Genomic DNA, 115,343 nt, shown 5'->3' with positions numbered 1-115,343 from the left:
TAGAGAAGATGCGCCTGATTTTGTTTTTTTAAATTTAAAAGATAAATGGGAAGGTTTAATGAATGAAATAGAATATAGATTTAAAAAACAACAACCCATTTTAATAGGAACTGTGACTGTAGAAGTATCTGAAGAAATTTCAAGAAAATTAAAAAAAAGAAAAATACCACACGAAGTATTAAATGCTAAAAATCATTTTAAAGAAGCTGAAATTATTGCTAAAGCAGGTAATAAAGGAGCTGTTACTATAGCGACTAATATGGCAGGACGTGGTACTGATATTCGACTAGGTGAAGGAGTTAAAGAATTAGGCGGTTTAGCAGTTTTAGGAACAGAAAGACATGAATCCAGAAGAATTGATAATCAATTAAGAGGTCGTTCAGGAAGACAAGGAGACAAAGGATATTCTCGTTTTTTCGTTTCAGGAGAGGATGAATTAGTTATACGATTTAGTGGTAGTAAAATTACAAAATTAATTTCTTTATTACAACAAAGCAAACAACAAAAAGAATTTATTTCTTCTAAGTTTTTGACAAATTTTTTTACTAATTTACAAAAAAAGATTGAATCTAGTAATTATGATAGTAGAAAATTTCTTTTACAATTTGATTCTGTTTTAGGACTTCAAAGAGATATTATTTATAAACAAAGAAGACAAATATTAACATCTGATGATGCTAATATTGACAAAATAACATTAAGTTTAATAAAGAAAATTTTGGATTATAAAATTGATTTATTTTTCTATAAAAAATTTCAAAAAAATATAAAAAAAGAAGAAAATTTAGTTAATTTAATTAATTTTTTAGAAATTTCATTATTTCATAAGAATACTTTAAATTTAGAACTTTTTAAAAGTGTAAATATGAAAAATCCAAAATTTTCTAAAATAGAAATAAAAAAAATTATTTATTTAACGGTTGAAGAGCTTTTAAATAAAATAAAAATTAAACTTAATAATTTGAACAAAGGAAAATACTTTATTTTTTTACAAGAAATTATATTGCATAATATTGATATGCATTTTAAAAAACATATTTCGTTAATGCTTTCTTTAAGAAAGAGTATTAATTTTGTTGGTTATGGGCAACAAAATGTTTTAATGGTTTATCAATCAGAAGGACAAAAATTATTTAATGAAATGATACAAAATATTACTTTTGATATTAGTTGTATGATTTTAAAATCATCTGTTTTAGAAAATATTATTTCTAAATAATTAATAGAAATTTTATTAAGATCGAAAGGAATTTTATTAAAATTTATGGAAATGTATGAAGTTAATAAAATTTTAGAAAATCTTAAAAATATTTTAACTTCTTTAGAAGAAAAAATAAATTTAAAAGAAAAACAAAAAGAAATACAAAATTTAAATTTAATAATGGAAAATTCTTCTTTTTGGGAAAAAGAGAATAATTATGTTATAAACGTTACCCAAAAACTTCATAGAATAAAAGAAAAAATTAATATTTTTAATAATTTTAAAAAAAGTTTTAATGATTTATGTGTTTTATTTAAAATAACTGATGAAAATACAAAAGATTTTTTATTATTAATTAAAGAATTAGAAATTATTAAAAAAAAATTAAAAAAATTTGAAATTGATATTTTATTAAATCAACCTTATGACGAGAATGATGCTATTTTGATATTACATTCTGGAGCAGGAGGAACTGAATCTCAGGATTGGTGCCAAATGTTATTTAATATGTATCAAAAATATGCTCAAAAAAAAAAATTTAAAATTAAAATATTACATTTACAAGAAGGAGAAGAAGCTGGTTTAAAATCTGTTAGTTTTTCTTTAAAAGGTCTTCATGCTTATGGTTATTTAAAATCTGAAAAAGGAATACATAGATTAGTTAGAATTTCTCCTTTTGATTCGAATTCTAGAAGACATACTTCTTTTGCTTCTTGCGAGGTATTGCCAGAAATTAATGAAGAAATTCAAATAGAAATTAAAGACGAAGACATAAGAATTGATGTTTTTAGAAGTAGTGGCGCTGGAGGACAACACGTAAATACTACAGATTCTGCTGTGAGAATAACTCATTTTCCTAGCAATATAGTAGTAAATTGTCAAAACGAAAGAAGTCAAATAAAAAATAAAGAAAAAGCTTTGCAAATTTTAAAAATCAAATTGTTACAATTAGCCATTGAACAACAAAAAGAAAAAACACAAAGTTTTAAAAAGAATCAGAAAGATATTAGTTGGGGTCATCAGATAAGAAGTTATATTTTTAATCCTTATCAAATGGTTAAAGATCATCGTACAAATTATGAATCTAGTCAAATTAATTTAATTATGGACGGAGAAATAGATGATTTTATTCATTCTTTTTTAAGAAAAAAATAATTTATTATTGATTATTAAAAATTTTAAAAATATTCAGCTAAAACATAATAAATATAAAAAGGTTTTTTAATAATGCAAAATAAACAATTCAAAAACAGTAATTTATATAAATGGTCATATTTAATTTTTAATGATTTAATTTTAGTCATGATTATTTATTTTTTAACTTTTGGAACTCGATTAAATACCGGTGGTATTGATGGTTTATCTATATTAACAGTTCAATTTTTAGAATTTTTCTTTTTTAAGCATAAAATTTCAGATGTTATAATTACTAACTTTATGATTTTTTATAATATTGTATCTTTAATATTTGGATACAAAATGTTTGGTAAAGATTTTGTTTATAAAACTGTTGTTTTAGTTATTATATTAAATTTAGGAGTTTTAGGATTAGCTCGTTTTTTTGGAGATGAAGAACAAAATTTTTTATTGAAAACTATTTGTCAAGATAATATATATCTAAAATTAACATTAGCTTCTGTTGTAGGTGGATTTTTTATTGGTTTTGCTTTAAGTAATATTCGTCGTTTAGGATATACTACCGGAGGAATAGATATTTTTCAAAAAATCTTAAAAGATATTTGTGGTATTAATTTTATGATAGTAGTTTTTTTGACAGATGGAATAATTATTTTTTGTTCTATATTTTTCGAAAGCATAAAAAATTTTAATTTATATTATTTTTTAACTCAATCTTCAATAAGATTGTTTTTTTCTTTTTTATCTATTTTAATTATTGGTTTTATTATGGAAAAAACAACCCCTTTAAAAAATAATTGAATAAAAAGGATTTATATTTTTTAATATTTTTACTTTATGATTAAATTATTTTTATTATAAACCTGAAAGGACTTGAAAGGGAAAAAGAGAATGTATAGGAATGGTTTTTTAAAAATAGAATTATCGAATCCTGATTTGAAAGTAGGAAATCCTTATAAAAATGCTCAAAGTATTATTAAAGTTTTAAATAAAAGTGAGTCAAGTTTTGTTTTATTTTCTGAATTATGTTTAAGTGGTTATTCTTCAGGAGATTTATTTTTTGACACTACTTTTTTAGAAGAAAATTTAAAATCTTTAAATTATATAATTAATAATAATAATTTTAAAGGTGTTTATTTAATTGGTATGCCTTTCTTTTTAGAAGGATTAATATTAAATGTAGCAGTAGTTATCCAAGATAAAAAGATTTTAGGAATTGTTCCTAAACAAACAATACCTAATTACAAAGAATTTAATGAAAAAAGATGGTTTAGTTCTGGAAAAATAATAAAAAGTCAAATTATTGATTTTCTAGGGCAAAAAGTTCCTATTGGTGATATTTTATTTATTAATAAAAAATTTGATATTATTTTTGGCGTAGAAATATGTCAAGATTTATGGAATATTGAATCTCCTAGTGATTTATTAGTTTTAAATGGGGCTCATTTAATTTTCAATTTATCGGCTTCAACTGAACATATTGGTAAAGTAAATTTTCGTAAAATGGCTGTTTTAAATCATTCTAGAAAACAAGTAGGCGGATATTTTTATACTAGTAGCGGTATTACTGAATCTATTACAAATCATATTTTTTCCAGCCATAAAATAGCTGCTGTTTTAGGTAATTTAATTGGTGAAAAAAATTTATTCGATGAAGAAAAAAAATTAATTGTAGATGTTTTTGTTGATGTTATTAAATTCCAACGTAGAGTTGATACTACTTTTGCTGATCAAAAAATAGGTAAAGAATTTAATTTTTTAAAATCTTATTATGAATTAGAAGAAGTAAAAAATTATTATTTTGAAAAACCTTTCTTAACTAAACCTTTTGTAGAAACACCTGAATTAAAAGAAAATTTAAAATTATCTCATATTATTCAAGTTAAATCATTAAAAACTAAAATATCTAATATTAAAAATTCTAAAATTGTTTTGAAATTAACAGACAGAATAAATGAATTTTTAACTCTTATGGTTGTTGTTCAAAGTTTTGCAATGAATAAAGAATCTTTAGACAATATTATTGTTATAATAGAAAAAAAATATTTTGCAGAAGAAGAATTATTTTTTTTAATAAAAGAATTTGTGACAGAATTAGGCATTAAAACAATTATTAATGAAAATTTATTCTTAAATAAAGATAAAGAAATAAAATGTAAAAAAATAGTTTTAGAAAGTGATAATTTATCTGAAATAGCTTTAGGAAAAATTTCTCCTAAATATTGTAATTATGATTATTTATATAATGTTAATTTAGGTTTACCTAATACTTTAATGACAGAATTAATTATTTTTTATTTTGAAGAAAAAATTATACCTATTAATTCTAAATTAAAAGAAATTTATTTAAAAAAAATAAATGAATTTTTAACTTTAAAAATTTTAATAGAAGATTTTATTTTATTTCATAGATTGAATAATAATTTTAGTAAAGAAAAAATAGCATATTTAATTAATAAAACTTTTATGTTAACTTTTGAACAAAGTTTAGAATTAACTGAAAAATATATTAAAAAATTTTATAATTCTCATTATAAAAGACAACAAATGGCTCCCGGACCGAAAATTATAGAAAATAGTATTTCTTTCAGAACAGAATTACAATTACCAATTGATTTTGTAAATTAAATGAATATATATAAAAAAAATATATAAAACAAATTAATAAAAAAATATTGAAAAAAATTATTTTAAAGAGGGAAAATGAAAAAAAAAGTAATTATTGGAATGTCTGGGGGTGTAGATAGTAGTGTATCTGCTTTTTTATTAAAAAAACAAGGTTATGATGTAGAAGGGATTTTTATGCGTAACTGGGATAGTAGTTTAAATTATGATATTAAAGGAAATCCTTTTATTAATGAAAATATTTGCCCTCAAGAACAAGACTTTAAAGATGCTTCTATTGTGGCTCAACAATTAAAAATTAAACTTCACAAAGTGAATTTTACAGAAGAATATTGGAAAGAAGTTTTTTCTGATTTTTTATCACTTTTAAAAAAAAATTTAACTCCTAACCCTGATGTTTTATGTAATAATAAGATTAAATTTTCAACTTTTATTAAATATGCTTCAAAATTTAACCCTGATTATATAGCTATGGGTCATTATTCTAAAATTACTTATATAAAAAAAAGACCAGTTTTAACTAAATCTTTAGATCAGAACAAAGATCAAACTTATTTTTTATCTCAATTAAAACAACAACAATTAAAAAATATTATTTTTCCCTTAGGAGACATTACAAAAGATTCTGTAAGAAAAATTGCTTCAGAATTAAAATTGATTAATGCTAATAAAAAAGATTCTACAGGTATTTGCTTTATCGGGGAAAGAAAATTTTTTTCTTTTTTAAAAAATTATTTAAATACAGAAAAAGGACCTATTAAAGATGTTAATAATGTTTTTTTGAAAGAACATGAAGGCGTAATAAAATATACTATCGGCCAAAGAAAAGGATTAAATTTAAAAGTAACAAAAGAAAATCCTTCTCCTTGGTTTGTGGTAGGAAAAGATTTAAAAACTAATACTCTTTATGTTGATCAAAATATCGATAGTCCTTATTTATATAGTGATTCTGCTATAGTTGTAGATATGGTATGGAGAAGTTATGATATTTATAAAAATCATGGTAAAATGAATATGAAAGCAAAATTTCGTTATCGTCAACCAGAACAAGAAATAGAAATGATATGGTTAGACAAAAAAACTGTTAAAATTTATTATCCTCAAAAAATAAAATCCATTACTCCTGGACAAATTTGTGCTTTTTATAAAGATGAATTTTGTTTAGGCGCTGGAATGATTCAAGAAGTTTTTTTTGATAACAAGAAACTTTTATATGTTTAATTTTTTAAATTTTTTTATTTTTTTTTTAAAAACTATTATAAATCAATTATAAATTATAAAAAAATATAAAAAAATAAATAATTAATCAAAATATATATTTTAAATTGGAGTAAAAAAATTGTTATTTAATTTAATAAAAAAAAACAATAATGAGTTTGAAAATGAAGATTTATTGTATGATAAATTGTTCAAAAATATTAGTAGTTATATTAAAGATGAAAATATTTTATCAAAAATTAATAAATGTTTTTATTTAGCTAAAGAAAAACATAAAAATCAAAAAAGAATAACAGGAGAAAATTTTATTATTCATCCTATTTCTGTTGCTCAAATTTTAGCTGATTTAAAAAGTGAACCAAACACTTTAATGGCTAGCTTGTTACATGATGTTTTGGAAGATACAGATTTAACTTATAAAGAATTAAAAGAAATAGTTGGTCGAGACGTAGCCGATATAGTTTTAAAAACTACTAAATTATCTAAATTAGTTTTTAACCGAAAACAAAGACAAATAGAAAACCAACAAAACATGTTTTTGGCTATGGCTAAGGATATTAGAGTTATATTAGTCAAAATATGTGATAGATTACACAATATGAAAACTTTACAAAAAATAAGACCAGATAAACAAATACGTATTTCTCAAGAAACTTTAAGTATATATGTGCCTTTAACTCATCGTTTAGGTTTGTTTTCTATTAAATATCAATTAGAAGATTTAGCTTTTAGATATACTAACCCTAAAGAATATTATTATATTTCAAATTTGATTAAAATGAAAAAAAATGAAAGAGAAATTTCTATAAATAATATTATTAAGAATATAAAAAAATTATTTTATAAATCTAATATTAATAATTTTTCTATTGCAGGAAGAAGTAAAAATATATATAGTATTTTTAAAAAAATGAATCAAAGAAAATTAGATTTTACAGAAATTTTCGATCTATTAGCTGTCAGAATTATAGTTGATAAAGTAGAATTGTGTTACCATTGTTTAGGTATTATACATGCTCATTATTCTCCTTTGCCTTTAAGATTTAAAGATTATATAGCTATTCCTAAATCTAATTTATATCAATCCTTACATAACACTGTTTTATCTAAAGATGGTTTATTATTTGAAATACAAATAAGAACTAAAGAAATGGATGAAATTGCTGAAAATGGTATTGCTGCGCATTGGGGTTATAAAGAAAACAAAATTTATTCTAAAGAAACAAAACAATTAGAAATAGTCAATAAATTGAGATGGTATAAAGAATTGATTAAAATTACTGAAGAATCTGAAAATTATTTTAATAAAAATTCTGAAAATTTTGTAGATGCTATTAAGAATGATATTTTAAGTCAAAATGTTTATGTTTTTACACCTAAACAAGAAGTTTTAGAATTTCCTTCAGGTTCCACTCTAATTGATTTTGCCTTTAGAATACATTCTGATCTTGGATATAAAATTACTAATGGTTTTGTTAATGGTAAAATTGTACCTATAAATTACAAATTAAAAAATGGAGATTTAATTTCTGTAAAAACTAATTCTAATATTTTAAGAGTTAAAAAAGAATGGTTTGATATAGTAAAAACTAGTTATGCTAAAAAATTAATCAAAAGATTTTTAAATAAACAAAAACAAGAACAAATGTCTTTATCAGAAATAGGTAAAGAAATTTTTCATAAAAAGCTTCTTTTTTCAAAAATAGAATTTAAATTAGACAATAATTTTATTAATATCAATTTTAATAAAATAGGTATTAAAAATATAAATGATTTTTATGAAGCTATAGCTAATAAAAAAATTAACATTAATAATGTTATTGATAAAATAAAAAATTTAAAAAAAATAAAAAACAATAATTTTCTATTGCCTGATAAAATAAAAAATTTTAAAAAAAAAAATATTCAAAATCAAATAGATATTTTTATAGAAGATAGACGTAATATTAGAACAAAATTAGAATTAGCTAATTGTTGTTCCCCTGTAAGAGGAGAAGAAATTGTAGGATTCATTACTAAAGAAAAAGGAGTTAGAATTCATAAAAAAGAATGTCCAAATTTAAAAAAATTTGATAATGATAAAATAATTAATTCTTATTGGAATAACTATTCTCAATCAAAATATAGTTCTTGGATTTGTATTATTGCAAAATATGATTCTTTTTTAGTTAATGAAATTATTAAAAAATTAAATTTTTTAAGAATTGATGTTTTAAAAATAAAATGTTTTCAAAATTATGAAAGTTCAGAAATTATTATTCGTTTACAAGTTTCACTTTCTAATATAATAGAAATGAAGCAAATATTTTTTTCTTTATCAAAAATAAAAAATATTTATCAAATATACAGAGGAATAAATTAATTTATAATTAATGAAAATAATGCAAAAAATAAATAAAATAAAAGGAACTAAAGATTTAATATTCGAAGAATTAGAAAAATGGAAATTTGTTGAAAATAAAGCCAAAGAGATTTTCCATATATACAATTTACAAGAAATAAGGACTCCTATTTTAGAATATAATGAAGTTTTTTATCGTTCTAATCAATTTTCTGATATGGTTATGAAAGAAACTTTTAAATTTAAAGATAAAAAAGATAGAATAATAGTTTTGAGACCAGAAGGAACTGCTTCTATAGTAAGAAGTTATATCGAAAACAAATTAAATTATTTAGAAAAAACTTATAAATTTTTTTATATAGGTCCATTTTTTAGATATGAAAGACCTCAAAAAGGACGTTATCGACAATTTCATCAAATAGGAGTTGAAATTCTTAATTTTAAAAATTTTTTATCCGAAATAGAAATTATTTTAATTATTCAAGAAATTTTGCAAATGTTTAAACTTACAACAGCATTAATTAAAATTAATACTTTAGGAGATAAAATTACTCGTGATAATTTTTTAAATGTTTTTGCTCCATATATTGAAAAAAATAAACAATTTTTATGTGAATTATGTTTAATTAGAATAAACAAAAATATTTTAAGAATTTTTGATTGCAAAAAATGCTGTGAAAAAGAATTTTTTAAAAAATCACCTGTTATTTTAGATTTTTTATCAAAAGAATCTTTTTTAAAATTTGAAAAAATAACAAATATTTTAAAAAATAAAAAAATTAATTTTCAAATTGAACCTAAATTAGTTCGCGGATTAGATTATTATAATGATTTAGTTTTTGAAATTGTTATTCCTTCTTCTTATGGGAAAGACATTGTTTTAGGAGGAGGAGGTTCATATAACGAATTAATTTCTTTATTTGGAGGAAAAAATTCTAATAGTATAGGATTTGCTTTTGGTTTAGAAAGATTAATTGAAATTTTAGATGAAAATAATTTTTTTCAAAATTTAAATAAAAAAAATAATTTAGATGTTTTTTTATTAGTTTTAGAAGAACAATTTTTATCAAAATCTTTTGATTTTTTATATAAATTAAGACAAAACAAAATTATTTCTGAAATGAATTATAATAATTTTAATTTTGAAAAAAATTTAAAAAAAATTTTAAAAGAAAAACCTAAATATATTATTTTTATAGGTCAAAAGGAAATAAAAAATAATAAATTAACTATTAAAAAAGTCGATACTGAATTTGTATACATTTTAAACGAAAAAGAAACTATAGAATTTTTAATTAAGGAATTATCAAGTGAAAAATAAAAATAAATATATTATAAATAACGAAATAAATGAAATAACATTTCAAAAAATAGGACAAAAAGTTAATTTAAAAGGATGGATTTCTAGAAAAAGAAATTTAGGCAATAAAATTTTTTTAATTCTGAAAGATATTTCTGGCAACATTCAACTAGTTGTAGATAGTAAAAATGAACAATATAAATTAATTTCAGAAATAACAATTGAAAGTGTTGTACAAATAGAAGGAAAAGTATTAGAAAGAATAAATAAAAATAATAATTTAAAAAATGGAGATATAGAAATTTCTGTTTCTAAAATTAATATTTTGGCTTTAGCTGAAGCGCTTCCTTTAAATGTTTTAGATAAAACAGAAGCTGCTGAAGAATATAGGTTAAAATATCGTTATTTAGATTTAAGAAGAGAAGAAAAACAAAATTATTTAATCCAGAGACACAAAATAACTCAAAATATTAGAAATACACTTTTAAAAAATAATTTTTTAGAATTAGAAACTCCTATTTTGTCTAAATTAGTTCCTGAAGGAGCTAGAGAATTTTTAGTACCTTCTAGAATTCATGAACATAAATTTTTTGCTTTAGCTCAATCTCCGCAAATTTTTAAACAATTATATATGATATCTGGTTTTGAAAGATATTTTCAAATAGCTCGTTGCTTTAGAGATGAAGATTTGAGATCTGACAGACAACCAGAATTTACTCAGGTGGATATTGAAACTTCTTTTTTTAATAGAGAAAGAATTTTATCATTAATAGAAGAAATTATGTATAATCTTTTTAAAGAAATTTTAAAAATTAATTTAAAATTACCTTTTTTAAGGTTTAAATATGAAGATTGTATGAAATTTTATGGTAGTGATAAACCAGATTTAAGAATTAATTTATTAATTGAAGAATTTACTAATTTCTTTGAAAAAAAATTTTTAATTGAAAATAATTTAATTAAAAATAAAATACAAATTAAAGGAATTAGATTTAAAATTAATGCAAATGAAGAAAAACAATTAAGCAATAAAAAAATAAATTATTATAAAGAATTATTCAAAAATCATTGTAATTTAGAATTAAATGTTTTAACTAAAAAAAATAATATTATTAAAGGAAAATTTAGTGAATTCATTAAAAAAGATTTTTTTTCTCAAGATAATGAAGTTTGTTTTTTCGCAATTTTATTTCCAGAAAATAAAGAATCTTATAATAATTCTTTAAAAGCTTTAGGTTTTTTAAGAAATAAGTTAGGAAAAGAATTAAATTTTTTCAATAAAGATGAAGAATCTTTAATTTGGATAATTGATTTTCCTTTATTTGAATTTAATGATAAAGAAAAAAGATACTATTCTATGCATCATCCTTTTACATCTCCTTTAGAAGTTGAATCGATATGGAATGAAAAGCCAGAAAATATTAAAGCAAATTCTTATGATTTAGTTTGGAATGGATATGAAATAGGAGGAGGTTCTTTAAGAAATTATAATTCAGATGTTCAAAAATTAATTTTTAAAATATTAGGTTTTTCTGATGATGACATAGAAAAACGTTTTGGATTTTTTATTAAAGCTCTTAAGTATGGAACTCCCCCGCATGGTGGTTTTGCTTTAGGTTTAGATCGATTAGTAATGCTTTTGACGAAAACTAATAATATTAAAGATGTAATTGCTTTTCCGAAAACTCAAAGTGGGCAAGATTTGATGTTAGAAACTCCTAGTTTTATAGAAGAAGATAAATTATCAGATTTAAAAATTAAATTATTAAAAAAATGAAAAAAGGAATATTGTGTTTAAAAAAAAATTATCTGTTTTTTTAAATAAAAATAATTTTTATATTATTTCTGTAAGTGGTGGAATTGATTCTATGACTTTATTACATTTTTTATGTAAAAAAAAATATAAATTGGTTGTAGTTCATTTTAATCATTTATTAAGGAAAGAATCTTTTAAAGATAAGTTAATAATTAAAAAATATTGTGATGAAAATAATATACCTTTTTATTATTTTGAATTAAAATTTTCTTCTAAAAATATTCAAAATGAATCTAGATTATTAAGAAAAAAAAAATTAAAAGAAATTGCTTCTTTATATAAAACTAATTATATATTAACAGCTCATCATTTAGATGATTTATCTGAAACTATTCTTTTTAAACTAGCTCGTGGTAGTTCTTTATTAGGATATGCTGGAATGAAAAATATTTCTAAAGATGATGAATTTTATTTTTTAAAACCATTTTTGTATTTTTCTAAACAAAAAATTATTCATTATGCTTTGAAAAATAAAGTATCTTTTTTAGAAGATAAAACTAATAATTCGAATAAATACACTAGAAATAAAATAAGAAATCAAATTATCCCTTTTTTTAAATCTATTAATGATAATTTTTTAAAAAATATTAAACATTTTCATTTGCAAATGTCTGATGCTTATGATTACATAAGAGAAAAAACCAATATTTTTTTAATAAAAAATAAAAAAAATAATGGATTTTGTTTAAAATATTTTTTAAAATTACAAGATATCATTCAACAAGATATTATTTTATTTTTGTTTGAAGAAAATAAAATTAATAAAAATTTTTTTTTAATAAAAAACATTATTAAAGGATTAAAAAATTTTTATAAACCTAATATTAAATGGGAATTGAATGAAAAATGGGAATTTATTAAAACTTATGAATATTTTGAATTAAAAAAAAAACAAATAAAAAATATATTTTTGCAAAAAAATAATAAAAAAAATTTATTATATTCTTGTACAAATAAAAAATTATTATTGTTTTGCGATAAAATAATAAAAATAAATTTTGATTTAAAAAATGTTTTAAAACCTTTTATTTTAAGAAAAAGAAATCCAGGAGATATTTTGCAATTTTCTTACGGAAAAAAAAAACTAAGTAAATTTTTAATTGAGAAAAAAGTTATTTCTTTTGAAAGAGAAAAATTATTTTGCATAGTAGATAGCAATAATGTTATTTTATGGATTCCTGAACTTTATATTAATTCTACTTTAGGAAAAGAAAATTTTATTTATTTAGGTTTAAAATTTTTATAAATATTAAAGATATTAAAGAAATTATATTTAATAATAATAGATAATTATTTTTGTTTTTATTTATATAAAGTTGACAGGAGTTTTTTCGATTATGGATTTATCTTTTTTTTGGATTCAAATTAGAACTTTTACTTCTTTTTTTATAGGTTTATTTTGTGGTTTTTTATTATTTTCACTTACGTATTTATTTTTCATTATTAAGAATTTTAATAAAAATTTTCATCAATTAAAAGTTAAAAACAATAAGTTAACAAACGAACAAATGAATGAATTGATCTTAAAAGCACAAAAAAAATTTAAAAAAGATATTAAAAAAGATAAAAATGATTATATATTTTCTTTATGGCGTAATATTCATGAATTAACTTATAAAATATCTTCTAGTTTTTTTCCCGATTCAGATTTTCCTTATTTAGAATTAACTATAGATGAAAGTTTAGTCTTAATAAAATATCTTCATCATCGTATTGAAGAATTATTTCAAAAAAGAATCATATTTGTTTTTAAAAAAATGACTTTAAGAAGAATTTTTACTTTAAAAAAACAACTAGTAGATAAAAAATACATAGCCAATTTTCAAAAAACTAATAAATGTATTAATTTAGTTTCTAATACTCTAAATTTTTTTAATCCTTTTCATTGGACAAAAAAGATATTTTTCAATACTTTTTATGAAACTATAATTTCTAAAATAGGATGTTCTATTATTGTTATTATAGGAGAAGAAGTTTATAAAATTTATAGCAAAACATTATTTAAAGCAGATCAAAATTTAAATAAAATTTTAGCCACTTTAGAACAAGAAATTTCAAAACAAAAAGAAAAAAAAGATAAAAATATAAATAAAGATTTTAACAAAGATATTAATAAAGATATTAATAAAGATATTAATAAAATGATATAATTTTTTGTATGAATACAAAAAATAATATTAATTGGTTTCCTGGCCATATGAAAAAAACCTTAGAAGAAATAAAAAATAATTTAAAATTGGTAGATATGGTTCTAATTATTTTAGATGCTCGTATACCGTTTTCGAGTATGAATTTTGAACTTTTAAAATGTTTAAATAATAAACCTGTTTTAGTTTTATTAAATAAAATGTCTTTAGCAGATTCTTCTAAAATTAATATTTTTATTGATTTTTTTAAAAAAGAAAACCTTTTTACTTTAAAAATTGATGCTAAAGAAAGAAATAACATTAATTTGATTATTCCTAAAATTAAACAAATAATCAAAAATTACCCTTTTAAAAAAAAGAGAACCAATAATTTATTAAAAATAATGATAACAGGTGTTCCTAATGTAGGAAAATCAACTTTAATAAATTGTTTAACTAAAAAAAAATCTACTCAAACAGCTGATAAACCTGGAATTACTAAAAAATTACAATGGATTAATTTAAAAGATAAAATAAAATTATTAGATACTCCAGGAGTATTGTATTATAAAAATTTAAATTTAGAAAATAGTTATTCTTTATGTATTTGCGGTTGCATTAAAGATAAAATCATTCCAAAAGAATTTTTATTAAATTATTTTTTTCCTTATTTAAAAAAATATTATTATGAAAATTTAAAAAATTGTTTTAAATTATCTAATGAAGAATTAAATGAAGAAGATTTATTATCATTAATTATGAAAAAAAATTATAATTATCAAAATAACATATCAAATAAAAATCAATTGTTTTCTGTTATTATAAAAAAAATAAAAAGTGGAAAATTAAAAAAAGTCAATTTTGACTTAAATATTTGCAAAAAAATGATAAAATAATACTAGTTTTTGAACTAATAAAAAATGATTTTATTTTTTCAATATTAAAAAAGGTATGTTTTTTATGCAAAAAAAAGTTATTATTTTAGAATCTCCTGCTAAAGCTAAAACTATTAGCAGTTATTTTGATGACAAAATTTTGGTTTTGTGTTCAAAAGGCCATATTAGAAATTTATCTCTAAAAGGGAAAGAACGTTTAGGCATTTATGTTAATGATAATTTTAAGCCAGACTATGAAATTATTCCTGAAAGAGAAAGTTTAGTAAAAGAATTAATTCAAAAAACAAAGGGGAAAAAAGTTTTTTTAGCAACTGATCCAGACAGAGAAGGAGAAGCAATAGCTTGGCATTTGTCTGAAATATTAAAATTAAAAAAAAATGAAAAAAATAGAATTTTTTTTAATGAAATAACTAAAAAAGTAGTTTTAAATGCTTTTGAAAATCCTTGCTTGATTAGAAATTTATTAGTAGAATCTCAAGAAACAAGAAGAATTATAGACAGGATTATTGGTTTTAAATTATCACGCTTAGTTAGAAAAATTAGAGCTCAATCAGCAGGAAGAGTACAATCTGTTGTTTTAAAATTAATAATTGAAAAAGAAGAAAAGAGAAGAAAATTTATTCCTGAAGAATATTTTTTAATTAAAATTATTTTTTCGGATTTTCAAGCGAATTTAATAACAACACCAAAAGACAAGAAAATTAAAAAAGAAGAAGCAGAATTTATTATTGACAAAATTAAAAATAAATCTTTTTTATTAAAAAAAATTAATAATAAAAAAGTTCTTAATAAACCTCCTAAGCCTTATATAACTTCTCTTTTGCAACAAGATTCTTTTAAAATTCTTAATATGAATTCTAAAAAAACTATGATGATTGCTCAAAAACTTTATGAAGGTGTTATAATTGACGGCAAATTAACAGGTTTAATTACGTATATGAGAACAGATTCTTACAGAATATCCCCTTCTTTTGTGGAAGAAATTAATTATTTTATCAAAAAAAAATATGGACAAAAATATTTAGGAACTTATAAAGAATATAAAAATAAAAATAGTCAAGATGCTCATGAAGCAATTAGACCTACTGATATTAATAAGGAACCAGAATCTCTTAAAAATTATTTAAACAAAAATGAATTAAATGTATATAAAATAATTTATCAAAGAACTTTAGCTAGTTTTATGACTGAATCCGTTATCAATAGAACTGAATTTATTTTTCAAAATGATAATTATCTTTTTTCTGCAGAAGGAAATGAATTATTATTTGAAGGTTTTTATAAAGCATTAGAATATTCTTATCCGGAAAATATTTTGCCATCTTTAAAAATTAATGAATTTTACTCAGCAAAAGATATTCAAAAAATTCAAAAAATAACTAATCCACCTTCTAGATATAATGAAGCTTCTTTAATTAAACAATTAGAAAAATTAAAAATTGGTCGTCCTTCTACGTATGTTAATATAATTGAAATTTTAAAAAAAAGGTTTTATGTAATTTTAGTAGAAAAAAAATTTGTACCAACTAAAATGGGATTTTTAACATATCAATTATTAGAAAAATTTTTTTCTTCTATTGTTAACGTCGAATATACAGCAAAAATCGAAGAAAAGTTAGATTTTATTGCAAACGGTCAACTTAATAAAGTAGATTTTTTAAAAAATTTTTATCATGAATTTAAAGATCTTTATGATACAGCTTCTAAAGAAATACAACCTATTAAACCTATATTAACTGACAAAAAATGTGATTTATGTGGTTCTTTTTTAGTAAAAAGAAGAGGACGATACTCTGTTTTTTTAGGTTGTAGTACATTTCCTAAATGTAAAAAAGTTCTTCCTTGCAAAGAAGAAGAAGATTTAATTTAAAAAAAATATTATAAATATAAAAGATTATGGATAATAACACATTATGTTTGAATTTTTTAAAAAAATATTTAATAAAAATAAAAATGAAAAAAAAATAGATTTTTTAGGAATAAAAAATCTAGAATATAATTTTTCTGAATGGGTAAAAAAAATTCAAAAAAACCAATTTATAGAAATATCTTTATTAGAAGAATTAAAAATTTTATTAATAAAATCTGATATTGGAATTAAAACTTCTTCAGAATTAATAAAAAGAATTAAATATTCTTTAGAAAAAAACAACATTAAACAAACTAAAGAATTCTTAAATCTAATTAAAGAACAAATATTACTTTTATACGAAGAAAAAAAAAATGAAGTTCTAAAAACAAAAAATAATAGTGAATTGAATTCTAAAAAAAAAATATTTTTATTAGTAGGTGTTAATGGAGCAGGAAAAACAACTACTATCGGCAAGTTAGCTATGAAATTTAAACAAGAAGGAAAAAAAGTTTTATTAGTTGCCGGTGATACTTTTAGAACTGGAGCAATTGAACAATTAAAATCATGGGGAGAAATAACAAATTGCGAAGTTTTTTATAAAAAAAAAATAAATTCTTTTTCGATAAGTCCTTCTAATGTAATTTTTGAAGCTTTATCTTATGCTAAAAATAAAAATTTTGATATTGTTTTATGTGATACTGCAGGTAGATTAGAAAATAAAACTAATTTAATGAAAGAATTAGAAAAAATAAAAAAAATAATAAAAATTCAAAATCCTAATGATGAATTTCAAAAATTTTTAATTTTAGACTCTATGACTGGGCAAAATGGATTAAATCAAGTAAATATTTTTAATAATTTAATTTCATTAAACGGTGTTATTTTGACTAAATTAGATGGTATTTCTAAAGGTGGTTTAATTTTAGCTATAAAACATCTTTATAATATAGAAACAAAATATATCGGCATAGGAGAAAAAGTTGATGATTTAATTGAATTCGATATTCAAACTTATGTAAATAATTTATTTAAATAAAATTTCATTTTATTTTGTTTAATTTTAAGAATAAAAAAACAATTTTAAAGGAACTCGAAATATGAATTTTTTGAACAATAGTTTCCAAAAAATTATTAATAAAATAAAAAATAAAAAATATATTCAAGAAAAAGATATAGAATCAATAATGAAAGAAATTCGTATTTCTTTTTTAGAAGCTGATGTTAATTATGAAGTTATAACTAGATTTAACGAATTAATTAAAAAAAAATCTTTAGGTAAAGAAGTTTTGAAAGGACTAAATCCTCAACAACAAATTATTAAAATTATCAGAGATACTTTAACGGAAATTTTAGGATTTCAAAATGTAGGTTTAAATTTAAACAAAAAATTAGATACTATCTTATTAATAGGACTTCAAGGTAGTGGAAAAACAACAATATCAGGGAAATTATCTTTTTTTATCAAAAAAAAATTAAATAAAAAAGTTTTATTAATTGCTGCTGATATTTATAGATTTGGAGCAATCGAACAATTAATTGCTATAGGAGAAAAAATTTCTGTAGAAGTTTTCTTTCAAAAAAACAATAAAGTTTTAGATATTATTAAAAACGGCTTAAAATATGCTTTAATAAATGATTTTGAAACGGTTATTATAGACAGCGCAGGTAGATTAAATATAGATAAAGAATTAATAAAAGAATTACAAAAAATAAAATCAATTTCTAATCCTTCAGAAGTTTTAATAGTTTGTGATGCTCTTTTAGGGCAAGAATCATCTATTGTTGCAAAAAGTTTTAACGAACAAATAGGCGCTACAGGTGTTATTTTAACTAAGATGGATGCAGATATTAAAGGTGGTTCTGCTTTATCTATTAAATCTGTTACAAATCTGCCAATTAAATTTATATCTTCCTCTGAAAAACATGATGATGATTTTGAAATTTTTTATCCAGAAAGAATTGCTTCTAGAATTTTAGGAATGGGTGATGTTTTAACTTTAATTGATAATATAGAAGAAAAAATTGATAAAGAAAAAGATCAAAAAATTTTAAATAGAATTTTACAAGAAGATTATAATTATTTTGATTTAATTAAACAAATAAATTTAATTAAAAAAATTGGTTCTATGAAGAAAATATTGAATTTTATTCCTGGTATTGGAAATCAAATAAAAAACTTACCTTTTCTAGAAAATGATATTATTAAAAAAATGGAATCCATAATAAAAAGCATGACTAATGAAGAAAAAAGAAATCCTAATTTAATCGAATCTAATAACAGAAGGAGAACAAGAATCTCTAAAGGTTCTGGTAATAATTTAAAAGATGTTAATTATTTAATTAGCTTCATTAAAAAACAAAAAGAAATATCTAAAAAAATGGGTAATTTTTCAAATAATAATTTATTAGAAGATTTAGCTAATGAACAAGATATAATTAAAAAATTTTTCGATAAAAATTAAAAAAATTTAAGGTTTCACATAAAATGAAAAAATTAATTCTAATAGATGGTAACTCTTTGATATTTAGAGCTTATTATGCTACTTGTTATAAAAAAAATCATGAAATGCAAAATTCTCAAGGACAAGATGTTAATGCTTTAATAGTTTTTATACAAATGTTTAAAAAAATTTTAGAACAAAATAATCAAAAAAATTATATTTGCGTGGCATTTGATTTAAAAACAAAAACTAAAAAACATGAATTATGCCAAAAATATAAAAAAAACAGACCTACTACGCCTGATTCATTAATTCAACAAATAAAAATGATTCAAGAATATTTATTTTTGTCAGGAATTAAATATTATTCTCAAGAAAATTATGAAGCAGATGATATTATAGGAACATTAGCAAAACAAGCAAGTAATGATAATATACCTGTTTTGATTTTTTCCAGTGATAAAGATTTTTTACAGTTAATTGATGAAAATATTCATGTTTGTTTGATAAAACAAGGTTTATCTAGAACAATATATTACGATATTGAAAAATTATGGAAAGAATATCAATTAAAACCAAATCAAATTATAGATTTTAAAAGTTTAGTAGGAGATAAATCAGATAATATAGAAGGTGTTTTTTCTATAGGTCCAAAAACAGCTTCTAAATTACTAAATAAATTTGATAATTTAGAAAATATTTTTAATAATTTAGAAAAAATAGATGTTAGAATAAAAAAAAAATTAATAGAATACAAAAAAAAAGTTTTTTTTAACCGTCTTTTAGTTTCTATTGATAAAAATGTTCCTTTAAATTTTAATTATAATCAAACTAAAATTAAAAAATATTGTATCTTCGCCTTAAATGATTTTTTACAAAAAAATAAAATCCAAAAAAATAATCTTTTCTTATAAAAAAAGATAATAATTAAAAATTTTTAACTTTTTCAAATTGAAAAAAGACTAACTAATCAGTTAGTCTTTTTTTATTAATTAATATATTTTTTTTCTCTTTTTAAATTTTTTTTCATAGGATTTTTATAGTTTATCTTTTTTGAGTTTTATTATTATTTTTTTCCTTGAAAATAGATAAAATTTTTCTCTTAGGGTTAAAATAGAAATTAAAATCGGTTAGTTTAAAGTTTGAATTTTGAATAAAAGCTTTACCTAGATAATAGTCTTTGTCTTCACCTAATAATTGTTTAGGCCCTTTGTATTTAATAATTAAATAATTATCACCTGTCAATTTGTTTTTTTGTTTTTCTATTTTAATATAAAGCCATAAATCACTATCACTTTCTTTTTTAAAAGAAGCACTTTCAAATCCGTTTAAAGTTAAATAATTATAATTATCTTCGTATTTTTTCCAATGATTAAAAGGATAACGTTTTTTAATATAACTAGCAAGATTATTTGGTTCAGATAGTAATTTAATTCTCGATGTTAAACTACTTTCTTCTTCTCCTAAGAAAGATATTTTTTCTTCATTAAGATATTTATTTTCTATTTTTTCAAAAAAAGCTTTTCCATAAGTTTCTAACCCGATATCTTCTATTTTATTTTTTAATTCAATAATTTTAAAAGCATTATTTTTGCTCTTTATTTCTTTTTCTAATTGATTTTTTAATTCTGAAATTTGTTTTTCATTATTTTCAATTTGTTGTTGATAATAACCAATACCATTAAGACCATTGAAAATATAATGAATTTCAATCATCTTTTGTTTTTGTTCTTTAGAATCAACAATTTCCCATTCTTTTAAAATTTTAACTTTAGTTTCTAAAAGTGGGATTTTATTTTCATATAATTTAATAATTTTTTTTCCAGATAATGCAAAAAAACAAATAATTAATGAAACAAATAAAAAAATCAAACAAAAAAACAATTTTATTTTTTTTTTCATTATTTTAAACATAATTTTTTATTCTCTTTAAAAAATTTTATAATACATAGTTATTTTAACATATTTAACATTTTTTATTCTTCTTTAATATTTATATAATTAAAATATCTTTTTTGTTTTTTTTAAATAAAAAAAATACCTCTTAAGAATAAGAACTTTTAGATTAATTTAAATTGAATATAATTTTATTAACATCAAATAATAGTTTTTTAAATTCATTTTCTTGGTATTTATACTAAATTAAGTTTTTATTAAGAAAATATTTTTGGAAAAATATAAAAATTATTTAATTCTTTTTAAAAAAAAAGACTAACTTAATAGTTAGTCTTAAAGAATTTTAAAAAATAAAAAGCGTGTAAAGTTCCAAACAAATCATAATTTTTCTTTTTTCATTTTATTATTTTTTCTTCTAAATTTTTTTTTTCTTTTTCCAAAAATATTATTTTCATTTTTAATTTATTATCGCGATAGAATTAAGACGTTTAAAAAAATTATTATCTTTAAGCCCCGCACACCACCATGCAAGCAAGTTTCCAAGCACATAGCGGTTACATAGTTTAATTATTTTATGAAGATTAATTTAATTTTTATTATAATTATTTGAAATTTATTATATTTAAAGAAATAAAATTTTTTAATAATTATTATAAAAATTATATTTTTCATAATTTTTATTAAAAACTTGTTTTCCCTTTCGCCTTGTAAAAGTTATTAACTTTTTCCTTGATAGATCATTATACTTTAATATTCCAATTAAAGTTTTGAATATACTATGACTACTATGGTTCTGCTTTTCCCTTATCTAATATTAATTAAATTATTTTTATTATTTCTTTAATAAAGACTTAGGGAGATAGAAGTTACTATAAAACAATACCTTGTGCTTTTAGGATGGATAATCTCAAGAATATATATAAGGTTTTTTATTGTTTTATTAAAAAAATAAAAAGTTTGATAATTTAATTTATCGAAGTAAAAATAAATTAACGTAAACAATAAAAATAAAAAATATTTTAAATTAATTTAAAAAATTTTTTTCTATCAAATTTTTCTTTTTTCCCTTAGAAGAATTTCATCTTTTTTCCATGAGCACGTCATCTTGCAAAATCTATTTGGTTATGATTTTCTCAATTTGCTTTTTTCTTCTGCTATAATTCATAATTTTTTCATTTTATGAACCAAAGAAATGATGTACGATATTATCACGATCGTTACGATTGGTTAGTTCGTTATTGTTTTATGCATCTTTCTCGCCCTACTTCTTGAATGATTTTATTTACTTCAGGAACTAAAGAGTCCAATTCAGAATCTTTTGGAACTGTAAATTGAGCTTTTAATAATAATTTTCTTTTTATGTTATCAATTTGAATAGCTTTAATTTTAGCTTCCATATTTAATTGATTATTTTTATTTTTTAATTCATTTATTTGAATTTCTAAATGATTTATTTTTTGATTAATTTCAGAACAAGAAAAATCAGAAAATTGATTTCCATATTCATCAAAAATTTTATTTTTGTTCTTTATTTTTATTTGATTTTTTGAATAATATATATTATTAACAAAAGAAGATTGATTAGAACCTTTTAATTCATATTTTTTTTCATCTTTAATATAAATATTTTTGTATATTTTTTCATTTTTTTTTGCTAAAAAATTTATTTTTAAAATGTCAATATTATAATAGTTGAAAAAATTAGTAATAAATAAAATTAAAAATATTAAAGACATTAATATTATTTTTTTTAATTTCAATATTCTTCCTTCTTTTCTAATTTTATTTTTTTATTGTTAAAATTATTAAAATATAAAAAAATGTAAAAATTTAGTTATTAAATTTAATAATAAACAATTTTTATTATAATATATTTTTTTATTTTGAAATAAAAAAAAATATTATATTTAGTTTTAATAATAAAATATTATTATAAATAATATTAATTGAATAATATTGCAAAAAAAAATAATTCAAAAAACTCCTTTTTTACATGTTTTTTGCAAATTATATTATTTTTAATCTAATTAAAAAATTTTAAAAAAATTTATAAAAATCACTTTTTTAAAATGTCGTTTATTAGGTTCTTTTTTGTTTTATATTACTTCCTATAATGTATATTATGTAAACTAAAAATATTAAAAAATAAAATTTTTTTTTCATTATTGTATAAAAATATATAAATTTTAAAATTTTTTTTTAAAAAAGTGGTTTTTTAGTTTAATTTTTTGAAAAAATATCTATTTTTAGATTATTAAAAATAATAAAATATTATTATAACTAAAGTTATTTTATAAATTTACAAAAATTTATTATTTTTTTTAAAAAAAACATAATTGACTTTTAATAATAAAAATTTTATAATTAATTAGTAAAAATTTAATTTATTAATGATTAGTTCGTTTAAATTTACTTTTTTTAAATCTTATTTAAAAAAAATTATAAAAATTTAAATGAAAATAAGAATAAAAATTTAAAATAAATAATAATTTTTATAAAAAAAATAATAAATTTTTATTTATTTTAAATTTTTTATTCGTTTTTTTAATTTTTTTTTATTAAAGAAATAAAAAATAAATAAATATAAATGTTAATAATGATTTTTTTAAAAAAATTTTATATTAATTAATAAAAAGGTTAACATGAAAATAAAAAATATAAATTTAAAACAAATTACTTTAGGAGCTTTTTTAATTTCTTTATGTTTAATTTTATCTCAATTAAATTTTTTATTACCATTTAGAATAAAAATGCCCATAGTTTATTCTAATTTTTGGGTATTTTGGCATTTTCCTTTATTTATTGTATGTTTTTTATTTAAATTCAGACATGCTTTTATTATCATCATTATATATTTTATTTTGGATACTTTTACTTATTCTTTACCTAGATATATTATTTATAATGATTGGTTTAATTTAATGAATAATTTAAAAAAAAATTTTACAAAAGATAATTATAATTTAACTTTAAATATATTATTAGGAAGTTTTGTTCCTATTTTGTCATATGTTATTTTATGTTTAAGCTTTAAAAATAAAGAAAAAGAATCTATTTTGAATAAAAAAACAATTTTATTTTTAATTTTTTTAATATTATTGCAAAGTATCTCTAGAACTTTAAACGGATATATTGTTTTTTTTTATCGTATTAAAAATTTATTGGAAAATAATTATAATTTAAACAACAATGGGTTAAAATTTTTTTTAAATATATTAAAAAATCATAATATTAAGAGTTTTTTTGTACTTTGGATATTAAATATAATTCCAATAATAACTTCAAACTTAATTAATTTTATTTTATTATTGTCCATGAAAAAAAAAATTAAAAAAATTTATAATCATTCGCATTAAAAATTGTTATTTTGATTTATTCTAACATATTTTATATGTTATAATTAATAAAAAAAATGTTTTTTAGATAAAAAAAGGAATGTAAAATATTATGAATATGAATAATGAATTTTTAACAGTAATTCTTGTTACTATTTTTTATTTAATCGGATCTATTCCTTTTGGTTTATTAATAGGTAAAATTTTTAAAAAAAAAGACTTACGTTTTTTAGGTTCTAAAAACATTGGTTCTTCAAATGCTGCAAGAATTTTAGGTTTTAAATACGCTATAATTGTATTTATTTTAGATTTTTTAAAAGGATTTTTAGCTATCTTTTTGATTAAAAACAATTTTTACAATATATTGAATTTAGATAATTCAATTAAAGAAAAAAGAATTTTTTTCGGTATAGCAGCAATAATAGGTCATATTTTTTCTATTTTTAATAATTTTAAAGGTGGCAAAGCTATTGCTACTTCTGTAGGAGTTATTTCTGGTATAAACATTAGTATCGGAATATTAGGTATTTTCACTTTTATTATTTTTTTACTTTGCTTTGGTTATGCTTCTTTAGCTTCTATAATAGCAACTTTAATTGTTAATATAGCTTTGTTAAACTCTCATTTTTTCAATCATAATTCTATTAAATCATTTGAAATATTTTTTATATGGTTAATAAGTATAATTATTTTTTTAAAACATTATAATAATATAACGAAAATATTAAAAGGAACTGAAAATAAATTTATTTTTTTTAAAAAAAAAAATTTTAAAAAATAAAAATAAAATTTTTATATAAATTTTTTTAAAATTAAATTTTTTAAAATTTTTAAAAAAGATATTTATTTTTATAAAATTAATATTTATAAAAATAAAAAAGGATTTATAAATTCTAATTATGAAAAAAAATATTTGTCAATTACAAGAAAAAATAGAAAAAATAAAAAATAAAATAACACAACAATTAAAAGAAACACAAGAAATAAAAAAAATAACCGAATTAGAAATATCTTATTTAGGAAAAAATGGTTATTTTTCTTTTTTATTAAAAGAAATTAAAAATTTTAATTCACAAGAAGATAAAAAAACAGCAGGACAAAAAATTAATTTTTTAAAAGAAAAAATTATTTTTTTATTAAAAGAAAAAAAATTTTTTTTAGAACAAAAACATTTAGAACAAATTTTAAAAAAAGATGAAACAGATATAACTTTACCAGAATTTAATTTTAAAAAAGGTTCTCTTCATCCTTTAAACAAAACGATTAAACAAATAGAAAAATTTTTTTTAAAATTAGGATATTCAATTATCGAAGGAAAAGAAATAGTAACAGATTTATATAATTTTGAAATGCTTAACATAGAAAAAGATCATCCAGCTAGAGATATGCAAGATTCTTTTTATCTTGATATAGATTCAAAAACACTTTTAAGAACTCATACTTCTTCAGTTCAAATAAAAGCTATGTTAAATAATAATTCAAAACCTTTAAAAATTATTTCTTCAGGTAAAGTTTATAGGAGAGATAAAGATGATGAAACACATAGTCATCAATTTACTCAATTAGAAGGTTTTATGATTGATTATAATGTAAATTTAAAAGATTTAAAAGAAATTATTATTAATTTAATAAAAGAGATTTTCGGAGAAAAACAAGAATTAAGATTTAGACCTTCTTATTTTCCTTTCACTAAGCCTAGTTTAGAAGTAGATTTAATAATGAAAAACAAAGAAAATAAAAAAATTTTTTTAGAAATTATGGGTGCAGGTTTAATTCATCCTAAAGTTCTTTATAAGGGCGGTTATGATCCAAAAAAATTTAATGGTTTTGCTTTTGGTATAGGAATCGAAAGAATAACAATGTTAAAATACGGAATAAAAGATATTAGACATTTTTATAATAATGATTTTAGATTTTTAAATCAATTTATTGATTAAAAATTAATATATTATCACTAAAAAATTTATAATTTAAAAAATATAGTTAAATTTTTTTATTAGAAAAAAATTATAAAATTATTACATTAATTTAACGCAAAGGTATATAAAAAAATGATAATTAACGAAAATATTTTAAAAAGATATATTTCATATACAAATTTGGATTTAAATTTTTTAAAATCATTAATTAATAATCATATGATAGAAGTAGAAAATGAGTATATTTTAAATAAAAATAATAAAAAATTATTAATAGGTGAAATTTTATCATTTAAAAAAATACCAAACTCCCAAAAATTAAATTTAGTACAAGTAAATATTGGTTCGTCAATTTTATCTATCATTTGTGGTGCTGATAATATTAAAATTAAAAAAAAAGTAATAGTAGCATTAGAAGGAGCTTATTTAGGACAAAATTCTCTCAAAGTTAATAAAAAAACAATTTTAGGAATAGAATCTCAAGGAGTAATTTGTTCTGCTAAAGAAATAAATTTGAAAAATGAAATTTTATCAGATGAAGAAAAAAAAGGTATTCTAATTTTAGATGAAAAAGACTCTAAAGCTATTATAGGAAATTGTGCTTTAAATTATTTATCCATGAAAGGATTTTTTTTAAAATTATCTATAACTCCAGATAGGGGAGATTTGTTATCTTATTTAGGATTTGCTAAAGATTTAAAAGCAATTTTAATAAATAATAATTACAATCATGCTAATTTAGTAATACCAAAATTAAATAATCTCGATATAATTAATAAAAAAAATCCTTTTAAAATTGAATTAAAAAATAAAAATTGTCAAGAATTTCATTATATTTATTTAACCAATGTAAAAGTACAAGAATCTCCTTTGTGGTTAAGAAGTTTTTTAGCATTTCACGATATAACTCCAGTAAATAATATTATAGATGTAATAAATTTAGTTCTAATTGAAACAGGAGTTCCTTTAGATGTTATAGATGTTTCTAATATATCAGACTATAACCTCAAAATTAGAAACTCTTATGATAATGAAAAAATTATTATTTCTGGCGGAAAAGAATATTTTTTAAAAAATGAAGATTTAATTTTAAAAAATAAAAACAAAATAATTTCATTAATTGGGTTAATTAATAATGAAGAAAATAATTTAAATGAAAAAACAGATAAAATTTTAATTATGTCTAGCTATTTCAAATACCAAAATATTTTTAAAACAAGCAAAAGATTAAATATTAAAAATGAAAAAATTATAAACTGGTCAAGAGGTTTCGATCCTTTATTAATAAAAAATTCTTTAAATCAAGCTGTTTTTATTTTAAAAAAATTAAATAAAGAAATAATTATAAACGATAATATAATTTCTATTTTTAGAGAAAAAATTTTAAAAAAAAGAATTTTAATAAATTTAGATTTTATTCAAAAAAAAACAGGAATTATCTTAGATTTAAAAAAAATAATAAATTTTTTAAAAAATTTAGATTATAAAATAAAAATTTTAGATGAATACAATTTAGAAGTAATACCACCTTTAAGACGCCATGATATAGAAACGCAAGAAGATATAATCGCTGATTTAGTGAGAATGAATGGTTATGATACTATAGAAAATAAAAAAATAATTAAAAAAAATTTAATTTCTGATGAACAAAAAAAAATAAATAAATTAAAATCTTTACTAATTAATTTAGGTTTTCACGAAATAATAACTTATAGTTTAGTAAATTCACAAAATTGTTCATTATTTTTAATTGGTAAAGAATCAAATTATTTATCATTAAAAAAACCACTTTCCCAAGAAAGATCTATTTTAAGACAAAATTTAAGCGGAAATATGTTAGAAGTTTTGAGTTATAATCAAAAATATAATAACTTTGATAATTCTTTTTTTGAAATAGGAAATATTTACAAAAAAGAAAATAATAAAAAAACTGAAGAAATTTTACATTTATCATTAGGAATAAACGGAATTTTTATTAATTCTGGTTGGATTAAAGAAAATATAAATAGTTCTATTTTTATATTAAAAGGAGTTTTAAAAAAAATAGAAAAATTTTTGAATATTAATTTTTTGTTATACAAAAGCAAAAGTTATTGCAACTTACATCCGGGTAATCAAATTGATATTTTTTTTGAAAATGAAAAAGTTGGTTTTATAGGAGAAATTCATCCTTCTCTGAAGAAATTTTACAATTTAAAAAATGCATTTATTTTAGAATTAACTTTAAAAAAAGAATTTTTTCAAAAAAAACAAAAACAAATAAATTTTAAAGAAATAACTAAATTACCTTCTATAGTAAGAGATTTAAGTATTTTAGTAGAAAAAAAATATAACTATGAAACTATTTTAAAAACTTTATCAGAAGAAATAACTGATATATTAATAAATTGCGAATTAATAGATGTTTATCAGGATAAAAAATTTTCTTCTAAAGAATATTCTTTATCTTTTAGATTAATTTTTAATGATCAAAGTAAAAATTTGCAAAAAAATATTGTAAAAGAAATTATGAATAAAATAGAAAATAAAATTAAAACAAAATATAAAGCAACAATAAGATAATTTAAAAATTATATTATTTTTTTTCAAAAAAAGAAAACTATAGTATAGAATATTTATATATAATAAATACTTTATAGAAAAGTGTGGAATAATTTTTGCAAAAAGGAATCGTAATTGAATTTTTAGTAAAAGAATATGTTATCATTGATTTAGAAACAAAAGAAAAACACTATGCTAAAATAAAAGGTAAATTAAGATATTGTTCTGTAGACAAAAATAAAAATAAAATTTTAAAAAAAATAGAAATAAAAATAGGCGATATAGTTTTTTATGAAAAAAAAAATGATGTATTTTTAATAGATTCAATAATGCCGAGATTTAATTCTTTAAAAAGACCTAATATAGCAAATATTAATCAAGCTTTATTAGTATTTTCTTTGAAAAAACCAAAATTTCATTTTAAATTATTAGATAAATTTTTATTAATATTAAATAAATATAAAATTAAAGTAAATTTAATTTTTTCTAAGATAGATTTATTAAATCAAGAAGAATTAAAAGAATTCAAACAAAAAATTTTATATTATGAACAATTTTACGATATAAATTTTGTAGATAGTAAAAATAAAATAGGTTTAGAAAATTTATATAAAATATTTAAAAATAAAGTTACTATTTTAGCTGGACAAACTGGAGTAGGAAAATCTACTTTAATCAATGCTATTACTTCTTTAAATTTAAAAACACAAGAAGTTTCTAAGGGTTCAAATAGAGGAAAGCACACAACTAAAAATTCTAAATTATATTTTTTTAACGAAGGTTATATTGCTGACACACCTGGATTTACAAAACTAAATTTATCTGACATAAATTTTAATGAAGTTAAAAATTTCTATAATGATTTTGTTTTTTTTTCTACAAAATGTTTTTTCGGTTTTAATTGCCTACATATAAAAGAAAAAAATTGTAAAATCAAAGAAATTTGTGATAAAGGTTTAATTCCTAAAATAAGATATAACAATTATTTATCTTTATTGGAAGAAATAGAAAAAAAAAATTTTAAAAGAAAAAAAAGAAATTAAAATTATTCTTATTAATGAAGGAATATATATGAATTTTGATGAAATTAATCAAAGAAAAAAGAAAATAAGAAATTTTAGCATTATTGCGCATATAGATCATGGAAAATCTACATTAGCAGATCGTATTTTAGAAATTACTAATACAATAGACAAAAGAAAAATGAAAAATCAATTTCTAGATTCAATGGAATTAGAAAGAGAAAAAGGTATAACTATTAAGTTAAATGCAATAGAAATAAATTATTTATCTTTAGATAAAAATAATTATATTATGCATTTAATAGATACTCCGGGGCATGTAGATTTTAATTATGAAGTTTCTAGATCATTAGCAGCATGTGAAGGAGTTTTATTAATTATAGACGCTACTCAAGGAATTCAATCTCAAACTTTAAATAATGTTTATTTAGCATTAGAAAATAATTTAACTATTATTCCTATTTTAAATAAAATAGATATGCCTAACGCTAATATAGAAAAAACAAAAAAAGAAATAAAAGAAACATTAGGAATAAAAGATGATTTAATTATTGCAGCAAGTGGAAAAACAGGAGAAGGAGTAATAAATATTTTAGAAAGTATTGTAAAGAATATAAAACCTCCTAAGGGAGATATAAATGCTCCTTTACAAGCTTTAATTTTTGATTCATTTTTTGATCCTTATAAAGGAGTAGTTCCTTCTATTAGAATTATTAATGGTATTATTAAAAAAGGAGATAAAATTCGTTTTATTTCCACAAAAGCTACTTATGAAGTAATGGAAGTGGGAATATTTAATCCTAATCCTATTCCAAAAAAATTCTTATCAGCAGGAGATATAGGATATTTAAATGCATTTATTAAAAACATAGAAGACATTAAAGTAGGAGATACTATTACTTTAAGTAGATATAATAAAGTATCTCCTTTACCAGGTTATCGTGAAATAAATCCTGTAGTTTTTTGCGGATTATTTCCTGCAGAATTTAATAAATATCATAATTTAAAAGAAGCGTTGAAAAAATTAAAATTAAATGATTCTTCTTTAGTTTATGAAAAAGAAAATTCAAATATGTTAGGTGCTGGTTTTCGTATAGGATTTCTAGGACTATTACATATGGAAATAACAAAAGAAAGAATAATAAGAGAATTCAACATAGAAGTAATTATAACTGCCCCTTCTGTAGTTTTTCATGTTTATCAAAAACCAAATAAAAAAATTATTGTAGATAATTTAAACAAATGGCCAATCAATCAATCAATAGAAAGAACAGAAGAACCTTTTTTAATGGCTTTTATTACTTGTCCTGAAGAATATATTGGTTCAGTAATGGAAATTTCTCAAAAAAAAAGAGGAATTTTACAAAATATTCAATATTTAAATAATAAAAGAGTAACTCTAAAATATTTATTACCTCTTTTAGAAGTTATTTATAATTATTTTGATAAATTAAAATCAGCCACCAAAGGATATGCTTCTTTTGATTATCAATTAGATAAATATTATTCTAGTAATTTAAAAAAAGTAGATATTTTATTAAATTCAGAAGTAGTAGATGCTTTATCTTTTATTGTTCACGAAGATTTTGCTTATAATAGAGGGAAAGTAATTTGCCAAAAATTAAAAGAATTAATACCAAGGCAAATGTTTGAAATAGTTATACAAGCATCTTTAGGTAAAAAAATTATAACAAGAGAAACTATTAAATCAATGAGAAAAAATGTTATTGATAAATGTTATGGTGGAGATGTAACTCGTAAAAAAAAACTTTTAGCAAAACAAAAAAAGGGGAAAAAGAAAATGAAATCATTAGGAAAAGTAAAATTACCACAAAAAGCTTTTTTAGCAATATTATCCTCTTACGATAAATAAAAAAAATTTTTATTGATTAAAAATAAATATTTTTAAAATTATAAAGTTATTATGTTCTTCCGAAAGAAAGGATAATTTAAAAAAATGATAAACTTAATAGAATTAAAATCTATAACAAAAGTAATTGATAATCAAATAATTTTAAAAAATATTAATTTACAAATTAAAAAAAATGAATTTGTTACTTTATTAGGCCCTTCAGGTTGTGGAAAAACAACTATTTTAAAAATAATTGGAGGTTTTGATGAATTTAACAGCGGAGATATTCTTTTTAATAATGAAAGCATAATTCAAATTCCTCCTCACGAAAGATTAATAAATACTGTTTTTCAAAAATATGCTTTATTTACACATTTAAATGTTTTTGAAAATATAGCTTTTAGTTTAAGAATAAAAAATTTTAATTTAAATGTTCAAGAAGAAATTAAAACTATAAATTTTAATTTAAAAAATAAAATAAAACAAATTAGAAAAAATTATAATGATCAATTAAAAAAAATATTAAATTACCCAAAAAATTATTTTATGTTTTGGATTAATATTTTTTTTTGCGATAAAGATACGAAAAAACAAATAAAAAAATTAAAAAAAGAATACAAGGAACAAATTTATAATTTAAAAAAAGAAAATAAAAATATTTTATATAATTTGAAAAAGAAATTTTTATCTTCAAAACAAAAAGAAAAAATAATAAAAGAAAAAGTATTGCATTATTTAAAATTAGTAGGTCTAAAGGGTTTAGAGAAAAGAGAAATAAGTCAACTTTCAGGAGGACAACAACAAAGAATAGCAATAGCAAGAGCATTAATTAATGAACCAAAAGTACTTTTATTAGACGAACCCTTAGCAGCTTTAGATTTAAAATTAAGACAAGAAATGCAATATGAATTAAAAGAAATACAAAAAAATTCAGGTATTACTTTTATTTTTGTAACTCATAACCAAGAAGAAGCTTTAACAATGAGCGATAAAATAGTTGTTATAAATCATGGAGAGATTCAACAAATAGGAACTCCTGAAGATATTTATAATGAACCAGCTAATAAATTTATAGCTCAATTTATAGGAGAATCTAACTTAATTTCAGGCAAAATGAAAAAAGATTTTTTAGTTTTTTTTGACGAAAAAAATTTTAAATGTGTTGATTATGGATTTGAAAAAAATCAAAAAGTAGACATAGTGATTAGACCTGAAGACATTGATATAGTTGATTATGAAAAAGGTTTATTAAAAGGAATAGTACATTCTACTTTATTTAAAGGAGTTTATTGGGAAGTTATAGTAAATACTCAATATAGAAAATATAAAATTCATACAACTGATTTTATACAAATAAACAAAAAAGTAGGAATTTTTTTTAAACCAGAAGATCTACATGTAATGGAGGTATGGTCATAATATGACTTATGTTGAGCATAATAGATTTAATAAATGGGCAAAATATTTAGCTTTACCTTATTTAATAATTCTTGTGTTTTTCATTTTAACTCCTATTTTAATTATTATTTTTGATTCTATTCAAAAATATAATAATCACAGTCTTTTTCAAATAGTATTTACTTTAGAATATTACAAAAATTTTTACACTAATTTATCTTATATTTATGTATTGTTGAGATCAATAACTATTGCTATTATAGCTACTATGTTTATAGTAATTATAACTTATCCTTTAGCTTATATAGTATCTCAATGTAAAATTTTTACTCAAGCTATTTTAGTTCTACTAATAAATGGAACTATTTGGATTAATATGATACTAAAAACACAAGCTTTAGTACAAATTTTTTCTTTAATAGAAATTTTTTTAAATACAAATTTATTGGAAACTAACGTTTCAATGTTTATTGGTTTTATATATTTATTTTTACCATATATGTTTTTATCAATTTATTTAAGCATAACCCAAATAGACAATTCTTTAATAGATTCTGCAAAAGATTTAGGAGCTAATACAACACAAATTTTCAGAAAAATTATTTTTCCCTTATCTTTGCCTGGATTAATTACAGGAAATGCTATAGTTTTATTACAAATAGTGACAAATATTGTTGTTCCTAAATATTTAGGTCCATCTAATGTAAATGTTATTAGCGAATTAATAGAAAACAAGACTTTTTTAAGCGGAGATATTAAAAGTGCTTGTGCCATAGCAGTAAATTTAACTTTTTTAATGTTTTATATTTTAATTTTCTTTAAAATTGATCCTCCAGAAAGAGTTAAAAATAAATATGTTAAAAATAAGTAAAAAAAGAATATCTTTTTTATATTTAGTTTTGGTTCTTCTTTTTATTTATTTGCCAATCATATCTTTAATTATATTCTCATTTAATGAAAGCGAAGGAAGAATATCATCTTTAGTTCATTTTAATAAATTTAGTTTTAAATGGTATTATAAAATTTTTACTGATACAACAGTTAAAAATTCAATAATAATTACATTTAAAATAGCTATTTTATCTACTATTTGTTCTACAGTTTTTGGAACTTTGGCAGCAATTTCATTAATGAATTATAATAAAAAATGGAATAAATTAATTTTAAATGCAAATCAATTATCTATTATAATACCAGAAATAATTAACGCTTTAGCTCTTTTTGTTTTATTCAGTTTTATAGGTTTAAACAATAGTTTTTGGAGAATGTTATTATCTCATATTTCATTTAGCATACCATATGTTTTAATAGCTGTTTATACAAAATGTTGTGATTTAGATTCAGATTTATTTGAAGCAGCTTATGATTTGGGAGCAACTTTTTTTCAAACATTAATAAAAGTTATTTTACCACAACTAAAAGGTACTATGATTGCTAGTGCTGGCATAGCTTTTGCTTTATCTTTTGATGATTTTATTATATCCTATTTCGCTGGAGGTTCTGATTATCAAAATATTTCCGCTTATATTTATAGTTTAAAAGGAACAATAAATCCAACTATTAACGCATTATCTTCTATTTTAATTTTATTTGTTTTATTCAAAATATTATTAGACTATTATAAATTAAGAAAAGATTCTATAAAAAAATGAAAAAAAAAATATTATTTTTTACAATTTCTTTATTTATTATAATAATTTATATTTTCATAAGTATAATTCTATCAAAAAATAAAAAAGAAAAACAAATCATTTCATTATTTAATTGGAACGAATATATAGATCCAGAAATTATCGATGATTATAACAAAAAATCAGATAAATTTAATGTAAAACAAAGTTTTTTCTCTTCTAATGAATTAGCAATTAACAAAATTAAAGCTGGTAATCAATATGATATAGCCATTTTAAGTGAATACGCAATAGAACAATTAAAAAATGATTATTTATTAAAAATTAAAAAAAAAGATAATTTAAAATTTACACCTCTATTCGAATCAGTAAATGAAATCAATCAAAACAAAATATTTAAAGAATACTCTATACCTTACTTTTGGGGAAAATTAGGATTACTTTACAACAAAAATAAATTTTCCAAAGAAATGATAAAATCAAATTGGAAAAAAATTTTAAATAATCCAAATTACAAAATTTCTTTATATAATAATGCTTTTGAAGGAATTTTTTTAGGTTTAAAAGCTACCAATGGAGATATTAGTGGAATAAACGAAAAAGATATAGAAAAAGCTAAAAATTGGCTAATAAAATTAAAAAAACAGAACAATAATTTATTTTTTATAACAGATCAATTATTAGATAATATGAAAATAAAAGATAGAGAACGATATGATATATCTTTAACTTATTCAGGAGACGCTAGATACTTAATAGAGCAAAATAATAATTTACAATTTTATGATTTTTCAGATGATAATGAAGTTAAAAAAGGAACTAATGTTTGGATAGATGGATTAGTATTGCCGAAGGGTAGTAATGAAGAAGCAGCATATGATTTTATTAATTTCTTATTAAACAAAGAAAATATAAAAAAAAATGCTTTATTTGTAGGTTATGATTCTCCTTATTTAGAAAGAAAAGACAAAACTATAAATTTAAAAGTAGACAAACAAAACGATAAAATTTACCAATATAATGAAAAAACTAAAATACAAATAAGCAATTATTGGAGCGAAGTATGTTGCTTTCCTAACCCTGAAGATAAATATTTATTCTTTTTAAGTTTTATAATTTTGTTGATTTTTATCGTATTAAGATTTTTTCATTCAATTGAAATAAAAAATAAAAAATTAATTTTAAAAGATGAATAATTAAGTTAAAAAGTTAAAACCTCTAAAAAAAGAGGTTTTTTATTTTTTATATTTTGATAATCTATTTTTTTTGATTTTAAAACAAATAAATATAATAAAATTTAATTTTATTAGATTTATTTGTTTTAAATTTTTTAATTTTGGTGTGGATAATGAGACTCGAACTCACAAGAGAAAATATTTCTCACATGCCCCTCAAACATGCGCGTATACCATTCCGCCATACCCACATTATAAAATTCATAATTAATAAAAAAGAAAAAATAATAAATTTGTTTTTATTATTTTTTTCTTATTTATTTTTTTATTTAAAATATCAAATATTCTAGAATAATTATTCTAGAATCAATATATAAGGAGAAAGGTGATTATCATTTTTTATTTTTTCTATTTCTAAATGAGGATATTGTTTTTCAACAAAAAATTCTAATTGAGATAATTGTTTTTCAAAAATAGGTTTTTTATGATAAAAAATAGTTAAAAAATTATTTTTAGAAGTAATTATTTGTTTTAATAATTTTTTAGCTAAAAAAATTAAGTCTTTATGATAATCCACAACTTTACCTTGTAATAAAGCTAAAAAATTATCTTTTTCTTTATTATATTTTTCAGTGTTAATTTTATTAGCATAAGTTATTTCGCCTATTTTGTTTTTTTGAATATTTACCTTCATATTTGTTAAATTTTCTTTTAAAGATAAATTTTCATCAAAAGCTAAAAGAGCGCTATAACCTTGAGCTATATTTTCTGTTTTAATTATATGTATTTTTAATTCTGAATATTTTTTAGTTAATTGAATAGTTTTAAACAACATTTGTTTATTATTAGGCAAAATAATAATATTCTTATTTTTTTCTCTTTCAAGATTAGATAAAATATTTCTCAAATCTTCAAAAAAAGAATCTTCCTTTTTATTATTAATTAAATAATCAACTTTTAATTCTTTAAAAATACTTTGAACTTCTTTTCCAGAAAAAACAGAAATAATAACATACTCATCTTTATTTGCTTTTTTTTGATTATTTGAATTAACAATATTTTTATTTTGTTCTTTCATATTGTCAATTTTACATTTAACTAATTCTCCATAAAAAGATAAATTATTTAAAATAAATTCTGGATGATTAGTATGAATATGAATCTTTATTAATTCATCTTTTTTTATTAAAATTAAAGAATCACCTTTAGAAGAAAATTCTTTTTCTTTTTCTTCTTTATTAAATTTTATATTAGGAAATAATTTAATAACCATTTCAGTGCAATAATTATATTTTATTTCAGTTTCTTTTAAATTATTATGTGAAATTTCAGTTTCTGAAAATATATCTGATAATCTTTCTTTTTTTATTTCTTTTATCGGAATATTATTCAAATACATTGAAATACCTTCTAAAAAAGAAATAAAACCAGCACCTCCACTATCTACTACATTAGATTGTTTTAAAACATCAAGCAAATAAGGAGTATTATTTAAAGAAATTTTAGAATATTTAATTAATTCTTGTATTAACTTTTTAATTGAATGAATATCTCTTTTTTTTTCTTTAACTTTTTCAATTGATTCTCTTAAAACAGTTAAAATAGTTCCTTCTACAGGTTCTAATATAGAATCATAAGCTTTTTTATAACCGCTAACAAGAGATTGAATAAATTCTTCAATATTAATTTCTTTTTTTTTAAAAATTTTAATTTGTTCATAAATACCTGAAAAAAATTGAGATAAAATAACTCCTGAATTACCCTTAGAACCGATTAATAAAGCATCATTTAAAATTTTAGCCACTTCAATAATCGAACAATCATTTGTAAGTGAAAGTTTTTTAACACCTTCCATCATAGTCATTTGCATATTAGTTCCAGTATCACCATCAGGAACAGGAAAAACATTTAAATTATTTATTATTTCGTGATTATTTTTTAAATGCAAAGTTCCATTTATTATCATTTGCTTAAATAAATTACCATCTATAATTTTCTTTTCTTCTTCAAACATGATACAAAATTCCTTTTTGTTTTTTTATTTATAATTATATTTTTAATATTTTATTTTAAGATATTTTGAAATTATGTTATATTAACAATATACTATTTTCTGAAATGATTTTTTAAAAAAAATTAAATTATAATATTTTTTCTATATAAAAATCAGTAATTTAATTTTTACTTATTAAATTGATTTTCTATAAAAAAAGAAATCATTTAAAATTATAATAAAAAAACAAAAACACAAATAATTATAACATAATTTCAATTAAATAATTAATTTAAAAAAAAAAAAAACATTTTTAAAAAAATCATTATAATTGTTATAATATATAATATGTATAAATAAAATAATTATTTTTTATAAAAGAAAGAGTTTAATATATTATGAGTAAATGTTATATCACTGGAAAATCTACATTATTTGGAAATAGACGTAGTCATGCAATGAATGCGAACAGAAGAATTTGGAAATCTAATTTACAAAAAGTTCGCATTAAAGATGAAAAAGGTAAAATTAAAAAAATATATATTTCCGCAAGAGCATTAAAAAAATTAACTCTAGAAAGAGTTTAATAAATTTTTAATAACTAATACAAAAAAGAAACAATTTATTTTGCTTCTTTTTTTTATTTTTTTTAATGTAAATTTTATATATGTTATGCTTTTATAATGTTTAATATTTCTTCATTAAAAAAAGAAAAAGGACTCAAAATAAAAATAACTATAAAAAAAGATAAAAATAAAAGCGAATCTAAACGATCTATTAAACCGCCATGTCCTGGTAATATATTATTAAAATCCTTTAAATTGAAATTTCTTTTAATTTTAGAAGCTATTAAATCTCCAAATTGAGAAATAATACAACTTATAAATATAAAAAAAACAAAAAAACAATAACTTTTTAAATTTGTTAATTTATCAATAAAAAATAATAAAGCCATTAATAAAGTAAATAAAAAACCACAAAAAAATCCTTCCCATGTTTTTTTAGGACTTAATTTAGAACAAAGATAATTTTTACCAAATAAATTTCCACCAAAATAAGAAAAACTATCATAAGTAATAGTAATGATAAAAATATATAAATACCATTGATAATTTAAAAGAATTAAACTAAAAAAACAAGAACTAAAAAAAACAATATATACCAAAGTTAAAAAAATATAACTAAGGTTGTTTATTTTAAAATCATATTTAAATAAGAAAAAAATAAATAAAAAAAATATAAATAATAAAAAATAAAATAAGAAAAATTCACTATTAATAAGAAAATTTAAAGTCTGAAATAAATTTGTATTTTGTACTTTTTCACCTAAATTAAGTATATTATTTTTTTGAAAAGCATTAATAATAATTGAAACGAAAATAAAAAAATTAAAAAAAAATATTAAAAAAATGAAAGGATAAAAATTTTTTTTTTCTTTTTTGGGTTTTTGTAAATTTAAAATTTCCTTAGAACCTTGAAAAATAAAAATTAAAATTAAAAAAAGACAAAAATAAACAAAAAAAGAAAAATCATAATTTTTATCTAAATAAAATAAAAAATAAAAAGAAAATAAATTTAAAAAAAACATTGTTAAACCAATGTAAATTTTTTTACTAATATGCATCATGTTTTCCTTTAAATTTTGAGTAACTCATTATTTTTAGCTAATGTTTCTTTTTCTATTATTTTAATCCATTTATTATTCAATTCTTGTATTTTTTTTAAAAAAATACTTTCTGTTTGATTATTTAATTTTAATTTTTTAATTTTATCATTTCCAAAACGCCTAATATTACGAATACTAATTTTTGTTTGTTCTGAAATTTTTTCAACTTCTTTAATTAATAATTTTCTTTTTTCTTCAGTTGGTTGAGGAAAAATTAATTTAATTTTTACTCCATCATCTTGAGGAGAAATACCAATTTTAGAAGCTAAAATAACTTTTTTGATATCAGATATTAAATTAGAATCAAAAGGTTTAATATTTATTTGATTTCCTTCTGTTACAGTAATATTACTAATATTTCTTAATAAAGTTTCTTCTCCATAATATTGGACAGTTATTTTATCTAATATTTTTGGATTAGCAATTCCAGTTCTAATATCGATAAATCTTTTCAACATTAATTCATTCGCCTTTATCATTTTAGGTTCTAATTCATTTATAATTTCTTGAGCTAATAATTCCATTTCAATTCTCCTTAGAAGTAATAATGGTTCCTATTTTTTCTTCTTGTAAAATAACCTTTTTAATATTACTTTTTCGATTCATATCAAAAACTAAAATATCTATATTATTTTCCCAACATAAAGAAACTGCAGTTATATCCATAATATTTAATCTTTGAGAAATAACATCTCTATGTTTTATTTTTTTTAATAAAATTGCATCTTTATATTTTTTAGGATCCTTATCATATACACCTTCAACACTATTTTTAGCCATTAAAATATTATCAATATTTAATTCAGCAGCTCGTAAAGCAGCTGCAGTATCTGTTGAAAAAAAAGGTAATCCTACTCCTGCACTCAAAATTACAATTCTATTTTTATTTAAATGACGTAATGCTTTTCTTTTAATGTAAGGTTCTGCTACAGAAATAACAGAAAAAGCAGTCATAACTCTTGTTTGTACATCTATCTTTTCTAAAGCATCTTGCAAAGACAAAGAATTAATAATAGTTCCTAACATTCCCATATAATCAGATTGACTACGTTCCATTCCTAATTCTTCGCCAAAAACACCACGCCAAATATTTCCTGCTCCTACAACAATAACTATTTCTAAACCTAAATTTTTTATTTCTTTAATTTCTTCAGCAATTTTTTGAACTTTTCTAGGTTCAATATTTACCTTATCGCTACCACTCAAAGCTTCGCCACTTAATTTTAAAAGAATTCTTTTAAACATAAATTAAAATTTCCTTTTTTTACTAAACAATTTCTCCGACTTCAAAACGATAAAATTCTAAAACATTAGAATCTATTTTTTTTAAATATTCTTTAACTTTTTGATTCGGATTATTATATAAATTTTGTTCTAATAAACATTTTTCATTTAAAAAATTATTTAAACGAGATTCTGCTATAAGATTTCTAATTTCTAAATTTTTATCAGGATTTTCTTTTGTTGCTTGTTCTAAAAAAATATTCCTTTTTTTAGCTAAAAAATTAGAATCTATTTTTTCTTTACTTATAAAAATAGGATTCATTCCTACTATATGAATAGGAATTTGTTCTCTAGCTTCAAGACAGCTTTTGCTAAATAAAACCAAAGAAGAAATTCTTCCTTTTTGGTGTTTATAAAAACCAAAACTTTCTTTATCTTTTTTATAAATTACTTTAATTCTCTTTAAAATAATTTTTTCCTTAAGAATAGAAGTTTTTTCTAATATTAAATCTTGGATATTCTTTTTCTTATTAGGTATTTCATAATTTAAAAAATCTTGCAAATTATTTATAGAATAATCAACTAATAATAAATGTCTTTGAATTTCATTATATAAATCTAAAAAAATTTCGTTCCTAGAAACAAAATCTGTTTCTGTATTTAATTCAAATAAAATAGCTTTGTTTTCCTTAAAAGAAACTCCTGTTAAACCTTCAGCCGTATCCACATTATTATTAATTTGATTCATTTGTTTAGCTTTCAAAAGTCCTTCTTTTTTTAAAAGAATTATAGATTTTTCAATATCTCCATTTGTTTTTTCTAAAACTCTTTTGCAATTAAGTATACCTACTTGTGTTTTTTGTTTTAGTAACTTAATCATATCTAAGGTAATTTTCATTGTTTTCCTCTTTGTAAATTATTAATTATATTAAAATAACAAAAATAATTTATTTTTTTATTAAAAAAATATTTTTTTTATATCGTTATTTTTTATTTTTTTATTCTTGCTTAATTATTTTGAAACATTATTATGGTTGATATTATTTGTTTTATTAATATTTAATGCATTTTTTTCATTAGAAGAATTTCTACATTTATTACCTTCAATAACTGCATCAGCCACAATAGAAGCTATTAATTTTACGCCTTTTATAGCATCATTATTAGCAGGAATAATATAATCCACTAAATCAGGATCGCAATTACTATCAACAATACCAAAAACTTTAATATTCAATTTACGAGCCTCTTTAATAGCGATGAAATCTTTTTGAATATCAACAACAAAAATAGCTTTAGGCAAACTATCCATTTCTTTAATTCCGCCTAAAAATTTTTCTAATTTTTCTCTTTGCTTTTTCAATTTAACAACTTCTTTTTTTGTTAATTGATTCCAAAAACCTTCTTCTTCTTGTTTATATAATTCCTTTAAAAAATTAATTCTTTTTAAAATAGTTTGAAAATTAGTAAAAATACCTCCTAACCATCTTTGAATAATATAATATTGATTACATCTCGTTGCTTCTTGTTTTATAATTTCTTGAATTTGTTTTTTAGTTCCTAAAAATAAAATTTTTTCACCATCAGCAGCAATTTGAACAATTTGTTTATAAGCAACGTCAATAAAAACAATAGTTTTTTTTAAGTCAATAATATTAATTTTATTTCTAACAACAGGAACACCACCTTCAGTTAAAGAAAAAAGAAAAGGTTTCATTTTATAGTTGCATTTTCTAGCTGCATGTCCAAAATGAATACCTGATTCTAATAATTGTTTTATAGAAACAACAGCCATATTTTAAATATTCTCCTTTTTTTTAATAAACAAATTAAAAAATTAAATTTTATTTTTTATCATTATAAAAAAATTTATTACTTTATTTATTATTTTCTTATATATATTATTTATAATTTTCATATATTTACTATAATTCTTAAATTTCGATTTTAAGATACACCTTTTTTAGTATAACATATTTTATTTTCTTAAAAATTATTATTTAAATGTTTTATTAATTATTTATTAAAACATTTAATTAGTACTACCGAAACCTCCTTTTCTAATTGGTTTTTTATTTTTTATAGAAAATTCATCTTCAGTGAAATAAATATTTTGAAAAATTCCCTGCGCAATTTTTTCGTTTTTTTTAATCAAAACCTTTTGTTTTGAAAAATTATACAAAGGAATAAAAATATGACCTTCATTCTTTTCATTATTATAATAATCACTGTCTATAACTCCTACATTGTTGGCAAGTATTAATCTTTTTTTTATTGATAAAGATGACCTAGCGTAAATTAATAAAACTTTATCATTAGGAAAAAAAGCTTTTACGCCTGTAGGTAACAAAAAAATTTCTTCAGGATTTATCATTACTTCACAAGCAGATTCAAAATCATATCCTGCACTAAACATAGTTTGTCTTTTAGGTAAATTAATATTTTTATCTTTATAAGAACTTACAATTTGAAAAAAAATTTTTTCTTTATTATGCAAAATTATTTCTCCTTATTTTTTTTATAAGAATTTCTAGGATGATTTTCAAAAAATTTATTTTTCAAAAATTTATTAGAAACATAAGTATAAATTTGAGTTGTTTTTAAATTTTTATGTCCTAATAATTCCTGAACAACTCGCAAATCAGCACCATTATTAAGTAAAATAGTAGCAAAAGCATGTCTCAAAATATGAGGTGAAACTTTAAAATTTTCTGAAAAAGAATTACATATTTTATTTAATATTACTCTGATTCCTCTTTGTGTAAGGCATTTTCCTTTAAAATTCAATAATAAAAAATTTTTTTCAATATTTTTATTATCATATTCTTTATTTTTTAATAATAATTTTTCTCTTATATTTTTAATATAAAAAACTAATTTTGTAACTAAATTTTCATGCAAAGGCAAATATCGAGTTTTATTTCCTTTACCGTGTATTAAAATTTGTGAATTAGAAAAAAATATATCTTTGATTTGTAATTTAATTAATTCACTAACTCTTAAACCGCAGCTATATAACAATTCTAATATTAAATAATTTCGAAAACCAAGATTATTTGTAACATCAATAGAATCAAATAATTTTTGAATAACTTCATCAGAAATTACCTTAGGTAATTTTTTATAAACTTTTTTTACTTTAATAGACTTAAAAATATTAAAATTAAAATTATATTTTTCTAATAAAAAATTATAAAAAGTTTTTAAAGAAGAAATTTTTCTCATAATAGAAACATTTTTAAATTTTTTTTCATCATTTAAAAAAGCCAAAAAATAACGAGCTTGATTTTCTTGCGCTAAAGAATCAAAATTAAATAACATATTTTTTTTTAATAAAAAATTTTTAAATTCTTTAATATCGTTAATATAATTAATAATAGTCAAATTAGAATAATTACGTTCAATTTTTAAAAAAATTTCAAATTCACTAATTAAATCAAACAATTAATTCCTACTTTTTATTTTTTTTTAAATTTATAAAATAAATTATTTTAAAAAAATTTTTTTAAAAAAGAAAAAATTTCAAATAAAAAAAATTACATTAAAAAAGTAATTATTTTTTAATGTAATTTTTTTTTTATCCTTTTTATATTTTAATTAAAAAAGAAATGAAAAAAAATTTAACTACTTATTTATTTTACTAAAATATTCTTTAATCATTTGGACATAATTATGTTTCTTTATGTGAATATTATTTCTAATAATATAATGTCGTAAATTTTTAGGAATGAAAACTCTTATGTCATCTTGATTATATCCTATAACAATAGAATTTTTATCATAAATTATAGGTTTTTTACAAATACTAGGATTTTCTATAATAAATCTTTTTATCTGTTTTATTTTTAAGGAAAATAGATCAAATTTTTGCTGTTTAAAAATTCTAGAACGAGTAGAAATTATATTAGTAAAATCAATTTGTTCATGGTCTAAAATAGAATCAATATCAGATTCTTTTAAATTAAATTTATTCAAATTTTTCTCTTTATATTTAACACCATGAATTTCTAACCATTTTTTAGCTTTTTTACAAGAAACACAACGAGCATTAGTATAAATTAAAACCATATATACAACATTATTCCTTATTTTTTTTATATTTTTTAATAAAAATGAATAAAATATAATAAATATATAAATAAAAAACAAATCAAAATTACACTTATTCTAACAAATTTTATTAAAAAAATCAAAAATTAAATAAATAAGTTAGTAAAGTATTTTTTTTCGTTATACAATAAAAATTTATAAAAATACTGAATTTCTATTTTAAAAAATACATCAAAATGCTTCCCGCTACAGCAACATTAAGACTTTCTACTAAATTAGTTTCAATATTTAAAAAAAAATGAGATTTTTTTTTAACTTCTGAAGAAATTCCAGAACCTTCATTACCTACTATTAAAATTCTTTTTGGATTTTTTTTAAAAAAATTTAAATTTAATTTATTTAAATTAATATTTTTTTCATAAACACAAGAACTAAAAATTTTATAAGACTGATTTATTTTTAAATCCAAAAAATTTATAATATCTCCTCTTTCTAAAAATAAATTAAAACAAGCTCCTTGGCTTGCTCTAATAGTTTTTTCATTATAAAAATCTACAGAATTTTTACTAAAAAAAACATGATTAAAATTAAAAGCACAAGCACTTCTTAATAAAACACCAGCATTTTGAGGATTTTGAATTTCATCTAAAACTAAAATATTATTATTTTTATTTTTCAAAGGCATATTACAAATCTTACAAAGAGCTATCTTAAAAGGAGGTGTGCCTATAACATTTAATTCTTTAAATAAAAATTCTTTCATTAAAATACTATTTTCCAAAAAACAAGAAGAATACATTTCAATAACAATATTTCTTTTTAAAGCTTCTTCGATTAAATGTTCTCCATATACTATGAATTCTTGATGTATATCTCGATATTTTTTTAATAAAAGTTTTTTTAATTTTTTAAATTTATAATTTTGTTTAGAAGATATCATTTTTATATTTTCAATTCTTTATAATTTATAAAATTAAAAAAAATAATTTTAAAGTTTTTTTAATTTTATTAATAATATTTTTTTTATTCATAATAATATTTTATGAATAAAATTTTAAAATCATAATTTTTGAATTAAATCAATCAAAAAAATAGCAATAATAAAAGCATTACAAGAAAAAATATACTTAATTATAACACTTTTACGTTCTTTTTCGTTTCTTAAAAAATCTAAATAAAAAGAAATCAAAATCATAATTCCGTCAATACATAATAAAATAGTTTTTAAATTTAACTTAAATTTATTTTGAATATATAAGAATATAACATCCGTTCCACCTGTAGAACAATTATTAGCAAAAATTAAACCACAACCAATTCCCAAAAATATACCTATAATTATTGAATATAAAAACATTTTTAAAAATTTATTATTTTGAATAAAATTAGGAATTTTTTGAATAATAAATTCTCTTTTAATATTGTAATGTTCAAATATTTTAATTAAAAAAGAAAAAGAAAAATTAAATATAACAGTTGACATAAAAAAATTTAAATTACCAATTAAAAAACCAAATAACAAAATAATTAAAATACGAAAAACAATAATACTATTATTATTACTAAAAAAATATTCTTGCTTCTTTTTTTTCGTCTTATAAAAAAAAATTTTATCCAAAAAAATCAAATTACTTTCTAATCCGCCAACAATAAAATTTTCAGGTAAAACAAAAAAATAAACTCCAAAAACAAGTAAAAAAAAACCAATAAAAATTATAAATATTTTTTTTAACCAAAAAAAACGATATATTGGAATTAAATAATTTAAAAACATTATTATTAGAAAAAAAATAAAAAAAAATAAAAATATAAAATATGATTTTATTTTTTTTGAAATTTTCATTTATTGCATTATCCTTAATAATTTTTTATTTTTTTATTTTTTGACAAAACAAAAAAATTTATATTTCATAAAAAAATTTTTATAAAAAATAATATTTTTACTATAATTTATTTAAAAAAGAAAACATTTTGCGTTTATAAACTTCTACGCCTGGTTGATCAAAAGGATTAACATTAAATAAAAAAGAAGACATAGCGCAAGATTTTTGAAAAAAATAAAACAAATAACCTAAATTATATTCATTTTTTTTATCTATTTGTATTTCTATATTAGGAACAAATCCCTCAATATGAGATTGTTTTACAGATTTAATAATTGTTTGATTTATTAAAGAAAAATTTTTGCCAGATAAAAAATTAAGATTATCTAATTCATTAGTAATATTTGGTATTATGCAATCTTTTTCAATTTCTTTTATATTTAAAATAGTTTCAAACATTATTTTATTTCCTTCTTGAATAAATTGCCCTAAGGAATGTAAATCAGAAGTATAATTCAAAGAACCTACAAAAATACCTTGTTCTTTTTTGCCTTCTGATTCAGCAAATAATTGTTTCCACCATTCTGAGAAAAAAAATAATTGATCGTCATAATTAACTAATAATTCTATTTTTTTATTGAGTTTGCTATATAAACAATATCTAGCGATTGCATATTGATAAGCTAAATTTTTTTGAACATCATTAATACAAAAATCATTATAAGCAGCTTTAGCTCCCTTTAATAAATAATCAATATTCAAACCAGCAAATACAAAAGGCAATAAACCTACTGAAGTTAAAACACTATATCTACCGCCAATAGATTCTGGAATAACAAACCTATCATAACCTTCTAATAAAGACATTTGATATAAATTACCTTTTTTAGAATCTGTCGTAATAAAAATACGTTTTTTTACTTCTTCGGATATAACATATTTCATTTCTAATTTTTGTTTTAAAATTCTAAAAGCGATAGCTGGTTCTAAAGTAGTACCAGATTTTGAAATGACATTAATAGCCCATTCTTTATCACTTAAATATTCAATTAAATTAGATAAATAATTTCCTGATAATTGATAACCAGCAAAAATAATTTCAGGTTTTCTTTTTGAAAAAGGTTTTTTTAAAAATTCTATACCAGCTTTAGCGCCTAAATAAGAACCACCTATTCCTATAACAACTAGAACATCTAAATGAGAATTTTTTTTTTTCAATTCTTTAATTTTTTTAATTTCTTGTTCATCTTTATAAAGAGGTAAATTTAGCCATCCTAAAAAATTTGTATATTCAGATTTTTTTTTACAATGTAACAAATTATGAATTTTATTTATAGCCGGTTTTAATTTTATTTTTTCTTTTTCAAAGTCAAAAAAATTTAAAATACCTTTAAAATCAATTTTAAAAGACATAAAAATGAAACCTCATAAAATATTCTAAAACAATAATTTTATTATTGTTAATTATTAAATTATTTTTTATTAAATAAACAACTATATTATATATTATATAAAAAATATAAAAAAATATAAAAAAAAACAACCTTTCATTTATTTAGGTTATTCATTAAACAAAGAAAAAAGATACATAATTAAAAACATTAAAATAAAAAATTTTCAAAAAAATTATAAAAAATAAAATATCTTGCTAAGATATAAAAAATTATTATACAAAAAATATAATTTTATTTTTACATTAAGATATTTAATAAAAATCATAAAAATTATGTTAATTAAATTAAAATATTATAATTATTAGGTTTTTAGTAATTTTATATAATATCATTATTAAAAAATTATTAATTTATTTCGAAACTACCTCTTGACAATATTTTTAAATTTTAACTTCTTCAAAAGAATTAGCAAAAGATAAAAATATTGACAACAAATAGAACAAAAAAATTAATAATTGTAATAATGATAATATAATAACAAAATGATTATAAATTAATATCACTAATTAATATAAAAATTAAAGATCTTCTGTTTGCATTAGATAGAAAAATTTAGAAATTTTAATAAGAAAAAAGAATAAATTTAATTTTAATAAAAAAATTTTTAATTTATTTTTTTTTCTTTATTTGAAAAATGAATAATAAAAAAGTAATTATTAAAACAAATAAATTACTTATTAAAATGCTTAATCCGAAACTACTAGGTTTACCACTTAAAAAGGAAAATAAAGAAATTTGATTAAAAATAAATAAACAAAATAAACGACAAATAATACGCAAAATATTCATAAATAAAACAAAATTAACTTTTTTATAAAAAGAAGTCATATATGTTAACATATTAGAAGCCCAAACAGAAGTAAATAAAGATGTAGTTTCAAAATAAAGAATAACCTGAAAAGCATTTATTTTGGAAAAAGATAATTTATCTTTTTTATATAAAAAGTACATAATATCTTGACCAAAAAAATGACTAGTCATAAAACCTAAAATTCCTATACAAAAAGTTATAATTAAAACAACATAAAAAATTTTAAAGGATTGTTTATAATTTTTCGTTCCAGCACATTTACTAATCATAACTGATTGAGCTTCATCAAAAGCACTAGAAATAGAATAACAAATACCATTAACACCTGCAATTAATCCTATAACAGACATAATATCGGAATCATTACCATAATAACTAGAAGATAAGCTATTAACCCATACTTTTCCCATAGAATAAGTAGCTTTTCCAATGCATAAAATAATTGTTAATTTAAAAATTTCTTTAATTATTTTTTTAGAAAAAGATATATTTTTAATTTCAATTCTTAAATTATTTTCCTTACTAAACATAAAATAAAAAGCCATAATAGTAATAATTAAATTAGAAATTAAAGTAGAAAAAGATAAATGTGAAATAGTAATTTTTTCTTTAAAATATATACCTAAAAAATAAGAAATTACTATTTTTGTAAATATTATTAAAATATTTAAAAATAAAACAAACTTTTTATTGCCTTTAATTCTTTCTAAACTAATAAAAATAGAATTAATTATAACACAAAGAAAAGAAAACAACATTACATTATAATATTGAGCGCCTTTTATTAAAATATCTTTAGACATACGAGCTATTTTTAATATTATAAAATTTCTGCCAAAGAAAAAAATAAAAAACAAAAACAAACCTATAAAAACAGAAATTAAAAAAATCAAAGAAGCATATTGTCGAGATTTATTTATATTTTTACTATATTCTCTAGAAATTAATACAACAGAAACAGTTCCTAAACAAGAAGAAATAATTATAAAAGTTTTTTGAAATTGTAATAATTGAGCTAAATTACTAGAAAAAGAATTACCAACTTTATAACGTGCTATTATGAAATGATCTACAGAATCTTGTAAATTCTGAAATAATAAATAAATAGCTATAGGGAAAGCAATTATAAATAAATTTTTAAAAATATAATTTTTTGAATTCATTGAATTATTATTTTTTTCCATAAAAACATTTTTTTCTAAAAATTGAAAATTTTTTAAAAAAATTTATTAAAAATAGAATATAAATTTTCTATTTTCTTTTTATTTTTAAAAATTTCCTCAAAAGAAAAATTCCTTATTCTATTATTTTGAATACATATTCCACAATTATGAATATTTTTATTTAATAATTCAACAGAATAACTTCCCATTTTAGTTGCTAAAATAAAATCTTCTGCTGTAGGTTTACCTCCTCTTTGTATATGACCTAATACTTGAGTTCTACATTCATAACCACTAGATTTTTCTATATCTTGAGCTAATTCATAAATATTCATTATTCCTTCAGTAATTATTAAATTAACTATATTATTTCCATTATTGAAAAAACTTTTTACTTTTTCTAATATTTTATTTTTAGAAATTAAATTTTCTCTAGTAATAATTAATTCACAAGAAGAAGCAATTCCACCGTATAAAGTTAAATGTCCTTCATATCTTCCCATAGTTTCTATAATCATACATCTTTTATGAGATTGAGCAGTATCTTTTAATTTAAGAACTAATTCCATAATAGTATTAATGGCTGTACTAAATCCAATAGAAAAATCATTTTTTGGAATATCATTATCTATTGTACCAGGCAAAGCTATGCATTTTATATTTGATTTTTCAAAAACCATAGCACCTTTATAAGAACCATTTCCTCCAATAATAATTAATTTTTCTATTTTATTTTTTTTTAAATTTCCTAAAGATTGTTTAACTTTATTGGGATCAGTCATTAAAGACATACATCGAGAAGTTCCTAAAATAGTACCCCCTTTATTACCAATATTAAAAACTAATTCTTTATTTAAAGGAATAATTTTATTTTCATATATACCTTTAAATCCATCTTGAATACCATATACTTCATAACCATAATAAATACTATTATAAACTATAGCTTTTATAGCGGCATTCATACCTGGAGAATCACCGCCAGAAGTTAAAACAGCTACTTTTTTGTTAAACATTGATTTTTATTAATTCCTTTACAAATTCATTTCATTAAAAAAAATAAAATTATAAAAAATATACCTAATATTAATATCTATAAACAGAACCTAATGCAAATAATTTTTCCTTCATTAATTTTTTAATAGCTAAACAACCAGGAAAAAATAATTTTCTCGGATCAAAACCTTTTTCTAAAATATCTAAATCTTTTTTTGATTCAATATAATTTCTAATTGCTTTAGCAAAAGATATTTGAAATTCAGTATTAAAATTAATTTTCACAATTCCTAATTCAATAGATTTTTTTAACATTTTTTCGGAAATTCCTGAACCTCCATGTAAAACTAAAGAAACAGAAGAAGTTTCTTTCTTTATTTCATTTAAAAGTTGAAAATTAATACCTTCCCAATCAGAAGAATAAATTCCATGAGAATTATTAATTCCAACAGATAATAAATCTATTCCTGTTTCAGACATAAGCTTACAAGCTAAAGGTTCAGCTAAAGAATTATTATTTTGAAAACTAAAATTTTGTTCTTCTTCATCTCCAATATTTCCTATTTCAGATTCAACTAAAACTCCTTTTAAATTAGCATATTTAACAATTTGTTTAGTTTTTTTTAAATTTTCTTCTAATTTGTATTTACTACCAGCAAACATAACAGAATTAAATCCTATATCAATAGCCTTAAAAGAAGATTCGAATGTTCCATGATCTAAATGCAAAATAACTGGAATAGTAATATTATAAAATATAATCATTTCTTTTATTAAATTAAAAACACACTTAAATCCTCCCATGTAATCAATAGAATTTTCAGTAAAACCTAAAATAATAGGTGATTTTAGTTCTTGTGCTGTTTGTAAAACTGACTTTGCCCATTCTAAATTATTAATATTAATTTGCGCTATTGCATAATTTTTTTCTTTAGCATCTAAAATTATTTTTTTATTGAAATTTATCATATACTATACTACTGTATAAATCATCTTCTTTCGATATTTGTAAAATAAAAATAACAAAAAATTAATTAATTATTTGTTCTTGTAAAAAATAAAAAATGTTTAAATTTTTATAAATTTTAAAAAAAGATAATTTATAAACTGAAAAATTATTCAAAAATTTATAAAAAATAAATCAAATTTAAAAATAAAATTTTAATAATATAATATAATTGTAATATAATATGATACCAAAAAAAATATAAAAAATTTTGTTAAAAAAATATTTTTTATATATATAAAAAAAACATAATTATGAAACAACATAATAATAAAAAAATAAAATATTATGTATTAATTTTATTTTTTTTAAAAAAATAAAATAATTATAAATAAAAAATAATTTTGTAAAAATAACAGTAAATTCATATAAAAATGATTAAATTGAACAAATATTATGATATAATTATTATATATAGGTTTATATTATTTAAGTATATTAAAACAAGAAAAATTTTATTTCAAAACTATAATTTTAAGAAAAAAGAGGTTAATATTTTTACAAATGCCAAAAAACAACAATTATAATGCCGACAGTATACAAATTTTAGAAGGACTAGAAGCTGTAAGAATAAGACCTGGAATGTATATAGGTTCCACTTCTGAAAAAGGATTATATCATCTAGTATGGGAAATTATTGATAATTCTATAGATGAAGCTTTAGCTGGTTTTGCTGATGAAATTATTTTAGAAATATTTCCAAGAAATATTATTCGTATTTCTGACAATGGAAGAGGAATACCAATAGATATTCATCCTAAAACTAATAAACCAGCGGTGGAAACAATTTTAACTACTTTACACGCAGGAGGAAAATTTGATAATTCATCTTATAAAGTTTCTGGAGGACTTCACGGAGTTGGAGCTTCTGTAGTAAATGCTTTATCTTCTAGTTTTGAAGTTGAAATTAATTTAAATAATAAAAAATATTATCAAAAATATGAAAAAGGAATTCCCAAAACTAATTTAAAAGTAATAGGAACGACAAAGCAAAAAGGAACTACAATAACTTTTGAACCTGACAGTGAAATATTTAAAGAATTAGAAAACTTTTCTTATCGTTTTGATATTTTAAAAAACAGAATTCAACAATTAGCTTTTTTAAATAGAAACATTAAATTAAATATTATTGATAAAAGAATAACTCCTAATAAAATCTTTAATTTTTATTATCAAGGCGGAATTCAAGAGTATCTTGATTATTTAAACGAAAACAAAAAAATTTTAAATAAAAAAATTTATCAAGAATATAATAATGATAATATTTTTTTTGAAATTGCTTTTCAATATTCTGAAGTTTATTCCACTAACATTTATTCATTTGTTAATAATATTCCTACACATGAAGGAGGTACACACGAAGAAGGTTTTAAAATGGCATTAAATAGAATTTTAACCAAATACGCAAAAGATAAAAATATTCTAAAAAAAGAAATGAGTTTTATAGGAGAAGATACTTTAGAAGGTATAACAGCTATTATTTCACTAAGACATCATAACCCTTCATTCGAAGGACAAACAAAAGCTAAATTAGGAAACTCAGAAATAAGAACATTAATTTCAAAAATATTTGGAGAATTCTTAGAAAGATATTTGTTAGAAAATCCTCAAGAATCAAAGAAAATAGTAGAAAAATGTTTATTAGCAGTAAAAGCGCGTATAGCCGCTAAAAAAGCAAGAGAAATGACTAGAAGAAAATCTCCATTAGATTCTTTAGGTTTTGCTTCTAAACTAGCTGATTGTTATATCAAAGATCCTGCTTTATCAGAATTATATATTGTAGAAGGTGATTCAGCAGGAGGTTCGGCAAAACAAGGAAGAGATTCCAAATTTCAAGCAATTTTACCATTAAAAGGTAAAATAATAAATGTAGAAAAATCCAGACTAGAAAAAACTTTAAGTAATAAAGAAATTATTTCGCTAATACAAGCAATAGGAACAGGAATACATAAAGAATTTAATTTAAGTAAAGCGCGTTATGGACGTATCATTATAATGACAGATGCAGATGTAGATGGAGCTCATATAAGAACATTACTTTTAACTTTCTTTTTTAGAAATTTAAAGCCATTAATAGAACAAGGTTATATATTTTTTGCAAATCCTCCTTTATATAAAGTTCAACAAAACAAAAAAATAAAATATTTATTTAATGAAGAAAGTCTAAAAAAATTTTTAGAAAAAAACAAACAAAATAAATTTTATTTACAAAGATATAAAGGATTAGGCGAAATGAATCCAGAACAATTATGGGACACTACAATGAATCCAGAAACTAGAACCTTATTACAAGTTAAATTAGAAGATGCTGCAGAAGCGGATAGAACTTTTAATATGTTAATGGGAGATGAAGTATCTTCAAGAAAAATATTTATTCAAGAAAATGCTATATACGCAGATATAGATATTTAATTTTTTAGTTTTTTAATTATTTATAACATAAAGAAAAAGGCGATTTAAAATGTCAGAAAAAATAAAAAAAAACAATTCTTTAAATAATATAGATAACCAAAATAATATCAATAACAATTTAGGTATTATAAAAAAAATAAATATTAACGAAGAAATGAAAAAATCATTTTTAAGCTATGCAATGAGTGTTATAGTTTCTAGAGCTTTACCTGATATTGTAGATGGTTTAAAACCCGTTCAAAGAAGAATTTTATATGGAATGAAAGAATTAGGCATTATAGCTTCTAGTCAATATAAAAAATCCGCTAGAATAGTAGGAGATGTAATAGGTAAATTTCATCCACATGGCGATAGTAGTGTTTACGAAGCAATGGTAAGAATGGCGCAAAATTTTAATTTTCGTTATGTATTAATACAAGGTCATGGTAATTTTGGGTCAATTGATGGAGATTCTGCCGCTGCTATGCGTTATACTGAAGTAAGAATGTCAAAATTGGCTATGGAATTAATTAGAGAAATAGATCAAAATACTGTTGATTTTGTTAATAATTACGATGAAAGTGAAAAGGAACCAACAATTCTTCCCACTAGTTTCCCAAATCTTTTAATTAATGGTTGTTCTGGTATTGCTGTAGGTATGGCAACAAATATTCCTCCACATAATTTAGGAGAAGTTATAGACGCTTTAATAGCTTATATAAATAATAAAAATATAGATACAAAAGAATTATTAAAATATATTAAAGGTCCAGATTTTCCTACAGGCGGAGAACTTTCTGGATTAAATAATTTACATGAAGCTTATGAAACAGGAAGAGGAAGGGTTTATATTAGCGCTAAAACTAATATTGTTTTGAACGATAAAAATAAATATTCTATAATAATAACAGAAATTCCTTACCAAATTAAAAAAAGCTTATTAATAGAAAAAATAGTATCCTTAGCGAAAGAAAAAATTATAGACGGAATTACAGATTTAAGAGATGAATCCTCGAACAGAAAAGGCATTCGTATAGTTATAGATCTAAGAAAAGATATAAATCCAAAAGTTTTTTTAAATAAATTATATAAATACTCACAAATAAGAACATCTTTTAGTTTTAATATGATTGCTTTAATAAATAAAACACCTCAATTAGTAAATTTAAAAACAATATTAAAAGAATTTTTTTCATTTAGAATTAATGTAATAAACAGACAAAAAAAATTCGAATTAACAAAAGCAGAAAACAAAAAACATTTAATAGGAGCTTCAGTAAAAGTTTTAAACGATATAGATAACGCTATAAAATTAATTAAACATTCTAAAGATACTAAAACTGCTCAATTAAAATTAATGGAAAATTATAATTTTGATGAAGTTCAAAGCAAATATATTTTAGACATGAGTTTGCAAAAAATAACTAGCTTAGAAATGGAAAAAATAAAAAAAGAAGAACAAAATTTGTTATTACAAATAAAAGAATTTAAAAGCATTATTGAGTCTCAAGAAAAAAAAGAAAAAATATTAAAAAAAGATTTATTAAGAATAAAAAAATTATTTAATGATGAAAGAAAAACTATTTTAAATAAAGAAAATAGCATAGACATACAAGAAGAAGATTTAATTAAAGAAGAACGCATTTTAATAACTATTACAAATAAAGGATATGCAAAAAGATTAAATTTAGATACTTACAAAAAACAAAATAGAGGTGGAAAAGGTGTTAGTGGAATTAAAATTAACGAAAATGATTTTGTAGAACATTTCGTTATAACCTCTACTCATGATTATCAATTATTTTTTACAAATAAAGGAAAAGTGTATCAATTAAAGGGTTATCAAATACCTTTGTGTTCAAGACAATCAAAAGGAATTCCTTTAATTAACTTAATTTTCTTAGAAGAAGGAGAATTCGTAACTTCTTTAACAAGTGTTAAAAATTTTAAACAAGTAAATGATTTCTTGGTATTAATAACTAAAAAAGGATTAATAAAAAGAAATTTAATTAAAGATTACGAAAATATAAGAAATAATGGTAAAAGAGCATTTGTTTTAAAAAAAGATGATGAAGTTTTATCTGTTTTAAAAACTTCAGGTAAACAAGAAATTATTTTAGCTGCTTCTAACGGAAAAGCAATTCGTTTTAATGAAAATTCTATTAGAAAAACTACAAGAATGGGTTCAGGAGTTATAGGAATGAGATTGGAAGAAAACGATAGTATAGTTGGTTCTTCTATTGTTTCTTCAGAAAAACAAGATATATTAGTTGTAACTGAATTCGGATATGGCAAAAAAACTAAAATTAATGAATACAAAAAACAAAAAAGAGGAGGAAAAGGTACTAAAACTTTAAAAATAACTTCAAAAAATGGTAAATTAGTAACTTTAAAAACAGTTTTATCAGACGAAGAATTAATATTAATTTCTGATAGAGGAAAAGTTATTAGAATAGAAATGAACAAAATACGCACTACTAAATCTAAAATAGCTCAAGGAAATATATTATTTAAATTAGATACAAATGATAAATTAGTTAATGTTGTAATAGTAAAAAAAGAAGAAGAAGGAATTAATAATATATAAATAAAATAAATTTTAAAAATATTTTATAATATTATTTTTTAAAAAAATATAATATTATCTTTAAAAATATAAAAAATTAATTAATATGATAAATAAAAGTAATAAAATTATAAATTTGGGTTCTAAAATTTCATTAAAAACCTCTGAAACAAAAAAAGAAGGTTTTTATTTTATGCAAAAAATAAAAAATAATGAAAAATATATAAATAAAAATATTATTATTTTATTAGAAGGTTGTGTAGGTTCAGGAAAAACAATTTTTGCAAAAGGAATAGGAAAAAATTTAAATATTAAACAAAATATCAACAGTCCTACTTTTGTTTTATCAAAAATTTATAAAGCTAAAAATAGAAAATTATATCATTTAGATATTTATAGATACATTGCTTCAAATATAGAGGATAAAAAAATATTATCCATTATTGAAGAATTATTAGAAACTATTGAAAAAAACGACATAATTTTAATAGAATCTTGCAAAGATATAAGTAATTTGGTTAATTTTTGGAATTTTAAAATCAATTTTCTTTTTATAAATGATAAAGCAAGGAATATTTCGTTAAAAGAAAAAATAAATTACTAATTTTTTTACAAAGGATTTTACAAATAATGAATATTCAAAATAAAAAAAAATATAATATTATTATAGATATTTCTGTTGATATGCAATTAATTATACTATTCAAAACAAAAAAAATAATTTGCATCAATAAATATTTAAATAAAAATAATTTTGTTTCAAACATAATTCCAATTATTCACCAAACATTAATCCAAAATAATATCAATTTACAAAATTTATGCAATATTATTGTAGGAGTAGGTCCAGGTTCTTATATAGGAACACGTTTAGCTGTTGTTACATCAAAAATTTTAGCTTTAGAATTAAATATTAAATTATATAAAATAAGTAGTTTATTACTTTTATCTAGCGGTTTTAAAGAATTTAATAATTTAATTACTCCAAAAATTTATGCGAAAAATGGTTTTTTTTATAGTTTAAGTTTAAAAAATAATAAATTTTTATTATATGAAAATATTTATAAAGAAAGTTTTTTAGAAAATTACTCTAACCATTTTACATTAGATAAAAATAATTTTAATATATCAATAAAAAATATTATTTTGTATATGCAAAAAGTAAATAAACCACATTTTTTAATTCCTCAATACTATAATAATTAAATTCAAAAAATATTAAAATGGAAAAATTTAAAAAAGATGAATTAAAAAGGCGTTAAAAAAATGAACATACTATCAATTGAAACAAGTTGCGATGAAACAAGTATAGCTATTACTCAAAATGGAAAAAAAATTTTATCTAATATTATTTTTTCTCAAATTAAATATCACAAAAAATTTGGGGGAGTTGTCCCAGAAATAGCTTCAAGAAAACATTCAGAAAATATTACTTTAATTTTGAAAAAAGCTCTTACTAAATCTAAACTAAAAATTAAAGACATAGATTTAATAGCAGCAACTCAAGGTCCAGGATTAATAAGTTCTTTGTTTGTAGGTATAAATACGGCAAATACATTAGCTTACATTTATAATAAACCACTTATAGGTGTTAATCATTTAATAGGACACATTTATTCAGCTCAAATAGAATACGATTTAAAATTTCCTTCTTTAGTTCTTTTGATTTCAGGAGGTCATACAGAATTAATATTTATGTCTAATCATTTTGAATTAAAAACTGTAGGTTCAACTTTAGATGATGCTGTAGGTGAAGTTTATGATAAAATAGCTAGACATTTAAACTTAAATTATCCAGGCGGACCAATAATAGAAAAAAAAGCTGATAAAGGACAAGATATTTTCAATTTTACAAGACCTTATTTAAAAAATAAAAACTTAAATTTTAGTTTTTCTGGATTAAAAAGCCAAATTATTAATTTTATTTCTCAAAAACCAAAAAATTTTATTTCAAAAAATATTAATAACATTTGTGCTTCTTTTCAAGAAAGTATTAGTGACGTTTTAATAGAAAAAATAAAAAGAGCTATTGAAAAATTTTCTATTAAACAATTGATTATCGTAGGCGGAGTAGCTTCTAATAAATTTTTACAAAAAAAAATAAAAAATAATTTTAAAAATTTAGAAATAATAATTCCGTCTAAATTATACTGCACCGATCAAGCAGCTATGATCGGAATTGCTGCTTTTTATCAATACAAATTCATTAATAAAATTGAAAAAAAATATAATCTAAAAGAAAATTATATTTCATTCTTTTGAAATTATAAAAAAATAATAAATAATGCTCATAAAATATGGAGGTATTCAAAATTAAATGCTCAAAGAATCAAATTTTATAAAAACAATAATAGCAAAAGATATAAAAAAAAAAAAATATAATAAGATAATAACTCGTTTTCCGCCAGAGCCTAATGGATTTCTACATTTAGGTCATGCAAGGGCTATTATAATAAATTTTGAATTAGCAAAATATTTTAATGGCATTACTTATTTAAGATATGATGATACAAATCCATATAAAGAAAAAAAAATTTTTATAGAAGCTATTGAAAAAGATATAAAATGGTTAAATTATAAACCTAATAAAATTTTTTTCACTTCAGATTATTTCGAAGAAATTTTTCAAAAAGCAGTTATTTTAATTAAAAAAAATAAAGCTTTTGTAGATGATTTAACAGAAAAAGAAATAAAAGAATATAGAGGAACTTTAAATAAACCGGGAATAAACTCTCCTTTTAGAGAAAGAAGCATAAAAGAAAATCTAGATTTATTTTATAAAATGAAAACAGGCTTTTTTAAAAAAAAAGAAAAAGTTTTAAGAGCAAAAATAGATATGTCTAATCCAAATATTAATTTAAGAGATCCTGTAATATATCGTATTTTAGATAATTATACTCTTAAAAAACAACATCATTTTATTTTTCCTTCTTATGATTTTTCTCATCCTTTAGCAGATTCTATTGAAAAAATTTCACATTCTTTATGTTCTTTAGAATTTGAAGATCATAGACCTTTATATGAATGGTTTTTAAAAGAAACAGAAATGAAACATATTCCTAAACAAATAGAATTCGGACGTTTAAATATAACAAATACTTGTCTAAGTAAAAGAAGTTTGAATTTTTTAGTAGAAAATAAATTAGTTGAAGGATGGGATGATCCTAGAATGCCAACTTTAATAGGTATGAAAAACAAAGGTTTACCTCCTGAAGCTATTAAAAAATTTATTTTAAACACTGGATTATCCAAAAACAATAGTTTTGTAGATATTGAAATGTTAAATTCTGAAATTAGAAAAATTCTACAAAAAACAACTAAAAAAACAATTTCAATAATAAATCCTTTAAAAGTTACTATAATTAATTATCCTGAAAATCAAACAGAAACAAGAAACATAGAATATAATGAAAATTGTAATCCTAATGAAAAAAGAGAAATATTATTCTCCAAACATATTTATATTGAAAAAAATGATTTTGAATTAATCAAAAAAGATGAAAAATCTAAAAAATTACGCATAAATGAAGAAGTGAGATTATTATATTTTTACTTTATAAAAGTGGTTGATGTTATATATGATAAAAAAGGAGAAATTGAAAAATTATTAGCTACATATGATATTAAAACAAAAAGCGGTAGTGGTTTTAACGAAAGAAAACCAAACGGAACTATTCATTTTTTAAGTCAAAAAAATACTCAAAAAGCAATTTTTAACTTTTTTCAACCTATATTTAATAATGCTAATCCTAAAGATTTTACTAAAGAATTTAACAATAATTCTTGGCAAAAAAAAGAAGTTTTAATAGAAAAAGGATTAAGTTTAAATATTAAAAATGAAAAATTTCAATTCATTAGAAAAGGTTTTTTTCATTTAACAAATCAAAAGTCTAAAATTCCTAATTTTAATGAAATTGTACCTTTAAAAAAATTATATTAAATTATAACAAAAATAAATTTTATAAAAAAAAGAAACTAATTTAGTTTGCTTTATTAATTTTAAAAAGCCAAATAAATTGTTTCTTTTTATTTTTTGTATAAAAATTTTGTATAAAAAATAATATCAAAAATTTATAATATTTTATAAAATTAAATTTGTATATTGTAAAATAAAGGAAAGAAAATACTAGATAAAATAACTATTATATCTCCGCCTAATCTTGTAGCAATTTGTGCATAAGGCATTAAAACAAAAGATTTAGAAGCTTCTAAAATAGCAATGTTTCCAGCTCCTCCAATACTATTAGCACAAAGACCAGCAGAAATAGCAGATTGAACAGGATAATAACCAAATTTATTTCCTATAATAGCAGCAGATAATGCAGTAATAATAACACATAACATACATATAACTAAAAAAGGAATATTATAAAAAGAATTTATAATTTTATTAATATCTATTCCGCAACCAACTAACATTAAAACAGTAGGAGTAAATGTTTTTGTTATAAATGTAGAAGCTTGATTAGTGCAATTAACATAGTAAGAAGGCATTATATCAAAAAATTTAAATAATAAAACCAATAATACTAAAAAAATAATAGTAGGAGGTATATAATTTTCCATATTTAAAGGTAAACATCTTATTAAAAGGTTTCTTGCGATGCTACTAGAGACATATAAAACAAAAATAGAAATAAACCCAGTAGCTAATTCAGAATGAGTAAACTTTTCATCTAATCCTTTGCAATCATTAGAATTAGATTTATTATTATTTTTTTTATTAATTGACTTTTTCTCTAAATTACCATCTGGACTATCAAAACGAGTTTTTCCTAAAAATTTTTTAATTAAACCAGATAAAATAACACTAAAAATACCACTAATTAATAAAGCAGGTATAATATGAGATTTGAATTTTTCTTCAAAAATAGTATTACCTTGTGAAAAAATCATAGTCAAAGGAATAATTCCACATGTCAAACCGCCACTAGCGATAGGCACAAAAATATAAAAAATAGAATTTACAAAAAAATTATAATTACTTCCATTAACTCCATTTATTCCACCAATAGGTTTGAAAAAATATCCCATTATTCCTACAGAAAGACCAGAAATAATTAGAGAAATTATAACTAAAGGTAAAAATCTTTTAAAAGCTTCGTTTAACGTATGTTTTTTAATATTTAAAAGACTGCCTGATATTAAAGCAGAAACAAAAAATTCAGAAAAACCAATACCAGATGAACTATTTAAATAAGAAGCTTTAGCTTTAAAAGCTTGTTGAAATTGAGTAATTGAAGAACTTTCTGGAAAAAATTTATAGCTCAATAAAAACGCAGGAACTAATAAATATAAAATAGAACTTCCCCCTATATCTTTAATAATAGGTGTTCTGTCAGCTATAAATTTAAAAATAGAAGACAAAATCATTATAAAAAATAACATAGAAATAGAATTATGCCAAAAATTATTATTAAAAATATTTTTTTCGAAATTATATGACAAAAAAATATGCAACATTCCTAAAAAACAAAATAACAAAATTATTAAAAATGGAAATCCTAAAATATTACTTTTATTTTTGCTTAGAGAATTTGTAATTATTGGTTTTTGTCTTTTATTACAATTATCAGTAGAACAAGGAATTTTTGAATTTTTTGTTTTCATATTGTGTTAATAAAATTTCCTTTCAAGAAAAATTTAACATTTTATTTTTATGATTAATAATTATAAATTGAAAAAAAAAATTTTTCTAAAATTTAAAATAACTAAAAATAAAAAAATAATTAATTTATTGAAAAAAAATAAATAATAAAAATTAATAAATTAAAAATTATTAAAAAAAATTAATTTTGTAGTTTTTTCAATAAATGAAAAGTAAAATCAAAAACTGTTTTAGGATCACGAGCAGTAACAAAATTACCACTAGTAACAGAACTTTTTTCCGGATAATAAAAACCATCAAAAATGTATTTTTGATAACCAGGATAACAAGTAAATTTATGTTTTTTAAGTAAATCTAATTTACCCAAAAAAGAAGGCGCAGCGCAAATAGCTCCTATAATTTTTTCATTTTTAGCAAAATATTTAATTATGTGGAAAATTTTTTCAAGAGAATCATCATTTTTTTCAAACAACATTTGCACATAAGGACCTCCAGGTAAAATCAAAAAATCATATTCATTTAATTTTACTTTATCTATATGAATATCAGCCTTAACTTGAAGTTTTTGAGCAGAAAAAACATTTAATGATTCATTTACAGTAGCACTTATAACTTCAAAATTTTCTTTTTTTAATAAAGCTCTTGTTACTAAAGCTTCGCAATCTTCAAAAAAATTATATAAAATTAATAATCCTTTTTTCATAAAAAAAATATTTAATACTTATATCCAAAAAAATAGTATATTAATTAAAAATTTTTTTAAAAAATATAATATTAAAATGAATTTTCCTTTCTTATTTTTTTTTTTAGAGTTTCATTATAATAATAAAATTCAAAAAATTTATATTTTTTAATAACAAACCATCTTCTTATTATAATTTATTATTTTAATTAAAAATTTAATTAAATTTTATTTTCTAATTAGGGTAATTTTAATTTTGTAATATAAATATAATTCTTCAAAATTATTTTAACATTATTTTTTTCTTTTTTTCAATAATTTTAAATTTTCATAAAACAGAATTAATAATACTAGTAACTTTTTTATTTATATCTTTTGTACTTTCTTTTTTATATTGTTCAAAATAAATAGGAGAATGAATAAATAATTCTACTTTTTTCTTTCGAAACCAACATTTTCCTCTTATAAAAGAAACGCCTTTTAAACTAATAGGAACAATAACAGCTTTGCTCAATGTGGTTATACGAAAAGCACCGTCTAATGATTCTTCGATAAAATCATTTTTTTTATTTTTAATTCCTCCTTCGTGAAAAATAACCATTGACAAACCTTTTTTAACATTTTCAGAAGATTTAATAATATTTTTTATAGTTTCTTTAATATTATTACGAACAATTTTCATACAACCAGTAGCTTCAAAACAAAAACTCAAAAAAAATCCTAAAAAACCTTTGTAAAGTTCATCTTTAGGAGAAAAAGCAATTACTGAAGGAACAATAGAAGCAATAATAAAAGAATCTAAATGACTTTTATGATTTGAATAAATAATTAATTTATTGTCTTTAGGAAATAAATGAATATTATGAACTTTAATTTCAATCCTAAAAAATCTTATAATTAATTTAGAAATACTTTTTATAACAATTTTTTTAAAAGGATGATTAACTCTTAACCTTTTAACAATAAACATACAAATAAAAAAGACCAAAAATACTATTAACCAAGAAAAAAATATACTTAAAAAAAAACGAATAAATAATAAAAATATTTGAATAATCAAATTATCTAATGAAACTATTGGCCAAAGAAAAAAAAATATAAAAGATACATAAAAAATACAACTAAACATTTTTTATCATTTCCTCATTTATTTTAAAATTTACTTAATTTATATTTTTATACTATAATATTTTATTTTTAATACTAATATAAGTTACAAAAATTAAAGAATCTACAACTTTTTTTTCTTTAATAAAGAAATCATTATAATTAAAATTTGGAAAAAAAGAATCACCATCATGCCTTCTTAAAACATGTGTCAAATACATTATATTTGTATATGGTAAAATAAATTTATAAATTTGACTACCACCTATAATTATAATATTTTTTCCTTTATCAAAATAATTTTGTACAAATTTTTTTAAATCATTAATAATAATTCCATCAGATAATTTATTTTTTTTATTTCTTTTTAAACTAGCAATATAAACATTTTTAAAAGGGAAAGATTTTTTTTTATAATATTGTTTTAAAGATTCATAAGTTTTAAAGCCCATTAAAACATCTTTATTAAAAGTTTTTTGTTTAAAAAAATTAAGATCCTCTTTATAATGCCAAGGTAATCTGTTTTTATTGCCTATAAGAAAATTACCATCTAAAGCAGCAATTAAACTAATCATACAGAAATATCTCCTTTTATTGGTCCAAAAGAAATATAATTTTTTAATGTAAAATCTTCAAATTTAAAATCATCTATTTTTTTTACAAAAGGATTTAAAAAAATAAAAGGCAAAGACAAAGGTTTTCTTTTTAATTGCATTTTTACTTGATTTAAATGATTAAAATAAATATGCGCATCTCCTATTGTATGACAAAATTCATGAGCTTTTAAGTTAGTAACTTGAGCTACCATCATTAACAATAAAGAATAAGAAGCAATATTAAATGGTATTCCTAAAAAAACATCTCCACTTCTTTGGTATATTTGCAAAGATATATTATCATCTTGAACAAAAAATTGCATTAAAACATGACAAGGAGGTAACATCATTTTTTCTATTAAAGGAACATTCCAAGAAGAAATAATTAACCGTCTTGAAGTAGGATTAATTTTTATTTCCTCAATAATTTTAGATAGTTGATCTACTCCTGAAAAATCACGCCATTGTTTACCATAAATAGGACCTAAATCACCAAATTTTAAAGCAAATTCCTTATCTTCTTTAATCTTTGTAATAAATTCTTTTATATTTTCATTTTTAAAATCAGAAGATTGACAATACTTTTTATAAGGCCATTCGTTCCAAATATTAACATTATTTTTTACTAAATAACGAATATTAGTGTCTCCTTTAATAAACCAAATCAATTCATGAATAATTCCTTTTAAATACATTTTTTTAGTAGTTAATAAAGGAAAACCTTTTTGCAAATTAAATTTCATTTGATGCCCAAATATTCTTTTTGTTCTAACTTGAGTACGATTATCAGAATCAATTCCTTTATTTAGTATTAAAGAACATAAATCCAAATATTGCTTCATATTTACGAAAACCTTTTATACATTATTTATTTTATTATTTTATTCAAATAAAAAGAAACATAAAAATAAACAAAAATTAAAAATAATATAAAAATAATAATTAATTCAACAAAATAATTTATTTATTTTTTAACAAAAAATTATAAAAAAATTTTATAAATATAAAAAATTAAAAAATTTTTAATATTTTTTTATTTTTATAAAATTTTTTGTGGCGGAGAAAGAGGGATTCGAACCCTCGCATCTATCGATCTACACGCTTTCCAAGCGTGCCTCTTAAACCACTTGAGTATTTCTCCAAAAAATATATATTATATTCTTTTTTATATTTATTAAAAAAATATAAATATAAAACATAAAAAAATAATAAGAAAAAGAAAAAATAATAAAAATTAATCAAATATTATTATTTCTTAATCTAAACACTTCTTTAGCAATAGTAATTTCTTCATTTGTAGGTATAATCATAATTTTTACAGAAGATTCTTTAGAAGAAATTATTCTTTCTCCTTTTTCTTTAGAAATATTCAAATCAGAATCCAAATTAATTCCTAAAATTTCTAAACGTTCAACAATTTGACTCCTAACAAAAGAAGAATTTTCTCCTATTCCAGCTGTAAAAATAATAAAATCAACACCTTTTAATAAAACATAATAACTAGAAATATAGTCTACTATTCTTTTTGCTTGTATTTTAAAAGCTAAAAGAGCTTGTTTATTATTTTGAGAGATCATTTTCTCTAAATCTCTTGCATCATTAGAAATTCCAGAAACCCCTAACAAACCCGATTCTTTATTTAAAATATCTATAATTTCATCAACATTTTTATTCTCTTTTTCAGAAAGAAAAGAAATAATAGTAGGATCAATATTACCACTTCTAGTTCCCATAGGAACCCCTTCTAAAGGTGTAAAACCCATAGAAGTATCAATAGATTTTCCATCTTTAATAGCAGTAACAGAAACGCCGTTACCTATATGACAAACAATAATTTTAAATTTTTTACTATTTAAAATTTTCTCTATTCTTTGGCAAATATAATTATAAGAAAGTCCATGAAAACCATATTTTCTTATTTTATATTTTTTATAAAACTCATAAGGAATAGCATATAAAAAATTTTCTTCTGGAATAGTAGAATGAAAAGTAGTATCAAAAACTCCTACTTGAAAAACTTTAGGTAAAATTTTTTTAAATAATTTTATACTTAAAACATTAGAAGGATTATGAAGAGGAGCTAAATTACTTATTTTTTCAATTTTTAAAATATTTTCATCAGTCAATATAACAGATTCTTTAAATATCTCTCCACCTTGAACAATCCTATGACCTATGCCTTCTATTTCTTCTAATTTATTTATAAATTTATTTTCAATTAAACTATCCAATATTATCTTAATAGCTTGTTGATGATCATTAATAAATAAAATTTTCTCTTTTTTTTTATTTTTTTCTAAATAAAGATTAAAAATAGCATCTTTAGAACCAATTTTTTCTATTGAACCTTTGCACAATACTTTATCAGATGGAATTTTTAATAATTGAAATTTTAAAGAAGAACTCCCAGCATTAACAGACATTATTTTCATAAAGATTTTATTTACTCCTTCTTATCCTAATAAGAAACTTTAATTTTAAAATTTAATAAAAAAAATAAAATTTAAAAAATAAATTATAAAATTATATTATTATAATGAATTTAATTAATATAAAAAAAACTTTATAATTTATTTTTTTTAATAAAAAAAATAAAATATTTTAACATTATTTATTAATATAAATTAAAATAAAATTATTAGTTTAAATTTTAAAAGAAAAATTAAAACTAAAATACAAAAAAATTTTATAAATATAAAAAAATATAAAAAACAATATAATATGGAGCGGAAGAGGGGAATCGAACCCCCGTTTTATGCTTGGCAAGCACATGTAATAACCACTATACGACATCCGCAAAAGTTTAAATTTTATAATTATAAAAAATAAATAATACAATTAAATATTAAATATATATTTTGATATTTATTGATTTATTGTTTATTATAATCACATATAATTTTCAATATTTAAATTTTTAAATTATAATATTTAAAAATTAATTTTTCTATGTTAATTTTTTATAATTAATAAAATTTTTGAAAATTATTCAAATTCAAATTATTTTATTTATTTTATATTTTAATTCAGTTTATTTTATTTTAATAAAAAAAAATTTAATTTAAATATCAAAATATAAAGCTGTAAACACTAATTAGTTTATCATAATTTATATTATGAATCTATTTTTTTTTTAAAAAAAATATATTTTTTTATATTTTAAAAAAAAAGCATCAAAAAATGTTTATTTTTAAAATAAATATTATATAATTAAGAAGGTTATAAAAACTAAATTAAATTTTATAAAATGTAGGAGTATTTTTTATCTAATGGAACATAAAGAACATAAAAAACATAAACATCATAAAAAACCACAAAAATTTATTGGATGTGTAAAATGGTTTAGATCTGACATGGGTTTTGGTTTTATAACAAATATAAAACCTATCAGAATAGATATAGATATCGAAATTGACATCACAGAACCAGTTAACAACGAAGATAATTGCCAACAAGTAAAAGAATGGACTACTTGGGATCAAAACGATATTTTTTGTTATCACAAATCTATAATTGTAGGAAGTAAAAACGAATATAATTCGCCGAATAACAATGATAAACATGACAGCAATTTTAAACAATTACAAAAAGGCGAAACTGTTGAATTTGTAATTAGAGAAATTAAAGGCAGACCACAAGCTGTGGATGTTGTAGTAGTAGAAGAAGAAAAAAACTAATAAATAATTAAAAAATATTTATTTAATTTAAATTCTAATTAATTTAATAAAGAAAGACTTTTAAAAAGTCTTTTTTTATTAAATTCAATAAATTTATAAAATTTTATATTTTGAAAATTTTATAAAAAAATAAAATAAAATACACAGGGGGATTTTATTTTGCAAAAATTTAGCACCGAATCAGTAACAAAAGGACATCCAGATAAAATAGCAGATCAAATTTCGGATGCTTTATTAGATTATTTTTTAAAAAAAGATCCTGAAGCAAAAATAGCTATTGAAACATTAGTAACTAAAAAAACAGTTATGGTTTTAGGAGAAATAAAAACTAATTTTGATATAAATCAAGAAAAAATTAATTCTATAATTAGAAAAACAGTAAAAACAATAGGTTATGATAGAAAAGAAGAAAATTTTTCTTTTGATGATTTAAAAATTATTAATTTAATACATGAACAATCTGAAGAAATTAATAAAGTAGTTCGTAATAAAGCAGCAGGAGATCAAGGAGTAATTTTTGGTTATGCGACAAACGAAACTCCAGTTTTTTTACCACTAAGTTTTTATTTAACTAGAAATTTATCACTTAAAATTACAGAATTAAGAGAAAAAAAAATTTTACCTTTTTTAAGACCAGATGGTAAAGTTCAAATAACTTTTAATTATGATAACAATAATAAAAAAATATTATCGATAGATTCTATTATAATTTCTATTCAACATGAAAAAAATATTCAAATTAAAAAATTAAAAAATGAAATTATGGATAAAATTATAAAAAAAGTAATAAATAAATCTTTAATTAATGAAAAAACTAAATTTTACATTAACCCTTCAGGTAATTTTACTAATGGAGGACCTAACGCAGATACAGGTTTAACAGGTAGAAAAATTATACAAGATGCTTATGGAAGTGAAATTAGACATGGGGGAGGTTGTTTTAGCGGAAAAGATCCTAGTAAAGTCGACCGTTCTGCTGCTTATATGGCAAGATATTTAGCCAAAAATATTGTAGCATCAGGAATTTGTAATAAATGTGAAATTCAAATATCATATTGCATAGGAATAGAAAAACCTGTAGGTTTATTTATCAACACTTTCCAAACTAATAAAGTTTCAGAAAGTTTAATAAAAAAAATAATTGAAAAAAATTTTGACTTAAGCCCAGAAGGAATCAAAAAAAAATTAAACTTAACAAAACCAATTTTTCAAATAACTGCTAGAGAAGGTCATTTTGGTAGAGAAGATAATTTATTCTCTTGGGAAAAAATAGATCAAAAATTAATTTTTCAAAAATTATTAAAAAAAAATAATTAAAAATTTAAAATTTTTATATAAAAAAATTTTAATATAAATTAATTAAAAAAATATAAAAAGGTATTTTAAATAAATGAAAAATAAAAAATTAGTTAAAGAAGTAATTTCTAGAGAAAAAGATTTTAGTCAATGGTATTCTGATGTTTGTTTAAAATCAGAACTAATTGATTATTCAGATGTTAAAGGTTTTTTTATTTATTTACCTTATGGATATGCAATATGGGAATTAATTCAAAAATTTTTAAACGAAAATTTAAAAAAAAGCAATCATCAAAATGTTTATTTTCCTTTATTATTATCAGAAAATATTTTTAAAAAAGAACAAGAACATATTAAAGGTTTTTCTCCTGAAATGATAATTATTGATAAAATAGGAGAAAAAAAATTACCAGAAAAATTAATTATTAGACCAACTTCTGAAGTATTATTTTCTCGTTATTATTCAAAAAAAATAAATTCTTACAGGGAACTTCCTAAATTGTTTAATCAATGGTGTAGCGTAGTACGTTGGGAAAAATCAAACAAACCATTTTTAAGAAGTAAAGAATTTTTATGGCAAGAAGGACATACAGCTCATGAAAATAAAGAAGAAGCTTTAAAAGAAAGTATTGATATATTAAATTTATACAAAAAATTAGGAAAAAAACTACTTGCAATTCCATTTGTTTCAGGAGAAAAAACAGAATCAGAAAAATTTAAAGGAGCGGAAATAACTTTTTCAATTGAAGCTTTAATGTATGATAAACAAGCTTTACAAGCAGGTACTTCTCATTATTTAGGGCAAAATTTTTCAAAAGCTTTTCAAATAAAATTCCAAAATATTAAAGGAGAAAATAAGTTTGTAGAGCAAACTTCATGGGGTGTTTCAAGTAGATTAATCGGAGCTGTAATAATGATTCATGGAGATGACGAAGGATTAGTTTTACCTCCTTTTCTTGCTCCTATACAAATAGTTATTATCCCTTTAAAATTAAAAAATCCTGAAATAATAGAAAAATCTAAAAAATTATACGAAAAACTAAGTAAAAAATATAGAACTTTTTTAGATGAACAAAACAAAAATATTGGTTGGAAATTTAGCCACTACGAATTAAAAGGAGTCCCTATAAGAATAGAAATAGGACAAAACGATTTAATAAATAATGAAATTACAATTTTTACTAGACATAATTTTGAAAAAAAAATTATTTTAGAAAAAAGTTTATTAGTTATTATTCCTAATTTATTAAAAAAAATAAACAAAGAAATGTTTGAAAAAGCTTTATTACATTTAAAACAAAACACTAAAAAAGCTACAAACTATGAAGAATTTAAAAATTACATCAAAAATTATTCAGGTTATGTAAAAATGAGTGTATTTAAAAATGAAGCAGAAAAAATTATAAAAAAAGAAACAGGAGCCACTGCAAGAGTAATATTGAAAGAAAAATTAATAACTCAAATATGTCCTGTAACAAAAAAAAAAGCTAATCAAACTATTTTATTCGCTAGAGCATATTAAATTAACTTAAAATAATTTTTTATTAATTAATGAATAAAAAAAATTTATTTTATTATTGATAAAAATCATAATTATCAAAAAAATAAAAAATCTAAAAAAGACAATTTTATAAAAAATTATAATTTTGTTTTTTTTTCATTATGTGATAAAATGTATGTAGATAATATGTATTTTATATTCAAAAACAAAAATAATTATATTATAATATAAACTTAAAAAACTAAAAAGGAAGGTATTAAAAAAATTAATATATGAAGAATGATAATATAAGCGATTATTGTAAAAATAATAATATTATAACCTTATATTTTATAAAAAAGATAAGAGGTTATAAATTCTAGTGAGTCCCGCCGTCGTTATATTAATAATTATATTTTTAATTTTATTTAATGCTTTTTTTGCTTCTATAGAAATTTCTTTAGTTTCGTTAAGCGAAAATAAAATAAATTTAGAAACAAAAAAAAACAATCCAAAAGCTTTAAAAATAAAAAAAATAAAAGAAAAACCAACTAAATTTTTAACTGTTATTCAAGTAATGATTCATATTTTAACTTTTTTCCAAGGTTCTATTTTAAATTCTTATTTGTTTGTTAAAAACAATAACTATTCTACATGGGATAAATATTTAATTGAAGCAATTGTAATAATTTTATCAATAATTTTAGGAGAAATAATTCCAAAAAGAATAGCTTTAACTTTTCCATTAGGAACAGCTAATTTATTATTAAATTTATTTAATGTTGTTTGTTTCATCACAAAACCTTTAGTTTGGTTTTTAAATTCAATTAGTAATATGATTTTATATTTATTAAGTATAGATCCTAACAAAAAAGAGTCTTCAGTAGGAGAAGATGAATTAAGATATTTATTAAATTCTTCTTACAGAACAGGAATTATTGATATTAACGAAAACAATATGATACAGAATATTTTTGATTTTAATAGAACAATAGTTTCAGATATTATGCGCCATAGAAAAGAAATTGTAGCTATTAACTCTAATATCACTAAAGAAGAATTAATTTCCTTTATTTCTCGAGAAAAATACACAAGATTTCCAGTATATGAAAAAAACATAGACAAAATAATTGGTATTGTTCATGTTAAAGATCTTTTTAAAGGATTATTAGGGGAAAATAAAAAAAACACAACAAAAGAATTTTCTTCCGCCGAAGATAAAAATTTTAATATAAAAAAATTTTTAAGAAAAGCTCATTTTGTTATGGAATTTCAAAACATTAACGAATTATTTAAAGAAATGAAATTAAAACAAAACCACATAGCTATTGTTGTAGATGAATATGGTGGAACATCTGGGATAGTTACAATTGAAGATGTAATTGAAGAAATTTTAGGTGATATAAGAGATGAATATGACAAAAAAAATGTTCAAATTATAAAAATTTCTAATAAAGAATATATTATCAAAGGAACAACTCATTTAACAGAAGTTGAAGATAATTTAAAAATAAATTTACCAACAAATGATTATGAAACATTAAGTGGTTTTTTACTCGGACAATTAAAAAAAATGCCAGAAAACGACGAAAAAATAGAAATAATATATAATAATTGGCAATTCAAAGGATTGACTTATGACGGTTTAGTAATAACTAAAGTTAAAATAACTCAATTACCAAATTTACCTAGCATAATAAAAAATTAAAATATTTTTTTAAATTTTTTTATTTTTTTTTTTTTATATTTTTAATTTTTTTTATATTTTATTCAAAAAAACATTATAGCGTGATCATGCTTCTTAGAAAGAATAAAACATTTATGAATTTATTATCTTCTTTTGAAAAAAAAATGAAATTATTAGAAAAAAAATTAGAAACAAATTTTAAAACAGGCTTAACAGAAGAACAAATAAAAAAAAAATTTTTAAAATACGGATTTAATAAATTAATTAATAATAAAAAAAAAAATTTTTTAAACCAAATATTACAACAATTAAACAATTTTTTTGTATATATATTATTAATATCTTCAATAATAACTTTTTGCATAGGAATAATTAATTCGCAAAAAGAAGAATTATTCGAAAGTATTTTAATTTTAAGTATAATATTTATCAATGCTTTTTTAGGATTTTTTTATGAAAAAAAGAAAGAAAATTCTTTAAATTTAATAAAACAAAAAACAAAATCTTATGCGAAAGTTTTAAGAAATAACGAAATAAAATATATTTTAAAAGAAAATTTATTAATAGGAGATATTGTTTTTTTAAAAAGAGGAGATTTAATTCTTGCAGATATAAGATTAATAGAATCAAATCAATTAACAGTAAATGAATCTATATTAACAGGAGAATCAATACCTGTAATTAAAAATCATCTTTTTTTTAGAACATCTGAGTCAAATGATATTGTAAATAAAAAACATATTGTTTTTATGAATACAATTATTTTGCATGGTTATGGTAAAGGAGTAGTATTCCAAACAGGAATGAATACTCAAATAGGAAAAATAACAAAACTTATTTTAAATTCAAAAAAGGAAAAAAATCCTTTAGATCGTAATATTGATAAAATAGCTAAAAAATTAAGTTTTTTTATAATAATATTAATCAGTGTTGATTTTGTATCAAATATATTTAAATATTATTTTTTAAATAAAAATATTAATTTTTTAATTGTTAAAAAATTTTTATTATCATCTATAGCACTAGCAATAGCTGTAATACCAGAAGGATTATTAGCAATAGTAAATATTATTTTAGCTTTAGGAATAAAAAAAATTATAAAAAAAAAAGCAATAGTTAAAAATTTAAAATCTTTAGAAACTCTTGGTTCTATAAGCATTATTTGTACAGATAAAACAGGAACTTTAACTAAAAATAAAATGACTATTAAAAAAATATATTTTTTTAAAGAAAATATTATTATAGAAAAATTAAAAAACCATTTATTAAATGAAAATATAATAAATTTAATACATTTTGGAGCATTATGTAATAACAATTATATTATTCAAAACGAAAATAATATTATAAATATTAAAAAAATTGCTTCAGATCCAGTAGATCAATCTTTTATAGATTTATTATATTTATTCAATATAAACATTAATAAAATATTTAAAAAATATGAAAAAATTAAAGAATTTCCTTTTAATAATGAAAAAAAATTAATGTTAACTATAATTAAAAATAAAAAAAACCAAAAAAAATATATTTTGTTAAAAGGAGCTGCTGAAATTATTTTAAAACTTTCAAACAAAATACAAAAAAAAGAAAAAATTATTATTAAAAAAAATAATAATTATGAATACATATTAAAAGATTTTAATTTTATGGCTCAAGAAGGTTATAAATTATTAGGAATTGCTTATATTCCAATAAATTATGAATTTATATTTTCAGAATATAACGATATAGAAAAAATTTTAAAAAAATTAAAAAATGAAATTATTTTTTTAGGAACAGTTTGTATAGAAGATCCTATTAAAAAAAACAGCTTACAAGCTATAAAAAAATTAAAACAAGCTTTTATAACACCTATAATGATTACAGGAGATCATTTAATAACTGCAAATAATATTGCTATGCAACTAAATATTTTAAACTCAGAAAAAGATTTATCTATAACAGGAGAAAAATTAGATCTTTTAGAAGAAAAAGAATTTTTAAATAAAATAAAAAATATTAAAGTTTATGCTAGAACAAATCCTAAACATAAATTAAGAATTATTAAAACTTGGCAAAAATTAGGCAATATAGTAGCAATGGTTGGAGATGGAGTAAATGATGCTCCTAGCATTAAAGCAGCAAATGTAGGTATCGCAATGGGAATAACTGGAACTGAAGCCACTAAACAAGCTTCAGATATAATTTTAACAGACGATAACTTTAGCACTATTGTAACAGCTATTCAAGAAGGTAGAAATATTTTTAATAATATTCAAAAAAGTATTATATTTTTATTAAGTTGCAATGTAGGAGAAATAATAGTTATATTATTAACTACTTTTTTAGGTCATATTTTTTTTAACAATAATTTTGTTATCTTGAGCGCATTACAATTATTATGGATTAATCTGGTAACAGATTCTTTAGTAGCTATAGCTTTAGGAATGGAAAAAAAAGAAAAAAATTTAATGTCAAAAAAACCACGTAATATAAATAATCCTATATTAAATAAAAAATTAATTTTAAAAATTTTTTCAGAAGGAATGATGATAGGTTTATTAACTTTCATAGCTAGTTTTATAGGTTATAAAATTCACAAAAATAATAATCAATATGGACAAATTTTTGCATTTATGGTTTTATCGATTTCTCAGTTATTTCATTCTTTCAATATAAGAAGCAATAAATCTGTTTTTAAAATTAAATGTAATTTTTATTTAATAAATTGTTTTTTAATTAGTATTTTGATGCAAATAATTATTTTCTTAATTCCTTTTTTTAGAAAAAACTTTAAATTAAATTATTTATCTTCAATAGATATCATAATTATTACCATTTTTTCTATTTTACCATTAATAATAATAGAATTATACAAGTATATAAATAAAAAAAAAATTAATTAATATAAGTTAATTAATTTTTTTTTTATTTTTAAAAATAAATATGTAAATAAAAAAGATATAAAAAATATAGACAAAAATTTAATATAAATAAAAAATTTTATTCTTTCGCTACTAAATTGACAAAAAAATAAAATACCGTTTTTTTTATTAAAAAAAGAAAAATCTATCCAAATAAGACTTAATAAAAAATAAGTAAAAAAATAAAAAACAAAAAGAAAATAAAAAATAAAATATGTTTTTAAAAAAGAATAATTTTTTTTTTGTAAAAATAAACTAGGTAAAAAACCCCAACAAATTGCATATAAAAAACTCAAAAAAGGATTATAAAAAAACTTTGATTGCCTTAAAAAAAAACTAATTGCTTCAGAAAAAAAAACACCAAAAAAAGAAATATATTTTTTCTCAACATATAAAGGAATTATAACCAAAGGCAAAAAACTTATAAAATCTAATAAAAAAATTTTTCTTAAAAATAAAAAGAAAAAAAAAGAAGCAAAAAACTTATTAACAAATAATTTTAATACTATAGAAAAGGAAGAAAATAAAGATGTTAATATTATCTGTTTTAAAAGAGAATATTTAGTATTATTTTGTAACATATATAAAAATTTTCGTTTTGTTTATTTAACCAAGTAAAAAAAATAATCACAAATTTTAACTTTATCTTTGTGCGTCATTCCTTGATTTTTTAAAGCTTCTTCAACTCCCATTTTTTTTAAAATATAAGAAAATTTCTGCAATGATTCATGATTATTTAAATCCGTACGATGAAATAATTTATTAATCTTTTCTCCTTCTACAACAAAATTTCCTTGTTTATCTTTAAAAATATGAAATTCTTTTTCTTTTTTCGTTAAAGAAAAAATTTTGTACTCTTGTTTTTCTTTATCAATTTCATTATTTTTTAATAAATTATTATTGTGATTTTTTAAACAAAAAAACATTTCATTTTTTAAAGAATTTAAATTTATTTTTTTCAAAACAGAAATAGGTATAATTTTCAATTCTATTTTATTTTCTTTTAGTTTTTCTTTAAATAAAAATAACTTTTCTTTAGAATTTTTTATATCTATTTTATTTACAACAATAATTATTTTTTTTTTTATAATTTCGGCATTATAATTTTTTAATTCTTCATTTATTTGACAATAACTTTTATAAATATTATCTTCTTCAGCACTACAAATATGCACTAAAACTTTACATCTTTCAATATGTTTTAAAAAACTAATACCCATTCCTTTGCCTAAATAAGAATTTTTAATTAAACCAGGAATATCAGCTACAGTAATTTGTAAACTATCATTTAATTTTACAACTCCTAAAAATGGTTTTAAAGTAGTAAAAGCATAATCGCTTATTTTAGAATTAGCATTTGAAATTGAAGAAATTAAAGAAGATTTGCCAACATTAGGTTTTCCTATTAATCCAACATCAGCTAATATTTTTAATTCAGTTTTAATATAAAAACTTTCTCCTAAATCTCCTTTTTCCGCGTAAAAAGGAGTTTTATTTTTAGAATTAGCCAAAGAATAATTACCACGTCCGCCTTTTCCGCCAGAAGCGATAAGTAATTGCTGTTTATGATTTAAAATTTCTCCAATAATTTCTTTTTTTTTTTCTTTTGCTTTATAACGATATACAACAGTTCCTAAAGGGACTTTAATAAATAAATCAGCAGCATTTGAACCATTTTTATTTTTATTTTTACCACAAATACCATTGGATGCTATTATTTTTTTTTGATATTGTAATTTAAATAAAGTATTGATGCCTGAATCACCAATAAAAATAACAGAACCTCCTTTGCCGCCATTTCCACCAGAAGGTCCTCCATAAGGAACATATTTTTCTCTTCGAAAAGAAACTATACCATTACCTCCATTACCCGCTTTAACCAAATTAATAGTTTCATCTATAAAATTCATTTATTTAAAAGACTCTTCTTTTATTAGAATTTTTATAAAAATAATAAATTTATTTTTTATCACTTAAATAAACCGAAACTTTTGTTCTATTAATTCTCTTGTTTTCATATTTTACAATTCCATTAATTAAAGCAAATAATGTATAATCTTTACCTATTCCTACGTTTTTTCCAGGAAATATTTTTGTACCTCTTTGACGAAAAATAATAGAACCTGCAGATGCATATTGTCCGTCAGATAATTTAAATCCTAATCTTTTAGAATGAGAATCTCTTCCATTTCTAGTAGCACTAACTCCTTTTTTAGAAGCAAATAATTGAATATTTAATTTTAACATTATAATTCCTTTCTTTTATTAAATTAAAAGTTTTTAATTTGGGTTTTTTTTAAATTCTTAGGATAATTTTTGCTTAATTCCATTAAAGAATATTCTAAATTAAGCAATAACTTATCAACAATAAAATCAAATTTTAAAACTTTTAAATAAAAATTTCCTTCTTTTAATTTAAAAAAAACATTTTTTTTTAAATCTAATATTTCTATAGCATTTAAAGTAACAATTATAGAAGTAGAAACAGAAGCACAAACAATATCTTTGCCTTTATTTTCATAAAAAGAATGACCTTTAATATTTATTATTTCTATATAATCTTTTTTAGTAAAAAAAAATTTAATCATATTATCAATATTAAAAAATAATTCTAGTAACTAAAAGTTTAGTATAAAGTTGCCTATGTCCTTTTTTTAAACGATATTTTTTCTTTTTTTTATATTTAAAAACAATAATTTTAGAAGCTTTTCCGTGTTTAACAACTTTACATTCTACTCTTGCTCCAGCAACAAAAGGTTTTCCTATAATAGTTTTTTTATTTTCTTCATCTTCTATAGATAAAATATTTTCAAAAATATATTCTTCTTCTATATTTATAGGTAATCTATCTACAAAAAGTTCTTGATTACAAAATACTTTAAATTGTTTTGTTCCATTTTGAACAATAGCGAACATCTTATTTTCCCCGAATTTCTATTATTAGTATATTATATTATTTTATTTATTTATATTTAAATTAATTTAAAATAAAATAATATAAAAATTAGAATAAACTAATATAAATAATATTTTTTTATAATATTTATATGATTTATATGAATAATTTTATAAAACAACTATCTTTATTCTAGCTTTTTTTTTAAAAAAAGTCAAAATAATTTTTTTTATTTAAACTATATATTTCTTTTTTTTCTAGTTTTATAAATATTGTTTTCATCTTTACGACATTCTTTTGAACAACTGCCTAAAAAATAATCTTCATTTTCTTCACTACATAAAATTTGCTTATTACATTTAGGATTAGCGCAATTAATATATCTTTCACAAGGAGTTTGATCGAAAAAATCTTTACCTATTATTATATGTTTTTGTTTATTAACTTCAGTGGATATTCTTTCATCGAAAACATACATTTTACCATCAAATAATTCACCTTTTAATTCTTTATCTTGGCTATATTTTATAATTCCTCCTTCTAATTGATAAACTTCATCAATACCTTTTTTTTTCAAAAAACAAGAAATTTTTTCACAACGAACTCCTCCAGTACAATAAGTTAAAACTTTTTTATTTTTCATTAAATGTAAATTTTCTTCTATCCAATTAGGTAAAAAACGAAAATTTTCAATATCAGGATTTATAGCGTTACGAAAATGTCCTAAATTATATTCATAATTATTTCTAACATCTAAAACAAAAACATCATTTTGATTTAAAATATTAAAAAATTCTTTTGGCTTTAAATAATATTGTTTATCTTTATAAGGAAAAATATCCTCCTGTAATTTTAAAGATACTATCTCATCTCTTACTTTAACAGAAAGTTTTGAAAAAACATGTTTATGAAAAAAATCTTTCTTAAAATCAATATCATAACCAAAATCACTTTTTTTCATATATTTTATATATTTATTAATATTTTTTTCAGAACCAGATAAAGTACCGTTTATTCCTTCTTTAGAAACAATTATTCTTCCTAAAAGGCCTAATTTATTGCAATAATCAAATTGTTCATTTTTAAATTTCTCTGGTTCATCAATAAAAAAATATTTATAATATAAAATAATTAAGTAAGTTTCATTTTTAAACATAAAAAAAATACCTATTCTTAAAATAATTTTAAATTAGTTAAAAAAAAATATAAAAAAATTAAAATAATTTTTACTTTTAACTTTTAATAAGAAGTAACATATTTATCAAATATATTTTTGAATTGTGGAATGCAATAAATTATAAAAAAACAAACAATTATATAACTTACTAAACAAGGTATTAAATTATAAATAAAACAATAAGTAAATAAATATTCTTGAGGAGGAAAAATTTTCAAAAAACTCCAAAAATTACTAATATTAGTTAAATCTATTTTAAAAGCATAAATATAATATCCAGATATAAAAAAACATAAAAACCTTAATATATTAATTATAGCAGTAATAAATAAAATATTTTTATTAATACTTTGATTATCATTTTTTTCATTAGAACAACAAAAACTAGATAAACTAATTATTAAATCAGGAATCAAATAATCTAAAAAACAAGATAAAATAAATTCAAAAATAGATAATCTTACTATACTACTAGTAATTAATAAAATCCTAATAAAAGCTTTAATTAAATGAAAAATAGAATAAAAAAAACATACAAAAAAACCAACAGAGAAATTAAAAAACAAGCCAGATAAATAAAGAATAATATAAGAAATTTTAAATAATTTACCTCCAAAAGGAATAGTTAGAAATGGTAAAAAAAAACTTGAAAATAAATCAGATATAATAGCCAAAGAAACAAAAAAAGAAATAATTATAATTTTTTGTAAAATAACTTTTTTTATTTTAAACATATTTTTTTTTAATAACATTTCTATTTTTATCACTTTATTAATTTTTTTAAAATTATTTTATATTTACACATTCAATTAAAACAAAAAATTATAAATATTTAAAAAAAAATATAACGAAAAATTAATTCAAACAAATAAATAAAAGAAGGAAACAACATGGATATCCAAATACCTAAACAAGAACCTATAAAAGTTCCTAAACTAATACCTATTAAACCTTGTTTTAAACCAAAAAAATTAATAAAAAAAAGAACTCCTAATAACATAGACTTGATTCCGGCAATTGTTTCTTCTTTGCCACTAATATCATTTATTTGAAAATTAACAATTTTTTCTTTATTAAAAACATTAGTAAAATCAATCTTATTAATTCCTGAAAAAATTTGTCTTTCGATAAAAGAATTTAAAATAAAATATAAGATTAAAACATTAATTAAAAAAATAAAAAAATAAAAATATCTTTTTTTAAAATAAAATTTATTAAAAAAAACCAACATAATTTAACTCCTTAAGTTTTATAAAAAAAAATTTCAGTCAATAATATTAAACAAATCCAACCCAAAAACTTTAAAACTTTCTTGTTTTAAATATTTCAAATCATATTCTTCATAAATAATATTTTTTTTGTAAATAGATAAATTTTCTTCATGTTCTAGAAAAGATAAATCAGAATCTTCAATTAAAGTCTTTTTGTTCAGACCAAATACATCTAAAGAGCCTGAAAATATTAAATTCCTTAATAATTCATTATCTAAAAATTTTTTACATCTAAATTTAAAATCATAAAAATTTTGAAATTTTTTCTTTTTTCTTTCTTGAACTATTAAAGAACAAATTTCTTCACTTAAATTTTTAATCAAAGTCAAAGGTAATAAGATTTTTCCTTCATAAAATTTGTATTCATGTTCGCTTTCTAAAATATTAGGAAGTAAAATGAATTTGCGTTTATATTTTAATTGAATTAATATCTTTTTGGTCTCTTGAATATCTTTTATATAATCATTCAATATAACTATAATAAAAATATTAAAATAATTAGACTTTAAATAAGCCATTCTATAGCTAATTAAAGAATAAGATGAACTATGACTTTTATTGAAAGTATAATTAGAAAATTTACATATAAAATCATAAATTTTATAAGATAATTCATAACTATGATTATTTAACATACTTTTACGAATAAATTCTTTTTTTAATGATTTTTTAACTAAATTTAAATTATCATAATCGCTTATTTTTTTCATAAAAATTTCTGATTCACCTAAACTATAACCAGCAAAAAAAATAGCTATTTGCATAATTTGCTCTTGATATAAAATGATACCATAAGTTTCTTCTAAAATAAAATCAATAGAAGAATGAATAAATTTTTGTTTTTTTAATTCTTTATTAAAACAATATTCATTTAAATAATTAATAGGTCCTGGCCTATTTAAAGCTAAAACGGCTATTAATTCTTTAAAATTCTGAGGTTTAATTTTTTGTAAAACCTTCTTTGCACTAAAAGACTCTAACTGAAAAATATAATCAGTGTCGCTATTTTTTAAAATTTTATAAGTTTCTTCATCAAATAAAGAAATTTGATTCCAAAAAACATTTTGTTTATTATTATTAATTTTATTTAAAATTTTATCAATTAAATTCAAACTTTTTAAAGTTAATAAATCAATTTTTAACAAACCTATTTTAGATAATTGTTTTACATCGAATTGCGTTTGATACAAAAAAGAAGAATTTATTATAGGGTTTTTCTGAATAGGGCAATATTCGAATAAATTCTTATCACTAATAACAATTCCTGCAGGATGAGTTCCTGTAAAATGAGGAATTCCTACAAATCGATTACTAATTTTATTTATATTATTTTTAATTTTTTTTAAAAAATTTAAATTTATTTTTCCTTTAAAATAATTCAAATTCCTAACAAAAGATTTGATAGTAAAAGTATTAAAAGTAACTATATTAGCTATAAAGTTTTCGCCATATTTTTTTAAAATATAATTCAAAATAAATTTTATTTTATTATCAGGAAAATCTAAATCAATATCTGGCATTTTTTTTCTTTGATTATTTAAAAAACGTTCAAATAATAAATTATGTTCTAAAGGATCTATTTCAGTAATTCCTAAACAAAAACATACTAAAGAACTAGAAGAAGAACCTCTTCCAGGACCTATTAAAACACTATTTTTCTTAGAATAAGAAACTAAATCATAAACTATCAAAAAATAATCTTGATATTCTATTTCTTCAATAATTTTTAATTCTTTGTCTATTCTATCTTTATATAATTCAAAATCAAAATTATTATTTTTTCTTTTTTCTAATAAAAAATCATAAGAAATTTCTTTTAATTTTTGAATAGCTTTTTTTTTATTATAATTTCTAAATTTAGGTAAAAAAAACTTAGAAGGAAAAATTTTTAAATATTTAACAGAATTTAAAAATTTTTTTAAATCTAAAAATAAATAACAATACTCTTGATTACTAAAATATTCATTATAATATTCTTCAATTTGTTTTTTATTCAAAAATTGATAACACCAATTTTCTAAATTAGTTGGGTTTGATATTTGTTTTAATTCTTCATCTTCTAAAAAATTATTTTTTGATAAATTATCATAATCGTTTGATAAATGAATCAATAATTCATAACACAATTCTTCATCTTTTTCTAAAAAATTAGTTTTATGTGTAGGAACAATTTGAATATTTAATTCTTTAATTAATGGTAAAAAATAATTATTTGATAAAAATTTTAACCATCTAGATTGTAATGATAATCCGAAAAAAAAATTATTAAGTTCTTTTTGCAATTTATAAAAAATTTTGTTTATAAATTTAAAATCTAATATATTAGATAAAACAAAATCTATATTAGATAAAACAAAAAAAAGACCTTCTTGAAAAGATTTTAATGTTTTTAAATCAATTATTTTATTATTTGAAGTTCTAATGATATTAGAAATTTGAATTAAATTATTAAGTCCGATATCATTCATTGCATAAATTAAAATACCAATATTTTTGTCTTGGGATAAAATTTCACTTAAATTAATTTTAATTTTTATACCTAATATAGGTTTTATTTTATATTTATTACATAATTCTAAAAAGTTAATCATTCCATATAAATTTTCATTATCACTTAAAGCTACAAAATCATATAAATTGTCTTTTGCTTTTTTTACTAGAGATTCTAAAGAATTCATACTGTTTAAAATACTATAATAACTTTGAAGATAAAAAACACCTGTCATTAAAAACCTCAACTCAAATATATTATTTTTTTAAATATACAAACAAAAACAAAATTTTATTTTTCATTTTTAAGTTTTTGTTATTATAGAAAATAATTATAAATATAAAAATAAAATAATTAATAAATTAACTTAATTAAAAAAAATATAGAAAATATTTTTTTTATATTTTATTACTATTTTTAAAATGAGGAAATAAAATAACATCTCTTATATTAGAAGTATTAGTCAATAACATAACTAATCGATCTATTCCTATTCCTAATCCTCCAGTAGGAGGCATTCCATATTCTAAAGCTTCTAAAAATTCTTTATCTAAATCTTCGGTTTCATCATTTCCTAATTGTTTTTGTAATAATTGGTCTTGAAAACGTTTTTTTTGTTCAATAGGATCATTTAATTCACTAAAAGCATTGACAAACTCTTTTCCTGATATAAATAATTCAAATCTATCAGAAAAAAAATTATTATTAATATTAACTTGAGATAAAGGACTAACTTCTATAGGAAAATTATAAATAAAAGTAGGTTGTATCAAAGTATGTTCTACGAATTTTTCAAAAAAAGCAATTATAATATGTCCTTTTTTATAAAAAGGTTTAAGTTCGATATCATTTTCAATTGCTAATTTTTTCCATTCTTCTATGTTTTTGTTTTGAGAAAAATCAATACCTGTTTTTTGATTAATAATTTCTATCATATCATATTTGTAAAATTTTTTAAAATTAATCATATTATTTTGATAATAAAATTCTAAAGTTCCTAAAATATTTTTACAAACATCCTTAAAAAATTCTTCTGTTAATTTCATAACTCCTTGCATATCTGAATACGATAAATAAGCTTCTAAAGTGGTAAATTCCGGATTATGAAAAGCATCAACACCTTCATTTCTAAAAACTCTACCAATTTCATAAATAGCATTCATTCCGCCTACAATTAGTTTTTTTAATGGAATTTCTGTAGCTATTCTTAAATAGAAATCAGATTCTAAAGCATTATGATATGTTTTAAAAGGTTTAGCAGCAGCTCCACCTAAAAAAGAATTTAAAATAGGAGTTTCAACTTCTAAAAAACCTCTTTCATCAAAAAATTTTCGTACAAATTTAATAATTTTACTACGCATAACGAAAATTTTTCTAATTTCAGAATTCATAATTAAACCAATATAACGTTTTTTTCGAATTATTTCTTTATTTTGTAATCCTTTAAATTTATCTGGTAGAGGCATTAAACTTTTACTTAAATGAATAAATTCAGAAACTTTAATAGTCAATTGATTAGTTTTAGTTTTAAATAAAAAACCATTAACTCCAATAATATCTCCCAAATCAGAATTTTGATAAATTTTAAAAGATTTTTCAGAAACTAAACTAGAATTTATATAAATTTGAATAGAATCATCAAATTCTTGTAATTGCAAAAAACCTGCTTTACCTTGAATTCTTTTTAAAATAATTCTGCCAGCTACGGAAACTAAAATTTTATTTTCTTCTAATTGAGAAAAACTAAAATTATTATATTTATTTAAAATATCTAAAATATTATTTTTTTTAATAAATTTATTATTAAAAGGTTCAATATTTAATTTTTTCAATTCTTCTATTTTTTTTAATCTAATATAATACTGTTCTATTTGATTTTCGTTATTTTTCATGTTTTTTTAAAAAACCTCTTAATTTGTTTCTTTAAAAAATAAATTAAATATAAATCTCTAAATATTTATATTTAAAAAATTTTATTATTTATCTTCTATTATAACATATATTATTAAAATGATTTTATTCTGTTGAAAGAATATATTTTTTAAAATATAAATAAAATCATAAACTTATTAAAAAAAATAAATAAAAAAAAGAATCTTGTTAAAAGATTCTATTGTTAAAAAATAACATTAATAAGCCATGTTCTGTACTTGTATTTTTTTATAAAAACAAGTGACGATCATTTATCTCTATTTTATTTCTAAAATAGCATAAAAATTAACTAAAAAAATATAAGGAAAAGTTAACTTTTACGTGCTCCTACCATTTTTTGGATTATTAGCTTGAGGGGTTTACCGCGTTTCACTTAATTATTTCTAATTAACTCGTCTCTGTGGCACTTTATTTTTTATATTTCATAAACTCATATAAATAAGTCTTTAGAATATAAAAAGCCGTTACTTAAAATTTAATTAAGTACTATAAGTTATTTTTTCCTTAAACACAAACATTACATGTTTTTCCTATTAACATGTGCTAAATCGAGATAGAATTAGACCGTTTTTCTCTTTACTAGATATTAATCTAAGCCCCTCACACCACCGAACAAGCAAGTTTCCAAGCATTCGGCGGTTAAAAAAGTTTTTTGCTAAAAACTTCTTTTTCCTCTTTCGCCTTGTAAAGGTTATTAACCTTTTCCTTGGTGAGTCAGTTAACTTCTTTCTTCCAAAAGAAGCTTTGAATTACTCACGACTACTATGATTCTGCTTTTTCCTTGCTTCCACAGACTATTCTGTGTTTTTTTTCAGAAAATAATTTTCTCTGAGAGAAGTTTAGGAAGATCGAAGTTACTCTAATTATCTACGCGACTCCTTTAGGTATGCAAACCTTTATATAATTTAATCTTCAATCTATATAACATTGAAAAATAAATAATTTCATTTCATTTATATAAAGGTAGGTTCGAAGTTAGGGTTAATACTAGCCCTATAATTTTTTTTAATAAAATTGATAATTTTGAAAACATCTATGTTAAATTTTCAAATAACTTCAATAAACAGTTACAATTCATTACTGTTCAGTAGTAAAATTACCCCGTTTATTGCATTTAGCCTTTTTTTAATAAAGGTTATCCGTGTAAGTCATTCTTCTTGCGAGATCTTATTGGATATGAATTTCTCCTCAATCCGCTTTTATTCTTTGCTGTAACTTTTTATTCTTTCGTTTAAAAAGCCAAGAATATGAAGGAACACATTATCATTATGTTCGTGATACGTTAAATCACTAATAATTAGGCATCATTTCGCGCCCCATGGACTTTCCTAAACTTAATTTATTATATCTTTATTTATAAAAAGAAAAAGAAAAAAATTAAACTTCGATCGTCTTATATTATTCTTTAACAAGTATATTCTAACAAATTTTTATAAAAAATAAAATATCTATAACTTTATAAAAATAATAAAAATATTTTTATTTTTCTTCTAAAGATTCTAAAGATAAAAACACTTTTCCTTTTTCACTGATTTTAATACATTTTGTTAATAATTTATTACCTTTTTGTATAAAATCTTCTATTTTTTTAAATTTAATTATATTATTCATTTTGGTAAAATGAATAAATCCTTCAACATTAGGAAAAATTGATACTATAACTCCAAATGATTTTCCAAATTTATCACTTAAAATTTTTAAAACAGTTACTCGATAAAATTCCCCTACTTTAACTTCTTTAACTAAATCTAAAATATAATCAACTGCTTTTTGAACCATTTCAATATTTTGATGCATAACTATAATTCTTCCATCTTGTTCAATATCGATTTTAACATTATCATAATTAGATATAATTTGAGAAATTATTTTTCCTCCTGAACCTATAACATCACGAATTTTATGAATAGGGATGTGAATAATTTTAACCTTAGGAGCATATAAAGATAAATCTTTCTTAGGTTTATCAATAATTTTGCTCATTTCTTTTAAAATTTCTATTCTACCTAATTTTGCTCTTTTTAAACATTCTTTTAAAATATCTATTTCTAAATATTTTATTTTAATATCCATCTGTAAAGCAGTAATTCCTTTTTCAGTACCAGAAACTTTTAAATCCATATCTCCTGTATGATCTTCTAATCCTTGAATATCGCTTAAAATAACATATTCTTTTGTTTCTTCATCAAAAAACAAACCCATAGCTATTCCTGCGACAGATTTTTTTAAAGGAACTCCAGCATCCATTAAAGCCATAGAAGTAGCGCAAATAGTAGCTTGAGAAGACGAACCATTAGATTCTAAAATTTCTGAAACAACTCTTATAGTGTATGGAAATTCATCTTCTGTTGGCAAAACACAAGATAAAGCTTTTTCTGCTAATATACCATGTCCAATTTCTCTTCTAGAAACCATCATATATCTTCCTATTTCTCCAACAGAAAAAGGGGGAAAATTATAATGAACAATAAAACGCTTTTGTTCTTCTTGAGTTAAATCATCAATTAACTTACTTTCCCTTAAAGTTCCTAAAGTAACGACAGATAAACTTTGTGTTTGTCCGCGAGTAAAAATGGCAGAACCATGAGCTCGAGGTAAAACTTTAATTTCGCTTTTTATATTTCTAATTTCATCTATTTTTCTACCATCTATTCTTAATTTATTTTTAATAATCATGTTTCTTATTTCTTTTTTAACTAAAGAATGAAAAATTTCTTCAATAAAAATAAAATATTTAGGATTTTTTTCTAAAAAAAATAAATTGGAATCTAATTCTTTTGAAATGTTATTGTTTTTAAAATTGTCTAAAATTTCTTTTTTCAGTTTTTCTATATTTAGATTTAATTCATTTTTACTAATTTTATCATTGTGACTTTGACGTAAAACATCTTTTATTCGAGAAATATATTTTTTTTCTATAAGTGAACTTAAGTTTTCTATATTAGAATCTTGCAAAGGAATGATAATTTTTTTTGGATTTATTTTTTCTTTAATTTTTTCTTGGAAAATACAAAGTTCTTGAATTTTTTTATGTCCTAACACCATAGCTTCTAATAAATCTGATTCAGATATTTCATTAGCAATAGCTTCTATCATGTTTAAACTATTTTTAGTACCAGATAATATTAATATAAAATCAGATTTTTCTTTTTGCTTCAAATCAGGATTAATAATAAATTTATCTTCAATTTTACCAATACAAATTCCTGCTACAGGTTCATTAAAAGGTATTTCTGAAAGAATCAAAGATAAAGAACTACCTAAAATAGCAAATATTTCATTATTACAATCATCATCACTACTCAAAACAGTATTAACTACCTGAATTTCTTGCCTAAAAGAATGAGAAAATAAAGGCCTTATAGTTCTATCAATTAGACGTGAATTTAAAATTTCTTGATCAGATAATTTACCTTCCCTTTTAGAAAAGCTACCAGGTATTTTTCCTACAGCATAAAGCTTTTCTTGATATATCACCATTAAAGGAAAATAATTTAATAAAGTTTCATTTTTTCCTAATACTGAAACACTTAAAATTACAGTATCTTTATACCTTACTAAAACATTTCCGCTAGATTGTTTAGCAAGTTTATTAATTTCTACTGTTAACAGATTATTTTCAAAAATAGTTTCAAAAAAATACGAATTCATTTAATTTTTCCTTTTCAATGTTGGTTTATATAAATAAACTTAATTTTTTTATTAAATATATTTTTTTAAAAAAAATTTCTTACAAAACTACTTTTAAAAATAAAATGTTAATTAAAAAATATTTTTAATTTTTAATAAAAATATTATGTTTTATAAAGTAAAAATATAAAAAAATGGCGCCTACACTAGGGATCGAACCTAGGACACTCTGGTTAACAGATCGGGATAGAATTACTGCGTTTTACCGTTCATAACGGTTATTTACAGGTAAGCCCCCCACACCACCGAACAGGCAAGTTTCCAAGCATTCGGCGGTTAAATTAATCGTTTTTTCATTTGGCTTTCTTTTATTAAATAAATAAATTTTTTATTTCACATTAAGATTTTTTTGTGAAAAAAGAAACTATTTTTTTTATTTATTAAAAAATAGAAAAAATTAAATATGAAAAAATTTTATTTAAAATTTATATTTAATATTCAATTATCAATATAAATTGATTATTTAATAAAAAATATCAAAATTTTAAATTAAAAACGATTAAAATTTCCTCTTTCGCCTTGTAAATGGTTTTCCCATTCTCTTTAGGAAGTCATTGTACTATTGCATTCCAACAATAGTTTTGAATATCTTCCGACTACTACGATTCTGCTTTTTCCTTGCTTCCAAGTTCACCTTGTTTAATATAACTATTTTAGTTTGTTATATGAAGTTTAGGAATATGAAAGTTACTTTAATACTTACCATTTGATTCTTAGGAAGGATGACCAATTTTATTTTTCATGATTTATCATGATTACGTTAATACCGTTTTGATTTGGCGGGTTCTGGATTTTTTTTGATAACACCGTAAGTAAACTGTCTATACTAACGACTTCCAGAATGAGAGATGTGTGTAGTTTTCTCTCAGTGTAGAGATTACCCCATTTTTTTTCCTTTAGCCCCGTTTCAGAGGTTGTCCATAAATCAATTCAATTTGCTGAGTCCCTAGACTAAACTACTTTGTCCGTTCTCAACTTTTATAATCTGCTTTAATTCTCTCTTCTTTCGTCGATAGAACCGATTATATATTGCCACAAATTATCATATTGTGTATGGTTGGTCAATCCACTTTGTATTAAGCCTCTTTTCCGCCCACAGTTGCTCTACCTATTGAGCTATTTTGGCAAATCAAAAAATATTTATATAAAAAATAATATGGATTTGTGGTAGAGGATGAGGGATTTGAACCCCCGACTTTCTGCTTGTAAGGCAGACGCTCTCCCACTGAGCTAATCCTCTGTCTGTAAAAATTCAAAATAAAAAATATAAAAATTTGTAAAAAATAAATAAATTATTTTTTTCAAAGTAAACCTTGGCAAAACTTATTTTCACTTTTATAAATAAAAACTATTTTCAGCGCGTAAGGGCTTAACTTCTGTATTCGGAATGGGAACAGGTGTTTCCCCTTAGCTAAATCACCAAGGTTCTTTCAAAACTAGATAAACAAACGTTTTTTACTCAAAAAATAAAGTCAATGGATCTATTAGTACTAGTCAGCTGAAAATATCACTATTCTTACACTTCTAGCCTATCAACCTGATAGTCTTTCAGGGTTCTCATAGGGAAATCTCATCTTAAGGGAGGCTTCACACTTAGATGCTTTCAGTGTTTATCCCTTCTATACATAGCTACTCAGCTGTGGCTCTGGCGAACCAACTGAAACACCAGAGGTATATCCATCCCGGTCTTCTCATACTAGGGACAGTTCCTTTCAAATTTCCAACGCCCACGACGGATAGAGACCGAACTGTCTCACGACGTTCTGAACCCAGCTCGCGTTCCGCTTTAATGGGCGAACAGCCCAACCCTTGGAACCTTCTCCAGCTCCAGGATGCGATGAGCCGACATCGAGGTGCCAAACCGCTTCGTCGCTGTGAACGCTCGGAAGCGATAAGCCTGTTATCCCCAGGGTAGCTTTTATCCGTTGAGTTACGGCCCTTCCATGCGGTACCGTAAGATCACTAAGTCCGACTTTCGTCCCTGCTCGACTTGTATGTCTCGCAGTCAAGCTCCTTTATGCCTTTACGCTCTCGAAATGATTTCCGACCATTTTGAAGGAACCTTATGAACGCCTCCGTTACTCTTTAGGAGGCGACCGCCCCAGTCAAACTGCCCACCAAACACTGTCCCTCACAATACACTTGTGTAGGTTAGAAGCTAAAAAACCCAAGAGTGGTATCCCAAAGGCGACTCCTTTAAAACTAGCGTTTTAAATTCATAGTCTCCCACTTATTCTGTACATGAGTTTTCCAAATTCAATATTAAGTTGCAGTAAAGCTCCATGGGGTCTTTTCGTCCTGTCGCGGGTAACCGGCATTTTCACCGGTAATTTGATTTCACCGAGACTCTTGTTGAGACAGCGCCCAAATCGTTATGCCTTTCGTGCGGGTCGGAATTTACCCGACAAGGAATTTCGCTACCTTAGGACCGTTATAGTTACGGCCGCCGTTCACTGGGACTTCAATTCAATGCTTTGGTTTCCCGAACATCTCCTTTTAATCTTCCAGCACCGGGCAGGCATCAGCCCCTATACATCACCTCACGGTTTAGCAGAGACCTATGTTTTTGATAAACAGTCGCTTGGGCCTATTATCTGCGGCTTTTACTTTTGAAATAAAAGCTCTCCTTATCCCTAAGTTACGGAGTCATTTTGCCGAGTTCCTTAACAAGAGTTTTCTCGCGCGTCTTAGTATACTCTACCTTCCCACCTGTGTCGGTTTACGGTACAGGTAAAAAAACAATTAACCCTAGAAGCTTTTCTTGAAAGTATGAAATCAGTCACTTTACCTTCAAACCTCATTTTTTGGAATAAGAAAACGGATTTGCCTATTTTCTCAAACTTGGTTCTTCTACCTTAATCCAATAAAAGGCGTGCTTATCCTTCTTTGTCCCTCCATCAGTTGTTTTTTTAGTGCAGGAATTTTAGCCTGCTTGCCATCGACTACGAATTTCTTCCTCATCTTAGGACCTGACTAACCCAGGGAGGACGAACCTGCCCCTGGAAACCTTGGGTTTTCGACGGATAGGATTCTCACCTATCTTTTCGTTACTTACACCGGCATTCTCACTTCTGATCTCTCCACCACTGCTTACGCTATGACTTCACTGAAATCAGAACGCTTCCCCTACCATATAAAATATTTTAATATTTTTATCCGTAGCTTCGGTATAATGTTTTAGCCCCGGTACATTTTCGGTGCAAAGTCATTTGACTAGTGAGCTATTACGCACTCTTTAAAAGATGGCTGCTTCTAAGCCAACTTCCTAGTTGTCTGAACATCTTCACTTCCTTTTCCACTTAACATTAATTTAGGGACCTTAGCTGACGGTCTGGGCTCTTTCCCTTTTGACTATGGACCTTATCACCCATAGTCTGACTGCTGATTTTATTTTAATGACATTCGGAGTTTAATTGAGGTCAGTATCCCGAGGTGGAACCATCACTCATTTAGTGCTCTACCTTCAAAAAAAATTATAATCAACGCTAGCCCTAAAGCTATTTCGGGGAGAACCAGCTATCTCTGAGTTCGATTGGAATTTCACCCCTAGCCACAAGTCATCCAAACACTTTTCAACGTGTCCTGGTTCGGTCCTCCATTTAGTTTTACCTAAACTTCAACCTGCTCATGGCTAGCTCACTTCAGTTTCGGGTCTATGACATACAACTAAACGCTCTATTAAAACTCGCTTTCGCTATGGCTACGTTCCTCAAAACTTAACCTTGCTCTATATCATAACTCGCCGGTTCATTCTGCAAAAGGCAAGCCATCACTCATTAACGAGCTCTGACTAATTGTAGGCATACAGTTTCAGGATCTATTTCACTCCCCTCCCGGGGTTCTTTTCACCTTTCCCTCACGGTACTAGTTCACTATCGGTCACTAAGGAGTATTTAGCCTTAGGAGATGGTCCTCCCATATTCCGACAAGATTTCTCGTGTCTCGCCGTACTTTTTGATACGCTAGATTTTAAATTACCTCTACAGGATTATAACCTTCTTTGATGTTTCTTTCCAAAAACTTCGAGTTTTTTAAAATTTTATAACTAGTAATTCGTATCAGGCTCTTCCGGTTTCGCTCGTCGCTACTACCAGAATCGTTGTTACTTTCTTTTCCTACAGTTACTTAGATATTTCAGTTCACTGCGTTCCCTTTTTTGACTTTAACATCAAAAAAACTATAAGTTTATTATAGTAGGTTTCCCCATTCGGAAATTCATGGATCTTCATTTATTTACAATTACCCATGACGTATCGCCGTTAATTGCGTCCTTCATCGGCTCTTAGTGCCAAGGCATCCACTGTACGCCCTTATTTTCTTCATTATTTTGAGAATTTACGTTGTTTATCTACTTTTCAAAGAACTTTTTTTTGATTTTCAGTTCATTTAGACTGGTGGGCCTAAATGGACTTGAACCACCGACCTCACGCTTATCAGGCGTGTGCTCTAACCAACTGAGCTATAGGCCCTTAAAAAATTAAATACTATAAGAATAATTAATGAAAAAGAAAAACTTATTTTTTTAAATTAATTTAAGTCTTTCAAAACTGAAGATGATGATTTTAAAAATTTCCTTAGAAAGGAGGTGATCCATCCCCACCTTCCGGTAGGGATACCTTGTTACGACTTAACCCCAATCATCGACCCTACCTTAGACGATTCCCTCTGCTTGCGCAGTTAGGCTATCGCTTTCGGGTATTGTCCACTTTCGTGGTTTGACGGGCGGTGTGTACAAACCCCGAGAACGTATTCACCGCGACATGCTGATTCGCGATTACTAGCGATTCCAACTTCATGAAGTCGAGTTGCAGACTTCAATCCGAACTAAGACTATTTTTTTGAGATTTGCCAAAAACTCGCGTTTAAGCTACTCTTTGTAATAGCCATTGTATCACGTTTGTAGCCCAGATCATAAGGGGCATGATGATTTGACGTAATCCCCACCTTCCTCCAATTTTTCATTGGCAGTCTCGCTAAAGTCCCCACCATAACGTGCTGGCAATTAACGACAGGGGTTGCGCTCGTTTTAGAACTTAACCTAACATCTCACGACACGAGCTGACGACAACCATGCACCACCTGTATCCCTGATAACCTCCACTATATTTCTATAGTTTTGCAGAGTATGTCAAGACCTGGTAAGGTTTTTCGTGTATCTTCGAATTAAACAACATGATCCACCGCTTGTGCGGGATCCCGTCAATTCCTTTAAGTTTCATACTTGCGTACGTACTACTCAGGCGGAGTACTTAATGTGTTAACTTCAGTACCGAGTTTAACCCCGACACTTAGTACTCATAGTTTACGGCGTGGACTACCAGGGTATCTAATCCTGTTTGCTCCCCACGCTTTCGTGCATCAGCGTCAGTAAAGACCCAGTAAGCCGCCTACGCCTCTGGTGTTCCTCCATATATTTACACATTTTACCGCTACACATGGAATTCCGCTTACCTCTATCTCACTCTAGTCAAACAGTTTCTCTAGCAGGACAACGTTAAGCGTTGAAATTAAACTAGAGACTTATTAAACCGCCTACGCACCCTTTACGCCCAATAATTCCGGATAACGCTCGCCCCCTATGTATTACCGCGGCTGCTGGCACATAGTTAGCCGGGGCTTATTCATTGAATAACGTCAAGATAGTTTTTCCACTATTGTTTCTTCTTCAATAAAAGAACTTTACATACCGAAGTACTTCGTCGTTCACGCGGCGTTGCTCGGTCAGAGTTTCCTCCATTGCCGAAAATTCCCTACTGCTGCCTCCCGTAGGAGTTTGGGCCGTGTCTCAGTCCCAATGTGGCTGTTCAACCTCTCAGTCCAGCTACACATCATCGTCTTGGTAGGCCATTACCCTACCAACTAACTAATGTGACGCAAGCCCCTCTTTAAGCATACCCTCCGAAGAAGGTCTTTTAAAAATAAAAAGATGCCTTTTTATTTCCTATCCAGCCTTAGCAACTGTTTCCAATTGTTATTCTCGTCTTAAAGGCAGGTTGCTTACGTGTTACTCACCCGTTCGCCACTAAAATCTAAAAGATTTCTCTAAAAGATTTCCGTTCGACTTGCATGTATTAAGCACGCCGCCAGCGTTCATCCTGAGCCAGGATCAAACTCTTAATTTTAATAATAAAGTTTTAAATTAAAATTAAATAACATTTAGTAATTAATTTTAATGAAATACATTTTTTTATATGTAATACTTTTGCAAAAAAGTATTTTAAATTTTTTTAATTAAAAAAATCATCTTCAGTTTTCAAAGAATTAAAATTAAGATAAAAAAATTTCTTAACTTCAACAAATTTTATAATTATAAAATGGTGAAGGGGGGTGGATTCGAACCACCGTACCTTACGGAGCAGTTTTACAGACTGATGCGTTTAGCCACTTCGCTACCCCTCCTAAAACATTAAAATTATAAAAAACAAAATCAAAAAAATATAAATATTTGATTTTTAATTTTTCTACTTTAGTTAAAAAAAAATAACTAACACAATAAAAAAATTATTTTCATACAAAATCAAACTCTTACTAATCTAGTTTAACATATTTATATAAAAAAAATTAAATTATATTAAATTTTTTTTATTTTTTTTTAAAAAAATAAATATTAAAAAAATTATAAAAATTTTAAACAAAAATAAATAAATTATTTTTCATATTTGAAAAATAATTATATTTATTTTTTTAAATTTAATTTTTAACTATTAAAAAACTTTTTTTAAAGAATAATATTTTTTTTTCATTATTTTACGATTAACTATTGTTTGAAATAAAGTATAAATATTACCAACTATCCAATATACAGATAAAGATGAATCTTTAAATGATGCTAATGTCATCAAAATAATCATGAAATAACTAATTAATTTCATAGTTTTTTCCTGTTTATTTTTGTTCAATTCTTGTTCAGCAGTTAAAATTTTATTACTTTTCTTTAAAAAATCTGATTTTTGAAAACTAACATAATTTAAAACAAACATAGTAATACCAACAAATAAAGATAAAAAAATCTTAGTATAAATACTATTATTAGTAGAAAATTCATCAAGATATATAAAATTTAAAAATGGCTTAGAAGTGTATAGTTTAAAAATACCTCCAGGAACACGAAAACGATTTAATGTTCTTAACATAGCAATAAAAATAGGCATTTGCAAAAAAGACACAAAAACCCCAAATATATTAAAATTATATTTCCTATAAATTTTAAAAATATCTGCTTGCATTTTCTGTATCGATTCAGGATCCTTTTTTAAAGAATATTTTTCTTGAATTTTATCAATTTCAGGCTGCATCAAACTCATATTTAAAGAAAAAGTACTAGTTTTAGTATAAATAGGCCAAGATAAAGTTCTAATAAGAATAGTAGTCAAAATTATACCTAAACCTAAATTTCCAAAAAAAATACCTTCGGAACTTGAAAATATTGTAGAAAAAAAAGACAAAAAGAATCCAATAAAAACAATTAAAACATTCCAAATATAACCCCATCCAAAACCATAATTCCATTTAATTTTAGAAGACCATTGAATAGGTAAATTTTCTTCATCATCTATAAAAACTTTCAAAAATAATTTTTCATCACTATTTTTTTCTTTTAAGAATAAAAAATTAACATTTTGATCTGTTTTTTTTTCTCTTATTAATTCATTATACTTATAATTCGGAACTTCTTGTTTATCTTCGATATTAGAGAAAATAGACAAAGAATTAAAATTTTTATCTTCAATTGTTTTAAATTTATTTACATTTTCTCCATTTTCAATGGTTCTAGAAACTTTAACTTTAGATATATTAAAAAGAGAATTATTATTATTATATTTTAATTCTTGAATATATTGTCTATTAGTTCCTATTTTTATCTTAAAAAATTCTTTAACTTTATTTAATTTATCTTTTGAACTTAATAAAAAATCATTTCCTTTAAAAGAAAAATAATATTCTTGACCATTCAAAATAGAATTTAAATTAGCAAAAAAATGTAAAACAATATGATTTTTTTCATCTAAAGTTAAATCATCCAAATAATCACTTGTTATATGTTGAATTCTAATATCTTTAGTCTTACTATTTATATCAAATTTAAATATACTTAAATATTTTTGATATTCTTCTAAAATATATTTTTGAACATCAATTTTTTCTTTATTATTTGAAATTATTGTAGAAGCATCAATTAATTCTTTTAATTTTACAGAATCCAATTTATCATTAAAAACAATTTTAAATTCTTCATTAATCCATTCATTATGATTTTCTGTTTTAACAGTAAACATCTTAGTAATAGATATTAAAATAAAAGTTAAAAAGAAAATAAATAAAAATTTTTTAAAAAAATGTATAACCATATTATTTTTCATATTTTATATATTTAGTCCTTAATTTGAAGATTAATTAAAAAAGATTTTTTTAATAAAAATAAAACATTTTTTTTCAAATTTAAAAAATTCAATTGCTTAGCTACAGGTTTAATAACAATAACAAAAGAAATATTTTTTTTTATAAAAGAAGAATTTTCATGAATAATCATTCTTAAACGTCTTTTAATTAAATTTCTTTCATGTGATTTGCCATATTTTTTGCCAATACTCAAGGCAAATCTAAAATAATCTAAATCAGTATCAACAACATAATATAATAAAAAAAAATAATTTCTCACACATTTGTTAAATTTAAAAATAAAATTTATTTCTTTTTTTTTCTTTAAAATAAACTTTCTTTTCATTTTGAAAATAATACCTTTTTTTAAAATTGCCTAATTATAAATTATAAAAAATATAAAAAATTTTTAAAAAAATAATTAAATAAATTTTAAATTATTTTTTTAATTAAATAAATTTAAGAAAAAATTTTTTATTTTTATAAAAAAAATTATTTAGCATAAAAAAATAAAAAAGAAAGAAAAAGATAAAAAATAATTAATTTTAAAAAAATTAATTGAAAAATTAAAATTTTTAAACAGTTAACTTAACTCTACCTTTTCTTCTTCTAGAAGATAAAACATTACGACCGCCTTGAGTAGAAATTCTATTTCTAAAACCATGAGTTCTTTTTCTTTTTATTTTACTTGGTTGATATGTTCTTTTCATAAATATAAACCTCTTTTCATAATAATTAATATAAATATAAATAAAATTTAATTTTTTAATTAAACAAAATCTCTTCTACTTTTTTATCATCTAATTTTTGCACTAATAAAAGTAATAATTTTATAGTATTGTCAATATCTTTTTTATGAACAATAGAAGCATGAGAATGAATATAACGAGTTGGAACACTAACAACAATAGAAGCAGCTCCTTCGTTTTGAAGATGAATAGCAGAAGCATCTGTTTGACCACCTGTAGGAATTGGTTCTTGAAAAGGAATATTATTTTCTTTAGCTAATTGAATAACAAAATTTCTTAATCCTTTATGAGCTACTAAACCAGAATCATAAATAGATAATTGCGGGCCTTTACCTAATACTCTTTCAGAAACATTTTTATCTCCAGGAACATCATCAGCAACGCTAGTATCTACAGCTATTGCTATAGATGGTTTTATTTTATTAGCACTTGTAATTGCTCCTCTTAATCCTACTTCTTCTTGAACTGTAAAAGAACCAATAAAAATATTAGGATTATTATCTAATAATTTTAATAATTCTAAAACTATTAGAACACCAACCCTATTATCTATGGCTTTAGATAACAAAAAATCAGAATTCCCTAAAGTTCTAAATTCAGTATAAGGAGTAACCATGTCTCCTATTCGTACACCTAATTTTTCAGCTTCTTTTTTATCATTTACTCCTAAATCTAAAAATAGATTTTTAATATCAGGATTTTGTTTTCTCTCAGAAATAGATAAATTATGCGGAGGTTTAGCGCCTGTTACAGCAAATAAAACACCTTTGTTAGTATGAATTTGCCATAACTGAGCTAACATTACTATACTCATCCAACCGCCTAAAGTTTGAAATTTAGCAAAACCTTCTGGTGTTATTTCAGTTATAATCAATCATCGAGATAGAATTAGACCGTTTTTCTATTTACTAGATATTAATCTAAGCCCCTCACACCACCGAACAAGCAAGTTTCCAAGCATTCGGCGGTTAAACAAGTTTTTTTAAAAACTTGTTTTTCCTCTTTCGCCTTGTAAAGGTTATTATCCTTTGCCTTGGTGAGTCAGTCCACTTCTTTCTTCCAAAAGAAGCTTTGAATTTTTCACGACTACTATGATTCTGCTTTTTCCTTGCTTCCACAGTCTGTTCTGTGTTTTTTTTCAGAGAATGCTTTTCTCTAAGAGAAGTTTAGGAAGATCGAAGTTACTCTAATTATCTACGCGACTCATTTAGGTATGCAGACCTTTATAATTAATTCCTCAATCTATATAACATTGAAGAAAAAATTTTTCTAAAAAGGTAGGTTCAAAGTTAGGTTAGATAACCCTATGATGTTTTTTTATCAAAAAACTGATAATTTTGAAAACCAAATATTAAATTTTCAAATAACTTTGTTTAACAGTTACAATTCATTTCTGTTAAGTTGAATAATTACTCCGTTTGTTGCATTTAGCCTTTTTTTATAAAGGTTATCCTTGTGAGTCATTCTTCTTGCGTAATCTTATTGGATATGAATTTCTCCTCAACCCGCTTTTATTCTTTGCTGTAACTTTCGATTCTTTCGTTTCAAAAGCCAAGAACACGAAGGAACACATTATCATTATGTTCGTGATGCGTTAAATCACTAATAATTAAGAATCATTTCACGCCCCTATTTCATCCATATGACTTGCTAACATAATTTTAGGTCCTTTATTACCTTTAAAAACATTTATACTTCCTAAGTTATCATATTCAATTTTATCTACAGTTTTTTCAATATTTTCCTTAATAAAATTACGAACTGAACTTTCTTGCCCAGGCACAGCATTTAACATTGTTAATTTTTTAAATTTTTTTATTAAATCAGACATTTTAGAACTCCTTCTTTTTTTATTTTTTATTATTTTTTATTATTTAAAATTTTTATTTTTTTCAAATTTATTTATTTCCTTCAAAACAATTATTTTTTTAAAAAATATAAATAAATAAAAATAAAAACAACAAAAAAATAAAGCAGATAAAACATTCAATATGACATTGTTAATATCAACATTTCTACCTAAAAGATAAAAACTTATACTTAATAAAGCTATATATAAAATAAATTGAAAAGATAAAGGAAAAAAATCATTTTTTTCAAAATAAGATATATAAAGTTGAATTATACTATGTACAATTAATATATAATAAACCATATCGCTAAAAGAAAATATAATTTTAAGATATTTATTTTCTAAAAAAGAATGAATAATAAAACCAAAAGAAATTAAAATAAGAAAAATGTTTTCAAAAAGAAATAAAAATTTCATAAATCCTAAATTTCTTTTAAAATTGGTAAAAACCAAAAAATAATTAATCAAAATTATAAAAATTCCTAAAAGAAGATTATATATTTGAAAAGGTCCAATTTTAAAAATTTTTGGATAAAAACATGATAAACCAGCTAACAAAAAAAACAAACTCTTTGCAAAAAATAAAACTAATTCTTTTTGAATAATTTTTTTCACTTTTTAATATTAATATTCCTTTCAAAAAAATAAAGATAAATAAATTATTTTTTCAACAATTTTTTAAAAGAAAAAATTATCTTAATTAACATTAGCATAAAAAATAATCAGTAAATATTAATAAACAAAAAATTACATTACATTATATATTTTTTTAAATTTTTTTTATTTTATATTCTGTTGCAAAACATTAATTAATTCTGTTTTTTTTAATTTAGAATAATTTTTAATATTATATTTTAAAGCTAATTTTCTTAAATCAACTAATAAAAACTTCTTTAAATCAATTTTTTTCTTATCTGAATTAGAAAAATTTTTCACTTCATCAGAAGTAGATAAAATTTCATTTGAATTTTTATCTTTATATTTTTCTAAATTTTTTTTAGATAAATTAATATATTCATCAAATAATAATGACTTATTATAAACAAGATCTGATAACATTTTACGATTAATTTTTACTTTTGATAAAGAAAGGCCATGAATAAATTTGGAATAACTAATACCATTATTTAGGCAACCAGCATTAATTCTTGTAATCCATAATCTTCTAAATTGTCTTTTTCTTTGTTTTCTACCTATATAAGAGTATTGTAAAGAACGCATAACTTGTTCATTAGCTGTTTTATAAATAGTACTTTTAGAACCAAAGTAGCCTTTAGCTAATTTTAATATTTTCTTACGACGTTTATGCCTTGCATTTGTAAAATTTATTTTTACCATACTTAAAACTCTACTTTCATTATTTTTTTCTCATTCTGATTAATTATATCAAAAATAAGATTAAATAAGATGTTTTATTCTTTTAATATCGGAAATATGTACACCTATAACTTTCCTTAATTGTCTGTTTTGCTTTGTAGTTTTAGAACCTGCTAAATGATTTTTATAAGCATGTCTTCTTAAAAATTTTCCTGTGCCAGTTTTTTTTATTCTTTTATGTAAACCTTTGTGAACTTTTTTCTTTATTTTTAACATAAACGATTGATAATAACCTGCCTTCTTTTTATAAATTATTATAAAGTAAAAATGCATAATATATGAAAAATAAATAATAATTTTAATTAATAAAAAAATAAAAATAAATTAATAAAAATCTCATAAACAAAATTATCTATTAAAATATTATTATTGATTAGAAAAAATTAGAAAATAAGATATAAAAAAATAAAAACTTTTTTTATTTAAAAACTCATTTTTTAAAAAAATTAATATTAAAATTTTATTTTTAATTTTAAAATCTGATATTTAAAAATTTATTTATTATCAATATTTTTATTAATTTTGTTTTTTAACTTTAAAATAGTTGTCATTTGATTGCCTTCCATTTTAGGAAAAACATCTACAAACAAAACTTCCTTTAATAATTCATTAGAAAAAATTTTTTGAATGATTTCATCACCTAATTTTTTATGATTAATAATCATTCTTCCTTTGAAACGAATCATAATTTTAACCTTGTATTTTTGTTTTAAAAAACTATATATTTGTTTTATTTTACATTTTAAATCATTATTATCTATATTAGGGTTAAGACGAATTTCTTTTAATGTTCTTATATGTTGTTTTTTCTTAATTTCTTTTAATTTTTTTTGTTGCTTATAACGAAATTGAGAATAATTCATCAAACGAACAACTTTAGGACTAGAATCAGAATTAATCATAACAATGTCTGTTTCTTTTTCTTCAGAAAGTTTAATTATTTTATTTTTTTCTAAAATTCCTATTTTTTTTCCTTCTTCGTCAATTACTAAATCGAGATAGAATTAGACCGTTTTTCTATTTACTAGATATTAATCTAAGCCCCTCACACCACCGAACAAGCAAGTTTCCAAGCATTCGGCGGTTAAAAAAGTTTTTTTTCTAAAAACTTCTTTTTCCTCTTTCGCCTTGTAAAGGTTGTTGGCCTTTTCCTTGGTGAGTCAGTTCACTTCTTTTTTCCACAAGAAGCTTTGAATTTCTCACGACTACTATGATTCTGCTTTTTCCTTGTTTCCACAGACTTATTCTGTGTTTTTCTTAAGAGAATTTTTTTCTCTAAGAGAAATTTAGGAAGATCGAAGTTACTCTAATTATCTACGCGACTCATTTAGGTATGCAGACCTTTTTTATAATTTATTCTTCCATCTATATAACATCGAAGAATAAGTTTATTTATTATTTATAAAAAGGTAGGTTCAAAGTTAGGTTAACTAAACCTATGGATATTTTATTTTTTTTTAATAAAATTGATAATTTTTGAAAAACAAATATTAAATTTTTCAAATAACTTTGATGAACAGTTACAATTCATTTCCGTTCAGTATTATAAAATTACCCCGTTTATTGCATTTAGCCTTTTTTCATAAAGGTTATCCATATGAATCATTCTTCTGGCGTGATCTTATTGGATATGAATTTCTCCTCAATCCGCTTTTATTCTTTGCTGTAACTTTTGATTCTTTCGTTTCAAAAGCCAAGAATCTGAAGGAACACATTATCATGATGTTCGTGATGCGTGAAATCACTGATAATTAGGCATCATTTCGCGCCCATATTCACCTTTAGGAATATTTTCATTATATAAAATTAATTTTGAATCTTTGTTAATTTTCTTTTGCTTAATAATTAAAAAACTCCTTTTTAATCAAAAAATTTTGTTAAATATAAAAAAATAAAATATAAAAAACATAATATTTCATAATAATAAAAATAAAAAAATATTCAAGAATAATAAATAACATATAATAATAATCTTAAAAAATCATGATATTTTTATTCTGAATAAATATAGAATATATTATATGAAAGTATACTATGTACTATGTAAACTATATAAAATTTAAATAAGAAAAAATAACTTCTCTTTTATAAAAAAAAAGAATATATAAAAAAAAAAGTTTATAACGTATATATTATAAAGTATATAAATAAACATAATATTATTTTAATATATTTACTTTAATAAAACAATATAGTATCTTTTTATTTTATATAAATTTTATATAATAAAGTTTAATAATTATTTTTTATTCATTAAATATAAACCACAAAAATACTTTAAAAAGTGTGTCAAAAATTATCAAAAATAAAAATATTTTTATAAAAATTATATTCATATATGATGAATTTTATGAAAATTTATTTAATTTGATAACAAATATAAAAATTGTTATAATGAAATCGTAGCAAGAAGAAAAAGTTCCTTATATAAATAATCTTTATGTTTAGTTTTATAATTTTTTTACAAAAAAATATAATAAAAATTAGGAGGATTAAAAATAAAGGATTTGTTTTGTTCAAGGTTAGTGAATTTAGAAAATTCAAATAATAAAAAAAATTTTTTCATTTATTTTCAATTTATATACGCATTTATGTTTTTCTTTCTTTTTGTAATAATTTTATTTTCATCAGAAATAGTTTTTGCCCATAATTCAGAGAAAAAAAATAATCAGGCATCGGAGGAAAAGAATAAAAATTCTGAATCCTTTATTGAACCAAAAAATGTTGCTAAAAATCAAAAACCACAATGCAATAAAGGCTTGGTTAACGTAATGAGTGCAATTAACAAAGATAAAGATAAAAAAGAATTTAAAAAAGAAAAAGATTCTGATAATATTGTTCTGGAAAACGACAATAATTCTTTAAAAAACAAAAAAAGTAATAAAGAACAAAAACCAAAAATTGAAGAAAAAAAGAAATCTGATTCTGATTCTTCTCCGGAAAAAACAGTTGAAGAAGAACAACAACATAGTTTATTAGATTTATACAAACAAGAAAAAAAACATGAAAAAGAATTAGCAAACATTCACAAAAGAAAAGAAATTGAAAAAAGAAAATTAACTTTAGATTTTATTGAAAAAATAATATCAGAAAGCAATAAATCAGATAATAAAAATAAAAAAAATGTATTCGCTTTCGTAGAAGGAAATAGTCTTTGCATAAATAATTTATTCGTTAGTAATTCAAGAACTAAAACAATAAAATTCAAAGATAATAGCAGTAACAATAAAAACAATAATTTAACCATCACAAAAGAAGTTATTGAAAATGAAGATGATGATTATTCAGAGTCATTCTTTGATGCAGAAGAAGAAGAAGAAGATGAAAATGCAGAAAAAATGAATTATAATGATTTAAAAAATAAATTTAAAGACGATTCTATTGAATTAAAAGATATGTTATTTTTAATATTTTTGACTTAATACTAACAATATAACAATACAATAATAAAAAAATTTCTTCTTTTCAGAAAAACTATTAATAAAAATAAAAAAATAAGATTAAAGTAAATTCAAAAAAAATTAAATAGAAAAAATAATATATAAAATTTTTTAATAATATTTAATAATAATGAATATTTAATTTTTATTTTTTATATTTTTATTTTTACAAAATTATAATTTTTTTTGATTATTTTTGGATTATAATAACAAATAAAAAATAAATACTAAAAATACTTAAATTAATTAAATTAAAAAAATATATAAGATAGATATAATATATAAATTAAATAAAGTTAATTAAATAAAAAATAAGTATCATCATAAAAAAAATAAAAAAATATCAAAAATTAAAATTAGGAGGTTTATAAAGAACTTTGTTAAAAAAAGATTTATTATTAAATAAAAAAGGTAAATTAAATTACTTTTCTTTTGTTTCAATATTTTTTTTGTTCTTTTATTCAATGATTATTTCATCGTTAACGCCTAATGTTGTTCTAGCTTTTTCCGATGATTCGAATCATTCTGAAAATAATATAAATGCAGGCATTTCAGAAACAAAAGAATCTTATCGCGAAGAAAATAAAAATAATAGTATAAAAGAAATCGAGGAAAGAAAATTAAATAAAAACCCCTTGGTGGTGGCAGAACAAAGTATTCAAAATATCATTCAAAATGAACAAACAGAAGATCAAAATAAATTTGTCTCTAGTTTTCTAGAAACTAAAAGCGCTTTGAATTCAGAAAATCAAGTTGAAGAAACAATTGAAGCAGTATTTCAATCTTGTTTCGAATCTTTAGAATCAAAAACTGTATTAGCGACTTCTGCTACTATGCAAGAGTTAACTAATTTAGTAAAAAAAGAATACCCAGATAAATCTCATAAAAGAGCTATTAATTATACTTCATCTTATATAATTGATGAAATTTTAGATGTTAAAAGATGGGGTTATATAAAAGTAGATCGTTTTCCTAAAGGAACTTATGATTATGACGAATTCAAAGATGTTATAAAAGACACATTAAATGGGATTTTTAAAACAACAATCACACTTAGCAAAAGTGAATTAGGTTCAGAATATCAATATATTATTGATTTTTTTGAAAATCATATGAAAAGTGAAATTTCTTCTGTAGTTAATAGTCTTTGGTTTAAATAAAAAATAATTAATTTATTTTAAATTTTTTTAATACAATTATTTAAAAAAATTAAATATTTAACAAAAAATAGAAATTTTAAAATTTTATATTAAAAAACTATTTATGTAAAAATAAAAACATAAATAGTTTTTTTTCATTTCAAATAAATCAAATAAATTCTATATAAAAACAATAAAAAAAGACCATATAAACATTATTTTTATTAATATTTATTTAATTTGATAACAAATATAAAAATTGTTATAATGATTTTGTAGCAAGAAGAAAAAGTTCCTTATATAAATAATCTTTTATTTTAATTTTATAATTTTTTTCAAAAAAAATATATCAAAATTTAATAAAGGAGGATTGAAAATAAGAAATTTTGTTTTATTTCCAAAAAAATAATAAAAAAAATTTAACTATATATGAATTTTTATATATAATTATGTTTCTATTTGTTTTATTAGTAAATTTATTTTCATTAAAAATAATTTTTGCATTCGCTTCTTTTTCTAAAAAAACAAAATCAATCAATGAAAAAGATATTGAATTGATTGAATCATTAAGATTAATAAACAGATTATTAAAAAATAAAGATAAAGACAAAAATCTTTTCTTTTTCGAAAATAATTATTCAGAACTTTTAGAAAAATTAGAAAAAAATAAAAATTTGAGAAAAAACTTGAGTCTTAAAGAACAAAAAGATTTTAAAGAACTTTTAGAAAAATTAGAAAAAGATAAATATATTAAAGAACAAAGAAATTTCAAAATAACAGAAAATATCAGAAGTACTTCAATTTTAACCAAAGAAAATTCTGATTCTTATAAAGATATTTTAAAAACTTTAGAAAGACTTTTAGAAATTTTAGAAAACAATGAACAATTTAGAAAACAAGCGAGTAGCATTGCTAAAAAAGAAGAACTGAATTTTCTGACAAAAAAAGAAAATAACGAAGATTTAATAAAAACATCAATACAAGAAGAAAAAAAAGATTTTAAAGAATTATCAGAAAAAAATAGAAAATTTTTTCTAGTAAAAATTAAAAATGATGAACAAACAGATTCTCAAGATGAAATTTGTAAAAATATTGAAATAACATCAGAAGAACACAAAGTTTTTAAAAGAAATAATATTTCAAAAGAACAATTAAAAACAATAATTAATAATTTTGTTGAAAAATTTTTCTCATATGATGAAAATTCAAAAAATGGTGATATTTTAGAAGAATCGAAAATTTTAAATATAACTTTAGAAAGTAGTTATCATAATTTAAAAAAAACAAATTCAAATAATAAAGAAAATGACTGTACAAATTTAAGAACAAAAATTATTATAAAAGAAAATTATAATCCAAATTTACGTAACATTTATATTATAGATTTTACAGAAGAACAAAGTCTTAACTCAGCACCGATACCGCAAAAGTATAATTATCATATTTTCCATCAGTTGAATGAACCTAGTGAATTCTTTGAAATAACTGAATTAGTATTTCATCCAATTATAACTAGGAGAAGAGTTAATATAAATAAATAATAAATAAAGCGAAATAAAACAAAATTAAATTTTAAAAAAAATAAAATAAAAAAAATAATTATTTAATATTTTAAATATTTTATTTTAAAATTTAAATTAGTTTATTTTTATTAAATAAATAAAGTAAAAAAATAAAAATATCTTATTATAATATAAATTATTCATATATTAGTATTATGTTAAATTTTGAATATATTTTTAATATTTTATCAATATATTATATATTATTGAACAACAAAATTTAAAATTTCTTTCTCTTATTATTATAAATTTTGCAATTATCAATTAAAATTAGGAGGTTTATAAGGATTTTGTTAAAATTAAATAAAAATAATAATTTAAATTATTATTCTAGTATTTTAGCTTTTCTTTTATTATCTTTTTCAATAATTTTATTCTTATCACCTAATACTGTTTTCGGTTCGGAAGGAAAAAGCGAAAATTCAGAAGTAAAAGAAACACAAGAATTTGTTTCTACTGAAGAAAAAACTGAAGATGAAGAACAAGAAAAAACATCAGAAGAAGTAACGAAAAATGAAGAATTCATTAATGCTGAAGCTGAAGAAGAAAAACAAGAAACAAAATCAGAAGAAACAGAACAACAAGAATTTGTTTCTACTGAAGAAAAAACTGAAGATGAAGAACAAGGAAAAACATCAGAAGTAACAGAAAAACAAGAATTTGTTGCTAATGAAACTGAACAAAACGAAAAAAATTCAGAAGTAACAGAATCTCAAGACTTCGTTTCTGCTGAAGATAAAGAACAAAAATCAGAAGAAGTAACAGAAAAAAAAGAATTCTTTTCTAATGACAATGAAAAACAAGAAAAAACATCAGAAGTAACAGAAACACAAGAGTACGTTGCTACTGAAGTTCAAAAACAAGATAAAGAAATTAAACCAGAAGAAAAACAAGAAAATCAATTTGTGGGAAAAAAAAATTCAAATGCAAAAGAAACACAAGAATTCTTGTCTAACGAAAATGAAAAACAAAATGATGAAAATGAACATGAGTTTCAAGAAAAAAAATCAGAAGTAACAAGTGAAATAACAGAAGAAATAACAGAAGAAGTAACAGAAACACAAGAGTACGTTACTAATGAAGTTCAAAAACAAGATAAAGAAATTAAACCAGAAGAAAAACAAGAAAATCAATTTATGGGAAAAAAAAATTCAAATGCAAAAGAAACACAAGAATTCTTTTCTAACGAGAATGAAAAACAAAATGATGAAAATGAACATGAGTTTCAAGAAAAAACATCAGAAGTAACAGAAGAAATAACAGAAACAAAGGATTACGTTTCTACTGAAGTTCAAAAACAAGATAAAGAAATTAAACCAGAAGAAAATGACGGATGGGAAACAATTTGGAAAAGAAATTCAGATTCCGAAGAAAAACAAGTATTCTTTTCTGATGAAGAATCTGATGAAGAAGATAAAGAAAAAGAATTAACAACAAGTACTTTTTCCGCAAAATTCGATGATGAAATAGAAAATGAATCAGATGAACATTTTAAAGAACATAAAAATAGAAGCCTTCCAATATTAACTAGAGCATTCGAAGGAGATACTGATAAATTAGTTGCTAATGATTTAAAATCTAAAAAAATTAAATGTGAATTAGCAAGCTCTAAAACTATGTTTAATTTAACTAACGGATTATTTAAAGAATACCCTGATTCCACACACAGAAAAATAATAGATTATACTGTAGATTTCATAATTAGTGAAATTTTAGATGTACAATCATGGGATGAAATAGAAGTAGAACGTTTCAATAAAGAAAAATTTGATTATGACGAATTACAACCTTTAATCGTAAAATTAGTAAATGGTATATTTAAACAAGCAATGATAAAAGGTAGAGAAGTGTTAAAAGATTCAGAACATCAATTTGTTTTCAATTATATAGAAAAAAACATGAGTAAAGAAATAAGCACTGTAGTTAGTAGTCTTTGGTATAAATAAATAAATTTTTAAATTTTATTTAAAAAAAATTATTTTAATCATTATATAAATAAAAAAACTATTTATGAAAAAACATAAATAGTTTTTTTTATTTTTAAATTAATTTTGTTAAATCTTAGAATATTCAATAGCCGTCATTTTAAAATAAGGATATTGTTCTAAAAATTTAGAAATAAGACATTTTTTATGAGCTAATTCCATAATTGATTGAATTTCTAAAATAGATATATTTTCAATAGCAACAAACAAATTAACTTGAAAACAAAATTCTTTTTCTTTATCGAGATAGAATTAGACCGTTTTTCTCTTTACTAGATATTAATCTAAGCCCCTCACACCACCGAACAAGCAAGTGTCCAAGCATTCGGCGGTTAAACAAGTTTTTTCTCAAAACTTCTTTTTCCTCTTTCGCCTTGTAAAGGTTGTTACCCTTTGCCTTGGTGAGTCAGTCCACTTCTTTCTTCCAAAAGAAACTTTGTATTACTCACGACTACTATGATTCTGCTTTTTCCTTGCTTCCACAAACTATTCTGTGTTTTTTTCAGAAAATACTTTTCTCTGAGAGAAGTTTAGGAAGATCGAAGTTACTCTAATTATCTACGCGACTCATTTAGGTATGATTACCTTTTTTTCTTTTTCTTAAATCTATATAACATCTAAGATATTAGATAAGAAAAATAGGTAACTTTAAAGTTATTTTTTTTAAAAAAATAATATTTTTTTAAAAAATGATAATTTTGAAAATCAATATGAAAAATTTTCAAATAACTTTAAATTAACAGTTTCAATTCATTTCTGTTAAGTTATATATTGTTTATTTTAATTCATTTAGCCTTATTTTTTTTTATAAGGTTATCCATGTGAGTCATTCTTCTGGCGTAATCTTATTGGATATGAATTTCTCCTCAACCCGCTTTTATTCTTTGCTGTAACTTTTCATTCTTTCGTTTCAAAAGCCAAGAATATGAAGGAACACATTATCATTATGTTCGTGATTCGTTAAATCAACTGATAATTAGGCATCATTTCGCGCCACATATTAAAAAATAACTCCTTTTTTTTGATAAAAAAAATATATTTTTTTAATTAATATCAATTTTATTAATATTAAAAAATAAATTAAAAAATTTATTAAATTAAGATAAATATATTTGATTTAATTCTTTATCTTTACGAATTAATTCAAATATTAATAAATTTAATTTAAAAACAGAATTTAATGGGTTTTTTTCATCATTTTCTTTAACTTTAAATAAAATATTTAATTTAAAAAATTTCTTAGTTACAGGAGAATTTTTTGTTAAAGGGAAAGTTTGTTCTTTATTTAAAAGAATAGTTTTTAAAACTTCTTTTTCTAAAATGTCGAAATTTAATAAACATTTTTTTATTTTAGCATTATAATTAATTTTATAAATAATATTCATAAAACAAAAAATTACTAAAACATAAAAAAATAAAAATATTATAAAAAATATAGACACTTATCTCCTTTTTTCTCCTTATTATCTTTTATCACGAATATTAGACATAATCTGTTTAATATGTTTTTCACTTGGTGTTCTACCCATTTGCCATCGAGATAGAATTAGACCGTTTTTCTACTTAATAGATATTAATCTAAACCCCTCACACCACCGAACAAGCAAGTTTCCAAGCATTCGGCGGTTAAATAAGTTTTTTTAAAAAAACTTATTTTTCATCTTTCGCCTTGTAAAGGTTGTTACCCTTTGCCTTGGTGAGTCAGTGCACTTCTTTCTTCCAAAAGAAACTTTGAATTACTCACGACTACTATGATTCTGCTTTTTCCTTGCTTCCACAGACTATTCTGTGTTTTTTTTCAGAGAATTTTTTTCTCTAAGAGAAGTTTAGGAAGATCGAAGTTACTCTAATTATTTACGCGACTCATTTAGGCATGCAGACCTTTTTATAATTTATTCTTACATCTATATAACATGAAAGAGTAAGTTCATTTATATAATATATAAAGTAAAGGTAAGTTCAAAGTTAGGTTAATACTAACCTATGATGTTTTTTAAAAACATTGATAATTTTGAAAATTGTAACTTTTATTTTTTCAAATAACTTTGATGAACAGTCACAATTCATTTCTGTTCAGTAGCATCATTACCCCGTTTATTGCATTTAGCCTTTTTCGATAAAGGTTATCCATGTGAGTCATTCTTCTAGCGTAATCTTATTGGATATGAATTTCTCCTCAATCCGCTTTTATTCTTTGCTGTAACTTTTCATTCTTTCGTTTCAAAAGCCAAGAATATGAAGGAACACATTATCATTATGTTCGTGATACGTTAAATCACTAATAATTAGGCATCATTTCACGCCCTGTTACCGATGTTGGATGTCTATAATCTAAATAACCATCTTCTTTTCTAAAAATGTTAATTTCAAATATATTTTTTTCAAATAAAATTTTGAAAGAACCATATTTTTCGTTTATATAAAAACAATTAAATAATTTTTTAATTTTTTTTATATTCGCATTAGTTATTATATCAATATCAGAAAATTTCAAATTTAAAATAAAATCTCTAACAAATCCTCCTACTATAAAAACTTCAAATCCATTTTTTTTTAATATTTTTAAAATTTTTTGTGCTTTTTTAAATTTTTGAATTTGTTTTTCTTTTAATTTTATTTTACTATTCCTCCTTATTATTGTTTTTAGTTATTATAATTCCTACCCCTATTACATTATCACCTACATGTGCTCCAATAGCTGGGGTGGAAGGCATTTCTAGAACATCTTTTAAATTAAAAGTTTGACATAGAATTAATTTTAATTTTTCTTTTAAACTATTATTTCCTGTAAATAAAATAAATAAAACAAATTTTTTATTTTTTGTATAATTTTTTATTTTTTCAATAATTGATATAAAGGCCGATTCAATAGTAAATTTTTTTTCAATTAATATTATTTGTCCTTTTTCATTAACTTGTAAAATGGGTTTTATTTTAAAAAACCTTCCTAAAAATCCTTTTGTTTTTGTTAAACGTCCATTATTTATTAATTGAGTTAAAGAATTAACAACAAAAAAAATAGTATTGTTTTTTTTTAAAAAATTTAAATGTTCAATTACTTTTTCTATTGAAGCGCCTTCTGAAAATAGACGTTTTGCTTCAAGAGCGAAATATCCTTCAGAAAAACAAACTGTATTGGTGTTATAGGGTATTACTTCTATTTTATCTTTAAGAAATTTTTTACTTTGTAAAATAACATTATAACTTCCGCTAAGATTTTTAGATAATGTTGTTACAAATATTTTTTTGTATCCTTGTTTAGCTATTTTTTCAAAATAATTAATTACTTCTCCTAAAGAAACTTGAGATGTTTTTATTACTAAATTAGGATTTTTACTTAACATATCATAAAATTTATAAGCTGTTAAATTTTTTCCATCTGTATATTCTTTGTTGTTTATATAAATTTTAATTCTAATTAAACCAATATCATGATTTTCTGTAAAATAATCCAGACAACTAGTTGATGTAGAAACTACTTTTATATTCATATTCATTAGTATCCTTTTTTATTTTTTTTGATTATAAAAATTTTATTTTTATAAATATTTATTAAAAAATATTCATTATAAAAATATTTTTAATAAAAATAATTTCATAATTCATATGAATATTTAATAGTTTTTAATGTTTTTTATTTATATTATTAAATTTTAGAATAATAGTATAATGAATGTAATGTAAAAAATAATTAATTTAATTTTTTTAATTCATTAATCAATATTAAATTTTAAAATTTATAAAAAAAATAATAAAGTAATTATATTTTTCACTATTATTTAATATAACTTATAATATTTATTTTTTATAATAAATTTTTTTAATATTTTAATTTTAATTTATATTTGAAAAATAATTTTTTATTCAAAATTTTTTTAAATTTTAAATTTTCTTGTCTTCTTAAAAAAGAGAAGATAATTAATTTATCTATCATTTATTTTTATAATTAAAATTAAGGTAGTAAAAATAAATAAATAAAATGTAATAAAATAAATAAAATAAAAACAAAATTTTGTTTTATTTGTGTAATAATATTGTTTAAAATTTTTTTTAATAAAATTATTAATTTTTCTTTTAATTTGTCTTTTCATTTTTCCTCATTTTTTATCTTTAATATTATTTTTTATAAAATAAAATAATAATATTAAAAAAATTTAATTTTTGAAAAAAATATTAAATTATAATTTATTTTTTTAAATCTTAAAAAAAATTTTTTGATATCGTGTTACAATACTAATTGTAAACAATTAATAATTAATTATAATATTTTTTTATTTTTTTAATTTTAAATTTTATTTTTGTCTAATTTAATTTTTTAATTAATTAAAAAAATTTAAAAAAAATATTTTAAATAATTAATAATATTAAGATTATAATATTTTTCTTTGTATTATGAAATAATAAATGGTTAAATATTAAAAATAATAATGTGATTATTAAAATAAATATTTTTATATTTTTACTTTTTTATAAAATATTAGTAATATCATAAGTACACTACTTTTTAATATTAAAATTAAATAAATTATTTTATAATATAATGTAAAAAAGAAAAGTTAAACGAATGTTGAATGTGTTAAAGTTAATGAAAAAAATAATAAAAACTAAATTAATTTATTTTTTGAAAAAAATTTTTATTATAATTGCAAATATTTTGTTTTTTTATTTATTTTTAATAAATTTTTGTAATTTATTTTTTTCGCACGAAATAACTATGAAATTTTTATTTTTTAATTTTTATAGAGTTAATAGCGGAAGTATGGAACCTTTAATCAAAGTAAATGATTTAGTTTTAGTAAGAAAAATTTCTAATAAAGAATTTAATAACCTAAAAGCTTCTAGTGAAGATGGAGATATTATTGTTTTTAAAGTCAAAGAAAATGGTTTTTCTTCTTCTGATAAAAATAATGAAATGAATATTATTCATAGGGTTATTGATAAAAATTTAAAAGAAAAATTTGTTCAAACTAAAGGTGATGCAAATACAAATATTCATGATTGGGAAAAAAAAATTTTTTATAATCAAGTTATAGGTAAACATATTTTAAATTTTCCTTTTTATAAAATTTTTTCTTTATTGATTTTTGTTTTGTTTTTGTTAATTTTTGTTTTTGTTTAGATTTTTGAATAAAAAAATTTTTGTAAAAAATTATTTAAAAATATTGAAGAAGATAAAAATATGAATTGGAAAGATATAATTATTCAAGAGCAAAAAAAACCCTATTTTAAAGAAATATTAAATTTTTTAAAACTACAAATTCAGAATAAAAAAATTATTTTTCCTTCTTTGGATAAAATTTTTAATTCTTTTCAATTAACTCCTTTTAATAAAGTTAAGGTAGTTATTTTAGGTCAAGATCCTTATATATACTTTAATCAAGCTCATGGATTATCTTTTAGTGTTTATAAAGCCAAAATTACTCCTAGTTTAAAAAATATTTTTAAAGAATTAAAAAATGATTTAAATTTAGTTCCCAAAACTAATAATTTAACTTTATG

At 21.1% G+C, this 115,343-nt stretch carries 91 protein-coding genes, 6 tRNA genes, 3 rRNA genes, 1 other RNA gene and 1 pseudogene (2 of these 102 cut by a window edge); 43 read left to right on the top strand and 59 right to left on the bottom strand.

What is annotated here, in order from left to right:
* The 15 genes from secA to FEF22_RS01850 form a co-directional block, all read left to right on the top strand.
* A protein-coding gene (gene secA / locus FEF22_RS01920) for a preprotein translocase subunit SecA (RefSeq protein WP_138108097.1) crosses the window boundary here: on the top strand, positions 1 to 1,219 show its 3' portion. The gene continues 1,199 nt to the left of window position 1, outside the view; the window shows 1,219 of its 2,418 coding nt (coding positions 1,200-2,418); its start codon lies beyond the left edge, outside the window; the stop codon is at positions 1,217 to 1,219.
* A gap of 45 nt (positions 1,220 to 1,264) precedes the next feature.
* A complete protein-coding gene (gene prfB / locus FEF22_RS01915) occupies positions 1,265 to 2,356 on the top strand; it encodes a peptide chain release factor 2 (RefSeq protein ID WP_138108096.1) in 1,092 nt (363 codons plus the stop codon).
* Between the two features lie 72 nt (positions 2,357 to 2,428).
* A complete protein-coding gene (locus tag FEF22_RS01910) occupies positions 2,429 to 3,139 on the top strand; it encodes a YitT family protein (protein ID WP_138108095.1) in 711 nt (236 codons plus the stop codon).
* A gap of 90 nt (positions 3,140 to 3,229) precedes the next feature.
* Positions 3,230 to 4,966, top strand: coding sequence for a nitrilase-related carbon-nitrogen hydrolase (locus FEF22_RS01905; protein ID WP_138108094.1), 1,737 nt, complete (start codon positions 3,230 to 3,232; stop codon positions 4,964 to 4,966).
* A gap of 75 nt (positions 4,967 to 5,041) precedes the next feature.
* Positions 5,042 to 6,184, top strand: coding sequence for a tRNA 2-thiouridine(34) synthase MnmA (gene mnmA, locus FEF22_RS01900; protein WP_138108093.1), 1,143 nt, complete (start codon positions 5,042 to 5,044; stop codon positions 6,182 to 6,184).
* Between the two features lie 118 nt (positions 6,185 to 6,302).
* Positions 6,303 to 8,543, top strand: coding sequence for a RelA/SpoT family protein (locus tag FEF22_RS01895; RefSeq protein WP_138108092.1), 2,241 nt, complete (start codon positions 6,303 to 6,305; stop codon positions 8,541 to 8,543).
* Positions 8,544 to 8,562: 19 nt separating this feature from the next.
* A complete protein-coding gene (gene hisS / locus FEF22_RS01890; protein ID WP_210352281.1) occupies positions 8,563 to 9,843 on the top strand; it encodes a histidine--tRNA ligase in 1,281 nt (426 codons plus the stop codon).
* On the top strand, positions 9,833 to 11,599 hold the full coding sequence (gene aspS / locus FEF22_RS01885; protein WP_138108090.1) for an aspartate--tRNA ligase: 1,767 nt from the start codon (positions 9,833 to 9,835) through the stop codon (positions 11,597 to 11,599). Before hisS ends, aspS begins: the two co-directional genes overlap by 11 nt.
* A gap of 13 nt (positions 11,600 to 11,612) precedes the next feature.
* The gene (tilS, locus tag FEF22_RS02255) at positions 11,613 to 12,884 is read left to right on the top strand and encodes a tRNA lysidine(34) synthetase TilS (RefSeq protein WP_308699406.1); all 1,272 of its coding nucleotides are present in this window, start codon (positions 11,613 to 11,615) and stop codon (positions 12,882 to 12,884) included.
* Positions 12,885 to 12,975: 91 nt separating this feature from the next.
* Positions 12,976 to 13,788, top strand: a complete 813-nt coding sequence (locus tag FEF22_RS01875) for a hypothetical protein (RefSeq protein ID WP_210352280.1) — start codon at positions 12,976 to 12,978, stop codon at positions 13,786 to 13,788.
* Positions 13,789 to 13,796: 8 nt separating this feature from the next.
* Positions 13,797 to 14,660, top strand: coding sequence for a ribosome biogenesis GTPase YlqF (gene ylqF, locus FEF22_RS01870; RefSeq protein ID WP_138108088.1), 864 nt, complete (start codon positions 13,797 to 13,799; stop codon positions 14,658 to 14,660).
* Positions 14,661 to 14,724: 64 nt separating this feature from the next.
* The gene (gene topA / locus FEF22_RS01865) at positions 14,725 to 16,530 is read left to right on the top strand and encodes a type I DNA topoisomerase (RefSeq protein WP_138108087.1); all 1,806 of its coding nucleotides are present in this window, start codon (positions 14,725 to 14,727) and stop codon (positions 16,528 to 16,530) included.
* Positions 16,531 to 16,573: 43 nt separating this feature from the next.
* On the top strand, positions 16,574 to 17,548 hold the full coding sequence (gene ftsY, locus FEF22_RS01860; protein ID WP_138108086.1) for a signal recognition particle-docking protein FtsY: 975 nt from the start codon (positions 16,574 to 16,576) through the stop codon (positions 17,546 to 17,548).
* A 61-nt stretch (positions 17,549 to 17,609) separates the two neighbouring features.
* Positions 17,610 to 18,974: a signal recognition particle protein gene (ffh, locus tag FEF22_RS01855; RefSeq protein ID WP_138108085.1), complete on the top strand. Its 1,365-nt coding sequence runs from the start codon at positions 17,610 to 17,612 to the stop codon at positions 18,972 to 18,974.
* A gap of 23 nt (positions 18,975 to 18,997) precedes the next feature.
* The gene (locus FEF22_RS01850) at positions 18,998 to 19,867 is read left to right on the top strand and encodes a 5'-3' exonuclease (protein WP_138108084.1); all 870 of its coding nucleotides are present in this window, start codon (positions 18,998 to 19,000) and stop codon (positions 19,865 to 19,867) included.
* Positions 19,868 to 19,997: 130 nt separating this feature from the next.
* On the opposite strand, the gene FEF22_RS02195 is transcribed toward FEF22_RS01850, so the two are convergent.
* Positions 19,998 to 20,867, bottom strand: coding sequence for an effector (locus tag FEF22_RS02195; RefSeq protein ID WP_246833707.1), 870 nt, complete (start codon positions 20,865 to 20,867; stop codon positions 19,998 to 20,000).
* A 1,217-nt stretch (positions 20,868 to 22,084) separates the two neighbouring features.
* Positions 22,085 to 22,609: a hypothetical protein gene (locus FEF22_RS01840; RefSeq protein ID WP_138108083.1), complete on the bottom strand. Its 525-nt coding sequence runs from the start codon at positions 22,607 to 22,609 to the stop codon at positions 22,085 to 22,087.
* A gap of 882 nt (positions 22,610 to 23,491) precedes the next feature.
* On the opposite strand from FEF22_RS01840, the gene FEF22_RS01835 reads away from it, so the two are divergent.
* The 10 genes from FEF22_RS01835 (at position 23,492) to FEF22_RS01790 (ending at position 35,743) form a co-directional block, all read left to right on the top strand.
* Positions 23,492 to 24,205 (top strand): hypothetical protein, encoded by a 714-nt coding sequence (locus FEF22_RS01835; protein ID WP_138108082.1) that lies wholly within the window; start codon positions 23,492 to 23,494, stop codon positions 24,203 to 24,205.
* Between the two features lie 91 nt (positions 24,206 to 24,296).
* Positions 24,297 to 24,965, top strand: coding sequence for a glycerol-3-phosphate 1-O-acyltransferase PlsY (plsY, locus tag FEF22_RS01830; protein WP_138108081.1), 669 nt, complete (start codon positions 24,297 to 24,299; stop codon positions 24,963 to 24,965).
* 118 nt (positions 24,966 to 25,083) lie between these two features.
* Positions 25,084 to 26,121: a phenylalanine--tRNA ligase subunit alpha gene (pheS, locus tag FEF22_RS01825; protein ID WP_138108080.1), complete on the top strand. Its 1,038-nt coding sequence runs from the start codon at positions 25,084 to 25,086 to the stop codon at positions 26,119 to 26,121.
* 114 nt (positions 26,122 to 26,235) lie between these two features.
* Positions 26,236 to 28,665, top strand: a complete 2,430-nt coding sequence (pheT, locus tag FEF22_RS01820; protein ID WP_138108079.1) for a phenylalanine--tRNA ligase subunit beta — start codon at positions 26,236 to 26,238, stop codon at positions 28,663 to 28,665.
* Positions 28,666 to 28,760: 95 nt separating this feature from the next.
* Positions 28,761 to 29,687: a ribosome small subunit-dependent GTPase A gene (gene rsgA, locus FEF22_RS01815; RefSeq protein ID WP_138108078.1), complete on the top strand. Its 927-nt coding sequence runs from the start codon at positions 28,761 to 28,763 to the stop codon at positions 29,685 to 29,687.
* A gap of 28 nt (positions 29,688 to 29,715) precedes the next feature.
* On the top strand, positions 29,716 to 31,539 hold the full coding sequence (gene lepA / locus FEF22_RS01810) for a translation elongation factor 4 (protein WP_138108077.1): 1,824 nt from the start codon (positions 29,716 to 29,718) through the stop codon (positions 31,537 to 31,539).
* An 84-nt stretch (positions 31,540 to 31,623) separates the two neighbouring features.
* Positions 31,624 to 32,937 (top strand): ABC transporter ATP-binding protein, encoded by a 1,314-nt coding sequence (locus tag FEF22_RS01805; protein WP_138108076.1) that lies wholly within the window; start codon positions 31,624 to 31,626, stop codon positions 32,935 to 32,937.
* Between the two features lies 1 nt (position 32,938).
* Entirely contained in the window at positions 32,939 to 33,787 is an 849-nt protein-coding gene (locus tag FEF22_RS01800; RefSeq protein WP_138108075.1) for an ABC transporter permease, read from the top strand.
* Positions 33,771 to 34,568, top strand: coding sequence for an ABC transporter permease (locus FEF22_RS01795; RefSeq protein WP_138108074.1), 798 nt, complete (start codon positions 33,771 to 33,773; stop codon positions 34,566 to 34,568). Before FEF22_RS01800 ends, FEF22_RS01795 begins: the two co-directional genes overlap by 17 nt.
* On the top strand, positions 34,565 to 35,743 hold the full coding sequence (locus tag FEF22_RS01790) for an extracellular solute-binding protein (protein ID WP_138108073.1): 1,179 nt from the start codon (positions 34,565 to 34,567) through the stop codon (positions 35,741 to 35,743). Before FEF22_RS01795 ends, FEF22_RS01790 begins: the two co-directional genes overlap by 4 nt.
* 141 nt (positions 35,744 to 35,884) lie before the next feature.
* Here FEF22_RS01790 and FEF22_RS01785 read toward each other — a convergent pair.
* Positions 35,885 to 35,973: transfer RNA gene (locus tag FEF22_RS01785), tRNA-Leu, on the bottom strand.
* 104 nt (positions 35,974 to 36,077) lie between these two features.
* Positions 36,078 to 37,736, bottom strand: coding sequence for a DAK2 domain-containing protein (locus tag FEF22_RS01780; RefSeq protein WP_138108072.1), 1,659 nt, complete (start codon positions 37,734 to 37,736; stop codon positions 36,078 to 36,080).
* A gap of 377 nt (positions 37,737 to 38,113) precedes the next feature.
* Between FEF22_RS01780 and rpmB the strand changes: the two genes are divergently transcribed.
* A complete protein-coding gene (gene rpmB / locus FEF22_RS01775) occupies positions 38,114 to 38,302 on the top strand; it encodes a 50S ribosomal protein L28 (RefSeq protein ID WP_138108071.1) in 189 nt (62 codons plus the stop codon).
* Positions 38,303 to 38,385: 83 nt separating this feature from the next.
* Here the strand turns inward: rpmB and FEF22_RS01770 are convergent, their stop codons facing one another.
* The 14 genes from FEF22_RS01770 to FEF22_RS01705 form a co-directional block, all read right to left on the bottom strand.
* Positions 38,386 to 39,339 carry a phosphatidate cytidylyltransferase gene (locus FEF22_RS01770; protein WP_210352279.1) on the bottom strand — a complete coding sequence of 318 codons (954 nt, stop codon included), beginning with the start codon at positions 39,337 to 39,339 and terminating at the stop codon, positions 38,386 to 38,388.
* Between the two features lie 11 nt (positions 39,340 to 39,350).
* Positions 39,351 to 39,905: a ribosome-recycling factor gene (locus FEF22_RS01765; protein ID WP_138108069.1), complete on the bottom strand. Its 555-nt coding sequence runs from the start codon at positions 39,903 to 39,905 to the stop codon at positions 39,351 to 39,353.
* Position 39,906: 1 nt separating this feature from the next.
* On the bottom strand, positions 39,907 to 40,626 hold the full coding sequence (gene pyrH, locus FEF22_RS01760) for a UMP kinase (protein ID WP_138108068.1): 720 nt from the start codon (positions 40,624 to 40,626) through the stop codon (positions 39,907 to 39,909).
* A 22-nt stretch (positions 40,627 to 40,648) separates the two neighbouring features.
* Positions 40,649 to 41,503: a translation elongation factor Ts gene (gene tsf, locus FEF22_RS01755; protein WP_138108067.1), complete on the bottom strand. Its 855-nt coding sequence runs from the start codon at positions 41,501 to 41,503 to the stop codon at positions 40,649 to 40,651.
* Between the two features lie 114 nt (positions 41,504 to 41,617).
* Complete coding sequence (gene rpsB / locus FEF22_RS01750) at positions 41,618 to 42,400, bottom strand: 30S ribosomal protein S2 (protein ID WP_138108066.1); 783 nt, start codon at positions 42,398 to 42,400, stop codon at positions 41,618 to 41,620.
* A 237-nt stretch (positions 42,401 to 42,637) separates the two neighbouring features.
* Positions 42,638 to 43,102, bottom strand: coding sequence for a dUTP diphosphatase (locus FEF22_RS01745; protein WP_138108065.1), 465 nt, complete (start codon positions 43,100 to 43,102; stop codon positions 42,638 to 42,640).
* Between the two features lie 2 nt (positions 43,103 to 43,104).
* Positions 43,105 to 44,049: a tyrosine-type recombinase/integrase gene (locus FEF22_RS01740; RefSeq protein WP_138108064.1), complete on the bottom strand. Its 945-nt coding sequence runs from the start codon at positions 44,047 to 44,049 to the stop codon at positions 43,105 to 43,107.
* A gap of 180 nt (positions 44,050 to 44,229) precedes the next feature.
* Positions 44,230 to 44,673, bottom strand: coding sequence for a Spx/MgsR family RNA polymerase-binding regulatory protein (locus tag FEF22_RS01735; RefSeq protein WP_138108063.1), 444 nt, complete (start codon positions 44,671 to 44,673; stop codon positions 44,230 to 44,232).
* Positions 44,674 to 44,869: 196 nt separating this feature from the next.
* Positions 44,870 to 45,595 carry a TrmH family RNA methyltransferase gene (locus FEF22_RS01730; RefSeq protein ID WP_138108062.1) on the bottom strand — a complete coding sequence of 242 codons (726 nt, stop codon included), beginning with the start codon at positions 45,593 to 45,595 and terminating at the stop codon, positions 44,870 to 44,872.
* Between the two features lie 120 nt (positions 45,596 to 45,715).
* Positions 45,716 to 46,498: a YitT family protein gene (locus tag FEF22_RS01725; protein ID WP_138108061.1), complete on the bottom strand. Its 783-nt coding sequence runs from the start codon at positions 46,496 to 46,498 to the stop codon at positions 45,716 to 45,718.
* A 100-nt stretch (positions 46,499 to 46,598) separates the two neighbouring features.
* On the bottom strand, positions 46,599 to 47,891 hold the full coding sequence (locus FEF22_RS01720; RefSeq protein WP_138108060.1) for a glucose-6-phosphate isomerase: 1,293 nt from the start codon (positions 47,889 to 47,891) through the stop codon (positions 46,599 to 46,601).
* A gap of 650 nt (positions 47,892 to 48,541) precedes the next feature.
* On the bottom strand, positions 48,542 to 49,927 hold the full coding sequence (locus FEF22_RS01715; RefSeq protein WP_138108059.1) for an MATE family efflux transporter: 1,386 nt from the start codon (positions 49,925 to 49,927) through the stop codon (positions 48,542 to 48,544).
* Between the two features lie 32 nt (positions 49,928 to 49,959).
* Positions 49,960 to 50,922, bottom strand: a complete 963-nt coding sequence (locus FEF22_RS01710; protein WP_138108058.1) for an ATP-dependent 6-phosphofructokinase — start codon at positions 50,920 to 50,922, stop codon at positions 49,960 to 49,962.
* Between the two features lie 70 nt (positions 50,923 to 50,992).
* A complete protein-coding gene (locus FEF22_RS01705) occupies positions 50,993 to 51,871 on the bottom strand; it encodes a class II fructose-bisphosphate aldolase (RefSeq protein ID WP_138108057.1) in 879 nt (292 codons plus the stop codon).
* 541 nt (positions 51,872 to 52,412) lie between these two features.
* Here FEF22_RS01705 and gyrB point away from each other — a divergent pair.
* From gyrB to glnS, 6 genes are all read left to right on the top strand, one after another.
* Complete coding sequence (gyrB, locus tag FEF22_RS01700; RefSeq protein ID WP_138108056.1) at positions 52,413 to 54,320, top strand: DNA topoisomerase (ATP-hydrolyzing) subunit B; 1,908 nt, start codon at positions 52,413 to 52,415, stop codon at positions 54,318 to 54,320.
* A 49-nt stretch (positions 54,321 to 54,369) separates the two neighbouring features.
* Positions 54,370 to 56,886: a DNA gyrase subunit A gene (gyrA, locus tag FEF22_RS01695; RefSeq protein WP_138108055.1), complete on the top strand. Its 2,517-nt coding sequence runs from the start codon at positions 54,370 to 54,372 to the stop codon at positions 56,884 to 56,886.
* Between the two features lie 85 nt (positions 56,887 to 56,971).
* Entirely contained in the window at positions 56,972 to 57,469 is a 498-nt protein-coding gene (tsaE, locus tag FEF22_RS01690; RefSeq protein WP_138108054.1) for a tRNA (adenosine(37)-N6)-threonylcarbamoyltransferase complex ATPase subunit type 1 TsaE, read from the top strand.
* A gap of 26 nt (positions 57,470 to 57,495) precedes the next feature.
* Positions 57,496 to 58,071 (top strand): tRNA (adenosine(37)-N6)-threonylcarbamoyltransferase complex dimerization subunit type 1 TsaB, encoded by a 576-nt coding sequence (tsaB, locus tag FEF22_RS01685; protein WP_138108053.1) that lies wholly within the window; start codon positions 57,496 to 57,498, stop codon positions 58,069 to 58,071.
* 60 nt (positions 58,072 to 58,131) lie between these two features.
* The gene (gene tsaD, locus FEF22_RS01680; RefSeq protein ID WP_138108052.1) at positions 58,132 to 59,127 is read left to right on the top strand and encodes a tRNA (adenosine(37)-N6)-threonylcarbamoyltransferase complex transferase subunit TsaD; all 996 of its coding nucleotides are present in this window, start codon (positions 58,132 to 58,134) and stop codon (positions 59,125 to 59,127) included.
* A 55-nt stretch (positions 59,128 to 59,182) separates the two neighbouring features.
* Entirely contained in the window at positions 59,183 to 60,805 is a 1,623-nt protein-coding gene (gene glnS / locus FEF22_RS01675) for a glutamine--tRNA ligase (protein ID WP_138108051.1), read from the top strand.
* 149 nt (positions 60,806 to 60,954) lie between these two features.
* On the opposite strand, the gene FEF22_RS01670 is transcribed toward glnS, so the two are convergent.
* The 8 genes from FEF22_RS01670 to FEF22_RS01635 all read right to left on the bottom strand — a co-directional run bounded on the left by FEF22_RS01670 (position 60,955) and on the right by FEF22_RS01635 (position 67,655).
* Entirely contained in the window at positions 60,955 to 62,475 is a 1,521-nt protein-coding gene (locus FEF22_RS01670) for a 2-hydroxycarboxylate transporter family protein (RefSeq protein ID WP_138108050.1), read from the bottom strand.
* Between the two features lie 179 nt (positions 62,476 to 62,654).
* A complete protein-coding gene (locus FEF22_RS01665; protein WP_138108049.1) occupies positions 62,655 to 63,176 on the bottom strand; it encodes a DJ-1/PfpI family protein in 522 nt (173 codons plus the stop codon).
* A 307-nt stretch (positions 63,177 to 63,483) separates the two neighbouring features.
* Complete coding sequence (locus tag FEF22_RS01660; RefSeq protein WP_138108048.1) at positions 63,484 to 64,284, bottom strand: lysophospholipid acyltransferase family protein; 801 nt, start codon at positions 64,282 to 64,284, stop codon at positions 63,484 to 63,486.
* A gap of 52 nt (positions 64,285 to 64,336) precedes the next feature.
* A complete protein-coding gene (locus FEF22_RS01655) occupies positions 64,337 to 64,837 on the bottom strand; it encodes a dihydrofolate reductase (RefSeq protein ID WP_138108047.1) in 501 nt (166 codons plus the stop codon).
* Positions 64,834 to 65,700, bottom strand: a complete 867-nt coding sequence (locus FEF22_RS01650) for a thymidylate synthase (RefSeq protein ID WP_138108046.1) — start codon at positions 65,698 to 65,700, stop codon at positions 64,834 to 64,836. The genes FEF22_RS01655 and FEF22_RS01650 overlap by 4 nt, the downstream gene beginning before the upstream one ends.
* 212 nt (positions 65,701 to 65,912) lie before the next feature.
* Positions 65,913 to 65,999: transfer RNA gene (locus tag FEF22_RS01645), tRNA-Ser, on the bottom strand.
* Between the two features lie 97 nt (positions 66,000 to 66,096).
* Entirely contained in the window at positions 66,097 to 67,290 is a 1,194-nt protein-coding gene (locus tag FEF22_RS01640; protein WP_138108045.1) for an acetate kinase, read from the bottom strand.
* 290 nt (positions 67,291 to 67,580) lie between these two features.
* Positions 67,581 to 67,655, bottom strand: a tRNA-Gly gene (locus FEF22_RS01635).
* A gap of 472 nt (positions 67,656 to 68,127) precedes the next feature.
* On the opposite strand from FEF22_RS01635, the gene FEF22_RS01630 reads away from it, so the two are divergent.
* The 5 genes from FEF22_RS01630 to FEF22_RS01610 all read left to right on the top strand — a co-directional run bounded on the left by FEF22_RS01630 (position 68,128) and on the right by FEF22_RS01610 (position 75,886).
* Entirely contained in the window at positions 68,128 to 68,535 is a 408-nt protein-coding gene (locus FEF22_RS01630; RefSeq protein ID WP_138108044.1) for a cold shock domain-containing protein, read from the top strand.
* A gap of 159 nt (positions 68,536 to 68,694) precedes the next feature.
* Positions 68,695 to 69,852, top strand: a complete 1,158-nt coding sequence (gene metK, locus FEF22_RS01625) for a methionine adenosyltransferase (RefSeq protein ID WP_138108043.1) — start codon at positions 68,695 to 68,697, stop codon at positions 69,850 to 69,852.
* A 73-nt stretch (positions 69,853 to 69,925) separates the two neighbouring features.
* A complete protein-coding gene (gene proS / locus FEF22_RS01620; RefSeq protein WP_138108042.1) occupies positions 69,926 to 71,353 on the top strand; it encodes a proline--tRNA ligase in 1,428 nt (475 codons plus the stop codon).
* 340 nt (positions 71,354 to 71,693) lie between these two features.
* Positions 71,694 to 73,019 carry a hemolysin family protein gene (locus tag FEF22_RS01615; protein WP_308699405.1) on the top strand — a complete coding sequence of 442 codons (1,326 nt, stop codon included), beginning with the start codon at positions 71,694 to 71,696 and terminating at the stop codon, positions 73,017 to 73,019.
* Positions 73,020 to 73,132: 113 nt separating this feature from the next.
* Complete coding sequence (locus FEF22_RS01610; RefSeq protein WP_138108041.1) at positions 73,133 to 75,886, top strand: cation-translocating P-type ATPase; 2,754 nt, start codon at positions 73,133 to 73,135, stop codon at positions 75,884 to 75,886.
* Here the strand turns inward: FEF22_RS01610 and FEF22_RS01605 are convergent.
* The 28 genes and pseudogenes from FEF22_RS01605 to infC all read right to left on the bottom strand — a co-directional run bounded on the left by FEF22_RS01605 (position 75,883) and on the right by infC (position 102,704).
* A complete protein-coding gene (locus FEF22_RS01605; protein WP_138108040.1) occupies positions 75,883 to 76,485 on the bottom strand; it encodes a hypothetical protein in 603 nt (200 codons plus the stop codon). The two genes, FEF22_RS01610 and FEF22_RS01605, sit on opposite strands and share 4 nt — an antisense overlap.
* Before the next feature lie 21 nt (positions 76,486 to 76,506).
* Complete coding sequence (obgE, locus tag FEF22_RS01600) at positions 76,507 to 77,814, bottom strand: GTPase ObgE (protein WP_138108039.1); 1,308 nt, start codon at positions 77,812 to 77,814, stop codon at positions 76,507 to 76,509.
* Positions 77,815 to 77,863: 49 nt separating this feature from the next.
* Positions 77,864 to 78,154: a 50S ribosomal protein L27 gene (gene rpmA, locus FEF22_RS01595; protein ID WP_210352283.1), complete on the bottom strand. Its 291-nt coding sequence runs from the start codon at positions 78,152 to 78,154 to the stop codon at positions 77,864 to 77,866.
* Positions 78,155 to 78,174: 20 nt separating this feature from the next.
* Entirely contained in the window at positions 78,175 to 78,492 is a 318-nt protein-coding gene (locus tag FEF22_RS01590; RefSeq protein ID WP_138108037.1) for a ribosomal-processing cysteine protease Prp, read from the bottom strand.
* A 10-nt stretch (positions 78,493 to 78,502) separates the two neighbouring features.
* The gene (rplU, locus tag FEF22_RS01585) at positions 78,503 to 78,820 is read right to left on the bottom strand and encodes a 50S ribosomal protein L21 (protein WP_138108036.1); all 318 of its coding nucleotides are present in this window, start codon (positions 78,818 to 78,820) and stop codon (positions 78,503 to 78,505) included.
* A gap of 218 nt (positions 78,821 to 79,038) precedes the next feature.
* Positions 79,039 to 79,956, bottom strand: a complete 918-nt coding sequence (locus FEF22_RS01580; RefSeq protein WP_138108035.1) for a rhodanese-related sulfurtransferase — start codon at positions 79,954 to 79,956, stop codon at positions 79,039 to 79,041.
* A gap of 83 nt (positions 79,957 to 80,039) precedes the next feature.
* The gene (locus tag FEF22_RS01575) at positions 80,040 to 80,711 is read right to left on the bottom strand and encodes a hypothetical protein (RefSeq protein WP_210352278.1); all 672 of its coding nucleotides are present in this window, start codon (positions 80,709 to 80,711) and stop codon (positions 80,040 to 80,042) included.
* Between the two features lie 98 nt (positions 80,712 to 80,809).
* Complete coding sequence (locus FEF22_RS01570; protein WP_138108033.1) at positions 80,810 to 81,208, bottom strand: hypothetical protein; 399 nt, start codon at positions 81,206 to 81,208, stop codon at positions 80,810 to 80,812.
* A 33-nt stretch (positions 81,209 to 81,241) separates the two neighbouring features.
* Entirely contained in the window at positions 81,242 to 83,974 is a 2,733-nt protein-coding gene (locus FEF22_RS01565) for a PHP domain-containing protein (protein WP_138108032.1), read from the bottom strand.
* A gap of 163 nt (positions 83,975 to 84,137) precedes the next feature.
* Positions 84,138 to 85,631: a lysine--tRNA ligase gene (gene lysS, locus FEF22_RS01560; RefSeq protein ID WP_138108031.1), complete on the bottom strand. Its 1,494-nt coding sequence runs from the start codon at positions 85,629 to 85,631 to the stop codon at positions 84,138 to 84,140.
* Positions 85,632 to 85,867: 236 nt separating this feature from the next.
* Positions 85,868 to 86,247, bottom strand: an RNA gene (gene rnpB / locus FEF22_RS01555) — RNase P RNA component class B.
* 903 nt (positions 86,248 to 87,150) lie between these two features.
* Positions 87,151 to 89,322, bottom strand: coding sequence for a polyribonucleotide nucleotidyltransferase (locus FEF22_RS01550; protein WP_138108030.1), 2,172 nt, complete (start codon positions 89,320 to 89,322; stop codon positions 87,151 to 87,153).
* Positions 89,323 to 90,526: 1,204 nt separating this feature from the next.
* Positions 90,527 to 90,601: transfer RNA gene (locus tag FEF22_RS01545), tRNA-Val, on the bottom strand.
* Positions 90,602 to 90,671: 70 nt separating this feature from the next.
* Positions 90,672 to 90,786, bottom strand: a 5S ribosomal RNA gene (gene rrf, locus FEF22_RS01540).
* Positions 90,787 to 90,824: 38 nt separating this feature from the next.
* Positions 90,825 to 93,685, bottom strand: a 23S ribosomal RNA gene (locus FEF22_RS01535).
* 68 nt (positions 93,686 to 93,753) lie between these two features.
* Positions 93,754 to 93,830, bottom strand: a tRNA-Ile gene (locus FEF22_RS01530).
* A gap of 109 nt (positions 93,831 to 93,939) precedes the next feature.
* Positions 93,940 to 95,483, bottom strand: a 16S ribosomal RNA gene (locus FEF22_RS01525).
* Together the 16S, 23S and 5S rRNA genes with 3 tRNA genes alongside form the textbook arrangement of a ribosomal RNA operon.
* Positions 95,484 to 95,676: 193 nt before the next feature.
* A tRNA-Tyr gene (locus tag FEF22_RS01520) sits at positions 95,677 to 95,760 on the bottom strand.
* Between the two features lie 305 nt (positions 95,761 to 96,065).
* Positions 96,066 to 97,721: a YidC/Oxa1 family membrane protein insertase gene (locus tag FEF22_RS01515; protein WP_138108029.1), complete on the bottom strand. Its 1,656-nt coding sequence runs from the start codon at positions 97,719 to 97,721 to the stop codon at positions 96,066 to 96,068.
* Positions 97,722 to 97,732: 11 nt separating this feature from the next.
* Entirely contained in the window at positions 97,733 to 98,086 is a 354-nt protein-coding gene (gene rnpA / locus FEF22_RS01510; protein ID WP_138108028.1) for a ribonuclease P protein component, read from the bottom strand.
* A gap of 229 nt (positions 98,087 to 98,315) precedes the next feature.
* Positions 98,316 to 98,450: a 50S ribosomal protein L34 gene (rpmH, locus tag FEF22_RS01505; RefSeq protein ID WP_138108027.1), complete on the bottom strand. Its 135-nt coding sequence runs from the start codon at positions 98,448 to 98,450 to the stop codon at positions 98,316 to 98,318.
* 55 nt (positions 98,451 to 98,505) lie between these two features.
* Positions 98,506 to 99,363, bottom strand: coding sequence for a M42 family metallopeptidase (locus tag FEF22_RS01500; RefSeq protein WP_138108026.1), 858 nt, complete (start codon positions 99,361 to 99,363; stop codon positions 98,506 to 98,508).
* A 747-nt stretch (positions 99,364 to 100,110) separates the two neighbouring features.
* A complete protein-coding gene (locus FEF22_RS01495; RefSeq protein ID WP_138108025.1) occupies positions 100,111 to 100,320 on the bottom strand; it encodes a hypothetical protein in 210 nt (69 codons plus the stop codon).
* Positions 100,321 to 100,359: 39 nt separating this feature from the next.
* The gene (locus FEF22_RS01490; RefSeq protein ID WP_138108024.1) at positions 100,360 to 100,956 is read right to left on the bottom strand and encodes a hypothetical protein; all 597 of its coding nucleotides are present in this window, start codon (positions 100,954 to 100,956) and stop codon (positions 100,360 to 100,362) included.
* A gap of 165 nt (positions 100,957 to 101,121) precedes the next feature.
* The gene (locus FEF22_RS02285) at positions 101,122 to 101,277 is read right to left on the bottom strand and encodes a Rho termination factor N-terminal domain-containing protein (protein WP_308699410.1); all 156 of its coding nucleotides are present in this window, start codon (positions 101,275 to 101,277) and stop codon (positions 101,122 to 101,124) included.
* A gap of 33 nt (positions 101,278 to 101,310) precedes the next feature.
* A pseudogene (rplT, locus tag FEF22_RS02270) lies at positions 101,311 to 101,679 on the bottom strand (50S ribosomal protein L20); the annotation flags it as partial.
* Positions 101,680 to 101,739: 60 nt separating this feature from the next.
* The gene (gene rpmI / locus FEF22_RS01480; RefSeq protein ID WP_138108022.1) at positions 101,740 to 101,934 is read right to left on the bottom strand and encodes a 50S ribosomal protein L35; all 195 of its coding nucleotides are present in this window, start codon (positions 101,932 to 101,934) and stop codon (positions 101,740 to 101,742) included.
* Between the two features lie 278 nt (positions 101,935 to 102,212).
* On the bottom strand, positions 102,213 to 102,704 hold the full coding sequence (gene infC, locus FEF22_RS01475) for a translation initiation factor IF-3 (protein ID WP_138108021.1): 492 nt from the start codon (positions 102,702 to 102,704) through the stop codon (positions 102,213 to 102,215).
* Positions 102,705 to 104,309: 1,605 nt separating this feature from the next.
* Between infC and FEF22_RS01470 the strand changes: the two genes are divergently transcribed.
* The 4 genes from FEF22_RS01470 (at position 104,310) to FEF22_RS01455 (ending at position 109,805) form a co-directional block, all read left to right on the top strand.
* Positions 104,310 to 105,140 carry a hypothetical protein gene (locus FEF22_RS01470; RefSeq protein WP_138107778.1) on the top strand — a complete coding sequence of 277 codons (831 nt, stop codon included), beginning with the start codon at positions 104,310 to 104,312 and terminating at the stop codon, positions 105,138 to 105,140.
* A 395-nt stretch (positions 105,141 to 105,535) separates the two neighbouring features.
* On the top strand, positions 105,536 to 106,318 hold the full coding sequence (locus FEF22_RS01465; protein WP_138107777.1) for a hypothetical protein: 783 nt from the start codon (positions 105,536 to 105,538) through the stop codon (positions 106,316 to 106,318).
* Between the two features lie 428 nt (positions 106,319 to 106,746).
* The gene (locus FEF22_RS01460) at positions 106,747 to 107,838 is read left to right on the top strand and encodes a hypothetical protein (protein WP_138107776.1); all 1,092 of its coding nucleotides are present in this window, start codon (positions 106,747 to 106,749) and stop codon (positions 107,836 to 107,838) included.
* 311 nt (positions 107,839 to 108,149) lie between these two features.
* Positions 108,150 to 109,805, top strand: coding sequence for a hypothetical protein (locus FEF22_RS01455; protein ID WP_210352256.1), 1,656 nt, complete (start codon positions 108,150 to 108,152; stop codon positions 109,803 to 109,805).
* Positions 109,806 to 109,913: 108 nt separating this feature from the next.
* Here FEF22_RS01455 and FEF22_RS01450 read toward each other — a convergent pair whose 3' ends face one another.
* The 5 genes from FEF22_RS01450 to FEF22_RS01430 form a co-directional block, all read right to left on the bottom strand.
* Positions 109,914 to 110,054 (bottom strand): hypothetical protein, encoded by a 141-nt coding sequence (locus FEF22_RS01450; RefSeq protein WP_210352255.1) that lies wholly within the window; start codon positions 110,052 to 110,054, stop codon positions 109,914 to 109,916.
* A gap of 887 nt (positions 110,055 to 110,941) precedes the next feature.
* Positions 110,942 to 111,286, bottom strand: coding sequence for a super-infection exclusion protein B (locus FEF22_RS01445; RefSeq protein WP_308699404.1), 345 nt, complete (start codon positions 111,284 to 111,286; stop codon positions 110,942 to 110,944).
* Positions 111,287 to 111,307: 21 nt separating this feature from the next.
* On the bottom strand, positions 111,308 to 111,391 hold the full coding sequence (locus FEF22_RS02280; RefSeq protein WP_425329535.1) for a YneF family protein: 84 nt from the start codon (positions 111,389 to 111,391) through the stop codon (positions 111,308 to 111,310).
* A gap of 731 nt (positions 111,392 to 112,122) precedes the next feature.
* A complete protein-coding gene (locus FEF22_RS02180; RefSeq protein WP_308699409.1) occupies positions 112,123 to 112,374 on the bottom strand; it encodes a hypothetical protein in 252 nt (83 codons plus the stop codon).
* A 91-nt stretch (positions 112,375 to 112,465) separates the two neighbouring features.
* A complete protein-coding gene (locus tag FEF22_RS01430) occupies positions 112,466 to 113,341 on the bottom strand; it encodes a DegV family protein (RefSeq protein ID WP_308699403.1) in 876 nt (291 codons plus the stop codon).
* A 1,088-nt stretch (positions 113,342 to 114,429) separates the two neighbouring features.
* On the opposite strand from FEF22_RS01430, the gene FEF22_RS01425 reads away from it, so the two are divergent.
* Together FEF22_RS01425 and FEF22_RS01420 are read left to right on the top strand one after the other, a co-directional pair.
* Positions 114,430 to 114,963, top strand: coding sequence for a signal peptidase I (locus FEF22_RS01425; RefSeq protein WP_210352277.1), 534 nt, complete (start codon positions 114,430 to 114,432; stop codon positions 114,961 to 114,963).
* A 42-nt stretch (positions 114,964 to 115,005) separates the two neighbouring features.
* A protein-coding gene (locus tag FEF22_RS01420) for a uracil-DNA glycosylase (RefSeq protein ID WP_308699408.1) crosses the window boundary here: on the top strand, positions 115,006 to 115,343 show its 5' portion. 337 nt of this gene lie beyond the right edge of the window; 338 of the gene's 675 nt are visible here — the first part of the coding sequence; it begins with the start codon at positions 115,006 to 115,008; its stop codon lies off the right edge, out of view.

It is taken from the genome of Texas Phoenix palm phytoplasma, from assembly GCF_005774685.2.
In the GTDB taxonomy this organism is placed as follows: Bacteria; Bacillota_I; Bacilli_A; order Acholeplasmatales; family Acholeplasmataceae; genus Phytoplasma.
The sequence above is the reverse complement of the archived record's forward strand: the minus strand, read 5'-3'. Positions and strand labels throughout refer to the sequence as shown.

Bases quoted from the DNA above. Each gene is read 5' to 3' on its own strand.
- prfB (WP_138108096.1), top strand. From the start codon at position 1,265: ATGGAAATGTATGAAGTTAATAAAATTTTAGAAAATCTTAAAAATATT.
- FEF22_RS01910 (WP_138108095.1), top strand. From the start codon at position 2,429: ATGCAAAATAAACAATTCAAAAACAGTAATTTATATAAATGGTCATAT.
- FEF22_RS01905 (WP_138108094.1), top strand. From the start codon at position 3,230: ATGTATAGGAATGGTTTTTTAAAAATAGAATTATCGAATCCTGATTTG.
- mnmA (WP_138108093.1), top strand. From the start codon at position 5,042: ATGAAAAAAAAAGTAATTATTGGAATGTCTGGGGGTGTAGATAGTAGT.
- hisS (WP_210352281.1), top strand. From the start codon at position 8,563: ATGCAAAAAATAAATAAAATAAAAGGAACTAAAGATTTAATATTCGAA.
- FEF22_RS01875 (WP_210352280.1), top strand. From the start codon at position 12,976: ATGGATTTATCTTTTTTTTGGATTCAAATTAGAACTTTTACTTCTTTT.
- ylqF (WP_138108088.1), top strand. From the start codon at position 13,797: ATGAATACAAAAAATAATATTAATTGGTTTCCTGGCCATATGAAAAAA.
- topA (WP_138108087.1), top strand. From the start codon at position 14,725: ATGCAAAAAAAAGTTATTATTTTAGAATCTCCTGCTAAAGCTAAAACT.
- ftsY (WP_138108086.1), top strand. From the start codon at position 16,574: ATGTTTGAATTTTTTAAAAAAATATTTAATAAAAATAAAAATGAAAAA.
- ffh (WP_138108085.1), top strand. From the start codon at position 17,610: ATGAATTTTTTGAACAATAGTTTCCAAAAAATTATTAATAAAATAAAA.
- FEF22_RS01850 (WP_138108084.1), top strand. From the start codon at position 18,998: ATGAAAAAATTAATTCTAATAGATGGTAACTCTTTGATATTTAGAGCT.
- FEF22_RS02195 (WP_246833707.1), bottom strand. From the start codon at position 20,867: ATGTTTAAAATAATGAAAAAAAAAATAAAATTGTTTTTTTGTTTGATT.
- FEF22_RS01835 (WP_138108082.1), top strand. From the start codon at position 23,492: ATGAAAATAAAAAATATAAATTTAAAACAAATTACTTTAGGAGCTTTT.
- plsY (WP_138108081.1), top strand. From the start codon at position 24,297: ATGAATATGAATAATGAATTTTTAACAGTAATTCTTGTTACTATTTTT.
- pheS (WP_138108080.1), top strand. From the start codon at position 25,084: ATGAAAAAAAATATTTGTCAATTACAAGAAAAAATAGAAAAAATAAAA.
- pheT (WP_138108079.1), top strand. From the start codon at position 26,236: ATGATAATTAACGAAAATATTTTAAAAAGATATATTTCATATACAAAT.
- lepA (WP_138108077.1), top strand. From the start codon at position 29,716: ATGAATTTTGATGAAATTAATCAAAGAAAAAAGAAAATAAGAAATTTT.
- FEF22_RS01805 (WP_138108076.1), top strand. From the start codon at position 31,624: ATGATAAACTTAATAGAATTAAAATCTATAACAAAAGTAATTGATAAT.
- FEF22_RS01800 (WP_138108075.1), top strand. From the start codon at position 32,939: ATGACTTATGTTGAGCATAATAGATTTAATAAATGGGCAAAATATTTA.
- FEF22_RS01795 (WP_138108074.1), top strand. From the start codon at position 33,771: ATGTTAAAAATAAGTAAAAAAAGAATATCTTTTTTATATTTAGTTTTG.
- FEF22_RS01790 (WP_138108073.1), top strand. From the start codon at position 34,565: ATGAAAAAAAAAATATTATTTTTTACAATTTCTTTATTTATTATAATA.
- FEF22_RS01780 (WP_138108072.1), bottom strand. From the start codon at position 37,736: ATGTTTGAAGAAGAAAAGAAAATTATAGATGGTAATTTATTTAAGCAA.
- rpmB (WP_138108071.1), top strand. From the start codon at position 38,114: ATGAGTAAATGTTATATCACTGGAAAATCTACATTATTTGGAAATAGA.
- FEF22_RS01770 (WP_210352279.1), bottom strand. From the start codon at position 39,339: ATGCATATTAGTAAAAAAATTTACATTGGTTTAACAATGTTTTTTTTA.
- FEF22_RS01765 (WP_138108069.1), bottom strand. From the start codon at position 39,905: ATGGAATTATTAGCTCAAGAAATTATAAATGAATTAGAACCTAAAATG.
- pyrH (WP_138108068.1), bottom strand. From the start codon at position 40,626: ATGTTTAAAAGAATTCTTTTAAAATTAAGTGGCGAAGCTTTGAGTGGT.
- tsf (WP_138108067.1), bottom strand. From the start codon at position 41,503: ATGAAAATTACCTTAGATATGATTAAGTTACTAAAACAAAAAACACAA.
- rpsB (WP_138108066.1), bottom strand. From the start codon at position 42,400: ATGGCTGTTGTTTCTATAAAACAATTATTAGAATCAGGTATTCATTTT.
- FEF22_RS01735 (WP_138108063.1), bottom strand. From the start codon at position 44,673: ATGGTTTTAATTTATACTAATGCTCGTTGTGTTTCTTGTAAAAAAGCT.
- FEF22_RS01730 (WP_138108062.1), bottom strand. From the start codon at position 45,595: ATGATATCTTCTAAACAAAATTATAAATTTAAAAAATTAAAAAAACTT.
- FEF22_RS01725 (WP_138108061.1), bottom strand. From the start codon at position 46,498: ATGAAAATTTCAAAAAAAATAAAATCATATTTTATATTTTTATTTTTT.
- FEF22_RS01720 (WP_138108060.1), bottom strand. From the start codon at position 47,891: ATGTCTTTTAAAATTGATTTTAAAGGTATTTTAAATTTTTTTGACTTT.
- FEF22_RS01715 (WP_138108059.1), bottom strand. From the start codon at position 49,927: ATGGAAAAAAATAATAATTCAATGAATTCAAAAAATTATATTTTTAAA.
- FEF22_RS01710 (WP_138108058.1), bottom strand. From the start codon at position 50,922: ATGTTTAACAAAAAAGTAGCTGTTTTAACTTCTGGCGGTGATTCTCCA.
- FEF22_RS01705 (WP_138108057.1), bottom strand. From the start codon at position 51,871: ATGATAAATTTCAATAAAAAAATAATTTTAGATGCTAAAGAAAAAAAT.
- gyrB (WP_138108056.1), top strand. From the start codon at position 52,413: ATGCCAAAAAACAACAATTATAATGCCGACAGTATACAAATTTTAGAA.
- gyrA (WP_138108055.1), top strand. From the start codon at position 54,370: ATGTCAGAAAAAATAAAAAAAAACAATTCTTTAAATAATATAGATAAC.
- tsaE (WP_138108054.1), top strand. From the start codon at position 56,972: ATGATAAATAAAAGTAATAAAATTATAAATTTGGGTTCTAAAATTTCA.
- tsaB (WP_138108053.1), top strand. From the start codon at position 57,496: ATGAATATTCAAAATAAAAAAAAATATAATATTATTATAGATATTTCT.
- tsaD (WP_138108052.1), top strand. From the start codon at position 58,132: ATGAACATACTATCAATTGAAACAAGTTGCGATGAAACAAGTATAGCT.
- glnS (WP_138108051.1), top strand. From the start codon at position 59,183: ATGCTCAAAGAATCAAATTTTATAAAAACAATAATAGCAAAAGATATA.
- FEF22_RS01670 (WP_138108050.1), bottom strand. From the start codon at position 62,475: ATGAAAACAAAAAATTCAAAAATTCCTTGTTCTACTGATAATTGTAAT.
- FEF22_RS01665 (WP_138108049.1), bottom strand. From the start codon at position 63,176: ATGAAAAAAGGATTATTAATTTTATATAATTTTTTTGAAGATTGCGAA.
- FEF22_RS01660 (WP_138108048.1), bottom strand. From the start codon at position 64,284: ATGTTTAGTTGTATTTTTTATGTATCTTTTATATTTTTTTTTCTTTGG.
- FEF22_RS01655 (WP_138108047.1), bottom strand. From the start codon at position 64,837: ATGATTAGTTTAATTGCTGCTTTAGATGGTAATTTTCTTATAGGCAAT.
- FEF22_RS01650 (WP_138108046.1), bottom strand. From the start codon at position 65,700: ATGAAGCAATATTTGGATTTATGTTCTTTAATACTAAATAAAGGAATT.
- FEF22_RS01640 (WP_138108045.1), bottom strand. From the start codon at position 67,290: ATGAAAATAATGTCTGTTAATGCTGGGAGTTCTTCTTTAAAATTTCAA.
- FEF22_RS01630 (WP_138108044.1), top strand. From the start codon at position 68,128: ATGGAACATAAAGAACATAAAAAACATAAACATCATAAAAAACCACAA.
- proS (WP_138108042.1), top strand. From the start codon at position 69,926: ATGAAAAATAAAAAATTAGTTAAAGAAGTAATTTCTAGAGAAAAAGAT.
- FEF22_RS01610 (WP_138108041.1), top strand. From the start codon at position 73,133: ATGAATTTATTATCTTCTTTTGAAAAAAAAATGAAATTATTAGAAAAA.
- FEF22_RS01605 (WP_138108040.1), bottom strand. From the start codon at position 76,485: ATGTTACAAAATAATACTAAATATTCTCTTTTAAAACAGATAATATTA.
- obgE (WP_138108039.1), bottom strand. From the start codon at position 77,814: ATGAATTTTATAGATGAAACTATTAATTTGGTTAAAGCGGGTAATGGA.
- FEF22_RS01590 (WP_138108037.1), bottom strand. From the start codon at position 78,492: ATGATTAAATTTTTTTTTACTAAAAAAGATTATATAGAAATAATAAAT.
- rplU (WP_138108036.1), bottom strand. From the start codon at position 78,820: ATGTTCGCTATTGTTCAAAATGGAACAAAACAATTTAAAGTATTTTGT.
- FEF22_RS01580 (WP_138108035.1), bottom strand. From the start codon at position 79,956: ATGTTTAAAAATGAAACTTACTTAATTATTTTATATTATAAATATTTT.
- FEF22_RS01575 (WP_210352278.1), bottom strand. From the start codon at position 80,711: ATGTTTAAAATAAAAAAAGTTATTTTACAAAAAATTATAATTATTTCT.
- FEF22_RS01570 (WP_138108033.1), bottom strand. From the start codon at position 81,208: ATGTTGGTTTTTTTTAATAAATTTTATTTTAAAAAAAGATATTTTTAT.
- FEF22_RS01565 (WP_138108032.1), bottom strand. From the start codon at position 83,974: ATGACAGGTGTTTTTTATCTTCAAAGTTATTATAGTATTTTAAACAGT.
- lysS (WP_138108031.1), bottom strand. From the start codon at position 85,631: ATGAAAAATAACGAAAATCAAATAGAACAGTATTATATTAGATTAAAA.
- FEF22_RS01550 (WP_138108030.1), bottom strand. From the start codon at position 89,322: ATGAATTCGTATTTTTTTGAAACTATTTTTGAAAATAATCTGTTAACA.
- FEF22_RS01515 (WP_138108029.1), bottom strand. From the start codon at position 97,721: ATGAAAAATAATATGGTTATACATTTTTTTAAAAAATTTTTATTTATT.
- rnpA (WP_138108028.1), bottom strand. From the start codon at position 98,086: ATGAAAAGAAAGTTTATTTTAAAGAAAAAAAAAGAAATAAATTTTATT.
- rpmH (WP_138108027.1), bottom strand. From the start codon at position 98,450: ATGAAAAGAACATATCAACCAAGTAAAATAAAAAGAAAAAGAACTCAT.
- FEF22_RS01495 (WP_138108025.1), bottom strand. From the start codon at position 100,320: ATGTCTGATTTAATAAAAAAATTTAAAAAATTAACAATGTTAAATGCT.
- rpmI (WP_138108022.1), bottom strand. From the start codon at position 101,934: ATGTTAAAAATAAAGAAAAAAGTTCACAAAGGTTTACATAAAAGAATA.
- FEF22_RS01470 (WP_138107778.1), top strand. From the start codon at position 104,310: ATGTTTTTCTTTCTTTTTGTAATAATTTTATTTTCATCAGAAATAGTT.
- FEF22_RS01460 (WP_138107776.1), top strand. From the start codon at position 106,747: ATGTTTCTATTTGTTTTATTAGTAAATTTATTTTCATTAAAAATAATT.
- FEF22_RS01430 (WP_308699403.1), bottom strand. From the start codon at position 113,341: ATGAATATGAATATAAAAGTAGTTTCTACATCAACTAGTTGTCTGGAT.
- FEF22_RS01425 (WP_210352277.1), top strand. From the start codon at position 114,430: ATGAAAAAAATAATAAAAACTAAATTAATTTATTTTTTGAAAAAAATT.